Annotated in this window: 103 protein-coding genes and 1 pseudogene (1 of these 104 only partly in view); 44 read left to right on the top strand and 60 right to left on the bottom strand. The window is 71.4% G+C overall.

Going from position 1 to position 113,619, the window contains the following annotated elements:
- Positions 1-577 carry the 3' portion of a siderophore-interacting protein gene (locus ABZ370_RS33850; RefSeq protein ID WP_358628805.1) on the top strand. It extends 230 nt beyond the left edge of the window, so only the last 577 of its 807 coding nucleotides appear in the window; the start codon falls outside the window, past its left edge; its stop codon occupies positions 575-577.
- Positions 578-1,459: 882 nt separating this feature from the next.
- On the opposite strand, the gene ABZ370_RS33845 is transcribed toward ABZ370_RS33850, so the two are convergent.
- Positions 1,460-1,876 (bottom strand): hypothetical protein, encoded by a 417-nt coding sequence (locus tag ABZ370_RS33845; protein ID WP_358628802.1) that lies wholly within the window; start codon positions 1,874-1,876, stop codon positions 1,460-1,462.
- An 81-nt stretch (positions 1,877-1,957) separates the two neighbouring features.
- Entirely contained in the window at positions 1,958-2,677 is a 720-nt protein-coding gene (locus tag ABZ370_RS33840; protein WP_358628799.1) for a GntR family transcriptional regulator, read from the bottom strand.
- Between the two features lie 85 nt (positions 2,678-2,762).
- Between ABZ370_RS33840 and ABZ370_RS33835 the strand changes: the two genes are divergently transcribed.
- A complete protein-coding gene (locus ABZ370_RS33835) occupies positions 2,763-3,572 on the top strand; it encodes a class I SAM-dependent methyltransferase (protein ID WP_358628796.1) in 810 nt (269 codons plus the stop codon).
- A gap of 433 nt (positions 3,573-4,005) precedes the next feature.
- Positions 4,006-4,350, top strand: coding sequence for a DUF4267 domain-containing protein (locus ABZ370_RS33830; protein ID WP_358628793.1), 345 nt, complete (start codon positions 4,006-4,008; stop codon positions 4,348-4,350).
- Between the two features lie 8 nt (positions 4,351-4,358).
- Here ABZ370_RS33830 and ABZ370_RS33825 read toward each other — a convergent pair whose 3' ends face one another.
- On the bottom strand, positions 4,359-4,802 hold the full coding sequence (locus ABZ370_RS33825) for a hypothetical protein (RefSeq protein ID WP_358628791.1): 444 nt from the start codon (positions 4,800-4,802) through the stop codon (positions 4,359-4,361).
- Positions 4,803-4,838: 36 nt separating this feature from the next.
- Entirely contained in the window at positions 4,839-5,609 is a 771-nt protein-coding gene (locus ABZ370_RS33820; RefSeq protein WP_358628789.1) for an SDR family oxidoreductase, read from the bottom strand.
- 128 nt (positions 5,610-5,737) lie between these two features.
- Here ABZ370_RS33820 and ABZ370_RS33815 point away from each other — a divergent pair, with 128 nt between their 5' ends.
- Positions 5,738-6,604 (top strand): helix-turn-helix transcriptional regulator, encoded by an 867-nt coding sequence (locus tag ABZ370_RS33815; protein ID WP_358628786.1) that lies wholly within the window; start codon positions 5,738-5,740, stop codon positions 6,602-6,604.
- A gap of 96 nt (positions 6,605-6,700) precedes the next feature.
- On the opposite strand, the gene ABZ370_RS33810 is transcribed toward ABZ370_RS33815, so the two are convergent.
- The gene (locus ABZ370_RS33810; protein ID WP_358628895.1) at positions 6,701-7,090 is read right to left on the bottom strand and encodes a hypothetical protein; all 390 of its coding nucleotides are present in this window, start codon (positions 7,088-7,090) and stop codon (positions 6,701-6,703) included.
- Between the two features lie 59 nt (positions 7,091-7,149).
- Positions 7,150-7,656, bottom strand: a complete 507-nt coding sequence (locus ABZ370_RS33805) for a DinB family protein (protein WP_358628783.1) — start codon at positions 7,654-7,656, stop codon at positions 7,150-7,152.
- A gap of 478 nt (positions 7,657-8,134) precedes the next feature.
- Here ABZ370_RS33805 and trxA point away from each other — a divergent pair, with 478 nt between their 5' ends.
- The 3 genes from trxA (at position 8,135) to ABZ370_RS33790 (ending at position 9,614) form a co-directional block, all read left to right on the top strand.
- Positions 8,135-8,527: a thioredoxin gene (gene trxA / locus ABZ370_RS33800; RefSeq protein ID WP_358628780.1), complete on the top strand. Its 393-nt coding sequence runs from the start codon at positions 8,135-8,137 to the stop codon at positions 8,525-8,527.
- The gene (locus tag ABZ370_RS33795) at positions 8,520-9,125 is read left to right on the top strand and encodes a histidine phosphatase family protein (protein WP_358628777.1); all 606 of its coding nucleotides are present in this window, start codon (positions 8,520-8,522) and stop codon (positions 9,123-9,125) included. Before trxA ends, ABZ370_RS33795 begins: the two co-directional genes overlap by 8 nt.
- A gap of 63 nt (positions 9,126-9,188) precedes the next feature.
- The gene (locus tag ABZ370_RS33790) at positions 9,189-9,614 is read left to right on the top strand and encodes an OsmC family protein (protein WP_358628774.1); all 426 of its coding nucleotides are present in this window, start codon (positions 9,189-9,191) and stop codon (positions 9,612-9,614) included.
- Here the strand turns inward: ABZ370_RS33790 and ABZ370_RS33785 are convergent.
- The 9 genes from ABZ370_RS33785 to ABZ370_RS33745 form a co-directional block, all read right to left on the bottom strand.
- Positions 9,589-10,191, bottom strand: a complete 603-nt coding sequence (locus ABZ370_RS33785) for a hypothetical protein (protein WP_358628772.1) — start codon at positions 10,189-10,191, stop codon at positions 9,589-9,591. The two genes, ABZ370_RS33790 and ABZ370_RS33785, sit on opposite strands and share 26 nt — an antisense overlap.
- Before the next feature lie 31 nt (positions 10,192-10,222).
- Positions 10,223-10,432 carry a Trm112 family protein gene (locus tag ABZ370_RS33780; protein WP_358628769.1) on the bottom strand — a complete coding sequence of 70 codons (210 nt, stop codon included), beginning with the start codon at positions 10,430-10,432 and terminating at the stop codon, positions 10,223-10,225.
- 1 nt (position 10,433) lies between these two features.
- Positions 10,434-11,336: a DMT family transporter gene (locus ABZ370_RS33775; protein ID WP_358628766.1), complete on the bottom strand. Its 903-nt coding sequence runs from the start codon at positions 11,334-11,336 to the stop codon at positions 10,434-10,436.
- Positions 11,321-12,076 (bottom strand): methyltransferase domain-containing protein, encoded by a 756-nt coding sequence (locus ABZ370_RS33770; RefSeq protein WP_358628763.1) that lies wholly within the window; start codon positions 12,074-12,076, stop codon positions 11,321-11,323. The genes ABZ370_RS33775 and ABZ370_RS33770 overlap by 16 nt, the downstream gene beginning before the upstream one ends.
- Entirely contained in the window at positions 12,073-13,395 is a 1,323-nt protein-coding gene (locus tag ABZ370_RS33765; RefSeq protein WP_358628892.1) for a condensation protein, read from the bottom strand. The genes ABZ370_RS33770 and ABZ370_RS33765 overlap by 4 nt, the downstream gene beginning before the upstream one ends.
- A 71-nt stretch (positions 13,396-13,466) precedes the next feature.
- Positions 13,467-17,804 (bottom strand): alpha-(1->3)-arabinofuranosyltransferase family protein, encoded by a 4,338-nt coding sequence (locus ABZ370_RS33760; RefSeq protein WP_358628760.1) that lies wholly within the window; start codon positions 17,802-17,804, stop codon positions 13,467-13,469.
- A complete protein-coding gene (locus ABZ370_RS33755; protein WP_358628890.1) occupies positions 17,801-18,553 on the bottom strand; it encodes a class I SAM-dependent methyltransferase in 753 nt (250 codons plus the stop codon). The genes ABZ370_RS33760 and ABZ370_RS33755 overlap by 4 nt, the downstream gene beginning before the upstream one ends.
- A gap of 6 nt (positions 18,554-18,559) precedes the next feature.
- Complete coding sequence (locus ABZ370_RS33750) at positions 18,560-19,837, bottom strand: glycosyltransferase family 4 protein (protein WP_358628757.1); 1,278 nt, start codon at positions 19,835-19,837, stop codon at positions 18,560-18,562.
- Between the two features lie 179 nt (positions 19,838-20,016).
- Positions 20,017-21,078, bottom strand: a complete 1,062-nt coding sequence (locus ABZ370_RS33745) for a DUF3068 domain-containing protein (RefSeq protein WP_358628754.1) — start codon at positions 21,076-21,078, stop codon at positions 20,017-20,019.
- A gap of 156 nt (positions 21,079-21,234) precedes the next feature.
- Between ABZ370_RS33745 and ABZ370_RS33740 the strand changes: the two genes are divergently transcribed.
- The 5 genes from ABZ370_RS33740 to ABZ370_RS33720 all read left to right on the top strand — a co-directional run bounded on the left by ABZ370_RS33740 (position 21,235) and on the right by ABZ370_RS33720 (position 25,063).
- A complete protein-coding gene (locus ABZ370_RS33740; protein WP_358628751.1) occupies positions 21,235-21,432 on the top strand; it encodes a hypothetical protein in 198 nt (65 codons plus the stop codon).
- Between the two features lie 8 nt (positions 21,433-21,440).
- Positions 21,441-22,676, top strand: coding sequence for a helix-turn-helix domain-containing protein (locus ABZ370_RS33735; protein WP_358628748.1), 1,236 nt, complete (start codon positions 21,441-21,443; stop codon positions 22,674-22,676).
- Between the two features lie 156 nt (positions 22,677-22,832).
- Positions 22,833-23,609, top strand: a complete 777-nt coding sequence (locus tag ABZ370_RS33730) for an IclR family transcriptional regulator (RefSeq protein ID WP_358628745.1) — start codon at positions 22,833-22,835, stop codon at positions 23,607-23,609.
- Positions 23,606-24,472 (top strand): SMP-30/gluconolactonase/LRE family protein, encoded by an 867-nt coding sequence (locus ABZ370_RS33725; protein WP_358628742.1) that lies wholly within the window; start codon positions 23,606-23,608, stop codon positions 24,470-24,472. The genes ABZ370_RS33730 and ABZ370_RS33725 overlap by 4 nt, the downstream gene beginning before the upstream one ends.
- 192 nt (positions 24,473-24,664) lie before the next feature.
- Positions 24,665-25,063: a hypothetical protein gene (locus tag ABZ370_RS33720; protein ID WP_358628739.1), complete on the top strand. Its 399-nt coding sequence runs from the start codon at positions 24,665-24,667 to the stop codon at positions 25,061-25,063.
- A gap of 30 nt (positions 25,064-25,093) precedes the next feature.
- Here the strand turns inward: ABZ370_RS33720 and ABZ370_RS33715 are convergent, their stop codons facing one another.
- The 5 genes from ABZ370_RS33715 to ABZ370_RS33695 all read right to left on the bottom strand — a co-directional run bounded on the left by ABZ370_RS33715 (position 25,094) and on the right by ABZ370_RS33695 (position 29,129).
- A complete protein-coding gene (locus ABZ370_RS33715) occupies positions 25,094-25,444 on the bottom strand; it encodes a DHHA1 domain-containing protein (RefSeq protein WP_358628736.1) in 351 nt (116 codons plus the stop codon).
- A 504-nt stretch (positions 25,445-25,948) separates the two neighbouring features.
- Entirely contained in the window at positions 25,949-27,100 is a 1,152-nt protein-coding gene (locus tag ABZ370_RS33710) for a methyltransferase domain-containing protein (protein WP_358628733.1), read from the bottom strand.
- Positions 27,085-28,029: an MvdC/MvdD family ATP grasp protein gene (locus ABZ370_RS33705; RefSeq protein WP_358628730.1), complete on the bottom strand. Its 945-nt coding sequence runs from the start codon at positions 28,027-28,029 to the stop codon at positions 27,085-27,087. The genes ABZ370_RS33710 and ABZ370_RS33705 overlap by 16 nt, the downstream gene beginning before the upstream one ends.
- A gap of 14 nt (positions 28,030-28,043) precedes the next feature.
- Positions 28,044-28,283, bottom strand: coding sequence for a hypothetical protein (locus ABZ370_RS33700; protein ID WP_358628728.1), 240 nt, complete (start codon positions 28,281-28,283; stop codon positions 28,044-28,046).
- A gap of 282 nt (positions 28,284-28,565) precedes the next feature.
- Complete coding sequence (locus ABZ370_RS33695; protein ID WP_358628726.1) at positions 28,566-29,129, bottom strand: hypothetical protein; 564 nt, start codon at positions 29,127-29,129, stop codon at positions 28,566-28,568.
- Positions 29,130-30,281: 1,152 nt separating this feature from the next.
- Between ABZ370_RS33695 and ABZ370_RS33690 the strand changes: the two genes are divergently transcribed.
- Positions 30,282-31,448 (top strand): helix-turn-helix transcriptional regulator, encoded by a 1,167-nt coding sequence (locus ABZ370_RS33690; protein WP_358628723.1) that lies wholly within the window; start codon positions 30,282-30,284, stop codon positions 31,446-31,448.
- A gap of 83 nt (positions 31,449-31,531) precedes the next feature.
- On the opposite strand, the gene ABZ370_RS33685 is transcribed toward ABZ370_RS33690, so the two are convergent.
- Complete coding sequence (locus ABZ370_RS33685) at positions 31,532-32,224, bottom strand: carbon-nitrogen hydrolase family protein (protein WP_358628720.1); 693 nt, start codon at positions 32,222-32,224, stop codon at positions 31,532-31,534.
- 38 nt (positions 32,225-32,262) lie between these two features.
- Here ABZ370_RS33685 and ABZ370_RS33680 point away from each other — a divergent pair, with 38 nt between their 5' ends.
- Positions 32,263-35,427, top strand: coding sequence for a BTAD domain-containing putative transcriptional regulator (locus ABZ370_RS33680; protein ID WP_358628717.1), 3,165 nt, complete (start codon positions 32,263-32,265; stop codon positions 35,425-35,427).
- On the opposite strand, the gene ABZ370_RS33675 is transcribed toward ABZ370_RS33680, so the two are convergent.
- The 3 genes from ABZ370_RS33675 to ABZ370_RS33665 are packed head-to-tail and all read right to left on the bottom strand — an operon-like array spanning position 35,408 to position 37,639.
- Entirely contained in the window at positions 35,408-36,199 is a 792-nt protein-coding gene (locus tag ABZ370_RS33675) for an ABC transporter permease (RefSeq protein WP_358628714.1), read from the bottom strand. The genes ABZ370_RS33680 and ABZ370_RS33675 overlap by 20 nt on opposite strands.
- On the bottom strand, positions 36,196-37,155 hold the full coding sequence (locus ABZ370_RS33670; protein WP_358628711.1) for an ATP-binding cassette domain-containing protein: 960 nt from the start codon (positions 37,153-37,155) through the stop codon (positions 36,196-36,198). The genes ABZ370_RS33675 and ABZ370_RS33670 overlap by 4 nt, the downstream gene beginning before the upstream one ends.
- Positions 37,156-37,210: 55 nt before the next feature.
- Positions 37,211-37,639, bottom strand: coding sequence for a MarR family transcriptional regulator (locus ABZ370_RS33665; protein WP_358628708.1), 429 nt, complete (start codon positions 37,637-37,639; stop codon positions 37,211-37,213).
- Between the two features lie 91 nt (positions 37,640-37,730).
- On the opposite strand from ABZ370_RS33665, the gene ABZ370_RS33660 reads away from it, so the two are divergent.
- Entirely contained in the window at positions 37,731-38,750 is a 1,020-nt protein-coding gene (locus ABZ370_RS33660) for an NADP-dependent oxidoreductase (protein WP_358628705.1), read from the top strand.
- Positions 38,751-38,797: 47 nt separating this feature from the next.
- Here ABZ370_RS33660 and ABZ370_RS33655 read toward each other — a convergent pair whose 3' ends face one another.
- Positions 38,798-40,243, bottom strand: coding sequence for a glycoside hydrolase (locus ABZ370_RS33655; RefSeq protein WP_358628702.1), 1,446 nt, complete (start codon positions 40,241-40,243; stop codon positions 38,798-38,800).
- A 128-nt stretch (positions 40,244-40,371) separates the two neighbouring features.
- Here ABZ370_RS33655 and ABZ370_RS33650 point away from each other — a divergent pair, with 128 nt between their 5' ends.
- From ABZ370_RS33650 to ABZ370_RS33640, 3 genes are all read left to right on the top strand, one after another.
- Complete coding sequence (locus ABZ370_RS33650; RefSeq protein WP_358628699.1) at positions 40,372-41,343, top strand: arabinan endo-1,5-alpha-L-arabinosidase; 972 nt, start codon at positions 40,372-40,374, stop codon at positions 41,341-41,343.
- Positions 41,344-41,468: 125 nt separating this feature from the next.
- Positions 41,469-42,980: an alpha-N-arabinofuranosidase gene (locus ABZ370_RS33645; protein WP_358628696.1), complete on the top strand. Its 1,512-nt coding sequence runs from the start codon at positions 41,469-41,471 to the stop codon at positions 42,978-42,980.
- A gap of 56 nt (positions 42,981-43,036) precedes the next feature.
- Positions 43,037-45,193, top strand: a complete 2,157-nt coding sequence (locus tag ABZ370_RS33640) for an FUSC family protein (RefSeq protein WP_358628693.1) — start codon at positions 43,037-43,039, stop codon at positions 45,191-45,193.
- 22 nt (positions 45,194-45,215) lie between these two features.
- Here ABZ370_RS33640 and ABZ370_RS33635 read toward each other — a convergent pair whose 3' ends face one another.
- From ABZ370_RS33635 to ABZ370_RS33605, 7 genes are all read right to left on the bottom strand, one after another.
- A complete protein-coding gene (locus ABZ370_RS33635; protein ID WP_358628690.1) occupies positions 45,216-45,902 on the bottom strand; it encodes a DUF4232 domain-containing protein in 687 nt (228 codons plus the stop codon).
- Positions 45,903-46,014: 112 nt separating this feature from the next.
- Positions 46,015-47,382, bottom strand: coding sequence for a GntP family transporter (locus ABZ370_RS33630; protein ID WP_358628687.1), 1,368 nt, complete (start codon positions 47,380-47,382; stop codon positions 46,015-46,017).
- Positions 47,379-48,302, bottom strand: coding sequence for an NAD(P)-dependent oxidoreductase (locus ABZ370_RS33625; protein WP_358628684.1), 924 nt, complete (start codon positions 48,300-48,302; stop codon positions 47,379-47,381). The genes ABZ370_RS33630 and ABZ370_RS33625 overlap by 4 nt, the downstream gene beginning before the upstream one ends.
- 540 nt (positions 48,303-48,842) lie before the next feature.
- Positions 48,843-49,733 (bottom strand): class II fructose-bisphosphate aldolase, encoded by an 891-nt coding sequence (locus tag ABZ370_RS33620; protein ID WP_358628681.1) that lies wholly within the window; start codon positions 49,731-49,733, stop codon positions 48,843-48,845.
- Positions 49,733-51,148, bottom strand: coding sequence for a four-carbon acid sugar kinase family protein (locus tag ABZ370_RS33615; RefSeq protein ID WP_358628678.1), 1,416 nt, complete (start codon positions 51,146-51,148; stop codon positions 49,733-49,735). Before ABZ370_RS33615 ends, ABZ370_RS33620 begins: the two co-directional genes overlap by 1 nt.
- Before the next feature lie 121 nt (positions 51,149-51,269).
- Positions 51,270-51,971, bottom strand: a complete 702-nt coding sequence (locus ABZ370_RS33610) for a FadR/GntR family transcriptional regulator (RefSeq protein ID WP_358628675.1) — start codon at positions 51,969-51,971, stop codon at positions 51,270-51,272.
- A 243-nt stretch (positions 51,972-52,214) separates the two neighbouring features.
- Positions 52,215-53,003, bottom strand: coding sequence for an intradiol ring-cleavage dioxygenase (locus ABZ370_RS33605; RefSeq protein ID WP_358628672.1), 789 nt, complete (start codon positions 53,001-53,003; stop codon positions 52,215-52,217).
- A 314-nt stretch (positions 53,004-53,317) separates the two neighbouring features.
- Here ABZ370_RS33605 and ABZ370_RS33600 point away from each other — a divergent pair, with 314 nt between their 5' ends.
- The 4 genes from ABZ370_RS33600 to ABZ370_RS33585 all read left to right on the top strand — a co-directional run bounded on the left by ABZ370_RS33600 (position 53,318) and on the right by ABZ370_RS33585 (position 57,360).
- On the top strand, positions 53,318-54,352 hold the full coding sequence (locus ABZ370_RS33600; protein ID WP_358628669.1) for a pectate lyase: 1,035 nt from the start codon (positions 53,318-53,320) through the stop codon (positions 54,350-54,352).
- 34 nt (positions 54,353-54,386) lie between these two features.
- Positions 54,387-55,751, top strand: a complete 1,365-nt coding sequence (locus ABZ370_RS33595; protein WP_358628666.1) for a jacalin-like lectin — start codon at positions 54,387-54,389, stop codon at positions 55,749-55,751.
- A gap of 18 nt (positions 55,752-55,769) precedes the next feature.
- A complete protein-coding gene (locus ABZ370_RS33590; protein WP_358628663.1) occupies positions 55,770-56,558 on the top strand; it encodes an EI24 domain-containing protein in 789 nt (262 codons plus the stop codon).
- A 157-nt stretch (positions 56,559-56,715) separates the two neighbouring features.
- Complete coding sequence (locus ABZ370_RS33585) at positions 56,716-57,360, top strand: hypothetical protein (RefSeq protein WP_358628660.1); 645 nt, start codon at positions 56,716-56,718, stop codon at positions 57,358-57,360.
- An 80-nt stretch (positions 57,361-57,440) separates the two neighbouring features.
- On the opposite strand, the gene ABZ370_RS33580 is transcribed toward ABZ370_RS33585, so the two are convergent.
- From ABZ370_RS33580 to ABZ370_RS33545, 8 genes are all read right to left on the bottom strand, one after another.
- On the bottom strand, positions 57,441-58,874 hold the full coding sequence (locus ABZ370_RS33580) for an FG-GAP-like repeat-containing protein (protein ID WP_358628657.1): 1,434 nt from the start codon (positions 58,872-58,874) through the stop codon (positions 57,441-57,443).
- A gap of 171 nt (positions 58,875-59,045) precedes the next feature.
- Positions 59,046-60,230, bottom strand: a complete 1,185-nt coding sequence (locus tag ABZ370_RS33575; protein ID WP_358628654.1) for an aldose epimerase family protein — start codon at positions 60,228-60,230, stop codon at positions 59,046-59,048.
- 33 nt (positions 60,231-60,263) lie between these two features.
- Complete coding sequence (gene mmsB, locus ABZ370_RS33570) at positions 60,264-61,496, bottom strand: multiple monosaccharide ABC transporter permease (protein ID WP_358628651.1); 1,233 nt, start codon at positions 61,494-61,496, stop codon at positions 60,264-60,266.
- Positions 61,493-63,055, bottom strand: a complete 1,563-nt coding sequence (gene mmsA, locus ABZ370_RS33565) for a multiple monosaccharide ABC transporter ATP-binding protein (protein WP_358628648.1) — start codon at positions 63,053-63,055, stop codon at positions 61,493-61,495. The genes mmsB and mmsA overlap by 4 nt, the downstream gene beginning before the upstream one ends.
- 14 nt (positions 63,056-63,069) lie before the next feature.
- Complete coding sequence (gene chvE, locus ABZ370_RS33560; RefSeq protein ID WP_358628645.1) at positions 63,070-64,179, bottom strand: multiple monosaccharide ABC transporter substrate-binding protein; 1,110 nt, start codon at positions 64,177-64,179, stop codon at positions 63,070-63,072.
- A gap of 32 nt (positions 64,180-64,211) precedes the next feature.
- The gene (locus ABZ370_RS33555) at positions 64,212-65,228 is read right to left on the bottom strand and encodes a hypothetical protein (RefSeq protein WP_358628642.1); all 1,017 of its coding nucleotides are present in this window, start codon (positions 65,226-65,228) and stop codon (positions 64,212-64,214) included.
- Between the two features lie 103 nt (positions 65,229-65,331).
- Positions 65,332-66,345 carry an alcohol dehydrogenase catalytic domain-containing protein gene (locus tag ABZ370_RS33550; RefSeq protein WP_358628639.1) on the bottom strand — a complete coding sequence of 338 codons (1,014 nt, stop codon included), beginning with the start codon at positions 66,343-66,345 and terminating at the stop codon, positions 65,332-65,334.
- On the bottom strand, positions 66,342-67,502 hold the full coding sequence (locus ABZ370_RS33545) for a mandelate racemase/muconate lactonizing enzyme family protein (RefSeq protein WP_358628636.1): 1,161 nt from the start codon (positions 67,500-67,502) through the stop codon (positions 66,342-66,344). Before ABZ370_RS33545 ends, ABZ370_RS33550 begins: the two co-directional genes overlap by 4 nt.
- A 230-nt stretch (positions 67,503-67,732) precedes the next feature.
- On the opposite strand from ABZ370_RS33545, the gene ABZ370_RS33540 reads away from it, so the two are divergent.
- The 4 genes and pseudogenes from ABZ370_RS33540 (at position 67,733) to ABZ370_RS33525 (ending at position 71,843) form a co-directional block, all read left to right on the top strand.
- Positions 67,733-68,074, top strand: a complete 342-nt coding sequence (locus ABZ370_RS33540; RefSeq protein WP_358628633.1) for a hypothetical protein — start codon at positions 67,733-67,735, stop codon at positions 68,072-68,074.
- Positions 68,075-68,105: 31 nt separating this feature from the next.
- Positions 68,106-68,417: pseudogene (locus tag ABZ370_RS33535) on the top strand (HTTM domain-containing protein); the annotation flags it as partial.
- 59 nt (positions 68,418-68,476) lie between these two features.
- The gene (locus ABZ370_RS33530) at positions 68,477-68,995 is read left to right on the top strand and encodes a DUF6299 family protein (protein WP_358628630.1); all 519 of its coding nucleotides are present in this window, start codon (positions 68,477-68,479) and stop codon (positions 68,993-68,995) included.
- A gap of 100 nt (positions 68,996-69,095) precedes the next feature.
- A complete protein-coding gene (locus ABZ370_RS33525; RefSeq protein ID WP_358628627.1) occupies positions 69,096-71,843 on the top strand; it encodes an ABC transporter substrate-binding protein in 2,748 nt (915 codons plus the stop codon).
- On the opposite strand, the gene ABZ370_RS33520 is transcribed toward ABZ370_RS33525, so the two are convergent.
- Positions 71,844-72,518: a TetR/AcrR family transcriptional regulator gene (locus ABZ370_RS33520; RefSeq protein ID WP_358628624.1), complete on the bottom strand. Its 675-nt coding sequence runs from the start codon at positions 72,516-72,518 to the stop codon at positions 71,844-71,846.
- Between the two features lie 126 nt (positions 72,519-72,644).
- Here ABZ370_RS33520 and ABZ370_RS33515 point away from each other — a divergent pair, with 126 nt between their 5' ends.
- Positions 72,645-75,185, top strand: coding sequence for a glycoside hydrolase family 3 C-terminal domain-containing protein (locus tag ABZ370_RS33515; RefSeq protein ID WP_358628621.1), 2,541 nt, complete (start codon positions 72,645-72,647; stop codon positions 75,183-75,185).
- Between the two features lie 14 nt (positions 75,186-75,199).
- Here the strand turns inward: ABZ370_RS33515 and ABZ370_RS33510 are convergent, their stop codons facing one another.
- Positions 75,200-76,084, bottom strand: coding sequence for an SGNH/GDSL hydrolase family protein (locus tag ABZ370_RS33510; RefSeq protein ID WP_358628618.1), 885 nt, complete (start codon positions 76,082-76,084; stop codon positions 75,200-75,202).
- Positions 76,085-76,410: 326 nt separating this feature from the next.
- Here ABZ370_RS33510 and ABZ370_RS33505 point away from each other — a divergent pair, with 326 nt between their 5' ends.
- Together ABZ370_RS33505 and ABZ370_RS33500 are read left to right on the top strand one after the other, a co-directional pair.
- On the top strand, positions 76,411-76,905 hold the full coding sequence (locus ABZ370_RS33505; protein WP_358628615.1) for a DUF3145 domain-containing protein: 495 nt from the start codon (positions 76,411-76,413) through the stop codon (positions 76,903-76,905).
- A 29-nt stretch (positions 76,906-76,934) separates the two neighbouring features.
- Positions 76,935-77,906, top strand: a complete 972-nt coding sequence (locus ABZ370_RS33500; protein ID WP_358628612.1) for an NAD(P)-dependent oxidoreductase — start codon at positions 76,935-76,937, stop codon at positions 77,904-77,906.
- 58 nt (positions 77,907-77,964) lie between these two features.
- Here the strand turns inward: ABZ370_RS33500 and fabF are convergent, their stop codons facing one another.
- The 5 genes from fabF to ABZ370_RS33475 all read right to left on the bottom strand — a co-directional run bounded on the left by fabF (position 77,965) and on the right by ABZ370_RS33475 (position 82,897).
- Positions 77,965-79,230: a beta-ketoacyl-ACP synthase II gene (gene fabF / locus ABZ370_RS33495; RefSeq protein WP_358628609.1), complete on the bottom strand. Its 1,266-nt coding sequence runs from the start codon at positions 79,228-79,230 to the stop codon at positions 77,965-77,967.
- A gap of 70 nt (positions 79,231-79,300) precedes the next feature.
- A complete protein-coding gene (locus tag ABZ370_RS33490; protein ID WP_358628606.1) occupies positions 79,301-79,549 on the bottom strand; it encodes an acyl carrier protein in 249 nt (82 codons plus the stop codon).
- Positions 79,550-79,631: 82 nt separating this feature from the next.
- On the bottom strand, positions 79,632-80,642 hold the full coding sequence (locus ABZ370_RS33485; RefSeq protein WP_358628603.1) for a ketoacyl-ACP synthase III: 1,011 nt from the start codon (positions 80,640-80,642) through the stop codon (positions 79,632-79,634).
- A 21-nt stretch (positions 80,643-80,663) separates the two neighbouring features.
- Positions 80,664-81,623 (bottom strand): ACP S-malonyltransferase, encoded by a 960-nt coding sequence (locus ABZ370_RS33480; protein WP_358628887.1) that lies wholly within the window; start codon positions 81,621-81,623, stop codon positions 80,664-80,666.
- Positions 81,624-81,712: 89 nt separating this feature from the next.
- Positions 81,713-82,897 carry a helix-turn-helix domain-containing protein gene (locus ABZ370_RS33475; RefSeq protein WP_358628601.1) on the bottom strand — a complete coding sequence of 395 codons (1,185 nt, stop codon included), beginning with the start codon at positions 82,895-82,897 and terminating at the stop codon, positions 81,713-81,715.
- A 108-nt stretch (positions 82,898-83,005) separates the two neighbouring features.
- Here ABZ370_RS33475 and ABZ370_RS33470 point away from each other — a divergent pair, with 108 nt between their 5' ends.
- Positions 83,006-83,674 carry a pirin family protein gene (locus tag ABZ370_RS33470; protein WP_358628598.1) on the top strand — a complete coding sequence of 223 codons (669 nt, stop codon included), beginning with the start codon at positions 83,006-83,008 and terminating at the stop codon, positions 83,672-83,674.
- A gap of 61 nt (positions 83,675-83,735) precedes the next feature.
- Here ABZ370_RS33470 and ABZ370_RS33465 read toward each other — a convergent pair whose 3' ends face one another.
- Positions 83,736-84,548 carry a serine hydrolase domain-containing protein gene (locus ABZ370_RS33465; protein WP_358628595.1) on the bottom strand — a complete coding sequence of 271 codons (813 nt, stop codon included), beginning with the start codon at positions 84,546-84,548 and terminating at the stop codon, positions 83,736-83,738.
- A 127-nt stretch (positions 84,549-84,675) separates the two neighbouring features.
- On the opposite strand from ABZ370_RS33465, the gene ABZ370_RS33460 reads away from it, so the two are divergent.
- On the top strand, positions 84,676-85,170 hold the full coding sequence (locus ABZ370_RS33460) for a MerR family transcriptional regulator (RefSeq protein WP_358628592.1): 495 nt from the start codon (positions 84,676-84,678) through the stop codon (positions 85,168-85,170).
- A 25-nt stretch (positions 85,171-85,195) separates the two neighbouring features.
- A complete protein-coding gene (locus ABZ370_RS33455; RefSeq protein ID WP_358628589.1) occupies positions 85,196-86,251 on the top strand; it encodes an aldo/keto reductase in 1,056 nt (351 codons plus the stop codon).
- A 33-nt stretch (positions 86,252-86,284) separates the two neighbouring features.
- On the opposite strand, the gene ABZ370_RS33450 is transcribed toward ABZ370_RS33455, so the two are convergent.
- From ABZ370_RS33450 to ABZ370_RS33415, 8 genes are all read right to left on the bottom strand, one after another.
- Complete coding sequence (locus tag ABZ370_RS33450) at positions 86,285-87,475, bottom strand: alpha/beta hydrolase (RefSeq protein WP_358628586.1); 1,191 nt, start codon at positions 87,473-87,475, stop codon at positions 86,285-86,287.
- 133 nt (positions 87,476-87,608) lie between these two features.
- Entirely contained in the window at positions 87,609-88,229 is a 621-nt protein-coding gene (locus ABZ370_RS33445; protein ID WP_358628584.1) for a hypothetical protein, read from the bottom strand.
- A 67-nt stretch (positions 88,230-88,296) separates the two neighbouring features.
- Entirely contained in the window at positions 88,297-88,791 is a 495-nt protein-coding gene (locus tag ABZ370_RS33440) for a GNAT family N-acetyltransferase (RefSeq protein ID WP_358628581.1), read from the bottom strand.
- A 659-nt stretch (positions 88,792-89,450) separates the two neighbouring features.
- The gene (locus tag ABZ370_RS33435; protein ID WP_358628578.1) at positions 89,451-90,131 is read right to left on the bottom strand and encodes a response regulator transcription factor; all 681 of its coding nucleotides are present in this window, start codon (positions 90,129-90,131) and stop codon (positions 89,451-89,453) included.
- The gene (locus ABZ370_RS33430) at positions 90,128-91,474 is read right to left on the bottom strand and encodes a sensor histidine kinase (RefSeq protein WP_358628575.1); all 1,347 of its coding nucleotides are present in this window, start codon (positions 91,472-91,474) and stop codon (positions 90,128-90,130) included. The genes ABZ370_RS33435 and ABZ370_RS33430 overlap by 4 nt, the downstream gene beginning before the upstream one ends.
- Positions 91,475-91,587: 113 nt before the next feature.
- The gene (locus ABZ370_RS33425; protein WP_358628572.1) at positions 91,588-92,679 is read right to left on the bottom strand and encodes a DUF4429 domain-containing protein; all 1,092 of its coding nucleotides are present in this window, start codon (positions 92,677-92,679) and stop codon (positions 91,588-91,590) included.
- 161 nt (positions 92,680-92,840) lie between these two features.
- On the bottom strand, positions 92,841-94,046 hold the full coding sequence (locus tag ABZ370_RS33420) for an alpha/beta hydrolase (RefSeq protein ID WP_358628569.1): 1,206 nt from the start codon (positions 94,044-94,046) through the stop codon (positions 92,841-92,843).
- Between the two features lie 124 nt (positions 94,047-94,170).
- A complete protein-coding gene (locus ABZ370_RS33415) occupies positions 94,171-94,830 on the bottom strand; it encodes a TetR family transcriptional regulator (protein WP_358628566.1) in 660 nt (219 codons plus the stop codon).
- A 117-nt stretch (positions 94,831-94,947) separates the two neighbouring features.
- On the opposite strand from ABZ370_RS33415, the gene ABZ370_RS33410 reads away from it, so the two are divergent.
- Together ABZ370_RS33410 and ABZ370_RS33405 are read left to right on the top strand one after the other, a co-directional pair.
- A complete protein-coding gene (locus tag ABZ370_RS33410; protein WP_358628564.1) occupies positions 94,948-96,549 on the top strand; it encodes an MFS transporter in 1,602 nt (533 codons plus the stop codon).
- Between the two features lie 113 nt (positions 96,550-96,662).
- Positions 96,663-97,031 carry a peptidase inhibitor family I36 protein gene (locus ABZ370_RS33405; RefSeq protein WP_358628561.1) on the top strand — a complete coding sequence of 123 codons (369 nt, stop codon included), beginning with the start codon at positions 96,663-96,665 and terminating at the stop codon, positions 97,029-97,031.
- A 192-nt stretch (positions 97,032-97,223) separates the two neighbouring features.
- On the opposite strand, the gene aceE is transcribed toward ABZ370_RS33405, so the two are convergent.
- Complete coding sequence (gene aceE / locus ABZ370_RS33400; protein WP_358628558.1) at positions 97,224-99,953, bottom strand: pyruvate dehydrogenase (acetyl-transferring), homodimeric type; 2,730 nt, start codon at positions 99,951-99,953, stop codon at positions 97,224-97,226.
- 495 nt (positions 99,954-100,448) lie between these two features.
- Here aceE and ABZ370_RS33395 point away from each other — a divergent pair, with 495 nt between their 5' ends.
- From ABZ370_RS33395 to ABZ370_RS33370, 6 genes are all read left to right on the top strand, one after another.
- On the top strand, positions 100,449-100,889 hold the full coding sequence (locus ABZ370_RS33395) for a DUF3052 domain-containing protein (protein WP_014060347.1): 441 nt from the start codon (positions 100,449-100,451) through the stop codon (positions 100,887-100,889).
- Positions 100,890-100,998: 109 nt separating this feature from the next.
- A complete protein-coding gene (locus ABZ370_RS33390; RefSeq protein WP_358628553.1) occupies positions 100,999-101,457 on the top strand; it encodes a peroxiredoxin in 459 nt (152 codons plus the stop codon).
- Between the two features lie 102 nt (positions 101,458-101,559).
- A complete protein-coding gene (locus tag ABZ370_RS33385) occupies positions 101,560-102,135 on the top strand; it encodes a TerD family protein (protein ID WP_358628550.1) in 576 nt (191 codons plus the stop codon).
- A gap of 148 nt (positions 102,136-102,283) precedes the next feature.
- The gene (locus tag ABZ370_RS33380; RefSeq protein ID WP_358628547.1) at positions 102,284-102,859 is read left to right on the top strand and encodes a TerD family protein; all 576 of its coding nucleotides are present in this window, start codon (positions 102,284-102,286) and stop codon (positions 102,857-102,859) included.
- Between the two features lie 51 nt (positions 102,860-102,910).
- Positions 102,911-104,086 (top strand): DUF475 domain-containing protein, encoded by a 1,176-nt coding sequence (locus ABZ370_RS33375; RefSeq protein WP_358628544.1) that lies wholly within the window; start codon positions 102,911-102,913, stop codon positions 104,084-104,086.
- Positions 104,087-104,231: 145 nt separating this feature from the next.
- Positions 104,232-104,957 (top strand): Tellurium resistance, encoded by a 726-nt coding sequence (locus ABZ370_RS33370; RefSeq protein ID WP_358628542.1) that lies wholly within the window; start codon positions 104,232-104,234, stop codon positions 104,955-104,957.
- A gap of 28 nt (positions 104,958-104,985) precedes the next feature.
- Here the strand turns inward: ABZ370_RS33370 and ABZ370_RS33365 are convergent, their stop codons facing one another.
- Positions 104,986-106,029: a TerD family protein gene (locus ABZ370_RS33365; RefSeq protein ID WP_358628539.1), complete on the bottom strand. Its 1,044-nt coding sequence runs from the start codon at positions 106,027-106,029 to the stop codon at positions 104,986-104,988.
- A gap of 221 nt (positions 106,030-106,250) precedes the next feature.
- Between ABZ370_RS33365 and ABZ370_RS33360 the strand changes: the two genes are divergently transcribed.
- From ABZ370_RS33360 to ABZ370_RS33345, 4 genes are all read left to right on the top strand, one after another.
- Positions 106,251-107,438, top strand: coding sequence for an HpcH/HpaI aldolase/citrate lyase family protein (locus ABZ370_RS33360; RefSeq protein ID WP_358628537.1), 1,188 nt, complete (start codon positions 106,251-106,253; stop codon positions 107,436-107,438).
- Between the two features lie 20 nt (positions 107,439-107,458).
- Complete coding sequence (locus ABZ370_RS33355; RefSeq protein ID WP_358628535.1) at positions 107,459-110,530, top strand: phosphoribosyltransferase domain-containing protein; 3,072 nt, start codon at positions 107,459-107,461, stop codon at positions 110,528-110,530.
- 49 nt (positions 110,531-110,579) lie between these two features.
- Positions 110,580-111,440, top strand: coding sequence for an HAD family hydrolase (locus ABZ370_RS33350; protein ID WP_358628532.1), 861 nt, complete (start codon positions 110,580-110,582; stop codon positions 111,438-111,440).
- A 204-nt stretch (positions 111,441-111,644) separates the two neighbouring features.
- Positions 111,645-112,256, top strand: a complete 612-nt coding sequence (locus tag ABZ370_RS33345; RefSeq protein WP_358628885.1) for a class I SAM-dependent methyltransferase — start codon at positions 111,645-111,647, stop codon at positions 112,254-112,256.
- On the opposite strand, the gene ABZ370_RS33340 is transcribed toward ABZ370_RS33345, so the two are convergent.
- Positions 112,216-113,037 carry a DUF4383 domain-containing protein gene (locus ABZ370_RS33340; RefSeq protein WP_358628530.1) on the bottom strand — a complete coding sequence of 274 codons (822 nt, stop codon included), beginning with the start codon at positions 113,035-113,037 and terminating at the stop codon, positions 112,216-112,218. The two genes, ABZ370_RS33345 and ABZ370_RS33340, sit on opposite strands and share 41 nt — an antisense overlap.
- A gap of 88 nt (positions 113,038-113,125) precedes the next feature.
- Entirely contained in the window at positions 113,126-113,347 is a 222-nt protein-coding gene (locus ABZ370_RS33335; RefSeq protein WP_358628527.1) for a zinc ribbon domain-containing protein, read from the bottom strand.
- Positions 113,348-113,619 lie beyond the last annotated feature (272 nt).

The raw sequence follows: 113,619 nt of genomic DNA, 5'->3' as shown, positions 1-113,619 counted from the left end.
CCTCCTGCCGAAATCCCGCCGACCGTGGGTACGCAACTACACCATCCGGCAGGCCCGTCCAGAACTCGGTGAAGTGGACATCGAGTTCGCCCTGCACGGCGACACCCCCGCCTCCACCTGGGCCCGCCACGCCCGGCCCGGAGACCCGGCGGGCATCTTCGACATGGGCGTCTCCTACCTGCCACCGCCTCATGCCGAACGGCAACTCCTCGTCGGAGACGAGAGCGCCGTCCCCGCGATCCTGGCCATCCTCGAACACGCCCCCGCGTCACTGGCCGCGGACGTCGTCCTGGAGGTACCCACCACCGCGGACGTCCGCCCGCACCTCACCGCCCCCGAAGGCGCCCGCGTCCACTGGGTGCCTCGCGACGACGCGAACACCCCACCCGGCAGGCTCGCCCTGGAAGCAGCCAAGGCCCTCCCGCCCCCGCCCCCGGGCCGCTCCTACACCTGGGTCGCCGGAGAGTCCGCCTTGGCCACCGGCCTACGCCGCCACCTGGTACGCGCCGGGGGAGTCCCGAAGCCGGACGTAGCCTTCCAAGGCTACTGGCGCCACGGCCGCCCCAGCCCCGGCTGACCTGCGCCGCCTGTCGGTGACCACTGCCAGGCCCTCCAGAAGCCGGCCCATGACCGGACCAGCCCCGCGTGCGCGGGGACCACAGGAACTGACCTGGTGCTTTATCTAGCTGGAGGCTCGGTTTCAATCACTTTCGTGAAATCCGGTGCAAAGTTTGCCTTCCTCGCATCACAGGCAAATCGCCCATTGGTTTGTCGTTCTGATTATCTCGGATGAAGTCTTGTCGGCGTGGCGCTTTACCTTTGGCGGCTCGTCAACCTTGAGTTGGGGTGCCAGATGCTCCGGGTGGTTTCTGTGGCCCGGCTTCTTCCGAGGTGCTCCGTGGTTCGGTGACTGGCCTTGCCGTGGCCCGCCCGGCTGGCGCTCAGATTCGGCATGGCCGGGGCTATGGAAGCTTGGCGGTGGCGTATGTGTACGTCAGGAGCAGGGCCGGGAATGCGGTGAGGGCTGCGAGGTCGACCGAGTAGGCGATGTTACCGAGGGGCTTGGTCCTGCGCGTGTCCTGGTTGGGTCCGCGTGGTGGTCCAGGGAATTTCCGGGAGTCCTCGGGTGCGGCTGTTCGTGCAGCTTGGTCCACGCTTCGTGATGTGCGTGGAGGAGGGCGAGGCCCGTCTCGCAGCCCTTGCTCGGTGGTCGGCAGTCGGGGCAGTCTGCGGCGTGGTCGAGGGCCGTGCGCCATGCCGTTTCGGCCTTGGTGTTACGGCCGCGGGCGGGTGCGGTCATTGTGTGTGTCGTGGAACGGGTCTCGTTGTTTGGGGAAGGTGGCGGCGCATTTGCCGGGGCAGGCGTAGAGGGTGTGGCCTCCGGCGCTCGCGCTGTGTCCGATGGCGACGATGACCGGTTCGCTGGTTGTTTGTTGGCAGCGGGTGCAGACCTGGGGCGTCACCGGGCTGCGTCCGTGCTGGTGTCGGGCTTGGTGAGTACGGCGTGGACCAGGGCCTTGTACAGGTGCCACGGGTCGGTCAGGTAGTGGTCGCGGCTGTACGGGACGCGCCAGTGCGTGCCGGGTCGGGCCAGTCGGTCGGCGGGTGGTACGCCGAGGTAGGTGGAGACGCCTTCGGTTGCGGTGAGGATGTGGACCTGCCGCAGGTTCCAGGAGCTGGCGGTGCCGCACGGGATGAGCCAGTAGCAGGTGTTGCAGCGGTCCTGGATGACGGACCCGGATTCGTTGCCGAGAAGGGCCAGGGTCCGTTCGCCGATGCTCTCCTCTGCCCGGACGGCGTCCCACCATTGGCCTGCTGGTAAGGCCACGGGGTCAGGTCCGGTGGGTGGAATCCACTGCTCGGCTTCGATCGTCATGGTCGGCTCCAGCGTGTGAGGGAGTGAATACGAGCCTCACATTGGACCGGTTGACCGGTCCAGTCAAGCCGTTCGTCAACCCTATGACCCCATCGTGTAGCGGTCCGTCAACTCCCAGAGTCCGCCCGGCGTCACGCCCTCCTCGCAGACCAGGGCACGGCCGTCGCAGTCGTACGCCGTGTGCAGGGCAACCGCTACCGCCGCGGGCTGCGACAGCCCCAGCAGCTCCGTTTCTTCGTTCGTTGCCAGCCGCACGGTGTAGACGTCGACTCCCTTCACCGGCGTACGCCCGATGCAGCGGGCAACGTAGTTCGTGGTCCCCTCTGCGATCGGCCCCTTCATGCCGAGACGCGGACACGCGTCGGCGACGTCCATGGGGAACCATGCGGCAACGAGTGTGTACGGGTCGCCCTCGTCGAGCAGTACGAGCCTCGCCCGGCGTAGGGCATGGGCACCCTCAGGGAGCCCCATTGCGTCGGCGATCTGAGAGGACGGCGCCTCCTTCGTCGGTGCGCCCAAGCGCTTGAAGGGGCGCCCTTCCGTCACCCGATCGGTTGTGCGCCGGCGTCCGGCCGGGCGCGCCACCGGAGTCTCGACCACCGTGAAGCCCGCGCCTTGGCGAGCGACGACTACGCCGTCGTTCCGCAGGACATCCATCGCCTTGACGACCGTCGCCCGGGACACGCCGAACTGCGCGGTGAGTTCCCGTCCGGACGGGAGGAGATCGCCGGGGCCGAACTCGCCTTCAGTGATACGTGCCCGGAGGTGATCGGCGATCTGCTCGTACTTCAGTTGCGTCACTGCTGCTCCCACGTAGGTGACGGGTTAACCGGGCACGTTACTCGCACGGCGGACATGGGCCTCTTCGGCCCGCCACAATGCAGTCATGACGGCTCACCGGATAGCTCCCGAGGTCATGACCTTCTACGCGTCCACCATCGACGAGTCGACGCGGCTGTCGTCCACGGCGGACGGCAGGCTGGAGATGGTGCGCACGCAAGAACTCCTGCGCCGCCATCTTCCGCCTGCCCCCGCCCGGATTCTTGACGTCGGGGGCGGTCCGGGAACTCATGCGCGGTGGCTGATCGAGGATGGCTACGAGGTCCATCTCGTGGACCCGGTTCCCCGGCACGTCGAACAGGCGCGGTGCATTGACGGGTGCGTTGCCGAACTGGGCGACGCGAGGGAACTTGCCGCGGAGAAGGAGTCCTATGACGTTGTTCTCCTGTTCGGCCCCCTCTACCACCTGCTGGAGCGCGCCGACCGGGATCAGGCGCTTGCGGAGGCGTGGCGTGTGCTGCGCCCGGGCGGGCTGTTTGCTGCCGCGGGGATCAACCGTTATGCCAGTCTCTTTGAGCACACGGCATACGCCCACCTGCACGGCGAGCGGATGCGGGAGAGCATCCGGGGCATTCTGCGGACCCAGGTGCACGACGGGAAGAAGGCGTTCACTGCCGCCTACTTCCATAGCGGAGCGCAACTGCTCGAAGAGGTGACGGCGGCGGGGTTCGACGCCCAGGTCTTCGGCATCGAAGGTCCGACGTGGGCGATGCTGAAGGCGACGGAGCAGTACAGCGGTGACTCCCTGGTCGATACGCCGTTGTTTCAGTCTGCCCTGGCCGCGGCGCGCTTGGCCGAGCCGTATCCGGAACTGCTGGCTGCGAGTTCACACCTCTTGGCGGTGGGCCGTCGTTAGCCCCCTGGCCCGGCGGCCGCCGGGCCAGGGGGCCATTGACCGTGCACGTCGTGGCTCAGCGTGTAGAGCGCGGATGCGGCGGTGTTGACCTGCTCATCGACGCCTGGTGCCTGCCCTTGAACCCCGCGTGCGCGGGGATCACGGGAGGTGAGCTGGGGCTTTATGTGGGTGGGGGGCTCGGTTTTGCTCACTTCTGTGAAGTCCGACGATGTGCACTTTTCTCGCATCGCGGTGCCCTGCTCGGCGTAGGTGCTCGGCCTCGGCCCGATTATCCCGGACTTGGCACGCGTGGGATCGCAGTCTTTGGCGGCCGGTGGTGCCGTCCGTGTGTCCTGCTGGCGGGGTCTGGGGATCTGGGGTGGATTGCCGGGGCGAGGGAGGTGGGTGAAGGGGGTTGTCGAGGGGGTTAGCGGTGCTAGGCGGGGGTGGGGTGGTGGTCTTCGGGCTCAACTTTCTGCTCAACCCCGGTGGTGCGCCTGCCGGGTTCGGTATCAGGCCGTGGCCGGAGGGCAATGCTGATGGCTACTTCGTGGTGAAGGGGGTTCGCGATGTGGCCGTGGCCTCGACCGTCTTTCTGTTGCTCGAGCTCGGGCAGCGGCGGGTGCTGGGGTGGGTGGTGCTCATTGACGCCGTCGTGCCGCTCGGGGACGCGGTCGCGGTGGTTACGCATGGGGGTGCGGTCGCCACGGCGTTGGGGGTGCATGTGTCGGCGGCCGTCGTTGTCGTTCTGACTGCTGTGCTGCTGCTGACCGAGCGGGAGGGGGTGGCGGCTCGGTGACCCCGGGGCTACTCCTGGTCGTCCGGGAGCAGGTGTTGGGCGGGTGGGGCGGGGTGGAGGGGGATGCGGTGGATGCCGTTCGGGGTGGCGATCAGGGCGTCGGGAGCGTCGGATTCCAGGAAGCGGACGTGGCCGATGGTGCCGACGGTCGTCGTCCTGGTGGCCAGCCAGGTGAGGAGGGTGCGGAGGGCGTCGAACTCGTCCGGGTGCACCTCCTGGCGTACGGTCAGCGCCCAGCCGCGCGGGCCGGGGAGCAGTTCGCCGACCAGGGTTCCGCCGATGCGGTGGGCCGGGCCCCTGGCGGAGAGGAGGGGGTTCTCCGCCAGGGGGTCGGACGTCTCCGGCGTCTGGTTTCCGCCCTCGCCCAGGTGGTGGCGGATCTGGGCGAGGGCGGAGGTGGGGAGGGAGCCGGGGAGGTCCAGGGACAGCTGTAGTTCGTAGAGGTCGCTCACCCGGGAAGGGTATGTCCCGTGGTGGGCGGCGGTCGGTCAGCCCTGTTGGACGGGGACGACTACCAGTTCGGCGATGTTCACGTGGGGTGGGGCCGCCACCGCGAAGGCGATCGCTTCCGCTATGTCCTCGGGGGCCAGGGGGTGGAGGGCGGTGCGCATGCTGGTGAGGGTTGTGTGCATGTCCGGGTCGGCCATGTCGTCGCCCAGTTCGGTGAGGGTGACACCTGGTTCTACGTTCTTCACGCGCACGTCGCGCGGGCCGAGTTCGGTGCGCAGGTTGCGGGTCAGGTGGGCCACGGCGGCCTTGGTGGCGGCGTAGACGGACCAGTTGGGGTAGAGGACGTGTCCGGCTACGGAGCCCACGTGGACGAGGTCCGCGGGGCGGCCGTCGGCGGCGGTGGCGATGAGGTCGTCGGTGAAGGCGCGGGCGGTGTGCAGCAGGGCGCGCAGGTTGGTGTCGAGCATGCGGTCCCACTCCTCCGTGGCCGCCGTCTCGAAGGGGGCGCCGAGCATCACACCGGCGTTGGCCACGACGAGGTCGACGCGGCCGAGCGTGGCGCGGATGGTGTCGGCGGCGGTGGCGAGGGCCTCGGGGGCGGTCAGGTCGACGGCCAGGGGGAGGACCGTACCGGGGGCCGTGGGGCGGAGCTGGTCGGCCAGAGCCTTCAGACGGTCCTCGCGGCGGCCCAGGATGGCGACGTGTGCGCCGTCGGCCGCCAGGCGGCGGGCGGTGGCCGCGCCGATTCCGCTGGTGGCGCCCGTGATCACCGCGATGCGGTTGGACAAGGTGTGGTTTCGATTGGTCATGGGGTTAGGGTTCGCGGGTTCTGGGGGGCGGTTCCAGGCCGCGGTCCACCTGGGCGGCGTCATCCTGGGAGTGACCCGGCCACCCTCCGGCGGCCCATGCGCCGCCGCCCGGGCGTAGCGTCGAATCCATGGACAGCGAGAATCTGCTCGGGCGGTTCCTGCGTGCTCGTCGTGAGCTGGTGCGGCCCGAGGATGTGGGCCTGCCGCCCGGTGTGCGGCGCCGGGTGGCCGGGCTGCGGCGGGAAGAGGTGGCGATGCTCGCCGGGGTGAGCTCCGACTACTACGTACGGCTGGAGCAGGGGCGGGAGCGGCATCCGTCGGCGCAGGTGGTCGACGCGCTGGCCCGGGTGCTGGGGCTGGAGGAGGACGCGGTGGCCCATCTGCATCAACTGGCGCGCCCCGCGCCCGCGCGGCGCCGGAAGGGGGGCGTATACGGGGAGCGGGTCAGTCCGGTGCTGTTGCGGATGATGGAGGGGTGGCATCAGACTCCGGCCGTGGTGCTGGGGCGCTGTCTGACCGTGCTCGCCCACAATGCCCTGGGGCGGGCCCTGTTCGAGGGGCACACCTACAGCGGGGATCTGTTGCGGCTGGTGTTCCTCGACCCGGACGCGAAGGAGTTCTACCCGGAGTGGGAGCGGGTGGCCGTCAGTTCCGTTGCCGGGTTGCGGGCGGCTGTCGGGACCGGTTACGACGACCCTCAGCTGATCGAGGTGGTCGGCGAACTGTCTTTGCGGAGTGCGGAGTTCAGGCGGTTTTGGGCGCGGCATGACGTCTGTCAGAAGGCGCGGGAGACGAAGGTTTTCCGGCATCCTGTGGTCGGCGAGCTGACGCTGGACTACGAGTCGCTGACGGTGAACGGTGCGCCTGGGCAGCAACTGGTGGTGTACCAGGCCGTCTCGGGTAGTCCCTCCGAACACGCGCTGTCGCTTCTTGGGAGTCTTGCCGCGGAGGGTGTTCCAGCGGCGGTGCGGCAGGGGGTGCGGCGCCCCGAATAGTCGGGGCCTTTTCGCATGAACAGACGCGACTGAGTGAGCGGTGGTCACGGCTCGCGATCCGTGGGTTCGGGGCGGTCAGGCGCCTGCCGTTCTGGGTTACGACTCTGATCTCGGTGGCGCCACCGCCACCTCGTCCGGCACGATCCCCTTCACCGGCGGGAACATCATCGAGCCGTCCTTGTCGGCCACGTCCAGCGCGACTCCCGCCGGGCCCTCCAGCGCCGGGATCAGCACATCCAGCAGCCGGGCTCCCAGAACGGTCGCGAACTCCCACTCTTCGTGTGCCGTGCCACGGGCCTCGGCGAAGCGGGCCAGGGCGAATTCGTCCGTGAAGGCGTAGATCCAGTGGATTCCGTTGTACGTCGCCGTCATGTAGTCGTCGTCGGCCAGCGGTACCAGTACCGCGGTGCGGCGGAACTCGCCCACCATTGCGGCCGGGTCGCCCGATCCGCTCCGCACTGCCGTTATGTGCTCCACCAGCTCCACTGTGGCCCCCGCATTCCCGATTCCGGTCGCGGTCACGGTAACGCAGGGCGGAGGGGAGGTCAGGCACCCACCGTGCCGTCGACTCCCTCGCGCAGGAAGTCGGCGTGGCCGTTGTGGCGGGCGTACTCCAGCAGTACGTGGGTCATGACCAGCCGCAGCGTCATGTCCTTGCCCCATCGTTCGCTGTGCACGATGGCGTCCAGGGACTCTGCTTCGTTCTCGATTCGGCGTGCGTGGTCGACCTCGCGCTGCCAGGCGTCGAACGCCTCGGTTCTGGTGGCCGTCGTCGCGTCGTACGCCACCTGGTAGTCGCGCTGGTCGGACCAGACCAGTGGCATGTCCTCGCGGTTTACGACGATGCGGAACCAGGTGCGTTCTACTTCGGCCATGTGGCGGACGAGGCCGAGCAGCGAGAGTGTTGAGGGTGGCATCGAGTGGCGCCGCAGCTCTTCGTCGGAGAGGCCGTCGCACTTCATGGCGAGTGTGGCGCGGTGGAAGTCCAGGAATCCGCGGAGGGTTTCGCGTTCCCCCGCGATGAGGGGTGGGCCGACTCGTTCGGGGGCCATGGCGGTGTGTCCTCCGGGGGTGGGGGGCGCTGGTGTTTCCCGACAACGATCAGCGTTGGGTGGCTCCTGGGCAACCGATTTCCGGGTGCGGCGGGGGTGCCCCCACCCCGCCCCTTCCCGAAACCGGGGCTCCGCCCCGGACCCGGGCGGGGGCTCCGCCCCGCACCCCCGCCGGGGCTCCGCCCCTGGACCCCGCTCCTCAAACGCCGGAGGGGCTGAATGGTGCGGCTCAAGCGCCGGAGGGCGTAGCCGGGCTGGATGGTGCGGCGCCCGGACGGGCCGTGGACGGGCACACCTTGTTGTGGGCAATCGTTCCGCGGGGCGGAACGGGTGGGCACAACCCGCCCACCGGCCCGCACCCGGCCACGAAACCCTGGGGCCCACCGGCCGTGGCCCCGCCCACCGGCCCGCGCCCCGCGCTGACCTGCGGAAGGGCCGGGGGCAGGAATATCGGAGCGGGTGGGCGGGTTACCGACGCATGGGCACGAGCACTGTGGAACTGACCAAGGACAACTTCGACGAGATCGTCTCGGGCGCTGATTTCGTCCTGATCGACTTCTGGGCCTCCTGGTGCGGCCCCTGCCGGATGTTCGCACCGGTTTACGAGAAGGCCTCCGAGCGCCATCAGGATCTGATCTTCGCGAAGGTCGACACCGAGGCGCAGCCCGAGCTGGCCGCCGCGTTCGACATCCAGTCGATCCCCACGCTGATGATCGTGCGCGACAACATCGCCGTCTTCGCCCAGCCCGGTGCGCTGCCCGAGCCGGGGCTGGAGGAGGTCATCGGCCAGGCGCGGGATCTGGACATGGACGCGGTCCGGGCGTCCGTCGCCACGCCCGCGGGGGAGCCGAAGGCCGCGGACGGTGGCTGAGCTCGTGCTGGTCCGGCACGGCGAGACCGAGTGGAGCCGGACCGGACAGCACACCAGCTGGACCGACCTGCCGCTGACGGCGCGCGGGGAGGAGCAGGCCCGGGCGCTGCGCCCGCTGCTCGCGGGGCGGAAGATCGGATTGACGCTCGTGAGTCCGCTCGGGCGGGCCGTGCGTACCGCGCGGCTGGCCGGGCTGGACGAGGGCGTACGGACCGAGCCTGAGCTGCGTGAATGGGACTATGGCGGGTACGAGGGCGTGACCACCGCCGAGATCCATGAGACCCGTCCCGGCTGGGAGCTGTGGACGGATGGCGTCGTGCCGGGCGACACCGGCCACCCCGGGGAGTCGCCCGAGCAGATCGGCGCGCGGGTCGACCGGGTACTGGCCCGGATCGAGCCCGAGCTGCGCGACCAGGACGGCGGGGATGTGGTGCTGGTGGCGCACGGGCATGTGCTGCGGGTGCTCACCGCCCGTCGGCTGGGGCTGCCGCCGTCCGCGGGGGCACTGTTCCGGCTGGAGACCGCGACCGTCAGTCGACTGGGAACCGAGCACGGGCGTCCGGCCCTCCTGGCGTGGAACGTAGGGTCGGAGGCGTAGGTTCGTAAAGCAGGTCCCGTACGTTCCGATACGTCACCGAAGAGGAAGCAGGGAACAGCGAGCATGGCTACGACGCGTACCGCGCACACCGTCTGGCAGGGCAATCTGGCCGAGGGCAAGGGGACGGTCGCCTTCGACTCGTCCGGGATCGGCGAGCAGCCCGTCTCCTGGCCGTCGCGGGCCGAGCAGGCGAACGGCAAGACCAGCCCCGAGGAGCTGATCGCCGCCGCCCATTCCAGCTGCTTCTCCATGGCGCTGTCGCACGGCCTGTCCCAGGCCGGTACCCCGCCCACGCGGCTCACCACCCAGGCTGACGTCACCTTCCAGCCGGGCACCGGCATCACCGGTATCCACCTCACCGTGGAGGGCACGGTCGAGGGGCTGGACGAGGCCGGGTTCACGGCGGCCGCCGAGGACGCGAAGAAGAACTGCCCGGTGAGCCAGGCGCTCACCGGTACGGAGATCACGCTGACGGCGAAGCTGGCCTGACGTCCTCCACCCGCTGCAGCAGTCCCCAGGTGAACTCCGCCATGTGATGGCGGAGTTCACCGTTTTCGGTAGGGGCGTCGAAGGCCAGCCGGGAGCGGGTCGGCGCCGAGCCCTCCATCGGGCGCGCGGGCGGGAAGGCGCGCGCCACGTCGTCCACCGTGCAGGACCAGGGGGCCAGGTCGGCGGCCGTGCGCAGGGCGGGGGCGGGTGCGCCGGGGGCGCGTACCAGCCACTCGTTCCACACCGCCCCGCCCGGCGCGGTCAGCACCTCGAACCGCAGGTCAGGCCAGAGCGGGATCGGCCAGGTCAGCGCGTCACACGTCAGATCGCCGATCCGGCGCCGCGCGGTGGTCTCGGGCGGGCCCAGCACCGAGCGGTAGCGGGCGACGGCGGGGCGCCGCCGTGGCGAGCGCTGCATCGCCTGCCAGCGGCGGTTGGCCTCGCGCATCACGGCACGCTCGTGGCCCAGTTCGCGCAGCGCCTCCTCGACCAGGCCCGGCTGGTAGTCGGCCATGCGGCGCAGCAGCACGAGGACGAAGGGGAAGGGGGCGGGGAACGGGTCGGGCGTGGTGTCCATACGGCCATCGTGGCGTACGGCCAGGGCAGGGTCAGAGCGTGAGCCGCTTCGCCAGCCGTTCGTGTTCCTCGTCCGGGACGCGTTCGCCGGATGACGGCAGCAGTTGCGGGACGCCGTCCACGATCGGGTAGCGGCGGCGCAGCCGCGGGTTGTACAGGACGTCCTCGGGCAGCAGCAGGGTCAGTGGGCCCTTGTCGAGCGGGCAGGCAAGGATCTTCAGGATCGGGTCGTCGGGGGTCATGTCAGCGCTCGCTTCCTTCGAGTTCGCGGGCCGGGTCGTGGCGGGGGAGGGTCAGCAGGACGCACACCGCCAGCGCCGTCCCGCCGAGCCGCAGCGCGAGCCGCCACGGCTCGTGCGGCAGTGGCTCGCCGAACGCAACCGTGCCGCACACCACCGTGAACACGCAGGTCACGGTCGTGCACACCGGCACGATGAGCGACGCGCGGCAGCGCTGCAGCGCGGTCTGCGACAGCACCAGGCCCGCCGCGCCGGTGAACAGCAGCAGATACGGATACGGGCCGCGCAGCAGCGTGAGCGCCAGCGATCCGAGGCCGTCCGTCGTCAGCAGCCCCGATACGCCCTTGATGGCGAGCGAGCTGACCCCGTACAGCAGCCCGACCGCCACCCCGTACTCCACGCCGGTGACCGACGCCTCCGGGCGGCGGGCGCGACGCTCCGTCGCGCCGTACAGCAACACCCCGGCCACCAGGGACGGGACGCAGATGGCGAGCAGCGTCCCGGTGGCGGCGGTGCGGCCGACGGCGCCCTGGCCCCGTAGCGATGCCACCACCATCACCAGGGCGCACAGGATCAGCCCGACCCCGACCCGTTCGCGGCCACTGGCCCGCTCGCCCAGCACCCGGGAGGAGAGCAGCAGGAGCAGCACCAGACCCGAGACGAACAGGCCCTGCGCGGCCGCGATCGGCAACGTCCGGTACACCACCAGCTGGGCCGCGAACCCCGCCGCGAGCGCCACCGCACCGGCCAGCCACAACGGGCTCCCCAGCAGCAGCCGCAGCAGCCGGGCGGGGCGGGTGGTGCTCAGTGGCGGCAGCGCGGACAGGGCGCGCTTCTCCAGGACGAAACCGGTGCTGTACGCGACGTTCGCGAGCAGCGCCGCCACCACGCCTACGCCCCACTCCATGCGTCCTCCCTCCGCCGTGCGTGCACCAGCAGGATCGAGGCCAGCGACGGCACTCGGCACACGGCCCGGTCCAGTGGCCGTAGGCCGCGCGGCACACCGTGGAACGGCGCCCCCGCGAGCCGTACCACCTCGAAACCGGACGCCGTGAGGAAGCCGCGCAGCGCCCGCGCGGTGTACAGCCGCAAGTGGCCGACGACCTCACGGCCGGGGCGGCCGTGGATGCCCCGGAGGCTGACCTCGGAGAACACCGGCTGCACCCCGGCCAGCAGCAGCCCGCGGTTGTACCAGGCCGCCAGGTTGGGTGTGGAGAGCAGCAGATGGCCGCCGGGGCGCAGGACGCGGCGCAGTTCGTCCAGCGCCGTGTCCGGGTCGACCAGATGCTCGACCACCTCGCTGAACACGCACGCGTCGGCGCTCCCGTCGGCGAACGGCAGTCCGCCGTCGGTGAGTTCGCCCCGTACGACGGCGGGCAGCCGCCGCGCGGCGCGGCGCAGTGCGTCCTGCGACCAGTCGACGCCGATGAGGCGGTGGCCGCGGAGGAGGGGGAGGGCGGTGGCGGCCGCCGTGCCGTCGCCACAGCCGATGTCGAGGACGGTGGCGGACGCGTTTCCCTCGGCGCCTTTGGCTGCTTCGGCGTTGAGCGCGTGTGCCAGCATGCGCGCCTGGCGGCGGCTGCGGTCCGGGCCGGACGCGACGGGTACGGCGGGGTTCTCGTAGAACTCCCGGAGCGCCGGGCTCATGCCGTATCCCCCGCCGTATTCCCCGCGTGTGCTTGGGCGGTGGCGGCCAGCGCGCGCTGGAACAGGCCCGCGAGCCCCGCCCCCGCCGCGTCGTCCAGCAGCGCCCGCGACCAGCGCAGCGTCACATGGAGCCGTCCGCCGGTCGAGGCCGTCGTCACCGTCAGCCCGCGGGGCATACGGGCCGGGGCCGAGAACCAGACGGCGGTGGCCCGGCCCGCCTCGCCGAAGTCGAGTGCGTACGGAATCCGGCCGATGTTGCTCAGCAGTGTGGTGGAGGTCCACGGTCCGGCCGCCCGCCGCAGCCCCCGCGTCACCGCGGCCCGCAGCCCGACCGGGACGGCGGGCACCGTGAGCAGTGTCCCCGCCACCCCCAACTGCGCCCCCGGCGCGGCCTTCAGCGCCCGGGTGCGGGCCGCGGTGCGGCGCAGCAGCCGCGCCACCGCCGCCAGGTCGGGCGTCTGCCGGGTGAGCAGCGGTACGTCCGCCCGCTCCTCGGGGCCGAAGCCGACCTCCACGAGCCGGGTGCCGTTGCCGATGGCCATCCCGGACGCGCCACGCGGCCGGTCGTCCACGGGCATGGTGATGCGTACGGGGGTGGCCGGGCGGCCGTGCACCTCGTTCCAGCGGGCGGCCATCAGGCAGGTGGCGACGAGGAGTTGGTCGTTGACGGTGGGGCCGCCGGGTGTGCGTGGCGGTACGGGCAGCTCGGAGAGGAGCAGGGCGTTCCCGGTGCGGGGCGTGTGGGTGTCCTGCGCGATCCGTACGGGCCGGGCGAGCCCCCGCGCGCCACCCCGGTCGGGTGCGGTCGCGGTGGCCGCCTGCGGCGGGGTCGAGGCGGGCGGCGCGTTAGGGGTGGCCGGGGTGGCGCCGCCGCCGTACAAAGTGGCGGCGGTGGCGAGCACCCGCAGACAGGACGGGCCGTCGAGCGCGGTGTGGTTGACGGTGAGGACCAGCACGCAGCCGGTACGGTCCGGCTCGGTCACCACCTCCAGCCGCACCGGCGGCGACGCCGTCAGCGGCGGGCACACCGCGAGTGCCCGCTCCCGGGCCCGGGGGAGGGCGTCGGGGGCGCACGGGGGGAAGCTCACCGGTTCGACGTCCGGCCCGTCGGTCACCTCCCACTCGTACCGCCGCCGCCACCACCGCCCGGGCGCCTCCCGCACCAGAATCCGCGGATGCGCCCGCAGCGCCTCGCGGAAGGCGTCCCGCAGTCGGCCGGGTTCGGGCCGCCCGGGCAGATGCACCTCGATGTGCACGGTCTCGGGCTCGTCGTCCTGCACACAGTGCCGGGAGATCTCGTCGACGGTGGGGAAGGGGATGCGCCGCGCGCGGTACGGGCCGCCCTCCCCGGGCGAGGCCGATCCGCCGCCGGTGCTCCCGTAGAGCGCGGTCACCGGCCCCCGCCTTCCGCCCCGGGGGCCGCGTTGTCGGGCGTGTGTCCGAGGGGTGGGGTGATGAGGGTCGGGGCATCGTCATCGGCCGCGTGGCGTGGTGGTGTGCCGGGGATCGGGGGCGCGGCGGCACCCGCCGGAGGTGGCGCCGGGTCGCCCGGCCCGCCTTCCGCCGTGGCATCGGGCGGGGCGTTGTATGCCGGGGTGGTGGCGCGGGGTGGGAGCGTCACCACCGCCGCCGTCAGGGCCACGATCGCCAGCGCCTGAGCGACCCCGCTGAACGCGCCCTCGTTCGCCGCCGCCGGATCGCCCGCGCCCGTGGCCGCCACCACCGCCGCCGCGGCCATCGCCGTGAGGGCCGTGGGGGCCGGCCAGGCGGGGCGGTACCAGGCGAGGAGGGCCAGGGCGGGGACGGCCAGGGCGAGCCAGCCCGCCACGGCGATCATGACCGCCGTGAGGGCCACCGTGCCGAGGACCCAGCCTGGTGCCGGAACCACCGGAGGCGTGGCCTCGGGCTCCGGCGCGCGGCGGCGGACGAACGCCAGGCCCGCCAGCACCAGCACCGCCGCCACGCCGCCGATGAGGCCCGCGTAGTACGTCGTCGCGGGTTCGTACGTGAGGGTGACCGTGCCGCCCTGGCCCGCCGGGACGAGGAAGGCCTGCTGCCAGCCGTCGACGCGCAGCGCGGTGAGGGAGTGGCCGTTCAGGGTGGCCTTCCAGCCGTCGTTGTGGTTCTCGTACGTCTGCAGGTAGACGGCCTGGCCCGGGGCGACGGTGACCGTTCTGCGGTCGCCGGACCAGTCCTTCGCGCGGACGCTACGAGTCTGGGAAGTGGCGGTGGCGGGCTTGCCGCGGGTCAGGGTGACGTCGGTCAGGGCGAGCGGTCCCGCGTCGCCCGCCTCCACCGTGTGGCGGCCCGCGTCCAGCGCAAGCTTGCTGCGCTTGGCCTCGTTGCCGCACAGCTCGACCTTCACCGGGCGGCGTTCCGTCAGGTCCTTGACGAGGCCGGAGGCTGCCGTGGCGTGCAGGGTGCCGTCGACCGACAGCGCCGGGCCCTGGCCGCACGGCAGGGAGAAGCGGGCCTGCGGCGAGGGCGGGGTGGTGCGCAGCATGCTGCCCAGCTGGGGGACGTACACCTCGCTCAGCCCCACCGGAAGCTGCAACTCCTGCCCGGCGACGGGGTTGTGCAAGGTCAGGGGCGCGGTCTTGCTGATGGTGATGTCGAGCCGGTCGGTGGTGATGGCGGGGAAGCGGGCCCAGCCGTTGGCGTCGACTCCGGCGGTGGCGGCGCCGTCGGGGGAGTTGATGAGCACTTCCTCGGGGCGGGTGGAGAGCCCGCCCGCCGCCGCGAGGACGATCTCGCTGACGCGTTTCTTCTCCGGCCAGCGCAGATGCAGGACGGGGGAGTCGCCCGCGATCCACGCCGTCGCCAGATCGCCGTCGATGAGGTTGCGGGCGCTGAGCGCGGTGCCGGGGGTGCGGCTGGTGGAGTCGGCGGTGATCTCGACCCGGGGGCGCTGTCCGGGCGCCACCTGGGCCAGCAGGGTGTCGAGCGCGCCACCGGGGACGGCCAGGGCCTGGCCCGCGAGGGTGTACGTACCGCCGCTCCCGCCCTGGAACTGGCGGTGCAGCCCGACCTCCGCCGACGCGGGCGAGAGGCCGCCCGGGTCGCTGCCCCGGTGCAGCGAGACCACCTCGGCGGGGGCTTCGCTCTGCCCGGCGTCGGCCGGGAGCGACAGCAGCCGGGTGACCTGCACGCCGGGTATGGACACCTCGGAGAACCCGGCCCCCGACAGGCCCGGCTTGGGCGTCTGCGAGCCGGTGATCGTGATCTTCAGCCACTTCGCCGGACCGGCCGGGACCTTGACGGACTGTGGGGTGCCGTGCGGCTGGAGCGGGCTGTCCGCCGACCCGTTGTCGGTCTGGACGCGCACGGAGGTGGGCGCGGCGCGCATGCCGTCGCCGGGCAGCGGGGTCAGCTGGATCGAGTCCGGCAGACGCAGCTCTTTCGCGAACTCGACGCGCAGCCACTGCCCCACCGGTTTGCCCGCGCTGCCCTCGGCCCACGCCGTGTCCGGGTTGCCGTCGAAGGCGCCGACGGGGTCGTACTGCGGCAGGTGGAACAGCCAGTTGCCGCTGCTGGAGGCGGTCACCGAGAGCGCTCCGCGCAGCGTGGCGGTCGTCTGGTGTGCGGTGCCCGTCGTGGGCAGGATCTGGCGTGGCTTCTCGCCCGGGTCGGTGAGGCTGCCGGACGGGTTCCGTTCGTCGGCGGTGTACGTGTACGAGGTGTTCGAGTTGACGAGCCCGAAGCGGGTGTCGGCGCGCCGCATCCCGTCGCCGGTGGCCTGCAGGGCGGGGGCGTCCGTCCCGGGGTGGCGGTCGCCGGTGAGGACGGTGGGGCGGTCGGCCATCGAGGGGTCTGCGGACAGTTGCAGCAGCGACTCGGGGCCGCCGCTGACGGTGGCGGTCGCGGACACCGGCTTGGCGGCCACCGCGCCCGGCCGCGCCACTCCCTCCGGCCGGTAGACCTCGACGGCCTGCCGCCGCGGGAACAGCCCCTGCACCTGCACCGGGGTGTTCGCCGCGATCCGGCCACCCGTCATGAGCGGCCCGAACGCGGCGACCTTGCGGTAGCCGGAGGCCTCCAGGGTGCGGGCGACGGTCTGCGGCGGTACGTAGCCGATCTGGTCCGGGTCGAGGTCGTTGCGTACGACCACCTCGTGCAGCCCGGCGCGGGCGAGGAAGTCCCGCAGCCCCGGCACCTCGCCGCCGCTCATCAGCGCCTGCTCGACCGCGTCCATCGCCCGCCGCGATCCGGCGGTGCCGAAGGGCACGAAGTCGCGCTGCGCCCAGCGGGACTTCGCGAGGACGTCGAGGGGCTGGTCGATGGGGCTGCCCCAGGTGTAGAGGCCGTGCGCGGTGGCGGGGACGACGAGGGCGCGGGACTGCGCGGCGTGGTCGTCGAGCCAGTCGGCGGTCTTCTCCCAGTAGGCGGGCAGCGCGCTGAACCGGCCCGGCTGGAGCACCGTCCCGTTGAGATACGGCCACGCGAGCGCCGGGAGGAGCAGCAGGGCCAGCACACCGGGGAGGAAACGGCTGCCACGGAAGCGGTGGTCACGGAAGTGGTGGCCACGGAAGTGGCGTCCGACCGTCAGCACGTGCATGAGCCCGAGGGAGAGCGCCAGGGCGAGCCCGGTCTGGAACTTGTAGACGTTGCGGAACGGCCGCAGCCATCCGTCCAGCCACCCCCGCACCGTCTCGTGGAACGGTCCGCCGAGCGTCCCCCCGTACCCGGCGAGGGTGATCAGCGCGACGGAGAGCACGACGAGCAGCAGCCACCGCCGCTCGGGTAGATCGCGCCGCGCGAGCCCGGCCAGCCCCAGCGCGGCGGCCAGCCCCGAGCCGAGGACGGCGACGGCGGAGGCGGCCACGGTCCAGCCGCCGGGCAGCCACGCCTCGCCGAAGTGCAGATACGCCACCCAGTTGCCCGCGCCGCGCAGCGTCTCGGTGGCGGCCATGGTGGCGGTGGTGGTGTCGGCCTGCTCGATGTACGGCAGGAAGTTCTCGCCGTACACCCCGAGCAGCAGCAGCGGTACGACCCACCACGCCGTCGCCAGCAGCACCCCCGGCACCCACCACCCCAGCAGCGCCCGCTGCCGCCGCCCGGCCGGGCGGCTGAGCAGATACAGCGCCACCGGCAGCAGCGAGGCGAGCGTGGAGGCGGCGTTGACACCGCCCATGCAGGGCACGAGCAGCGCGGAGCGGGCGGCCGCGATACGGGGACGGCTCGCCGGGTTGGTGAGCGGCAGCAGGACCCACGGCAGCAGTGCACCGGGCAGCGCGGCCGCGGAGGTGGAGCCGACGACGATGGTGAAGGTCGGCCACAGCGCGTACCCGGCCGCGCCCAGCAGCCGGGACGCCGGACTCCCGACGCCCAGCCGCTCCGCCAGCCGCAACGCGCCCCAGAACGCCACCGTGACGATGAGGGACATCCACAGCCGCTCGGCGAACCACACCGGGATGTGGAGGAGGTGGGTGAGGGCGTAGTACGGCAGCATCGGGAACGCGTAGCCGGTGTACTGGTCCGCGATCCCGCCGAACCCCGCCCGGTCGTGCCACAGCGAGCCGAGGTCGGCGAGAAACCCGAACGGGTCGAGGGCGACCGGCAGTTTGGTGTCGAAGGACATCTTGCCGGGCGAGGGCGCGAGGAACGCGACCAGGACGGCGGCCCAGAACCCCAGCAGCCAGCGCCGCCCGCGCGGCCGTTCACCGGGGGCGGGCGGCGGCGGGGCCGCCGGGGTGCGCACCTGGGGCGGGGACGGGACGACCTGGGTCATGGCGACCGCCTAAGGATCAGGAGAAGGTTCCACGTCGCGACCTCCCGCAGCCCCGGCACCCGGGTGACCGCCTCGGTGAGGAACGGCCAGTAGCGGGAGCGTGCCGAGACCACGGTGACGTCCGCGCGGCCGCGGACGTGGCGCAGGACGGGGCCGATGTGGAGGGGGAAGAGGTTTTCGCCGAGCGTGTGCTTGGCGGCCCGGCCGGTGCGGCGCCGGTAGCGGGCGCGGGCCCGCTCGGCGCCCAGATAGTGCCAGGGCGCCCACTCGTGGCCGCCCCAGGGGGAGAGCCAGTTGGTGTACGAGACGTAGATCAGCCCGCCGGGGCGGGTGACCCGCACCAGCTCGCTGAGGAAGGTGTACGGATCGGCCACGTGCTCCAGCACATTGGAGGAGAACGCGATGTCCGCCACGCCGTCCGCGAGCGGCAGCAGATACCCGTCGGCGAGGACGGCCCCGGCGGGCGGATGTCCCCGGGAGCTCAGCCCGTAGTTCAGCCGGGAGTTCAGCTCGCCGGTGTCCGGTTCGAAGAGATAGCCGTGGGCGCCGTGGCGGCGGAACTCCTCGGTGAAGTGGCCGCTGCCACCGCCCACGTCGACCACCACCCGCCCGCGCAGCGGCCCGCCGTACCGCGTCAACTGCTGTGCGGCGTCCCGGGCGAGGAGCCGGTAGCAGTGTTCGGGGTCGGTCTGCTCACGCAGGAAGGCGCGGAAGAGGGCGACGGAGCGACGGATCGAGGGGTCCCGCACGGACACTCACCGCCAGGGTCTGAGAGAGGACGGGACAGAAGACAGGGGAGCCAGGCGAGGGCGATGGGGGACGGGCGGGACGGAGGGGAGGGGCGGACCCGGGGGCGCCTGTGGGCTTCGAGGGCCCGGTGGCGCCGAGAGATACGCCTCCGCGGCGACGGCCCGGAAGCCCCGTACCGTCGCGCTCCACCGGAACCGCTCCGCGCGCAGCCGCGCCGCCCGGCCCAGCGCCTCGCGCCGCTCCGGGCCCAGCGCGAGGGCACACCAGGCGGCGGCGAACGAGCTCTCGCCCCGCGCCAGCACACCCGTCACCCCGTCGTCGACGGAGTCGCGCAGCCCGGGGACGTCGAAGCCGAGCGTGGGCGTGCCCCGGGTGGCCGCCTCCATCACCACCAGGCCCCACCCCTCGACCAGGGAGGGGTGCAGCAGCAGCCACGCCTGGCACAGCAGCCGGTGTTTCTCCTCCTCGGTGACGTGTCCGGTGAAGGTGACCCCGGGGCCGGCCATCGCCTCCAGCCGGGCCCGTTCGGGGCCGTCGCCGACGATGACGAGCCGTCCGCCGGTGACCGGGCGCACCCGTTCCCACAGCCGTAGCAGCAGGTCGACGCGCTTGTACTCGACCAGCCGTCCCATCGCGAGGAACAGCGGCTCACGGGACGCGGGCAGCAGCGGCCCCGGTTCCTCGACGCCGTTGTGCACCACCCGGATGCGTGTCCGGTCGACGCCGAGGGAACGCAGCGCGGCGGCCGTGGAGTCGGAGACGGCCACCATGAGGTTGCCGCGGTGGGTGCCCGCCAGCGCCCAGTGTTCGAGGCGCCTGCCGAGCCGGGCCGCCGGACCCCGGAAACGCATCTTCCACAGGTCGGTGTGGACGTGGTTGACCAGGCACAGGGTGGGGCCGCGGTGCCACAGCGGGGCCAGGTAGGGCAGTCCGTTGCACACCTCGACCAGCAGATCGCAGCGGCCGACCCGGTGGGCGAGGGTGTGCGGGGTGCGCAGGAAGTGGCCCAGCTCGCCGAGGGCGCGCCCGTGGCCGCCCGCGGACACCACCTGGTAGCCGCGGGCGTCGGCGGGACCGCCGCACACCAGGGTGACCTGGTGGCCGTGGGCGGTCAGCCCCTCGGCGATCCGGTCCACCAGCAGCTCGGAGCCACCGGCCGCCGGGTTGCCGAGGTCGCGGCGGGCGAGGAAGACGATCCGGCGCGGGATGCCTTCCGGCGTGATGGTGTCCGGTGTGGTGGCTTCGAGGGGCGCGGCGGGGGACGGTCGTACGTGCTGGGGCATGGCAAGGTGCTCCAACTCGCCTCAAGGTGCGGAGACTTCGTGGGAAGGCTGTGGCTTCGTGGGAAGGCTGTGGCTTCGTAGGAAGACTGCGGGGGAGACGTGCCGAACCGGGGGTGTGCGATGCGGTATGCGATGCGGTGTGCAACGAGGTGTCCGATGGCGTGATGCTCGTGGGGTGGTCAGTTTTCGCTTCCTCGTTCGCCCCGGCTACTCACCGGCGTGACAAATTCCCCGCCCCCGGCCACTGACGCTTCATCACTTCGCGCAGTATCACTCACGCGTGCCCGCCTCCCCCGCACCATCAGCACCGCTCCCGCCACGGTCAGCACCGCCCCGGCGATCCCCGCGGCCAGCGGTGCGGTCTCGCCGACCAGCTTCAGCCTGCGGTTGTCGTCCCTGGCCAGCTTCACCTGGCCGCGCTGGGTGGCGGGGGTGAACTCCAGCCCCTCGCCGCGCAGCAGCGTCACCCGGTCCCGGTTGCCACCGGGGGCCCGCAGGGTGACCTTGGGCGAGATCCCGGCGAAGATGATCCGGCCGGTGCGGCGGTCGGCCACCAGCTCGATGCCGGTGTTGGCGTACCACTCCTCGGCCTGCACCTGGCCCTGCTTGCCCCGCCCGACCAGCTGCCCGGGCACCTGGCGGGTGCCGGTGCGGGTGGGCCGCACGGTGCCGGTGAAGCGGTAGCCCTCGTACCCCTGGATCTTCGCCGTCCCGGCGAAGCGGAGCGGGACGGTGTCGCCCAGCGTGCTGTCCCACCAGCGGTAGGTCCGCTTCTTCACGTCGAACGGGAACTTCAGGTAGGCGTCCCCCTGGAACGCTCCGGGCGACTCGCCGCAGCAGTGCACCGGCGCGTTGGTGCGGCGGTCGGTGACCCAGCGTTCGGTCTTCCACTGGAACGCCCGGCGCGGGTCCCGCAGCGGCAGGGTGCGCGGGGTGTCGACGGTCGTCGACACGTCCCAGACGGCGCGCCCCGTGCGATCGCTGTCGTGGACGTCGCCCAGCACCCGGCGGGTGATGGTCAGCCGCTGATCCCGCCGCTCCTTGACGGCGTCGGTGTCGAAATAGCTGCCCGGGCCGGTGAACACCGTGGTCACGTCGGTGTCGATCGGTGTGCGTTTCGCGCGCGGTTCGACGTACCAGGCCAGCAGGGGCGCGAGGACGAGGAGGAAGACGCCGAGCCCGAGCGGGATCAGCGACAGCGGCCAGAAAATGGATGAAGTGGGTGATACCGAGCGGCGCATGGCAGGCACTCCGTCTCGATGCGGCCGGATATTACCGGCGAGTCTTAGGCCCGGGACCGTAAGCGCAGGGTTGACGGAGTGTCAATCCTCCTTCCATGCTGGTGAGTTGCCGGACCGGGCCGGTGCGCACGCCATACGGAAGGGGCTCACCGCGCCATGCCCAGACTGCTCGCCGCCGCCGTGACCTGCGTCCTGTCCGCCGCCCTCGCGGTCGGCGCGGCGCTCGGCATCGTCGCCCTGCTCGGCGTCACACCCGACCAGCCGAACGTCCCCCTCGTCACCTTCCCGACGTCCTCGGGCACCTCCTTGGACCCCGGCGCCACCGCCACCGCGACCCCGGCGGGGAAGCGCTGACCGCGGACATGGCGTCGCCGTTACGTTCGGCCTGGCGGGAGGTGCCCCCGTCGCGGGTGCGCCACTTCGCCCGGCTCGCCCTGGACGAGGTGCCCGTCCTGGCGGAGGACATCTTCCGCGAGATCCGCCGCGAATACCCGAACCTGGTCATCGTCCCGGACGAAAGTGGCGAGCCGGTGGCCCTGGTGGGCATCCGGCGCGCCCTCGAACACTTCGTCCGTGACGTCTCCGACGTCTCCGACGGCTCCGGCGGCCCGCGCGAACACCCCCAGGTCTTCCAGGAGTTCGGCCGCGGGCAGGTGCAGCACGGCCGCAGCCTCGACTCGCTCCAGGCCATGTACCGGCTCGGCGTACGGCTCGCCTGGCGCCGCCTCGCCGAGATCGGCCAGCAGGTCGAGATCCCCGCGCCCGCCATGTACGAACTCGCCGAATCCGGCTTCGAGTACCTGGACGGGCTGGTCGCCGAGTCCATGCGCGGATACGCCGAGGCCGCGGCCCGCCAGGCGGGGGAGCGGCTGCGGCTCCAGCGGCGGCTGCTCGACCTGCTCCTCGCCGAACGCCCCCGCAAGAGCCCCGCCGACGCCGACGCCCTCGCCGAACGCGCGGCCCGCATCGGCTGGCCGCTGCCCGAGCGGGTCGCCGTCGCCGTCCTGCTGCGCCCCGCGCGCGAGGCGCTGGCGCCCGCCGTCGGCCGGGACGTCCTCCTCGACATGGAGTGCGAACAGCCGCGCATGGTCCTCCCCGACCCCGAGGAGGCGGGCCGCCCCGAGCTGCTGCGCCGCGCCACCGCGGGCTGGTCGGGCGCGGTCGGCCCGCCCGTACCGCTCGCCGAGGCCGCCAAGTCGCTGCGCTGGGCGGCGGCCGCGGTCCGGCTCATGGAGCGGCGGCTGCTGCCCGCCGGGGAGGTGCTGCACTGCACCGAGCACACCGAGGCGCTGGTGCTGCTGCCCCCGGAGGAGCTGATCGACGCCCTGGCCCGCCGCCGTCTCGCCCCGCTCGCCGGATGCGGCCCCGCCCAGGGGCGCCGCCTCGCCGAGACGCTGCTGGCGTGGCTGGAGACGCGGGGCGGCGCGCCGGAGATCGCGGAGCGGCTCGGGGTGCATCCGCAGACCGTGCGCTACCGGCTCCGGCAGATCCGGGAGCTGTGGGGCGACGAGGTGGAGGACCCGGACCGCCGCTTCGAGCTGGAGCTGGTGCTGCGGGCGCGGCGGCTCCGCGGCGATCTGCTGCCGCCGTCCGCGTAGCGGTTTCGCGCCACCTCCGTATGGTCGGAGACCTCAGGGTCTTTGCCCGGCCATTGCCGTGAGAAGTGGCCTGCGCGTAACCTGTGTTCGCGATACCGGTCACCGGCCGGAATCTCGAACACTTGTTATCTGGACCAGAAGGGGTGGGCGAACCACATGGGACGCCTCGTGCCCGCGGTGACCCGGGCTCTGGACATTCTCGAACTGTTCCTCGACGGCGACGGCACGCTCTCCGCCCCGGAGATCACCCGCCGCCTCGGGCTGCCCCGGACCACCGTCCATGAGCTGGTGACCACTCTGGCCGCCCGCTCCTATCTGGTCCATGTACCCGACCAGCCCGGCCGCTACCGGCTCGGTGTGCGCCCGTACCAGCTCGGCAGCCGGTACGCGGAACAGCTCGACCTGGCCGCCGAGGGCCAGCAGGTGGCCCGGAGCGTCGCCGAGACCTGTGACGAGACCGTCCATGTGGCCATTCTGGAGGGCACGGACGTCATCTACATCGCCAAGGTCGACTCCACTCACGCCGTGCGCATGGTCTCCGCCGCGGGCCGCAAGCTGCCCGCGCACTGCACCTCGGTCGGCAAGATGCTGCTCGCCTCCCTCCCGGACGACGAGCTGGCCGCCCGGTTCCCCGGGAACCGGCCGCTGGCCGCCATGACGGACAACAGCATCACCTCCCCGGACGAGCTGCACCGCCACCTGGCCACCGTGCGGGAGCGCGGCATCGCGGTCGAGCGGCAGGAGTCCAACCCGGACGTGAGCTGCGTGGCCGCACCGGTGCGGGACTCGGCGGGCAAGGTGGTGGCGGCGCTGTCCATCTCGGTGCCGACGATCCGCTGGAGCGAGGAGCGCCGGGCGGAGCTGGAGGAACTGGCGGCCAAGGGCGCAGGCGACCTGTCCGTCCGCCTGGGACACCGGAGGCGTGGAGTATGAGCGGGCCGTCGAGCGGACGCGGATGGGACGTGGCGGTCCGGGCGACCGCCGAACTGGGCGAGGGCCCCACCTGGGACGCGACGGCCGGGCGGCTGATCTGGGTGGACATCCTCTCCGCCCGCGTCCACACCTACGACCCGGCCACCGGGCGGCACACCACCCTCGCCACCGAGCAGCACGTCGGCGCGGCGAAGCCGCGGACGGGCGGCGGGCTGGTGGTCAACCTGCGCGACGGCGTGGGCCTGTACGACTCCTCGTCGGCCTTCAGCTGGCTGGTCCGCGACCCCGTCCCCGGCCGCCGGGGCAACGACGCGGCCATCGCCCCCGACGGTTCGCTGTGGGCGGGCACGATGCGCTACGACGAGACGGCGGGCGGCGGCACCCTGTCCCGCATCGGCTCCGACGGCTCGGTGGCGGAGATCCTGCCGGACGTGGCGGTCAGCAACGGCACCGGCTGGAGCCCGGACGGCCGCCTCATGTACTACGTCGACTCCCCGACCCGCCGCATCGACGTCTTCGACGTGACGGGCGAGAGCGTCACCGGCCGCCGCCCCCTCGCCCACATCGAGGACGGCGCGGGCTTCCCGGACGGGCTGTGCGTGGACGCCGACGGCTGCGTATGGGTCGCCCTCTGGGACGGCGGCGCGGTCCGCCGCTACACCCCCGACGGCACACTCGATCGGGTGATCCGGCTGCCCTTCCCACGCCCCACCGCCTGTGCCTTCGGCGGCCCCGGTCTCAGCGACCTGTACGTCTCCTCGGCCCGCGTCGGCCTCGGCGCCGCGGCCCCGCCGCTGGCGGGTTCGGTGCTGGTCATCGCGGACGCGGGGCGGGGGCTGGCGCAACCGGCGTTCGCGGGCTGAGCGGAGCCGTCCACGGCTCGTTCCGGCGGCGGTCGGCACAAGATCCTCACACCGGGCGGCCCCCGCGCTCTGCCCAGGTCACATAACCTGCCCGGCGAAATGAACGACGCGCACACGTCCCGTACGTCTCGCCGAAAGTCTCGCCGCCGCGGTCGCCGCGCCCGTCGCGGGCGGGGCCGCCGGGTGCTGATCATGGCCGCGGTGCTGGGTCCCGTACTGGCCGCGGTCTTCGTGGCGGAGCTGGCCACCGAGGGGTACTGGCGCGCCCCGGCCCCGAAGCCGTCCCCGGAATCCCCGGAGCGACCGGTGGCGGACCGTACCGACTCCGCCGAGCCGGGCCGTCCGGGTACGGCCACCCCATCCGAGGCTGGTGCCAGCCGCGAGCCGAAGCCCTCGCACACCCCCGACGACGCGCCCTCGTCCGACGACCGGGCCCCGTCGTCCCCGCCCCCGGACCCGGGAACGTCCCGGGGCCCGGCGCCCCCGGAAGCCCCGGACCCGGGCCCCACGTACCCGGCCCCGCCCTCCGGGGCGGCCCCGGCTCCCAGCCCGTCGCCTACATGCACCCGCTTCCTGTGGTGGTGTGCCTGACCGGGGTGCCACCGGCGGAGCCCGGGTCGGTCAGCGGTTGCTGAGTAGCCGGGTGGAGTCTTGGGCGGCGAGGTCCAGGGCGTTGTTGAAGGCCTCGGGGCGGCACCCTCCGGCGCTGACGAGGGAGCCACGGCTTCCGGAGCCGCCGCCGACCACGCGGGCCGCCTCGGTGAGGATCTGTCCGGCCTCGGTGCCGCCCTGGTGGAGATCGGATGAGATCGCTGCCGTCAGGAGGGCCTTGCCTTCGTGTTCGGCGCCCAGGACGACGATGGCTGGGCCTCGGCCGAGCCGCGCGAGGGCGTCAGCGGCCAGGCTCCGCAGTTCGTCCGGGGCGACGCCGGTGACGTCGGGGGAGACCAGTTCGGCCCGCGCCTGCGCCAAGCCTATGGCCCGCGACCCGTCACCCAACGTAGAGATCTCGTGTGAGCGACGCCGGGGGTCCATCCATCCGACTCAAGCTCGTGATCACCATCTCGTACCTGGGTAGGACGCTGCGAATACGGTGCGGCAACACCCCCCGATCGGCCTCACTCCCGCTGCAAATGCGTGGGCACGGTTGTGGTTTCCTTACGCGCTGCGGTGAGCCCCGATCTCGTGGTCTCCGCGACGGCCATGATCCCGCCCGAAGGATCTGCACAGATAACGGTTGTGGCGACCGGTCCGGACATCGCGCTCGTCCTGGCCGACTGCCTCAGCGGCTGGGGCCGGATGCGTGCAACGGGGGTGTTCCGTGTCCGAGGTGCCCGAGAATGTTCGCCGGGTCACCACTGGGGCGGGGATGGGCTGTGTTCGTCACGATCCCATCCGAGTCGCCGGAGGCGGCATGAGCGACCCCGCCCGTGTGTCAGGGGGACAGCGCACGGGCCGGGCACCATCGAGCGAGGGTCAGAACGAGGTGAGAATGTGGTCCGGACTCTCGAACCAGAAATGGTGATCTTGGTACGTGATGGTGAGCCCGAAGCGTTCCCACCCCGGACGGTCGTTCTGTTCAAACCAGTCCCAGCATCGCGCGGCGATTGCCCAGACTTCTCGCTTTCCACGTTCGCGGTAGGAGAGAGGTTGTACGCCTTCGTACTGCGCTTCCGCTGAGGACCCGTCCGGCAGGACCAGGCGACGCATCACCCGATCGCCCTCTGTGCCGTATTGCAGTTCGGCGCCCGGGAGATGGGCGGCTAGCAGGAACTTGAACCGGTAGTCGTCGAAGGCTTCGAGGGGGACGTCCGCCTCACCTTCCCGGTGGACGTCGGGGGCACCGGGGGTCGCCCGGGCGTAGGTGGTGGCGTCGTGTCGTGCGGCCATGAACGTGCCGCCGTCCGGGTGGAAGTGGCCCTGAAGGTTCCCCTCACCGTCTGCGGTGAGGACGGCGAGCCCGACACTGAGCGGGGGCATGACGTTGGCGATCAGTCGTCCCCCGGGCGCGACAGCCATGCGCAGCGATCGATTGATACGGGGCAGCCCGCAGGTGGCCACCACGCGATCGTAGGTACGTGGCCACTGATGCTCGCTCGCGTCGCAGGTCAGTACCGTTGGGGTGTGTCCGCATGCCTGGAGGCGGTCCCTGGCAGTGCTGGTGAGTTCGGGATCGATGTCCGCAGTGGTGAGCTGTTTCGCGTTCCGGAGTCGATGAGCGATCAGGGCAGCGTTGTAGCCCGTTCCGGTGCCGAGTTCCAACACTGTGTGGTCGTCCGCGATGTCCAGGGTTTCGAGCATGCGGACCATGAGGCTGGGTGCGGTGCTGGATGAGCTGGGCGTTCCGATCCAACCGCCCTCGACGGCGTGCATCGTCGTCGGGTCAAGGTGCGTAACGAGCGTGGCGTTCGTGTAGATCGGGTCCTGCCATGCGGGGCCGTCGCTGGCGTTGACTCGGCGCCATACGGTTGGGGCTCCGCCTTGGTTCTGGTAGTAGTGCGGCACGAATTCGTGTCGTGGAGTGTCTTGGATTGCCGCGCGCCAATGCGGGGAACGAAGATCCTCCGACGACTCAAGAGCGTCGGCCAAAGCGCGGGCCTGTGATCGCCAGTTCAAGAAGTGCACCATCCTTTCAGAGTGTTCGCGATGGCATCGGCCAGCGCGCATTGATCGTTGAGCCACGCCCATTGGCCAGACGGATTGGCTTCCAGGAATGTCCACCTGCCATCGGGACGGACGATGAAATCGAAGGCGGCGTAGGTAAGCCTCATTGCCTCCATGTACGTGGTGACCGCCTGACTGATCTCCTGGGGGGTCTCGACGGCGGAGTACGATAAGGCGTCGTAATCGGTACGCCAGTCGAGGCTGGCGGCCTCGCTGTGCGCGTCGATCCTGACACTGTGACAGGTGCCCCCGATCGAGAAGAGACGGATCTCAAAGATGCCCTCGATCCACTCTTGAAACAGGTGAGCGGTCGTCTCGATTCCGTTCAAGTCGTTCAGGTCCACGACGCGGGTGTACATCGTTTCCACGCCGATGGACTCATGGGCAATGTAGGGAATGCCCATAGGTTTGGTGATGATCGGGCTTTGGATGTCCTTTGCGAATTTCGTGACCGCGTCTGGACAGTTGGTGATCAGTGTCCGTGGGGTGTCTAACCCAGCGTTCGAGGCGGTACGAAGCTGTTCGGGTTTGAACTCTGCTGCGGCGGCGTGGCTTGGGTGGTTCATCCATCGGGGCCATCCTGCGGCAAGCCCTGTCAGGATGCCGCCAAACCCAATCCGGGCTGCGCCTCGCGCCCAATGCGCGTCTGACGCTGACAGGTCAGGGAATGTGACTTGATTCGGTCGGTTCCAGTACACCGCCCTGATGTCTGCCAGTTCGACGCTGCGATGAGCTGTTGCGAGTGTCCCGGACCATGCTCCGGGCCCGTTGTGATGGCCGCGCAGTTCCACCTCTCGGGGGAACTGCGCGGTGTCCATCCGGAAGACGGGCACATGTGCGGTGCGGAGTGCTTCAACGACCAAATCAGTCGCCGCGTCATGCAATCCGTCCACGATCAGGACAGTAGTCACTCGATCACGCCGGGGTCGCCGCCCTCGTCTGAGGGAGGCGGGTTCTTGATGTCGCCGTCCTGGTTGGTTTTCTGTGAGGTTGCCATGGTCGTCAGCGGGGTTCCGTCCGGGTACGCGGACGTCAGGGTTTCCGGGTTGTAGACGGGTCGCAACCCGGTCGCTGATCCGGGCAGGGGCTGCCGTACCAGCGCGCCACGGACCGCATAGGGCCTGATCGCACTGGGGTTGACTGCCACCGGTACAGGCGATCGGAGGGGGATCGGGGATGCGAGTTGCACGGTATCTCCATGGGTCTCGGTGATGGATGGGACCGATAGTGCCCCCACTCCCGGGCAAACGTGAGTGGGTTTTCAGCAGCGGGTTTTGCTACTCCCCCTGATGCTCGGAGGAGGAGCCCCGCCCGGCGCACCGGGGACGCGCTCGGTCGGGGGACTTGAGAGGGCGTCGTGGCCCTCGACCCGCTCCGGGGGTGCGGTCACCCAGAGCGGGGGCCTACGGGGATTGGTGTCGTGAACGCTCTACAGCTGCCAGCGGTCCATATCGCGCATCAACTGTTCCCGTAGTGCCTCCCGCGACGGGTCGGCGACTGCCCAGGAGTGGTTGACGGGGTGCTTCAAGTACAGGTGGCAGTGCTCATTCCCGCCGTCCGTAGACGTGCCACACCATTGAATGCGTTCGAAACGGTGTCCGTTGTCGTCCCACAGCAGCCAGACGGCTGCATCGTCATGGTCCTCGCTCCAAATGTGGTCGGCGTGCGCACCTTCGTGGGCTTCGCCCAACTCGCACATGGCGAACGGGCCTAGGTCGCGCAGCGTTTCGAACGGATTCTCGGGCGGGTGACTGGACTTCAGCAGTTCCGCCAAAACACCCTCCAACGGGAGGGGGGTCACACCCGTGCACTCCAGCATGTCAGTCCTCTTCTTTGCCTGCGAATGCACCTCTACCTCTGCGCTGAAAGCGTCCCGCCCCGGATAGCGGGAGTCTCCTGGGTGCCCGAATTTCGCATGCATGTCCATGCCGTTGATGACCGTATGAAAAAGTTCAAGGCTTCTTTCGCGGGCAGACTTCTCAAGCCTGGACACCAGCTCGGCGCACAGCTCGCAAGATTCCGGATCAACGGGACCGCTTCGAGGTACGAGCAGACCGGTTAGGGGGTGCACTGTGCGAGATCCTTTCTGGTGGTACCCGCCCCTACCGGGATTCTGAATAGGGCGGGGGAGCCCCAAATTCAGTTACGTCCGGCAGGGACGGAGCTAATCACTGGCCAGCGTGACGGCCTCTGCGCCCCGCCAAGGCCTGTCGAACTCGCCTGAACAACTGACGCCTTGCGACTGGTTGCCCTTCGATGGCATCGCACATGTGACACTCGAAAGGACAGTGTGGGTACTCAGTGCGAGGCAAGTAGGCCGCGCCTGACTTGCCTTTCACGCCGCCATACTCTGTCCACCAATCTTTCGGTAAGTCCTCATACGGCGTGTCCGAGAACTGGCTTGCGGCGCTCTTACTTGTCTCGTCTGTCACAGCGTCCGCCCCATCGGGCCGAATTGATTCCGCCGATTGATGTCCTCGCGCATGCGCTCCCGAAGCTGAGCCATCGAGGGGCTGTCGCCGTCCTCGTCCTGGCCGGGCTCGGGGCCGCCGTCAGGACCGGCGGTGTCAGGGCACTTCGGGTGGCCGCAACTGCACACGGGCCAGGAGAGCGCGGACCCAATCGGGGGCTCGCCATTCTCGGGGTACTCGACCGTCACCGCTCCATCCCCCTGTGTGCGTGGAAGAAGTGGGGGACGTACGGAGGCGCCGGGTCCGTGTCCCAGAAGATCGGGGCTCGCTGGTCAACCGGGACTCGGGGCAAGTGAAGGGTGGGAGGGTCCTCGCGCAAGATCGGACACGGTGAACGGGCCGGGGTCGTGACGGGCGGCGAAGGCGAAATGGATACGGGACGAGTCGCGAGGTAGGCAGCGCTGTGCCGTCCTGGCTGTCGGCCAACCAGGCGCGGTAACGCCCGCAGTAGCCGTTCCGCCAGTCGAGCGATCCTCTTTCTCACCTTGCACTCCCCTCCAGTTGCCATGGCCTCGACAGTTTGCAGAGCGCCCGGAGCTCCCTCGCTCTCAGTAGTCAGTCAACAACGCATCGCTGAGTCGAAAGTGCACAAGAAGTGCACAAGCGCCGGGGCGCGGGTAGTCGGCCCTGAGAGACTGGCGGCAAAAGCACTCTCGGCGGGAAGAGCGCAGCTCATGGAGACAGAAACCGTTAGCCCGGGCGCGAACGTCGCGCGCCTTCGCAAGGACCGAGGTTGGGGCCAGGACTATCTGGCGCGGCGAGCCGGCATGTCCAAGTCGCAGCTCGGCAAGATCGAGCGCGGCGAACGTGCCCTCAGCCAAGTGATGGGGGCCGCACTCGCCACCGTGTTCGGCATCACGCTGGACGAGCTCCTTAAACCCGCTCCCGTCCCCGCCGGCGACGAGGACAGCCTTAATTCGCTTCGCGCCGCCATTCGACGTTTTGACCTTCCTCAAGGCCTGCCAGTCGAGCAAGCGGCTCTCGAACATGAGGTGGCTGAGCTACTTCAACTGCGAGACGCCGCCGACCTCAAGCGCGTGACACACAAGCTCCCCGACGTCCTGTCACGAGCGCAGGATTCGGCTCATGCGACCGGCCAACCGCGAGACTGGGGCAGGGTTGCCGACGTCTACAGCACGGTTTACTGGCTGGCCGCTCGGCACCGCTGGATGACGTTGGCAGAACTGGCTGTAGCGAGGCAGAAGCAAGCCTCGGAACGAGCCGATGCCCTATCCCTGGCAATTGCCGCACGCGATGAGGCCGGTACATTCCTCAATGGCGGAGACTTCGCCGGAGGGCTGGCCGTCATCGACCGTGCGGTGGTCATGGCTGAGACGACCCTGAGAGGCCGGGACCGTCATATCGGCCTGGGAATCCTCCATCTCCGGGGAATGACTCTCGCTGGTCGCCTCAGGGACGTGGCGACGGCTCAGCGTCACATCGAGGCAGCCTGGCAAGCCGCCGAACTCGTCGGAACAGATCTGAACGTGCGGGGGATGCTTTTTGGCCCTGACAACACGGCCACGCACGTGATCGCGACCGAGGCCGACACCGAGCAGTACCGGGAGGCGGTGGCAACGGCCGCCGACCTGTTCCGGGAGGGCACTGCGCTGCCGCCAACCCGAATCGGTCCGACGCACATGAACGTATCGAGAGCGAAGCTGGCCCTCAAAGATCGGGATGGAGCACTCGACTCGTTGGCCGATGCCTGGGATGTCGTCCCCCAGATGGCCAAGGTTCATCCCACGAGCCAAGAACTCAGCCGCGTCCTTACTCATCTGCACAAACGAAGCAACCCGAAGCTCAATAGGATCGCCAAGAAGGCGGGGATCAGGCTATGACGGGCGAAGCGCCGATACTCGGGGGCTCCTCGTCGAGGTGGGGGCTGATCGCGAGCCGGAAACCTCGCATATTCCCGACGGGTTCACTTGGTGAAGACGGTGCGGGCTATGTCGTCGGGGGCGGGGCTTGTCTCGGCCAGGAGGTTTCCGGTGGGGGACCAGATCGCTGAGCGGCCGGAGGTGTGGTCGAAGCCGCCGCCGGTCGGGCCCGCGAAGGCTGCCGTGGCTACCCACACGCCGTGGTCGGCGGCGACCCGGCGGGCGCGCTCGCCGTGGACCTCGGCCTGGTGATCGTGGTGGACAACCCCGGCCACGTAGCCGTCCATGCCCAGCGCGGCCGTCGCCGCCGCGTGCTCGGGGAAGCCGGTGTCGCGGCAGACTGCGAGCCCCAGCCGCCATCCGTCGACGTCGATCACGGTGGGCTCGCCGGGCACGAAGTGGGCGGCCTCGCTGTCGTGGAGGTGGACCTTGCCGTAGGACACGCGTGGACCGTCCGCGTCCACGGCCAGGATGCCGATGTGCGGACCCGGCACGGGCGCGCCGACCAGGGCGAGCGTTCCGGTATCGGCGCACGCGGCGACGATCGGGGCGAGCCGTTCGTCGTCCGGGGTGACCGGCACCGCGTCCAGGTGGTATCCCGTCAGCGACATCTCGGGGAACACCACCACCCGTGCGTCCGCCGCCCGGACCGCCTCCGCGTGAGCCACCGCGTTGGCCGCCACGTCGTGAGCTGTGCACCTCGGCTGAGCCACCGCGATGCTCAACGACTGCTTCACCTCGAACCTCCTCGTCGCGTTGCGCCTAGTCTGCACGGGTGACCACCGACCTGACTCTGCTTCCGCGTGTCGCCTATCGCGGGCAGGAGGTCACCGCGCCCCGGCTTCGTGCTCTCCTCGCGTTGCTCGCGGGCGACGTGCGGGCGGGCTGTGGCATCGAGCGGCTCGTGTTGGGGCTGTGGCCCGACGAGTTGCCGCAGCGGCCGGGGAAGGCGGTGCAGGTCCTCGTGTCCAGGGCGCGGGCGCAGCTGGGCGCGGACGTCATCGAGAGCACGCCGACCGGGTACCGGCTCACGCTCACCGAGGCGCAGGTCGACAGCTCCGCCTTGCTGCTGCACGCCGCCGCGAGCGCGGACCGGGCCAGGGCCGGGGACCACGCGGGGTCGCTGGCGGCGGCCGAGGCCGGGCTCGCGCTGTGGGAGGGCACCCCGGACGGGGGTGGTGATGATCCCGTGGCCGCGTTGCGCGCCGAGCGCGCCCCCGTCCGTGGCGCGCTCGTCCGCGCGCGGGCGCTCGCGCTCGCCCGGCTGGGGCGGCACGCGGAGGCGGCCGGGCCGCTGGCCGCCGCCACCGCGGAGCGTCCGCGCGACGAGGAGGTGCTCGCCGAACTGCTGCGCGGCGAGGCGGCGACGGCGGGCCCGTCCGCCGCGCTGACGCGGTACGAGGCGTACCGCCGGGAGTTGCGCGAGACGCTCGGCACGGAGCCGGGCGCCGGGCTCCAGGCCGTACAGCGGGAGCTGCTGAGCGGCGAGGCTCCTGCCGTCAGGCATGGTGTGCCCCATGAGCCGAACCCGCTGCTGGGACGGGACGAGGACATCGCGGCGGTGGAGCGGCTGCTGCGCGCCTCCCGCGCCGTCACCGTCGTCGGCCCCGGGGGCCTCGGCAAGACCCGGCTCGCGCACGCCGTCAGCCGCCAATGGGGTCTCCCCTGCTCGAGCGAAGCCGAGAGCTTGGGGAACGCGCAGCGCGTGGTGTATTTCATCCCGCTCGCCGGCGTCACCGCGGACGAGGACGTGGCCGCCGAGGTGGCCTCCGCGCTCGGTGTGGGCGAGGGGCGGCACGGTGCCCTGAGCGGCCACGCCCCGGCCGACCCGGTGGCGGGCATCCTCGGTGTCCTCGGCGTGCTCGGCCCTGGGCCCGTACTGCTGGTGCTGGACAACTGCGAGCACGTCATCCGGGGCGCCGCCGACCTCGTACACGCCCTGGTCTCGTCCTCGAAGGACCTGCGGGTGCTCGTCACCAGCCGGGCCCCGCTGGGCCTCACCTCGGAGGCGGTGTACGCGCTGCCGGAGCTCGGCCTCGACACCTCGGCCGAGCTGTTCACGCAACGGGCCCGGGCCGCCCGGCCCGGGGTGGAGCTGCCGCCGGACGCGGTGGCCGGGCTGTGCCGCCACCTCGACGGGCTGCCGCTCGCCGTGGAGCTGGCCGCGGCGCGGGTGCGGGTGCTGTCGGTGCCGGAGATCGCCCGTCGCCTCGGCGACCGGTTCGCGCTGCTGCGCGGCGGGGCGCGGGACGCGCCGGAGCGCCACCGCACCCTGCACGCGGTCGTCGAGTGGAGCTGGAACCTCCTCGACGGGGACGCCAGGGCGGCGCTGCGCACGCTGTCCGTCTTTCCCGGCGGCTTCTCCGGCGACGCGGCGGAGCGGGTGCTCGGCGGGGATGCGCTGCTTCTGCTGGAGCAGTTGGCCGGTCAGTCGCTGCTGACCGTCGTCGACACCCCGGCTGGTGCCCGGTTCCGGATGCTGGAGACCGTACGGGAGTTCAGCGCGGCCCGGTGTGCGGAGGCGGGCGGGGAGGAGGAGGCGGTCGGCCGGTTCCTGGCCTGGGCGCGGGACTTCGGGGTCGCCTACCACGACCGGCTCTTCGGCTCGCACCCGTCGGCCTCCTGGGAGCTCGTCAAGGCCGAGCAGGACAACCTCGTGGCCGCACTGCGGCATGCGACGGAACGCACGGACGGGCCCACCGTCGCCGCGGTCACCGCCGTTCTCGCCTCCCTGTGGTCCACCGACTCCAACTACCCCCGCCTCGCCGCCCTCGCCACCGACACGGGGCGACTGCTGTCCCACTACCGCCCCGAGCCCGCGTACGTCGAAGTCGCGCGCGCCGCAGCGGTGTTGTGTCTGGTGAGCCTCTTCATGGACTCCGGACCGCGCGTGGCACGCCACCTCGTCACCCTCCGCCGACTGCCCCCGGCGCCGCCGGACACGCTGCTGCGCGCCACCGCCGTGGTGCTGAGCGCGGGCCCCGAGATGCTGCCGCCCGACTACGAAGTGCTGCGGAAGCTCTGCGACAGCGAGCAGCCGCTGGTCGCCGCCGTCGCCGAGGGCGTCGCCACCTACGTCTGGGAGCACGAGCACGACATCGAGCGCGCGCTCGCCTCCGCCCGCCGGATGATCGACGCCCTGACGCCGATCGACAACCCGACCCTGCAGATCATGGGCTACTCCCGGCTGAGCGAGTTGTGCCTCAAGACGGGCCGGGGCGAAGCCGCGTACGGGTACCTCCAGGCGGCGCGCGAGGCGCTGCCGCGGCTCGGCGACGAGAACGACTACATCGGCATCCGTCAGGGCCTGGCCCTGGCCTGCCTGCAGCGCGGCGACCCCGACGAGGCCGAGCACTGGCTGCGGCAGGCGGAGCGCGACGGCTCCGCGCAGAAGGACGCGTTCTACAACCCCGACCTCGGGGTGTCCGCCGAGATCGCCCTCGCCCGCGGGCTGACGGAGACCGGCCTCGGCCTGTGGCGCCGCGCCATGGCACGGCTGCCCGTGGCCGGGGCGCGGCACACCGGCGACCCGTGGCGCGACCCATGGGCGCTGGAGATCCAGGCGGCGGCGGTGACGGCGCACGCTTACGAGGACCGGCTCGAACCTGTCGCCGACGCGGCCGACCGGCTGCGGGCGTCGCTCTCCGGTCCGCCCCGCGTCCCCCTGGAGCTCCCCGTTCTCGGGACGGTGCTGCACGCGCTCGGCGTGGCGGGGCTCGCGTCCGGCGACGCCGGTGCCGGTGCCGTACGGATGATCGCGCTGGCCGAACGGCTGCGGGTGCTGCGCGAGTTCCAGCCGACGATGTCGGCGGCCCGCGCCCGGCGGGCGGCCGAGGAGGCCGACGGGGCGGCGTACGCCGACGCGGTGTCGGAGTACGCCGCCCTGGGGCGGGACGAGTTGCGGGCGGCAGTCCGCGCGCTCATTTCGGGTCGCGCTTGAACAGCGACGTCGACCAGAAGTAGCCGAGCGCGGTCAGACCCAGGCACCAGCCGATCGAGATCCACCCGTTGTGGCCGATCTCGCTGCCGAGGAGCAGGCCGCGCAGGGTTTCGATGGCGGGGGTGAACGGCTGGTATTCGGCGACCGGCCGGAACCAGCCGGGCATCGCGTCGACGGGCACGAAGGCGCTGGAGATGAACGGGAGGATGATCAGCGGCATCGCGTTGTTGCTGGCCGCCTCGACGTTCGGGCTGGCCATGCCCATCCCGACGGCCATCCAGGTGAGCGCCGTGGCGACCAGCGTGAGCAGTCCGAACGCGGCCAGCCACTCCAGGGCGGTGGCGTCGGTGGACCGGAAGCCGATGGCCACGGCGACGGCACCGACGAGCACCACGCTGACGACCGCTTGCAGCACGCTGCCGACGACGTGCCCGATGAGCACCGACCCTCGGTGGATCGCCATGGTGCGGAAGCGGGCGATGATCCCCTCGGTCATATCCATGGAGACGGATACCGCGGTCCCCGCCGGGGTGGCGCCGATGGTCATCAGCAGGATGCCGGGGACGAGGTAGGCGATGTAGGCGGAGCGGTCGGCGCCGCCGCCCCCGATGCCCGCGCTCATCACGTCGCCGAAGACGTAGACGAAGAGCAGCAGCAGGATGATCGGCGTCAGCAGGATGTTCAGAGTGAGGGACGGGTAGCGCCGGGCGTGCAGGAGGTTGCGGCGCAGCATGGTGGCGGAGTCGCGGACGGCGGGGGAGAGGTTGCTCATCGGACGGTCTCCTTGGGCTGGTTGGCGCCACTCGTCAGGGCGAAGAACACGTCGTCGAGGTCGGGGGTGTGCACGGTCAGCTCATCCGCTTCGATGCCGGCCGTGTCCAGCCAGTCGAGGATGGAGCGCAGTGCGCGCTGGCTGCCGTCGCTGGGGATCTGCAGGGCGAGGGATTCGTCGTCGCGGGTGACCTCGCGCAGGGTGGAGGCGGCGGACTGGTACGCGGACGGGTCGGTGAAGCGGAGCCGGATGTGGCCGCCGGGGATGAGCCGTTTCAGCTCGTCGGCGGTGCCCTGAGCCGCGATCTTGCCGTCGTTGAGTACGGCGATGCGGTCGGCGAGTTCGTCGGCTTCCTCCAGGTGCTGGGTGGTGAGGAAGACGGTGACGCCGCCGGTGACCAGTTCGCGGATGATCTGCCACATGGTGTGGCGGGAGCGGGGGTCGAGGCCGGTGGTGGGTTCGTCGAGGAAGATGATCCGTGGGTCGCCGACCAGGGTCATGGCGATGTCGAGGCGGCGTTTCATGCCGCCGGAGTAGGTGGCGGCGGGCTTTTTGGCGGCCTCGACGAGGTCGAAGCGTGCGAGGAGTTCAGCGGCGGCCCGGCGGCCCTCCTGCTTGGACAGGTGGTGCAGGTCCGCCATGAGGAGCATGTTCTCCTCGCCGGTGATCAGTCCGTCGACGGCGGAGAACTGCCCGGTGACGCCGATCGCGGCGCGCACGGACTGGGGATCGGTGGCCAGGTCGTGGCCACCGACGCGCAGGTCTCCGGCGTCGGCGGTGACGAGGGTGGAGAGGATCTTGACGGCGGTGGTCTTGCCCGCGCCGTTCGGGCCGAGCAGGGAGAAGACGGTGCCGGCCGGCACCGCCAGATCGATGCCGTCGAGGACCTTCTTCTCGCCATAGGCCTTGTGCAGCCCCTTGGCCGCGATGGCGAGTGCTTTCGATGCCGTGGTCATGCCGCACAGCGTGCGGCGAGGCGGGTTCAGCGCGGTTTCAGCGTGGTTTCAGTGACTACGGCGCGATGCCCAGCATCCGTTGCAGCAGGTCCCGCAGCACCGTCCGCTCGTCCGCCGACAGCCCCGCCAGCGGCTCGCGCGCGAAGTCCAGGGAGCCGCGCAGCCGCGCGGCGGTCTCGCGGCCCGCCTCCGTCGCGGCGGCGAGCTTGACGCGGCGGTCGGCGGGGTCGAGGCGGCGCTCGGCGAGGCCGCGGGACTCCAGGCGGTCCACGATCCCGGTGATGTTCGACGGCTCGCACTTGAGCTGCTGCGCTATCCGCCGCATCGGCGTCGGGCCCCGGGAGAGCAGGCCCAGGACGCGCGCCTGGGCGCCGGTGAGGGCGTGCTTGGCGGCGGCCTCTTCGTACTCCTCGTGATAGCGGGCCACGATGGTGCCGATGAGCTCGACGACCTCGAGGGTCAGCGGGTCGGTGCGGGACGTCATGCCCTTGAGGATACCCATTTACTTGACAACATGAAATATCAAGGCCCATGATTGTTTCAGGTAGTGAAGTAATTCTGAGGAGGCACCCCACATGTCCGCGATCCCCGCCACCGGCCGTGAATGGCACCTCGTCGCCCGCCCCGAGGGCTGGCCGAAGCCGGAGGACTTCGCTCTGCGCGAGGCCCCGGTGGCCGAGCCGGGTCCGGGCCAGGTGCTGGTCCGCAACCTGTACATGTCGGTGGACCCGTACATGCGCGGGCGGATGAACGATGTGAAGTCGTACGTGCCGCCGTTCCAGCTGGACCAGCCGATGGAGGGCGGCGCGGTCGGCACGGTGATCGCCTCGAACGCGGACGGCGTCGCGGTCGGCGACCACGTCCTGCACTTCGCGGGCTGGCGCGAGTACGCGGTGGTGGACGGCAAGCGCGCGGTGAAGGTGGACCCGGAGGTCGCCCCGCTCACCTCGTACCTCGGGGTGCTCGGGATGACGGGCCTGACCGCCTACGCGGGGCTGCTTGAGGTCGCGTCGTTCAAGGAGGGCGACGCGGTGTTCGTCTCCGGCGCGGCGGGCGCGGTCGGCAGTGAGGTCGGCCAGATCGCCAAGCTCAAGGGCGCCTCGCGGGTCATCGGCAGCGCGGGCTCGGACGAGAAGGTGCGGCTGCTGCTCGACGAGTACGGCTTCGACGCGGCGTTCAACTACAAGAACGGCCCGGTCGCCGAGCAGCTGAAGGAGGCCGCCCCCGACGGCATCGACGTCTACTTCGACAACGTCGGCGGCGACCACCTTGAGGCCGCCCTCAGCAGCCTCAAGGTGCACGGCCGCATCACTGTCTGCGGCATGATCGCGCAGTACAACGTGACCGAGCCGCCCGCCGCCCCGCGCAATCTCGGGCTCGTCATCGGCAAGCGGCTGCGCATGCAGGGCATGCTGGTCAACGACCACAACCACCTCCAGCCGCAGTTCTTCGAGGAGGTCGGCGCCTGGGTGCGGGACGGCAAGCTCCGCTACCGCGAGACCGTCGTCAAGGGCGTGGAGAACGGGGCGGACGCGTTCCTCGGCATGCTCCGCGGCGAGAACATCGGCAAGATGATCGTCGCCTTCGAGGACTGAGAGCAGACCTCCCGTGGTGCCCCGGCCATTACGGCCGGGGCACCGGCTTACGGCAGCACCACCGTCGTCAGGGCGCGCGGCGGAAGCTCCACATCCAGCGCGCCGCCCCGCACCACCGCCCGGCCGACCCGGCTCAGTGAGTGCGTCTCGTCGGTGCGGTACACGTCGCCGACACCGCGGCCCCCGCCGACACCGAAGTCCGTACGGACCGCCTCCCGGCCGGTGTTGAGGATCTCCAGCACCCGCCCCCCGTCCCGGTTCCGGAAGGCCGTCACCTTCACGCCGTCCGCCGCGGCCGCCCCGGCCGACGCCGCGACCCGCACCGCCCCCGGGCGTACGAAGCGGCTGTACGCGGCGAGCGCCCACAGCCGCTTCGATGCGCGGTAGTCCGCGCCGTCGAGCTGGATGAGCCCCCGCGTCGCGCCCACCGAGGCGCCGAACCAGTACACGTACGCGCTCGCCCCGGCGTCCGCGAGCGTGGTGTGGATCGCCTCGGCGACGGCCAGGCCGTCGTACCCGCCCGCCCGTCTCCCACCACCACCCTCAACCGAAGCGCTGCGCGCTCCTGCCTGGTTTTCGTCGTCCCACGCCTCGTTCCACGTCGTGCCGTTGGGGCTCCACTCGGACATCCAGGTGCGCCGGGCCGTCGGCAGCGGCTGGTCCGAGGGCGTGACGTACGGATGGCCGGTGTGCACGCCCACGTACCGTGACGCCTGAGGGTCCGCCTCGATGGCCGCGCTGTACTCGGCCTGCTGGTCCCATCCGGCCGCGTCGCAGCAGACCAGGCCGATCCCGGCGCGCCGGACCGCCGGGCCGACCGCCTTCACGGTCTCGGCGGCCTCCTTGGGCGTGAATTGCATGGAGGCGTAGGACGTGGCGAGGTCCGGCTCGTTGGTGAAGCCGAGGTCGGTGATCCGGATGCCCTCCTGCCGGTAGAACTTCGCGTACTGGACGAGGTAGTCGGCGTACGCCCGCCGCCATTCCGGCTTCAGGGTGCCGCCGTTCGCGTCCGTCCCGTTGGTCTTCATGTAGCCGGGCGCGCTCCAGGCGTCGGCGTAGAAGCGCTGGACGCCGTACCGTTTCGCCTCCTTGGCCAGCCACACCTGGCCGCCGTCCTTGCCGTCCCACTCGTAACGCGGCGGGGCGTCCGGGCCGCCCGGGTCGGTGGGCTGGATGGACTTCATGTGGTCGTAGACCTCGTCCGAGGACGAGCCGATGCCGAGCCGCAGGATGCTGAGCCCCGCGCCGGTGCGCCGGTTCAGCAGCAGATCCAGCACCTCCCGCCGGTGCTCGGGGGTGAGTCCGCCCGCGCCGCGCATCAGATCGGCGCGCTGGAAGGCTTCCGAGAAACCGAAGCCGTCGATCGGTTGGAGAGGTCTTCCGAAATCCGCGCCGGGGGTGGAAGGTTGCTCAGCGGCGGCGGACGGCATGGCCAGAGGGATCAGGGCGGCGGCGAGTACGCCGACGAGAGCGGTACGGACCGTCTTGATCACGAAAACTTCCCTTCCCAGGCTCCGAAAACTTCCGGAACGTTTCCGTAACGTCGGCCGCACGCTAGAGGTGGCACCCACCCCGGTCAAGAGAGCACACACCGCACGGCACGTGAGAGGAGAAACGCCGCATGACCACGCGTCACCGCTCCAGATGGCTCGCCCTGCCCGCCGCGCTCCTGCTCGCCCTGCTCCCGACCAGCGCCTCCGCCTACCCGAACCCGGGCCGGGTGACGGGCGACATCACCGTCCACGACCCGACGATGCTCCGCGCCGCCGACGGCACCTATCTGCTCTACTCCACCCACGGCGGTCTGGAGGCCCGCACCTCCACCGACCGGATCGCCTTCAGCCGCGCCGGGAACGCCTTCAACTCGCCGCCGTCCTGGTGGAAGACGTACTCCTCCGCCAACGACCCCTGGGCGCCGGACATCTCGTACCAGGGCGGCAAGTACCTGATGTACTACGCGGTCTCGTCCTTCGGCTCCAGCAACTCCGCCATCGGCTTCGCCACCTCGCCGAGCGGCAGGGCGGGCACCTGGACCGACTACGGCATCGTCCACGCCACCACCGGCAGCAGCAACTACAACGCCATCGACCCCAACCTCTTCGTGGACGGCGACGGGAAGTGGTGGCTGTCCTTCGGCTCGTGGTGGTCGGGGCTGAAGATGATCCGCCTCGACCCCGCCACCGGCAAGCAGTACGCGGCCGACAAGACCGTCTACGCCATCGCCTCCCGGCCCACCGGCACCAAGGCGGTCGAGGGGCCGTCCGTCGTCAAGCGCAACGGCTACTACTACCTGTTCGCGTCCTACGACACCTGCTGCGCGGGCACCAGCTCCACGTACAAGATCAAGGTCGGCCGCGCCACCAGCCCCACCGGGCCGTACTACGACAAGAACGGCGTGGCCATGATGAACAACGGCGGCTCCCCGGTCCTGGAGTCCCACGGCCGCTACATCGGCCCCGGCGGGCAGTCGATCATGAGCGACAGCGACGGTGACCTGCTCGTCTACCACTACTACGACGGCCAGGACAACGGCACCGCCAAGCTCGGCGTCAACCTGCTGAGCTGGACCGGCGGCTGGCCGACCGCGTACTGATGCGCGCGGGCGGGAGGCGTTGACTGGCGGGCGGCCAGCTCTTACCGTCACGTTCGGATATGCGACCCCTATCCGGCATGTCGAACAGAGCAGCATGTCGAACAGAGCAGCAGAGAGGCGCCGCCATGCAGTCGACCGCCCCCGCCCGGTTCACCCTCGACCCCGCCTTCGCCGTCGGCGATGTCGCCCCCCGCCTCTTCGGCTCGTTCGTCGAACACCTCGGCCGCTGCGTCTACACCGGGATCTACGAGCCCGGCCACCCCGCCGCCGACGAGGCCGGGCTGCGCACCGATGTCCTCGGTCTGATCCGTGAACTCGGTGTCACCGCCCTGCGCTACCCCGGCGGCAACTTCGTCTCCGGCTACAAGTGGGAGGACGGCACCGGCCCCGCCGAGGAGCGCCCGCGCCGCCTCGACCTCGCGTGGCGCTCGACCGAGACCAACCGCTTCGGGCTCTCCGAATACATCGACTTCGTCCGCAAGGTCGGCGGCGAGCCGATGATGGCGCTCAACCTCGGCACGCGCGGTGTCGCCGAGGCCCTGGAGCTGCAGGAATACGCCAACCACCCGTCCGGCACCGAGCTGTCCGACCGCCGTATCGGCCACGGCGACAAGGACCCGTACGGCATCCGGCTGTGGTGTCTGGGCAACGAGATGGACGGCCCCTGGCAGACCGGCCACAAGACGGCGGAGGAGTACGGACGGCTGGCCGCCGAGACCGCCCGCGCCATGCGGCAGATCGACCCGGACGTCGAACTCGTCGCCTGCGGCAGCTCCAACCAGGCCATGCCGACCTTCGCCGCCTGGGAGGCCACGGTCCTCCAGCACGCCTACGAGCTGGTCGACCACATCTCCCTGCACGCCTACTACGAGGAGCGCGACGGCGACCGCGACTCCTTCCTCGCCTCCGCCGTCGACATGGAGTCCTTCATCGAGAACGTGGTCGCGACCTGCGACCACGTGGGCGCCCGGCTGAAGTCGTCGAAGAAGATCAACCTCTCCTTCGACGAGTGGAACGTCTGGTATCAGGACCGCTTCCACGCCGCCGAGCCGCCCGACTGGGACGAGGCGCCGCGGCTGCTGGAGGACAACTACTCCGTCACCGACGCCGTCGTCTTCGGCTCGCTCCTCATCGCGCTGCTGCGCCACGCCGACCGTGTGACGGTCGCCTGCCTCGCCCAGCTCGTCAACGTCATCGCCCCGATCATGACCGAACCGGGCGGCCCGGCCTGGCGGCAGACCACCTTCTTCCCCTTCGCCCAGGCCTCGGCGTACGGCCGCGGCCGGGTGCTCCAGGTCGCCGTCGACAGCCCCGCGCACGAGACGGCGAAGTACGGCGAGGTGCCGCTGCTGCACGCCACGGCCGTACGGAACGAAGAGACCGGCGCGGTCACCGTCTTCGCCGTCAACCGCGACCAGCGGCGGGCGCTGCCGCTGGAGGTGGTCCTGCACGGGATGGCGTCCGCCCGTGTCGTCGAGCACAGCGTCCTCGCCGACGCCGACCCGGAGGCCCGTAACACCCTCGCCGAGCCCGACCGCGTCACCCCGCACCCGGCGGGCGAGGGCACGGCGCTCGCGGACGGTGTGCTGAGCGCCACGCTGGAGCCGATGTCCTGGAACGTGATCCGGCTGGAGTGATCCGTTTGGGTGATCGGTTTGGGGTGAGCGTCGAACAATTTGTATAGTGCACCTATATGAGTACGGTGCGCGAGGTACGGGACGAGATACGGGACGGGACACAGGACGAGATACAAGGGTGGCCATCGGCGGTCGGCCGCAGCTTCCGGGCCGCGCTGACCATGGAACGCGTTCTCTCGGAGCCCGGCGCGATCGTGCGGGCGGTCCTGGCGGTCGTCGCCGCGGCGGTGATCGGCGGGCTGACCGGCGATCCGCTGGCCTGGGCCATGCTGTCGGTGGGCGCCTTCATCTGCGGTATCGGTACCCTGCTGGCGCCGGTCCGGCACCGGGCCGTGAACGCGTTCTGGCACGATGCGGGCTTCTCGCTCGCCGCCCTCGCCGGTGTCTGGCTGCACCAGGCCGGGTGGTACTTCCTGATCGCCCTCGCGGTCCTCGCGTATCTGGCCGGTCTGTGGCGGGCGCTGGGTGTGGCGCCCGGCATCCGCGCCTGCCTCGTCGTCATCGGCTGCATGGTCACCGCCGATCTCGCCGCCACCGTCGAGGCGGGGCTGGTGATGGTGCGCTGGATGGCGGCGGGCGCGGCCCTGACGTTCGTCGCCCAGCTGCTGCCCCCGTACGGGCGGCGCCACCCCGCGCAGCGCAAGGCGCTGGCCGCGCTCTACGCCTCGCTGGCGGCGCGGGCACGCACCGAGGGCGGCGGCTCCCCTTCCCCGGCGCCGTTCACGGCCGCTCGCAGGGCCCTGGACCTGCTGCCGCGCTTCGCCCGCCCCGGCGCGGCACCGCTCTACGGACTGCTCGTCGAGGCCGAACGCGTCCGGCGCGCCCTGCTGCTCGCGGCCGACACCCCGAAGGCGCCCCGCGAGGAGATCGCCGAAGCGCTCGACTCCATGGCGCGCGCCCTGCGCACCTCCCGCCGGGAGCCCCTCGCGCCGCACGTCGTGCGGACGCTGCGGACCTGGCACGGACCGATGGCCGAGGAGCTGCTGCCGTCACTGGACGAGGCCGGGCGGCTCGTCGGCCTCTGGGCCGACCGGGAGCAGCCGGTCGCCGGTTCGGGACACCCCGTCCTGGCTCTGTTCCCCGCCGAGCACCCCGCCCGCGCCGGGCTGCGGCGGCTGTGGTCCGCGGCGCGCCCCGGCGATCCGCTGTTCCCGCACGCCCTCCGCGTCGCCGTCGGCACCACGGCGGGTGAGGCGGCGGGCCGCGCGCTCGGCGACTTCTGGGGCCACGGCCTGCCCGGACACGGCTTCTGGGCGGCGCTCACCACCATGCTGGTGCTGTTCCCCGACTACGGACACACCTTCGCCCGCGGCTGGGCCCGCCCCATCGGCTCGATCCTCGGCGGCCTCGCCGCCTGGGCCGTCCTGCTGCCCGCGTGGTGGACGCCGGACCGGCTGGTCGTCGCGGCGGTGGTGCTCGCCGTGTGCGTCTTCCTCACGCTGCGCGTCGGCCAGTTGGCGCTGAACTTCTTCATCACCGCCTGGCTCGTCGTCCTCATCACCCGCCTGGGCAAGGCCTCTGACCTCATCGCCTGGGGCCGTCCCGCGGACACCCTCCTCGGCGCGATGATCGGGCTGCTCGTCTTCACCACCCTGCCCACCTACCACCACGACCGGCTGTCCTCCCTGGTCGCCGCGTGGACGGACGTCCAGCGGCGGCTGCTGAACGTGCTGGTCGGCGGGCTGACCGAGCCGGGGGCGGTGCGGCACGAGGACATCGACGCCCTGCGCTCCCGCAGCCGTCACACCCTGGAGCGCCTGGAGGTCGCGGCCGCCGCGGTCCGTCACGAACCGCGCGGTCACCGCGCCCGCTGGAGCGCCACCGAGATCGAGTCCATCCGGCGGTCGATCGCGGACCTTAGCCGGTGTGCGTCACAGCTGTACGCCGCGCAGCCGCACCGCGAGGCCGACGCCGTACCGGAGGCCGCCGAGATCGCCGCCCTCTTCGACGGCCAACTGACCGCCCTCGCCGACGCCCTCGACAGCGGCGCCCCGATCCCGGCCGCCACTTTGCGGGCGTCCTTCGACGACTCGGCCCGACGCGGCGGCCTCACCGACCTTGCCGACCACCGCTCCCCGGACGGCATCGCCCATGCCCGGGCCCGTGCGCTGACCCTCTGCCTGCGCACGGCCCTGGCCGTCGACACCTTCGCCACCGGCCTGTCGTCCCCGGCCGCGGCCGCCGAGCGCTCGTCGTACGCCATGGCCCGGTAGGCGATGGCCGGGCGGCCCGTGCTCAGGAGCCCTTGACCGGGTTGACGAACGTCCCCGGGCGGGTGGCCCCCGACTGGTCCAGGATGCGGCCGCCGTAGGTCCACTTCAGCTCGACGTGCGACTTCTGGTTCGGCGGGGTGACCAGCACCGACGTGGGCACGACCTTCCGGGCGCCGGTGTCGGTGGTGGGCAGCAGCTGGAAGGTGAAGTGGGTGTGGTCGCCCGGCTTGAGCGTGGCCGGGGACGGCTTCTGCGCGGAGCGCTGCAAGTCCCAGGTCTTGCCGAAGCCGTCCTTGAGCTGGACGCCGGGGAACCCGTTGATGGTGCAGGTGCTGTCGCCGGTGTTCTTGAACCTCACGGCCGCGGTCTGCTGTTCCTCGCTGGACATGTCCGGGGCGCCGCCGACGACATCGGCGTACCAGCCGATGTCCAGCTGATCGGTGGCGCAGGCGCCCTCGGAGCCCTTGGCACCGGAACCCCCGGGTCCCGAACCCGCCTTGCTCGAACCCGCGTTGTCCGAACCGCCGGTGCTGGCATCCGACGTGCCCGAGCCGCCGGTGCCCGCGTCCGAGGAGCTGGACGAGGCGGCGGGGGACGCGCCCCCGGCATCCCCGTTGTCCTGGCAGGCGGTCAGCCCGAAGGCGGCGACGGCGACCACCGCGGCGGCGGTGGCCTTGCGGGCGTGGCGGAGAGTGGCGCGGCGTGACATGGGTCCCCTGACGTCGTGGGCGTCGGCCCCGTCCTCCCGGGGCCGTGACAACAAGACTGTCCGCCGCCACTGATGATCCACTGCCGCGCCACTAACGCACCACTAACACCCCTCAGACCACCAGCCACAGGGCGCCGGTCAGCAGGAAGCCGACCGTGCCCATCGCCGTCGTGAGGACGGTCCAGGTGCGGAGCGCGTCGCCGACTTCCAGGCCCACCAGCTTGGTGAACATCCAGTAGCCCGCGTCGTTGATATGCGACAGCGCCAGTCCGCCCCCGCCCATCGCCAGGCAGATGAGGGCCAGTTGCTGCGGGGAGAGGTCCGTACGCTGGAGCAGCGGGTTGATCAGCCCGGCCGTCGTCACCAACGCGACCGTCGTGGAGCCCTGCACCGCGCGCAGCAGCGCCGTCATCGCGAAGGCCAGCGCCAGCAGGGGGAGTCCGGTGCGGTCCAGGACGTCGGCCACGGCGTCGCCGATACCGGTCTCGACCAGCACCTTGCCGAAGACACCGCCCGCGCCCGCCACCAGGATCACCATCGCCACGCCCGGCAGCGCCGAGCCCATCACCTCGGAGACGCGCGCGCCGGACCAGCCACGGCGTATGCCCAGGAAGTAGGCGCTGAGCGCGGCCGCGACGAGCAGGGCGACCATGGGGGCGCCGAGGACGGTCAGCACGGCGCGCGGGATCGACCCCTCGGCGAGGGTGTTCGTGGCGATCGTGCCGAGGAGGATGAGGGCGATGGGGGTGACGATGAGGGTGAGGATCATGCCGAAGGAGGGCGGGTTCTCGAAGCTCGCCGCGTCCTCGTCGCTGGTGTTCTCGGCGTCGCCGAACACCTTCTCCCGCACATCGGCCGTCATCGCGTACGTGCGCCGCGTCATGCGCTTGGCCAGCAGATAGCCGATCGCGATCACGACCGCGGTCACCGGTATGCCGAACAGCAGCACCCAGCCCTGGTCCGCCCCGATCGTCGTCGCGGCGGCCACCGCGCCCGGGTGGGGCGGCAGGAAGGCGTGCACCGTGAGCATCGCCGCGCCCATGGGGAGGGCGTAGACGAGCAGCGGCTTACGGGACGCCCGGGCCACCCCGTACACGATCGGCATCAGGATGATCAGCCCGACCTCGAAGAACACCGGGATGCCGAGCAGGAAACCGGCGGCCGTGAGCGCGAGCGGGGTGCGCTTCTCGCCGAAGCGCTCCATCAGCGAATGCGCCAGGGAGGCGGCGCCGCCGGAGAGTTCGATGATCCGGCCGATCATCGCGCCGAGGGCGATGATGGTGGCGATGTGGCCGAGCGTCGACCCCATGCCCTCTTCGATGGTGGTCACGAGGTCGGCGGCCGGGACGCCCGCGGTGAGGGCCACCGCGATGCTCACCACGAGCAGCGCCACGAAGGGCTGGACCTTCGCCTTGATGATCATCACCAGCAGCAGGGCGACCCCGGCGGCGGCGACGAGGAGCAGCGCGTTGTGGCTCACTGTCCGGCTCCCTCGGGAGTGTTGGGGGAGAGGACGGTGACGATGGAGGAGTCGTCGCGCGCGGCGAGCCCGGCCCGCTCGCCCAGCAGATACAGCTGCTCGGCGGCCGAGGCCAGCGGCACCGGGACGTGTGCGTCCTTGGCGATGCCGGTCACGATGCCCATGTCCTTGACGAAGATGTCCAGCCGCGACCGCACCTCGACCGCGTCCGCCGCCTCCTCGTAGGCCTGCGCCATACGCGGCCCCCGGTCGGCGAACATGAACGACCCCGCCGCGCCCTGACTCAGACTGTCGATCACCGTGCGCGGGTCCAGGTCGAGCCCGCGTGCGAGCGCCACGGCCTCGGCGGCTGCCGCGATGTGCACTCCGGCGAGGAGCTGGTTGATGGCCTTGAGCGCCTGGCCGTCGCCGGGCTTGTCGCCGATGACGGTGAGCGTGGAGGCGAGCCGTTCCAGTACGGGGCGCGCCGTGGCGAGGGCGTCGGGCTCGGCACCGACGACGATCAGCAGCTCACCGTTCCCGGCCCTCGTCGGCCCGCCGCTGACGGGCGCGTCCACGAGCCGTACGCCGCGCTCGGCGAGCGCGGCGGCCGTCGCCCGCGCCGCGACCGGCCCCACGGTGCTGGTGAGGACGACCACGGCCCCGGCCCGCAGCGCCCCCGCCGCCCCGGTCTCGCCGAACAGCGCCCGGTCGACCTGCGCCTGATCCCGTACGGCGAGGAGCACGACATCCGCCCCCCGCCCGGCCTCGGCCGGTGTGACCGCCTCGTCGGCCCCCGCCGCGACGGCAGCGGCCCGCCGCTCGGCGGCGATGTCGAACACGGTCACGGGGAAGCCCCCGGCCGCCAGATGCTGAGCCATGGGAAGCCCCATGGCCCCGAGGCCGATGACGGCGACGCGGGGGGAAGTGGCTGAAGACATACGGATTCCTATGGGGGAGTGGGTGTGAGTGTTGTTGTCGCCGCCGGACGGCAAGCGGGCTGACGGTGGCGCGGGGCGGGGAACTTGCCCCACCCCGCCCCTTCCCGAACCAGGAGCTAGCCCCTGGACCCCGCCACCACCGATCGGGCGGCGGCCCGGGCCCGGCTCTGCTTGCCGGCCGGCGCCACGGTCGGCGGCGCGCCGCGACGTCAGGGCCGCCCCGGGGCGACGGGCCCTGTTTGGGCTGGCCCCGGTGCTACCGGGCAGGTGGCGCCGGGAGGTAGAGCCGCCCAGGCCTTCGGCCTGCGGAGTCCGGGCCTGGTTGGCTCGTCCCCCGGCCGGGCCCGTCGCCCGGCCCGGGGTCGCCTGCGGTCGGCGCCACGGGCCCGGCCCTGGCGGGATCGGGCTGCCGCTCGGTGCCACCGGGCAGGTGGCGCTCCGTGAGGCCGTAGCCGCCCGGGTCGGGTCGTCATCCGGGGCGTCGCCCCCGTGGGGTCCAGGGGCGGAGCCCTTGGTTTGGGGAAGGGGCGGGGTGGGGGATCAAAGGCCCCCGGTCGGCACCGGCTCGACCACGCCAGCCACCTCGGGCGCCGACGCCAGCTGCCCGGCGATCCGCAGCGCCGTGGCCGCCACCGCGTCGCGGCCCGCCGCCCACGTCGCGACGACGTCCGCGCCGTCGGTGGCGTTCGGTACGGCCGACGCGACAGCGGTCAGGTAGGCGCGCCGCAGCTCCGCGTTGACGTTTACCTTGGCGACGCCGCGCCGGACGGCGCCCAGCAGTTCCGCCTCCGGGAGGCCGCTCGCGCCGTGGAGGACGAGGGGGACGGGTACCGCCGAGCGGATGCGTTCCAGGCGGGGCAGGTCCAGCCGTACCGGCCGCGCCGTGAAGCCGTGGACGTTGCCGACGGCGACGGCCAGGGCGTCGATGCCGGTCGCGGCCACGAACTCGGCCGCCTGCGCCGGGTCGGTCATCGAGCCGCCGTCCGCCGTCGCGTCGGTGGACACGTCCTCGTCACCGGCCAGCGCGCCGAGTTCGGCCTCGACCCACACCCCGGCCGCGTGCGCGTGCCGCACGGCCTCGCGGGTCAGCGCGATGTTCTCGGCGAACGGCAGATGGGAGCCGTCGACCATTACCGACGTGTAGCCCGCGTCGACGCACGCGGCGATCTCGGTCAGGTCCCGGCTGTGGTCCAGGTGGACGCCGATGCGCGCGGTCGAGCGCCGCGCCGCGTGCAGGGCGAGCCCCATCAGCGCCTCGCGCCCCGCGTGTTTGAAGGCGCTCGACCCGGCCTGGAGCAGCACCGGCGTGCCCGACGCCTCCGCCGCCGCGACGATGCCCTGCACCGTTTCGAGGTTGTACGCGACGAAGCCGGGTATCGCGCGGCCGTCGCGGGCGGCGGCGGTCAGCGCGTCGGTTCCGGTGAGCAGCATCATCGGCTCCTGAGCAGGTCGATGGCGTCCGCGAGGGCGTGGTCGTCCCCGACGTTGCCCGCGAACACGATGTAGGGGATGCCGACGCTCGGGCCGGACTCGGGTTCCCACAGCGAGACGATGCCGGGCAGCAGGGTGCCGCGCGCCCAGGCCCGGCGGATCTCCAGGCCCTCGGTGGCGATGTCGCTGGAGGTGATGCCGCCCTTGGCGATGACGTACGCGGGGCGCCGGGCCGCCGTGACGGCTCGTACGGTGGCGACCAGCGCGGCGGACACGCTGCGCGCGATTGCCAGGGAGTCGTCCGCGTCGGCGCCGGTGACCAGGGCGCGGCTGGTGCGTACGACGACCTCGCTGGTGGCCAGCGCCTGCGCGCACGCCGCCGCCACGTCGGCGATGTGCGTGGCGCGCCGCCCCTCGTCGAGCAGGGCGTGCACATCGAGTTCGAACTCGGCGATCCCGCCGCGCTCCCGCAGCCGGTCCAACTGCCGCGTGGTGAGCCCGACATGGGACCCGACGGCGACAAGGCCGTGCGCCGCCCCGTCACCGGCGGGTTGCCGCAGTTCGGCCGGGGTGAGCGGGGCGCGGGCCGCCTGGCCCGCCCGGGCCCGTACGAACGAGGGGCCGCACCGGTAGAGCAGTCGCGCGCCCTCCGACTCCGCCGCCGCGCCCGCCAGGGCCAGGACCCGCAGATCGTCGTCGCAGAGCGCGTCCGCCACCGCCATCCGGCCGTCGCGCAGCGAGGCCAGCAGCTGGGCGACATGGCCCGGGCCGCGCAGCCGCAGGTCCTCCACCGTGATCCGCAGGACGTCCCCGGCGGACACGCGCCCGCCGGTCTTCTCCTCGATCCACTCCGGCAGCCGGGAGTTGGTGTACCCGAACGTGGCGTCGCGCGCGAACTCGCTCCGGCCCACCGGAAGCATCCCGTCGGCCGTGCGCATCCAGTGCACGGAGTCGGCGGTGAGCCGCCCCGCCTCGATGTACGCGGGGACGAGGACGACGCCGTCCACGGGCGTCTCCTCGGCCAGGACGTCCGTCTCCAGCGGGAAGTGCCCGCGCAGCGTGGAGTCGCTGCGGCTGGCCAGGACGTAGCCCACGCCCTCGGCCGCGGACGCCTCCGCCAGGGCCCGTATGACCTCGCGGTTGCGGGCGGCGGCCGTGTCCGGGGCGAGGCTGCGGGTGTTGGTGAGGACGAAGAAGGCCGTGCTGTCCTGGCGCAGCGCCCACCGCAGGTCGTCGACCGTCCAGGTGGTGAGGACGGGCACTCCGGCGACGGTCTGGGTGCCGGTGGGGTCGTCGTCCAGGACGACCAGACGGCGTCCGTCGGCGACGGCGGCGGCCACTTCGGCGGGCTCGACCTCGCGGGGCGGCGGCAGCTCGTGCGCCTCGGGGAAGTGCGCGGTGTCGGTGTCGGGCATGTGCGGCTCTACTTTCCTGACGCGTTCGTGCGGGGTTCCGGCGGTGTGCGGCTGTTTTCGGGCAGGCCGGGGCGCACCGCCGGTGCGGCGATGTGCGTATGAGCGAGGTGAGGGAGGCGGGCTAGCCGCGTGGCTCGATGACGTGCGTCCGCAGATCGTCCGCCGTCTGCGTCATATGGTCGGCCATCGCGCGCCGGGCCTCCTCCGGGTCCCCGCCGCGCAGCGCCGCCAGGACGATCTCGTGGTGGGCGATGGCGTTCGTACGGATCTGGGGTACGGCGGAGGTCTGCCGACGGCCCTCGATCAGCAGTCGGCCGAACGGCTCGATGAGCAGCGGGACGAAGGCGTTGCCGGAGGCACGCATCACCACGTCGTGGAACGCGATGTCGGCGGACACGAACTGCTCGGTGTCCCCGGCGTCGGCCGCCGCCCGCATCTCGTCCAGCAGCTCGGCCAGCTCGGTCAGATCCTCGTCGGTGCGCCGGGCCGCGGCCAGCTGCGCGGCGCCGACCTCGATCATCTGCCGGGCCTCGATCAGCTTCTCGGAGATCGCCCCGCCCGCCCGTGGCCCGGCGGCGGCCGCGCGGATCATCGGCTCCAGCGCGGTCCACTGGTCGGGGTTGTTGACGTACGTACCGCGTCCGCGGTGGATGCGGACGACGTTCTGCGAGCGCAGGACCTTGATCGCCTCGCGCAGCGTCAACCGGCTGGCGGCCTGCTGCTCGGCCAGTACGCCCTCCGGGGGGAGGGCGGTGCCGGGCGGGTAGTGGCCGTCGATGATCGCGGTCAGCAGCCGCTCGGCGATGTCGTCGGACAGCGGCATTGCTGTCGACCTCCTTGCCAGAAGCTCAGACATCAGACATCTGATGTCCAGGAGAACCTAGGTAAGGTTTCGGCCACCGTCAAGACCTTCCGGGGACCTTCTGGCGACCCTGTGGCGAAAGGGCGGGCCCCGCCCGGGGAATCCGGACGGGGCCTGGGGTGGGGTGCTGAGCGGTAGGGGACGGTTCGGGCGGCGTTACCGGTCGGAGGCCGCGGTCAGGCGCCGGCGGTCAGGCGTCGGCGGTCAGGCGTCGGCGTCGATGCCCAGGGTGAGGGTGCCGCGATATCCGGCCGACGGTGTGCTGCCCAGCGCCGTCACGGCCATCAGCCCGGCGGCGGTGCCGCCGTTGCCGTAGATGCCGTCGGAGGACAGCGGGGTGCGGGGGACGGTGTTGGTGGAGTACGGGGCCACCTTGGCGACCGCCTGGGTGATCTTCTCGTCGAAGAAGAGCTGACCGGTGTGGATCTCGTTGCCGCCGGTGAACGAGCCGTCGGAGGTGAGGGTGACGCCCGTGTGCACCTTGATGTGGATGTGGATGCAGCGGCCGCGGTACCAGCCGGGGTAGATGCCCTTCAGCTTGGCGACGCCGTCGGTGCCGGTGAGCACACCGCCGCGCAGGAACTTCCCGTTGTCCGGCTCCTGGTGGCCGTTGTTGCCGACGAATCCGGAGTATTCGCCGAGCGCGTCGCAGTACCAGATCTCCACGAGCGCCTTGTTGAGCGGTGCGCAGGTGTCCTTGTCGACGACGGGGAGGACCAGTTCCAGGGGCACGCCCTGCTTGTCCTCGGTGACGTCGGCCCGTACGAGGGCGTGGTCGAGGTAGTACGGGCCCTCGGTCAGCTGCTTGGTGAGCGTGCAGATCGCGTTGGCGGCCGGGGCCATGTCGGTGGCGCCGGTGGCACCGGTGGTGGTTGTTTCGGGGCGCGTGGCGGCGGTCCCGGCGCCGATTCCGATGGCCGCCGCGGCGGCGCTTCCGGCGATGAGTACTCTGCGTCGCCCGACGGGGGCGGGAGATGAATCTGTCATGGGCATGAAAAGTAGGAGGGGATTCTGTGGGGTGGCTGTCAGTTCGGCAAAGTCTCCGCGCGTCAACTCTTCTTATCGCCAACTCCCCTTATGGGTCAGCGGTGTTGACATTTGTGACAAGCGCTTACTAGCTTCTTCCGTGATGGCTGTCGTCTGCTGGGGCGGTCCTGACCACACCGTGCCCGGGCAGCGCATTCCGCCACCGTCAGAGCCGCACCTCCCACGATCTCCACCGGCCCACGTGACCAGCCTGCTTGCCGCCTGCTCCCGCAAGCGATTGCCCCTCCGGATGGAGATCCTCCGACCGAGAGGGCTCCTTCATGAACTCCGCAGGTGACCACTTCACGACGGACACCACCACCGGCATCGGCCACAACCGGCGTCGGCTGACGGCCCTCGCCGCGGGCGTGGCCGCCACCCTCGTGCTCGGGGGACTGTCCGCGCTCACGGCGCAGGACGCGGACGCCGCCACCGGTGTGCGTGCCGCCGAGACCACCCCCATCGGCTTCGGCGCGGGCACTACCGGTGGCGGCAATGCCACCGCCACCACCGTGACCACCCTGGCCGCTTTCACGGCAGCCGTCGCCGGCGACAGCGCCAAGGTCGTCAAGGTGTCCGGTCTGCTCTCCCTCACCGGCCAGGTGGACATCGGCTCCAACACCACCGTGCTGGGCGTCGGTTCGGGCTCCGGATTCACCGGCGGAGGCCTGCGGCTGAAGGAGGCGACGAACGTCATCATCCGCAACCTCGCCATCAGCAAGCCGAGGAAGCCGTCCGACGGGGTGACGGTCCAGGAGTCCACCCGGGTGTGGATCGACCACAACACGTTCTCGGCCGACCGGGACCACGACAAGGACTATTACGACGGCCTGCTGGACATCAACCACGGCTCCGACGACATCACCGTCTCCTGGAACAAGTTCGCCGACCACTTCAAGGGCAGTCTGGTCGGGCACAGCGACAAGAACGCCGCCGAGGACACCGGGCACCTCAAGGTGACGTACCACCACAACTGGTTCACCGACGTCTACTCCCGCATCCCCAGCCTCCGCTTCGGCACCGGCCACTTCTACGACAACTACGTCCAGGGCGCGGACACCGGCGTGCACTCCCGGATGGGCGCGCAGATGCTGGTCGAGAACAACGTGTTCCGCGACACCAAGATCGCCGTGACGACCAACCGCAGCAGCGACGTGGACGGCTACGCGGTGCTGCGCGGAAACGACCTGGGCGGCGCGGCCACGGAGATCTCCCGGACCGGCACCTTCACCAAGCCGCCGTACGCGTACACGGCGGAGCCCGCGTCGTCGGTGGTCGCCTCGGTGACCGCCCAAGCGGGCACCGGCAAGCTCTGATCCCCTCGCACCACTCTCTGAGAGGACACCTTTCGTGAGAACCATCGGACGCCGCATGGCCATCGCGGCCGCGGCGGCCCTCGCCACTTGTGCGGCCATGCTCACCACCACGCCTGCCGTGGCGGACACCGGAAGGCAAGCCACCGCCACCTCCGGCGCTGCCACCCCCGCCTCCGGCTCTTTCAACGTCCTCACCTACAACGTGGCCGGACTCCCCGAAGGCCTCTCCTCCGGCCACCCCGAGAAGAACACCCCGCTGATCTCGCCCCGCCTGGGCCCGTACGACATCGTCAACGTCCAGGAGGACTTCAACTACCACGCCGCGCTCTACGCCGGTGACGACCACCCGTACCGCACCCCCACCAGCGGTGGCGCGGCCTTCGGCGACGGCCTCAACACCCTCTCCGACCTGCCGTACGACGACTTCGAGCGGGTCAAGTGGACCAAGTGCAACGGCACCGACTGCCTCACCCCCAAGGGCTTCACCCTGGCCCGGGTGCGGCTCGCCGAAGGCGCGTACCTGGACCTCTACAACGTGCACACCAACGCCGGGACGACCGACGCCGACCTCGCCGCCCGCCGCGCCAACGTCACCCAGCTCTCCGACTACATCACCGCCAACTCGGCCGGGAACGCGGTGCTCGTCATGGGCGACACCAACACCCGCTACACCCGCGCCGACGACAACATCCGCGACCTCGCCACCCGCAACGGCCTCACCGACGCCTGGGTGAACCTCGTCCGCGGTGGCTCGGCCCCGCCCGCCGGGTCCGACGCGCTCGTGTGCGACCCGGAAAACGTCACCAACACCTGCGAGGTCGTCGACAAGGTCCTCTACCGCTCCGGCCCGCTCCTCTCCCTCACCGCCACCCGCTACAACAACGAGAACACCTCCTTCCTCGACACCGAGGGCAAGCCGCTGTCCGACCACTACCCGCACACCGTCGACTTCTCCTGGAAGGCGGCCGACACGCTCCGCGCCGGTGACCAGTTCGGCGGACCGCACGGCACCGCCTTCAACGACGCCGACGACCTGCCCGCCACCCCCGCGCCCCGCACCCTCACCCTGCGCGGCGGCTCCCGCCTGGACGGGGTGTCCCTGACCCTCGGCGGCGGCGCGACCCTCTCCCACGGCGGCAGTGGCGGCACCCCGGCCACCCTCACCCTCGGCGCCGCCGAACACCTCACCTCCGTCACCCTCACCCGTGGCCAGAAGGACGGCCGCACCCGCCTCTTCTCCGCGGCCTTCACCACCGACACGGGCCGCACCCTGGCCACCGGTACGCCCACCTCCGACACCGCCACCTACACCGCCCCCGCCGGGTGGCAGATCGTGGGCTTCACCGGCCGCGCCGGTGACGAGGTCGACAAGCTGGGCGTCATCTACGCGCCGCGCTAGCCAAGTAGGCTTCCGCCCATGCGTGATCTTGGAGTGGGCATCGGCTATCTGCTGAAGGGCCAACGCTGGGTGGCCCAGCACGGGAGGTGGTGGGGGATCGGGATGATCCCGGCCCTCATCACCCTCGTCGGCTACGCGGCGGCCCTCGTCGTCCTCTTCTTCTGGACCGACGACGTCATCGCCTGGGCCACCCCCTTCGCCGACGACTGGTCCGCACCCTGGCTCGGCGTCTTCCGCGGCGCCCTCGCGCTCCTCTTCGCCGCCGCCTGCCTCTTCCTCGCGGTGATCACGTTCACCGCGGTCACGCTCCTGGTCGGCCAGCCCTTCTACGAATCCCTCTCCGAGGAGGTCGACCGCTCCGAAGGCGGCGAGGTCCCCGAATCCGGCCTGTCCACCTGGCAGGAGGTGGGGATCGGCATCCGCGAGGCCCTCGCCCTGCTCCTCCGCGTCACCCTCTGGAGCGTGCTCTTCTTCGCGCTCGGCTTCATCCCGGTCGTCGGCCAGACCGTGATCCCCGCCCTCGCCCTCTGCGTGACCGGCTTCTTCCTCGCCGAGGAGCTGACCTCGGTCGCCCTGCTCCGACGCGGCATCCTGCTCAAGGAACGCCGCACCCTGCTCCGCGGCCGCCGCCTCCTCACCGTCGGCTTCGGCCTCCCCCTCGCCCTGCTCTTCCTGGTCCCCCTGGTCTCCGTCCTCCTCATGCCGGGCGCCGTAGCGGGCGCGACCCTGATGGTCCGCGACCTCACCGGCGAGACCGAGACCCCCCACCACGGCGACACCACGGCAGACGCCGTGGGCGGCGCGTAGGCTCCGCCCACCCCGGACGGTGTCGTCAGGTGCACCTCTTGTCCGGTGTTCAGGGCCAGCGACGCCGAGGTCCCGGAGCGGCAGGATTCATGGTGTCGGCAGGCGCGCCGACGAGCCGGTGGGGTGAATCCATCGCACAGCCGATTCGGGGGGACCCATGAACGAGATTCTTGCCAGACGTCTGACGGGTGTCGCGGGCATCGCCACCGCGGCCGCGTTCATCGTCGAAGTGCCTCTGTACTTCGTGTACTCGGGCTCGCCGCCGGACTCGAACGTGCTGGCCAGGCTGCTGATCGGGATCGTCGCGCTGGCGTTTCTCATCGTGTTCGTGACGGCGTTCCGCGAGCTGGTCAAGCGGGTGGGCCCGGAGTACGAATGGGTGGGCTCCATAGCCTTCGCGATGGGGCTGGTCTACGCGACGATCACGCTGGTCTCCAGTGGCCTGGAAGCCGGTGCGGTCATCGAGGCCGACCACTCCATCGACCCGACCATCACCGTCAGCGGGACGTACATCCTCTACGGGTCGATCTCCCGCCTGATGATGGCGTTCTTCCTCGCCTCGGTGGGGTACGCCGTCTCCCGGACGCGGCTGCTGCCGCGCTGGACCGGCCGGTCGGCGTACGTGCTGGCGGGGGTGAACCTGGCCTTCGTGCCGTCGCTGTTCTTCGGCAACACCCCCGCGAACTTCTACGCGGCCAACGGCTGGGGCACCACCGCCCTGATGGGCGCGGTCTTCAGCTACTGGCTGCTGGCCGTGGGCATCGCCACCTACCGCAGTGCCGCGCGGCCCCTTCCGGCCTGATACCCCGCCCACGGCAGCGACGCGGCCCGGCCCGGTCGAACCTGGACCGGGCCGGGCCGCCGCCTGTGGGCGGTGTCGTGCTACTTCGTCGCGGAGTAGGACAGCTCCGTGCCGAAGGCGGCATCGGTCGCCGGGGCGCCGAGGTCACCCGGGCCGATGAGGGCGGAGCCCTCGGCGGTGAGGCCGTCGGTGCCCGCGTACAGGAGGGCCACCGCGCCCGCGCCATCGGTGCGGTTGGGGACGCCGACGGCCACGTCGGGCTTGCCGTCGCCGTTGTAGTCGGCCGGTGAGACGGCGTCGCCGAACTTGTCGTTGCCCGTCATCTCGCCGGGGACACCCTCGGTGTCGAGGGAGAAGGTCTGCGACCCCGCGTCGGTCAGCCAGTCCTTGGTCCCCTTGAGGACGGTGATGGCACCGGCGTCGTTGTAGCCGTCGGGGGTCTCGGCAGCGGTGTCGCCGAGCACGAGGTCGTCGTGGCCGTCGCCGTTGATGTCGGCGAGCCGGGAGGCGGAGCCGCTCTGCTGCTTACCCTTCCAGCTCACCGGGTTGGCGGTGTCGAGCCCCGCGGCGGTGCCCGGGTACGTGCGCAGGCGCGCGTCGTCGGGGCCGTCCGTGAAGCCGGTGTCGATGACGACGTCGTCCTTGCCGTCGCCGTTGATGTCACCCACCACGGCCTGGTACGAGGCGAACGGCAGCGCGACGTCCTCGCCCAGCGGGGTGCTCTTCAGCCCACTGGACGAGCCCGGCAGCACGCCGAGCGTGCCCTCGTCGGCGGGGTCGTCCTGGTAGGCGACGGTCACCAGGTCGGCGAAGCCGTCCCCGTTGATGTCGCCGGAGGACAGGTGCTCGATGCCCGCGCCGCCGCCGGGCGGGGTGACGGCGGTCATCTTCGGGGTGGCCGTCTCGCGCAGGTTCGCCGCGCCGGCCACGAGCTGAACCTTCGTGTCGTCGGAGATGGCGATGTCGTCGCGGCCGTCGTGGTTGTAGTCGCCCACGGCCAGCGTGTCGCCGAACAGCGCGTAGGCGGTGGCCTTCGGCGCGTGGAAGGCGATGGCGTCGCCCGAGAGGCCGCCCTTGGCACCGAAGACGACGGTGACGGAACCGGCTCGCTTGGCGCTGCCGATGGCCTCGCTGTTCGCGGCGACGATCAGGTCGGAGTAGCCGTCCCCGTCCACATCGCCGCGCGCCACGGCGGAGCCGAAGTGGTCCCCGGCCTCGGGGGTGCCGGGAACTCCCGGGCTGGCCTGCGACAGCGTGCTGTGCCGTTTGGCGTCGACGCCGGACTGGGCGCCGTAGGTCACGCCCACGTAGCCCGCCTTGGACTTCCCGGAGACGGTGCCGTCGGGCGCGCCCACGCCGAGGTCGGCGTAGCCGTCGTGGTCGATGTCGCCCGGTGTGGTCTTTTCCGCCGCGGCGGACTGGTTCTGGTCGGAGCTGTCGCCGTTCGCTACGACGGCGTTGGCTCCGGCGGCCACGGCGGCGGTCATGGCGGCGCCGACTGCTACGCCCACCACAGCTCTGGTCCTATTGCGCACAAAACCTCCATGGGGCACTGCGTTGGTCGTGGAGGTAGAGGGGTCTGAGAGGTGAATGGTTGCAGAACCCAAGAAAAACATGGGGAGTTGGGCCGGAACGCCGGAACCTCCCGCTCCGCGCGAGCGCGGGGCGGGAGGTTCCGGGAGAGCTCAGCGGGTCGAGAAGGAGTGCACCGTCGTGGAGCGGTAGGTGTCGCCCGGGCGGAGCACCGTGGAGGGGAAGGACGGCTGGTTCGGGGAGTCCGGGAAGTGCTGGGTCTCCAGGGCGAAGGCGTCGCCCTGCCGGTAGACCTGGCCGGACGTACCGGCGAAGGTGCCGGTCAGGAAGTTACCCGTGTAGAACTGCACGCCCGGCTCGGTGGTGGCGATCTTCATGACGCGTCCCGAGGACGGGTCCGTGACCGTGAGGATGTGCTCGGGGCGGTCCGTGATGCCCTTGTCCAGGACGAAGTTGTGGTCGATGCCCTGGCCGTACAGCACCTGCTGGTGGGCGTCCCGGATGTCCCGGCCGATTTCCTTGGTGCGGCGGAAGTCGAACGGGGTTCCGGCGACCTTGGCCAGCTCGCCGGTGGGGATGAGGGTCTTGCCGACCGGGGTGTAGCGGGCGGCGGCGATCTGGAGGCGGTGGTCGTAGATGGACCCCGAGCCCTCCCCGGCCAGGTTGTAGTAGGTGTGGTTGGTGAGGTTGACGACGGTGGCCTTGTCGGTGGTGGCCTCGTAGTCGATGCGGAAGTCGCCCGCCGCGGTGAGGGTGTAGTCGACGCGCACGGTGAGCGCGCCCGGGTAGCCCATCTCGCCGTCCGGGCTGACGCGGCGCAGTGTGAGGCCGACGTCGGCGCCCTTGCGGAAGGGCGTCACCGACCAGACGCGCTTGTCGAAGCCCTTGTCGCCGCCGTGCAGGCTGTTGGGGCCGTCGTTGACGGGCAGCTGGTACTTCTTGCCGTCGAGGGTGAACGCGCCGAGGGCGATGCGGTTGCCGTAGCGGCCGATGAGGGCGCCGAAGTACGGGCTGTTGGCGACGTAGGAGTCCAGATCGGCGAAGCCCAGGGAGACGTTGGCGCGGCGGCCGTGCCGGTCGGGGATCTCCAGGCTCTGGACGACACCGCCGTAACTCAGCACGCTCAGCCGGGTGCGGCCGTTCTCGATGGTCCAGCGGTCGACCTTCGTGCCGTCGGCCAGCGTGCCGAAGTGTTCCTTCACCGCGTGTCCCTCGCCCTTCCCGGATGCGCCGGATGCGCCGGTACTCGCGGACGCGGGGCCCGTGGCGGCCACTCCGGCGGCCGCCGCCGCGGCGGCGATCACCGTGCGTCTGCCCATGCTCGATTGGTGCGTCATGTGCGGCTCCACAAAAGGTAGTTGGAAGACGGACTACGAACCGACCCGGCGCTTGTTCCAGACGTCGAAGCCGACCGCCGCCAGCAGCACCAGTCCCTTGATCACCTGCTGGTAGTCGGTGCCGATGCCCACCAGCGACATGCCGTTGTTGAGCACACCGAGCACCAGACCGCCGATGATGGCGCCGAGCACCGTGCCGACACCGCCGCTGGCCGACGCGCCGCCGATGAACGCCGCGGCGATGGCCTCCAGTTCGAAGTTGAGGCCCGCACTGGGTGTGGCCGAGCCGAGCCGGGCGGCGAAGACCATTCCGGCGAGCGCGGACAGCAGGCCCATGTTGACGAAGACCAGGAAGGTGACGCGCTTGTCCCGGACACCCGAGAGCTTGGCCGCGGGCTGGTTGCCGCCGAGCGCGTACACATGCCGCCCGATGACGGTGTTGCGCATCACGAAGCTGAAGATCACGAAGAGCACCGCCAGGATCAGCAGCCCGTACGGCGCGCCGTGCCAGCTGGAGAGCGTCATGGTGAACGCCATCACGGCGGCCACGATCGCCGCGCACTTGGTGAAGAACAGCCCGAGCGGGACCACCTCCAGCTCGTAGGCCGCACGCTGCTGCCGGCCGCGCCACTCCTGCCAGACGACGGCCGCGCACACGATGAGGCCGAGCACCATCGTGGGGTTGTGGTACTGCGTGTACGGGCCCATCTCCGGGATGAATCCGGTGCTCAGCTTCTCGAAGCCGTCGGGGAACGGCGACAGGGACTGCCCGTCGAGCAGGATCTGGGTGCCGCCGCGGAAGGCCAGCATTCCGGCCAGGGTGACGATGAACGACGGAATCCCGATGTACGCGATCCAGAAGCCCTGCCAGGCCCCGGCCAGCGCGCCGATCAGCAGGCAGAGGACGACCGCGAGGCCCCAGGGCACGTCATGCTTGATGATCATCGCGCCGGCGGCCGCGCCGATGAAGGCGACGAGCGAGCCGACCGACAGATCGATATGCCCCGCGATGATCACCATCATCATGCCGATGGCGAGGATGAGGATGTAGCCGTTCTGCTGCACCAGGCTGGTGACGTTCCCCGGACGCAGCAGGATGTTGTCCGACCAGATCTGGAAGATGACGATGATCAGGGCGAGCGCGACCAGCATCCCGTACTGCCGCATATTGGTCCGCATGCCCTGCAGCAGCAGCGTCCCGAGGCTCTTGGACCCCTCGGCCGGCGGTGGCGCCGGGCTCTCGGTCTTCTGGGTGGCCGTGCTCATCCTTCGTCTCCTCTGTCCTTTGTCATATGGCGCATCAGAACTTCCTGGGTCGCCTCGGCCCGGGGAACCTCCCCGGTCAGCCGTCCGGCCGCCATCGTGTAGATCCGGTCGCACATCCCCAGCAGCTCGCCCAGCTCGGAGGAGATGAAGACGACGGCCTTGCCCTGCGCCGCCAGGTCGTTGATGACCGTGTAGATCTCGTACTTGGCCCCGACGTCGATCCCACGGGTGGGCTCGTCGAGGATGAGCACCTCGGGGCCGGCGAAGATCCACTTGCTGAGGACGACCTTCTGCTGGTTGCCGCCGCTGAGCCGGCCGACGTGCTCGAAGACCGTGGGTGCCTTGATGTTCATGGTCTTGCGGAACCGCTCGGCGACCCGCGACTCCTCGTGCTCGTTGACCACGCCGCGGCGGGCCACCTTCGGGAGCGAGGAGAGCGAGATGTTGCGGCTGATGGTGTCCTGGAGGTTGAGCCCGTACGTCTTGCGGTCCTCGGTGACGTACGCGATGCCGTGGTCGATGGCCTCCGGCACGGTACGGGTACGGACTTCCTGGCCGTCGCGGAGGACCCGGCCGCCCGCGTAGCGCCCGTACGTCCGCCCGAAGACGCTCATCGCCAGCTCGGTGCGGCCCGCGCCCATCAGCCCGGCGATGCCCACGATCTCGCCGCGCCGGACGTTCACCGACACCCCGTCCACGACCTTGCGCTGCTGGTCGATGGGGTGGTGCACCGTCCAGTCCTCGATGGACATGGCCACCTCGGCGGCGTCCTCGCCCTCGTACGGGGTGCGCTCGGGGAACCGGCTGTCGAGGTCGCGGCCGACCATGCCGCGGATGATGCGGTCCTCGGAGACCTCCGGCTCGGACTCGGGGGTCTCCCGGACCGTCATGGTCTCGATGGACTGGCCGTCGCGCAGGATGGTGACGGAGTCGGCCACCTTGCGGATCTCGTTCAGCTTGTGGGAAATGATGATCGAGGAGATGCCCTGCGCCTTGAACTCCAGCAGCAGATCGAGGAGTTTGCCGCTGTCCTCGTCGTTGAGCGCCGCGGTCGGCTCGTCGAGGATGAGCAGCTTCACCTCCTTGGAGAGCGCCTTGGCGATCTCCACGAGCTGCTGCTTGCCCACGCCGATGTCGGCGACCCGGGTCTGCGGCGAATCCGTCAGACCCACCCGCTTCAGCAGCGTGTTGGCGTGCTTGAGAGTTTCGTTCCAGCTGATCAGGCCGCGGGTGGCGTGTTCATTGCCGAGGAAGATGTTCTCGGCGATGGACAGGTACGGGATCAGCGCGAGTTCCTGGTGGATGATGACGATGCCGCGCTGCTCGCTCGCGCGGATGTCCTTGAAGGAGCAGGCCTCGCCGTCGAAGAGGATCTCGCCGTCGTAGGAGCCGTGCGGATGGACGCCGCTGACCACCTTCATCAGCGTGGACTTGCCCGCGCCGTTCTCCCCGCACAGGGCGTGGATCTCGCCTTGGCGCACATGGAGGTTGACGTCGGAGAGCGCCTTCACACCGGGGAAGGTCTTGGTGATGGAGCGCAATTCGAGAATGGTGCTCATAGCTCGGATCCGCCCTACTTCAGCTGTGACGCGGTGTAGTAGCCCTCGTCCACCAGCACCTGGGTGTTGGACTTGTCGATGCTGACCGGGTTGAGCAGATAGGTCGGCACGACCTTCTTGCCGTTGTCGTACGACTTGGTGTCGTTGATCGGGGCCTTGCCGCCGGTCAGCTTCGCCTTGGCGATCGCGACGGTGGCCTTCGCCAGCTTGCGCAGGTCCTTGTAGATGGTCTGCGTCTGCTGGCCCCGGGCGATGGACTTCACGGAGGCGAGCTCCGCGTCCTGCCCGGTCACCACCGGGAACGGCTTGGACTTCGTCCCGTAGCTGGCGCTCTTGAGCGCCGAGAGGATGCCGATGGACATGCCGTCGTACGGCGAGAGCACGGCATCGACGTCGTCGCTGCTGTACGCCTTGTTGAGCAGGTCCTCCATGCGGTCCTGGGCGGCGCTTCCGCTCCACTTCTCGGTGTAGAGCTGGTTGAGGCTGGTCTGCTTGGAGCGGACGACCAGCTCGCCCTTGTCCATGTACGGCTTGAGGACGCTCATGGCGCCCTTGTAGAAGTACTGGGTGTTGTTGTCGTCCGACGACCCGGCGAACAGCTCGATGTTGAAGGGGCCCTTGCGGCCCTTGGCCAGCCCCAGCTTGTCGACGATGTACTGGCCCTGGAGCCTGCCGACCTTCTCGTTGTCGAAGGTCGCGTAGTAGTCGACGTTGGGCGTGCCCAGGAGCAGCCGGTCGTAGGAGATCACCGGGATGTTGGCCTCTTTGGCCTGCTTCAGGACGTCGTTGAGCGCCCCGCCGTTGATCGGCGCGATCACCAGCAGCCGGTGGCCCTTGGTGATCATGTTTTCGAGCTGGGCCACCTGGGTGCGGACGTCGTCCTCGCCGAACTGCAAGTCGGTCTTGTAGCCCGCCGCCTTGAACTGCTTGGCCACGTTGCGGCCGTCGGTGATCCACCGCTCGGAGGACTTGGTCGGCATCGCGATGCCGATCGTCCCTCCCTTTTCCTTGCTCTTGTACCGACTGCCGCCGACCGCTTCCTGGCCACAGGCCGTGGCGGTCAGCGAGAGCGCGAGGAGGCCGGCGCCTATCGCCGCGACTCGTGCGCCTCTTACCGTACGCATGGTGATGGGGTCCTTCCCTGGGGCGTCATTGCTCAGGACTTCTGGGGGGCCGGGCCGGTGGCGGCGTCGGAGGCGTCGGTGACGGGGAAGCGCCGCAGCGGCCCCGGCAGCCGGGAGCCCAGCGGCGACAGCCCGCCGTCCGCGCCCAGCCGGGCGAGCAGATCGAGCACGAGCCGGCCACGGCGCACCCGCTCGCGCGCGCTGTTCAGCGCCACGTCCCGCAGTTGCGCGCCGTAGGGGTAGATCCCCGGAGACTTGCTGAGCCCGAACTTCAGATAGATGGGGGCGCCGCGGCGGATCAGCTCGGCCGCGTCGTAGAGACGTACGTAACCACCGAGGTCGTCCGGGGCCTCGATGTAGAAGTCCATCGGGGCGCGGGAGACCCGGCGGATCTCGGTGAGGTGTTCCAGCGTCAGATCCGAGGGGATGTTGATCGAGTCGGCGCCCAGCCGCTCGTACACCGCGAACGACGCCGGGTTGACCGGGCCGATCAGCGCGGACAGCTTGAAGGTGGTGTCGGCGGGCAACTCACCGCGCTCGCGCAGCTGGTGCAGCAGCCACAGCACGCCCTCGTCGGCGACCAGCAGGCACTTCACGCCGAGCGAGGCGGCCCGCAGGGCGTCCTCCACGCATCCGGCGACCGCGTCGTGGCCGCGGGCCCGCAGGCCTCCGCCGCCGGAGTCGGAACGGGTGGCGCCGCCGATGTCCCAGGTGCCGCGCGGCCCGGTGAACAGGCACAGCTCGGCATTGCGCTCCGCGCAGGACTCCACCATCTCGGTGATCTCGGCGTCGGTCAGCATCCAGACGCCGCTGCCCTGGCTGATCCGGTGGATCGGTACGTCGAGCCGCCCGGCCTCCTTGAACACGGTGGCCAGCGCCTCCGGGCCCTCGACGGACGGGATCTCGGTGCGCCAGGTGCCGCCGTCGGGGAAGGAGTGCGCGGAGGCGTCGGCGGGGTCGGGAGCGGGCGCCGCGTGGCCGAGCGGGGCGAGGGCGTCGGCGGCGGGACGGCGGGGTCCGGAGGGAAGGGCTGAGGCGGCGGTCGTCACGGTGCTCCTTGTATCGCCATAAGGACTAGGTGAAGCCCTCGAATTCTGAGGACCGTTCAGGTTTCGGAGGCGCGGGGCGCCCCGGGGAGGGATACGAAAAGGGCTACGCGGGCCGCAGCAGCACCTTGCCCACCTTCGGATCACCGCTCCCCACCAGCTCGATGGCGGTGGCGAAGTCGGAGAGCGGCAGTTCGTGGGTCACCAGCGGCAGCAGCGTCAGCAGCCCCGCGTCGAAGACCCGCACCGCGTGCGCCCACGCGTCCGGCGCGGCCCCGAACACGGTCCGCACCTCGATCTGCCGGACGACCAAGTCGGTCGGGTCGAGCCCGTCCGCCGTCCCCTCCGCCGGAATCCCGGTGAGCACCAGCCGTCCGCCGCGCCGCAGCAGCGCGGCGGAGGTGCGGGCGGCGGGGGCGGACCCGGCGGTCTCGATAACGATGTCGAAGCCGCCCCGGACGTCGTCGAGGCGGTCGTTCGTCAGGAACGCCGTGGCCCCGAAGTCCAGCGACAGCTGCTCCCGGTCCCGCCGGGTCCCGACCACCAGCAGCTCGGCGGGGGAGACGGCGGCCAGGAACTGCACGGCGATCATGCCGAGCGTCCCGGTGCCCACCACCGCGACCCGCTGCCCCGGCTGGGCGTTCGCCTTGAGCGCGGCGGCGGCGATGCACGCGGCGGGCTCCAGCAGGGCGGCCGCGCTCAGGTCGGCGTCATCGGACAGCGGATGCAGCAGCCGGGCGGGCAGGGTCAGCGTGGTGGCCATCGCGCCCGGCCGGGTGAAGCCGGTCTCCTCGTACCCGGCCGTGCACAGCGTGGTCTCCCCGGCGTGACAGCGGTCGCACACCTGGCAGTTGCGGAACCCCTCGCCGACGACCTTGCGGCCGACGAGCGCCTCCGGGGCGCCCGCGCCCACCGCCTCGACCGTCCCGGACCACTCGTGGCCGGGGGTGACGGGGTACCGGACGTAGCCCTCGGGCCGGTTCCCCTCGTAGACCTCCCGGTCGCTGCCGCAGATCCCGGACGCGTGGACCCGCACCAGCGCGTCCCCGGGCCCGGGCGCGGCCGGGGCGGTGTGGTCGAGGTGGAACGCGCCGGGCGCGTCGAGGACGAGCGCGGTCACTGCTTCCCGCCCTTCGGGTCCCGCTTCTCCCAGCCCTCGGCCCACAGGTCGAACCGGGCCTGCTGCTGCGGGAATTCGGCCGCCGCGTCGGTGTCCAGCTCCACGCCGAGACCCGGCTCGTGCGACAGCTCGAAGTAGCCGTCCACGACCTGCGGCGCGCCCTTGACCACCTTCTTGATCTCCGCGTCGGCGAAGTCGTTGAAGTGCTCCAGGATCTTGAAGTTCGGGGTGCAGCCCGCGACTTGGAGTGACGCGGCGGTCAGCACCGAGCCGCCGACGTTGTGCGGCGCGATCAGCACGTAGTGGGTCTCGGCGGTCGCGGCCAGCTTGCGGGTCTCGCTGATGCCGCCGAGGTGGCCGACGTCCGGCTGGATGATGTCGGCGGCCTGCGACTCGAACAGCTCGCGGAACTCGATCCGGTCGTGGATGCGCTCACCCGTCGCGATGGGCAGGTTCGTCTTCTCCGCGACCTTCGCCAGCGCCTTGAGGTTCTCCGGCGGCACCGGCTCCTCCAGCCACGACGGCCGGAACCGCTCCAGCTCGCCCGCGATCCGTACGGCGGTCGACGGGCTGAACCGCCCGTGCATCTCCACCAGCAGTTCCGCGTCCGGCCCGATCGCGTCCCGCACGGCCTCGACCAGCGAGAGCGAGTGCAGCGTCTCGGCGTGGTCCAGCTCGAAGTGGCCGGTGCCGAACGGGTCCAGCTTCAGCGCCCGGTAGCCGCGCTCGACCACCGTGGTGGCCGCCTTGTGGAACGCCTCGGGGGTGCGCTCGACCGTGTACCAGCCGTTGGCGTACGCCTTGACCCTGTCGGTCACCTTGCCGCCGAGCAGCTGCCAGACCGGAACGCCGAGCGCCTTGCCCTTGATGTCCCAGCAGGCCATCTCGACACAGGCGATGCCGGACATCACGATCTCGCCCGCGCGGCCGTAGTCGCCGTACTTCATCCGGCGTACCAGGTCCTCCACCGCGAAGGGGTCCGACCCGGTGATGTGGTTCTTCTCGGCCTCATGCAGATAGCCGAGGAGCGCATCGGTGCGGCCGAGCATGCGGGTCTCGCCGACGCCGGTGATGCCTTCATCGGTGTGGACCTGCACATAGGTCAGATTGCGCCAGGGGGTGCCGACGACATGCGTACTGATTCCGGTGATGCGCAAGGCTATGACCCTTCGCGATGTTCGATATTTCGTCACACGTTCGAAATCCTGGCGTGACGGTAATCACCGGGCGTCAGAGGTGTCAATGGCCCTGCGTCGAATGGTTATCGACTCTGGACCTCCTCGTCTCGGGCCATTCGGCGGACGCGGTCGTGTCGGTGCCGCGCCCCTGTGCCGCCGCCGGGCAGGCTGCGCCGCTGACGGGAAGGTTTATCGAGAGAGGCGGTCAGATGAAGAGAGTACTGCGAACGCTTGTCCTGAGTGCGTGCGCTGCCGCGGCAGTTGCCTACGGAGGCGTCCACCAGGACGGCGACGCCCCCGCCCCCCGGGCCCAGCCGGTCCCGCCCCTGGCCGAACTGTTCCGCACCGGGTTCGGGGGCGGAACGGCCCAGAGCAACGACTGCGACGAGCTGTTCGGCAGCCAGGTGGGCGGAGGTGGCGACAGCGGCGGCATCGGTACCACCGGCGCCAGCACAGTCGGCTTCGGCGCGGGCGGTGCGGGCGGGATGTCCCTCGCGGCGTTCAGCGGTGCGCCCGGCGCCGCCCGGGGCTGCGTCAACATCCGCGGATAGCGGCATCCGAGCCATGGCCGGGCGGCCCGGCTACGGGACGGTCTTCGCGCAGGTGGCCTTCCCCTTCCTGCTCGGCTATCGGCGGCTGAAGAACGCGCTGCTGGCGGTGTTGATGCTGGAGCACCTCGCGATCGCCGTCGTCCTGGGCATCCCCTTCCTGTCCGCCATGATGATCGTCTCGGACGCGGTCTTCCTGCCCACCTCCTTCCTCCTCTCCCTGGGCACACGCCGCCCCCCCCGCCGGGGCCGTGGTCAACCCGCCGTCGCGGGAACACCCGGCCAGCGGTATCGGACACGCCGCCCGGGGGTGAGGTTCCCGCAGGCCGCCGGGCGGGCCCGATAGCTCTACAGGGACTTCGTCCCCTCAGGCAATCCGCCCCGTTTCACGGAGGTACCCACCCCATGCGCAACCGTCGCCGCTTCCTCGGTGCCGTCACCGGCCTGCTCATCGCCGCGCCCGTCACCCCAGCCGCCCACGCGGCCCCGGCCCCCGCCCCCGCTTTCCCGGCCTCCGGGTCCGGGGTCCCCGGGATGCCGCAGCTGGGGCGGCAGAGCCTGCCGCTGCCGTGGGGCAACAGCGTCACCGTGAACCGCGTCGGATACGTGAGCACCACCGGGACCGTCGCCCTGTCGGGGACGTACCGCTGTCTGCGCGACGGTGTGGACATCCCGCGCGCCGACATCCTCGTCACGCTGTCGCAGGGCCAGTTGCGGCAGGGGATCGGGGGCGGCCCGGCGCTCTGCGACGGACTGATGCACGCCTGGTCGGTGCAGGAGGCCGCGAACATGCACTTCGTGCCGGGCGCGGCGCTCGTGGAGAGCAGCCTGCTGAGGTTCGAGATCCAGCAGCCGCTCGTTCCGCTTCCGCGGACCGCGGCCGTGGGGGAGCGCGCGATCACGCTGGAGGCGCGCGAGATGTGAGACCCGCCCCCGCCGTCGCGCTTGAGCCCCTCCCTCGCGGGGGATATCCCTTGCTTCCACCGCCTTTGTGAGGGGCGGCCGGAGAAGGGGGACCGGGACGATGGCGACGGGGGACCCACGGGATCGCATCCCGGCGTATCCGGGTGTCGAGCGCTTCGTTGAGGCGTTCGACAAGCTGGTCATCCAGCAGCGGCGCAGCCGCAGCCGGGTGCCGGTGGTGCTGCTGACGGAGGAGGGCGCCGGGCGGGCCGGCCGGAGGATCGTGGGAGGGCTGCGGTCGCGGCTGCGCGGCCGCAGCGAGGTGCTGGCGCCGCACGCGTGCGTCCCGGCGCTCCCGCCCGGCGCCGATCCGCCGCCGCTGGAGCTGTTCGAGCAGATCGCGCTGCAGCTCGCCGAGTCCATGCCGGTGGACACCGGACAGCTGCGGCTGCCGGGCTACCGGCTGCTGCACTCGGTGGTCACGGCCCCGGCCATCGACGGGCCCGTCGAATACCGCCACCGCGATCTGCGCGACCACTGCTACGACGAGCACCGCCGCTGGTCGCGTACGGCTCACACGCTGTGGCGCATCGGCGGCCGGGACCAGGCGAGCGGCGGCTCGCTCGTGGAGCTGCTGTGGAACTTCGTGGCCGGGCCGCTGTGCCAGACCCTGCCGCGCTGGCTGTTCGGCGTCCGGGCCAGCCGCCGGATGCTCGGCCGCGGCCGCCACCGCCGCTGGTACGCGGAGTGGGCGCGGCTGCAGCGCGGCACCCCGCCCACCGACTTCTTCCGCTCCGCGCTCGACCACGTCCCCGGCGGCGAGGGCAGCGACCCGGAGCGGCTGGACCGGGTGCTGATGCACGCGCTGCTCGCGGACCTGGACCGGGCGGTGCGCCGCCGCCGCTTCAACCCGTGGCGGATGCGCCGCACCACCCGGTTCGTGCTGCTCTTCGAGGAGGCCGGGGCGCTGGACTCGCGGGTGCAGCGCTTCTTACGCGAACTGCGCTCCGCCGTCGAGGATCTGCGCTGTACGTCGGTGATCGCGATCGCGGCCGGGGCGCGTTCGCTGGCGTCCCGCATCCCGGACATCGAGGCGGCCGACCTGGCCCACGCGGGCGCCGAACTGGAGCTGGTCGAGCGGCAGGGCATGCGCGCGGGCCAGCCCACCGGGATCGTGGTGCCGGTGAGCGAGGGGCCGGAGGACGACGAGCGGGCGTCGTACTGGCTCGGCCGCCGTCCCACCCTGGTCGCGCCCTCCCGCCGCTGGGGCCCGCGCACCGAGATCGCGGGGGTGGCGCTGATCGCGCTCGTCACGCTGGCCCTGGTGGCCGGAGGCGTCTACCGGCCGCTGTGGGGCGGGGGCGACGACAGCTGCGCGGGCCAGACCTTCCTGGGCAAGGACGGCCAGTGCGTCGGGGTGACCACCGGCAAGCAGTTCGCCAAGGGCACCAACGAGCGGCAGGTCCGCGAGGTGCTGGAGGCGATCGACCGGCAGAACGACGAGGTCGACGCGGCGATGCGGCGCCGCGGCGAGGCGTCCCCGCGCTATCGCACGGTGGTCTACATCGGCCCGTTCAGCGGCGGTGCGGGCGCCGACGACCCGGTGCGCGGCGGCACCCTGCCCGAGCTGCGCGGGATCGCGCTCGCCCAGGCCCATGTCAACGCCCTGGCGCTGGCGTCGGACGACCGGGTCCCGGTGCGGGTGCTGGTCGCCAACGCGGGCCATCTCTTCGAGGACGCCCCGGCCGTCGCCGACTCCATCGTCCAACTGGCCCGGCGCGACGCGTCGATCGTCGGCGCCGTCGGCCTCGGCCAGAGCCGCGGCTCCACGTACGCCGCGATCCGCAAGCTGGACGCGGCCGGAATCCCCATGATCGGCACCTCCGGCACGGCCGACTCCCTGCTCTCCCAGGGCCCGCACTACTATCAGCTCGCGCCCGTCGACTCCCGCGCCGCCCAGATCATGGCGTCCTTCGTCCGGGAGGCGGCGATGGTCACCCGTCCCGGGCACGCCCCGGTGAAGGCGCGCCGGGTGATGCTGATCGCCGATCCGAAGGACCCGTACAGCTCCGGGCTGGCCCGGTCGTTCCGCGCCGCATACCGGTCGGGTCCGGTCGAGACGCTGCTGCTGGGAACGGGCGGGAGCGCCGCCGGACCGGCCGGGCGGTCGTACGACACGATGGAGGACTTCGCGGAGCGGATCTGCCAGGTGGCGGGCGGGGATGAGCCGGCGGGCGTCGTGTGGACGGCCCGCGGCAGCCAGTTCGTGACCTTCCTGTCCGAGTACAGCAGGATGGCCGACGGCTGCCCGGCCGTCAGCGTGCTCGGCGGCGACGACGTCACCAACGCGCTGCTGCTGGGCCAGAATCCCTGGGCGATCTTCCAGGGGCTGAATCTGTACTACGTCTCGCACGGCGAGCCGTCGCGGGTCGGGGGCGAGAGCGCCCAGGCGTACATGCGGGCGTACGACGCGCGGTACGGCCGCGAACGCGAGCCGCTGGCCCGGGCGATGCGGCTCGACGGACACTCCCCGCTGGCCTGGGACGCCCTGTGCTATCTGTCCCAGGCCATCGACGAGGCCTGGGTGGGCAGCGGCAAGCGGGACGGGTGGCTGGACCGGGAGCTGGTGCAGGCCGTGCTCTACCAGGGCCTGGGCAGCGGCGGTTACAACGGGGCGACCGGCCGGATCGACGCCCACGGGGTGGCCGGGGGCGGGCGGCTGACCGCCGACAAGCTGGTGGCCGTCCTGCACGGCACGCCCGAGGGCGCGTCCCGGACCGCGCTGCTGTGCGGGGCGGTCACCGGGACCGACATCCGCAAGAAGTGGGGGCCGAAGGAGCGGTACCCCTGCCCGCTCCCCGCCGACTGATCACCAGGTCGCCGCGTCTCCGTCTCCTCCGGCGTCGTCGTCTCGTCCGGTGTCTCCGTCTCCTCCGGTGTTTTCGTCTCCCCGTCCCAGCAGGGAGACGAAGACGCGGAAGAGGGCGGGCATGTCCACCGCGTCCGGATCGTGCAGCCACTGGAACTGGAGTCCGTCCAGCACCGCGACCAGCAGCGGCGCGGCGTCCTCCGGGGTGAGCCCGCCGGGCAGCCGGTCGCCGAACTCGCCGCGCAGGATGTCCGCCATGTCGGCGCGCACCCGCTCGTAGCGGTGGGTGAACCAGTCGCGCGCGGGGTGGTCCTCGGTGACGCTCTCGCCCAGCAGTGCCGAGAAGGTCTGCACGATGCCGGGGCGCATCGCGTTGTACTCCACCAGGGAGGCCAGCAGGTCCAGCGGCCAGGCGCCGCCGCCGTCGCGGCGCGCGGCGCCGGTGTCCCACTGGTCGCGCTCCGCCAGCACGGCGATGAGCAGGGCGTCCTTGGTGGGGAAGTAGTGCAGCAGCCCCTGCTGGCTGAGCCCGGCGCGCTCGGCCACCGCGCTCAGGGACGCGCCCCGGTAGCCGCGCTCGGCGATCACTTCGAGGGCGGAGCGGACGATCTCCGCGCGCCGCTCCTGCCCGCGCCGGGTGGCGGTGGGGGAGCCGTCGTCCGTCAGCCTGTCCATGGACGTACCGTAGAACAGGTTTGATAACGAAACAATAACGGTACCTACCGGGTTACTGGGAAATGGGTCCACGATGACCCCGACGATGGCGCGGAGAGCGTCCGGACCCGTTGAGGAGGCCGAGTCGTGGCAGATGCGATCAGTGCGGGCGTGAGCGGTGTGGTCGAGAAGGCCCTCGGCGCGCTCGATCTGGACACCAAGGCTCAGCTGCTCGCCGGTCAGGACATGTGGTCCCTGCCCGCCGTCCCCGCCATCGGCCTGCGCTCCCTGGTGATGTCGGACGGCCCGATCGGCGTACGGGGTGTGCGCTGGACCGCCGACGACCCCTCCATCGCCCTGCCCAGCCCCACCGCTCTCGCCGCCACCTGGGACCCGGCGCTGGCCCGCCGCGCGGGGCGGCTGCTGGCCCAGGAGGCGCGGCGCAAGGGGGTGCATGTGCTGCTCGCCCCGACCGTGAATCTGCACCGCTCCCCGCTGGGCGGCCGTCACTTCGAGGCGTACAGCGAGGACCCGTATCTCACCGGCGCGATCGGCACCGGCTATGTGCGCGGCGTCCAGGACGGCGGGGTGGGCACCACCGTCAAGCACTTCGTCGCCAACGACGCGGAGACCGAGCGCTTCACCGTCGACAACCAGGTGGGCGCGCGGGCGCTGCGCGAGCTGTATCTCGCGCCCTTCGAAGCCATCGTCAAGGACGCCCGCCCGTGGGGCGTCATGGCCGCCTACAACGGGGTCAACGGCGCCACGATGACGGAGCACCGCGCCCTCCAGCAGGGCGTGCTGCGCGGCGAGTGGGGGTTCGACGGCTTCATCGTCTCCGACTGGACGGCCGCCCGCGACACCGCCGGGGGGATGGCGGGCGGGCTCGACGTCGCGATGCCCGGCCCGGAGACCGTCTACGGCGAGGCGCTGGCCGCCGCCGTCCGCGACGGCCGGGTGGCCGAGTCGGCCGTCGACGACGCGGTGCGGCGGGTGCTGACCCTGGCCGCCCGGGTCGGCGTCCTGGACGGCGCGGAGCCCGCCGTCGCCCCCGCCGACCGCCCCGGGCCGATCGACGGCGACGCGCTCGCCCGCGAGATCGCCCGGCGCTCCTTCGTCCTGCTGCGGAACGAGCCACCCGGGGACAGCGGGGCGCGGGCGTTGCCGCTCACCCCGGGCGGACCCTCCGGCATAAGGTCCCTGGCGCTCCTCGGCGCCGCCGCCCGGGACGCCCGGGTGCTCGGCGGCGGCTCGGCGCTGGTCTTCCCCGACCATGTGGTCTCCCCGCTGGACGGGCTGCGCGCCGCGCTGCCCGCCGATGTCCCGCTCACCTACGCCGTGGGGGCCGACCCCACCGACGAACTCGCCCCCGCCGGGCAGGGCTTCGCGCTGCGCGCCGTCGTCCGGGCCGAGGACGGGCGGGTGCTGGGCGAGTCCCGGCTGCCCAGCGGGCAGGTGCAGTGGCTCGGCGACTTCCCCGACGGGGTCGCCTTCGAGGAGCTGCACACCGTCGAGGTCACCGGCACCTTCACCCCGCGCGAGAGCGGCGCGCACTCCTTCGGCACCCGGGGGCTGGGCGGCTTCCGGCTCGTCGTCGGCGGCGAGGTGCTCTTCGACGGGCACCAGGCCATGGAGGAGGCCGACGACCCGTTCGAGGCCTTCTTCGGCTCGCCCGTACCGCGCGGGCAGGCCGGGCTGACGGCGGGCGAACCGGTCGAGGTCAGCCTCACCAGCACGGTCGCCAAGTCGGACGAGATGAACTGGCAGGCCGTCTGCTTCAGCCTGGTGCACCGTGCCCCGGAGCGCGATCCGCGGGAGCTGATCGAGGAGGCCGTCGCGGCGGCCGCCGCCGCCGACACCGCCGTGGTCGTGGTCGCGACCACGGAGAGCGTCGAGAGCGAGGGCTTCGACCGTACGGACCTGCGGCTGCCGGGCCGCCAGGACGAGCTGGTCCGCCGAGTCGCCGCCACCGGCACCCCGACCGTCGTGGTCGTCAACGCGGGCTCACCCGTGGAGATGCCGTGGCGTGACGATGTCGCCGCGGTCCTCCTCGGCTGGTTCCCGGGCCAGGAGGCGGGCGCCGCCCTCGCGGACGTCCTCCTCGGCGCCGAGGAGCCGGGCGGCCGCCTCCCGACCACCTGGCCGGTCCGGCTGACGGACGCGCCGGTGAGCCGGGTGGCGCCCTGCGCCGGGCAACTCTCCTACGACGAGGGCGTCTTCATCGGCTACCGGGCCTGGGAGCGGCAGGAGGGGGCCGCCCCGGCGTACTGGTTCGGACATGGGCTCGGCTACACCGACTGGGCTTACGAGGTGGCGGACTTCACCCCCGCGAGCGACGCGGGCGACCCCACGGGCGACTCCGCCGGCGATCTGGGCACGGTCACGGTCCGGGTGCGGAACGTGGGCCCCCGGCCGGGCCGGGAAGTGGTCCAGCTCTATCTGGCCCCGCCGCCCGGCGGCTCCGTGGCCGCCGCGGAGGACCGCCCCGCCCGGTGCCTGGCGGGCTTCGCGACCGTGGAGGCCGGTCCGGGGGAGACGGCGGAGGTGGCGATCCCGGTGCGTCGCCGCGCGGCGGAGATCTGGGACGAGGAGGCGGACGCCTGGCGGCTGCTCCCGGGCCCGTACACGGCGGAGGCGGGCCGCAGCGTGGCCGACCTCCGCCTCACGTCACGCGTGGACGTGTCCTGAGAGGTGCCCAGTGCCTAGGGGCTGGTGATGCGGCGGTAGGCCATCGCGGCCAGCCGCTGCTGGCCCGCCTTGCTGGGATGGAACCAGTCCCACTTGCTCAACTCGCGCTCGGTGAAGCGGTAGTTGTGCACCGCGTCGTCGTACCGGCACAGCGGGTCCTTCCCGCATACGTCCTTCAGCACCTGGTTGTAGTCGTCCACCCGCTCGTCCACCTGCTGCCGCCGCTCCGTCGAGGCCGCGTCCATCGCGTCGGAGTCCTTCAGCATCGACGGGCACAGGCCCAGCTTCCAGATCTGCCGCCCCAGCACGTTCTTCCGCCCCTCCGACCACAGCCGCTTCAGGTCCGGCACGCTCGCGACGTACACCTGCGTCTTCGGCACCTCGCGGCGCAGCCGGGTGAGGGCCGAGGCGAAGGTGGAGCGGAACTCGTCGATGGAGGTCATATCGGCGACCGAGTTCCGGCAGGCGTCGTTGGAGCCGATCATCACGGTCACCAGCTGCGGCTTGCGCACGGCGGCCGCCTGCATCTGGCCGGGCAGATCGGCCATGACCGCGCCGGTCTTGGCGTAGTTCCAGCTGCGCCCGCCCGAGCGCAGCCGCTGGGCGAGGCTGTTCACATCGCTGCCGGTGGACCAGGAGACCTTGGGGCAGTCGGAGAGCACCGAGCAGGCGTCGAAGCCCCGGGTGATGGAGTCGCCCAGGGAGGCGATGGAGCTGGGGCGGGTGTTCCACGCCGGGCCCTCGGCGTGGTTCCTGCCGCCCCGGCTCGGCCCGTTCCGGGAGGGGTCGTCGGAGCTGCCGAAACAGCCCGCCGTGCTCATGATGGCGGCTGTCGTGAGCAGGGCGACACCCGTGCGCACAGTGGTCCGCTGCTTCCGCCGTGGTGCGCTGGCCCGCATGGCTGTTCCCCCTCCGACTGCTGGGTGATAACTATCCGGTACCGACGGTACGTCACTCCTGTGGCCGGTCCGCGCGGTACGTTTTTCTTGTGGCAGTTGGGCACCAGCCCAGCACCATGAAGCGCGTTGCGATACCGTCACATTACGCTGCGTCACTTCCTGTCCCTTTTCTAGAGAATTCTGCCCGATAAATTTCACCGCAGGTAACCTCGGGACTGGTGCGAGGGTGATCATTGGGGCAGAATGTCGTGTGCTGTCCCGGGCGTGACCGGTACGGGCACGAGGCCGCTGGGGAAGGCGCACCTCGAACCGCACAGGAGGCCTCGGTGACGACACGTGGAGTTCTGTATGTGCACTCCGCTCCGCGCGCGCTGTGCCCGCACGTCGAATGGGCCATCGCGGGCGTACTCGGTGTGCGTGTCAGCCTCGACTGGATCAAACAGCCCGCCGCCAACGGCACATGGCGCGCCGAGTTCTCCTGGCAGGGCCAGGTCGGCACGGCCTCCAAGCTGGCCTCCGCGCTGCGCGGCTGGCATCTGCTGCGCTTCGAGGTGACCGCCGAGCCCTGCGCCACCGCCGAGGGCGAGCGCTACAGCGCCACCCCCGAACTGGGCATCTTCCACGCCGTCACCGGTATGCACGGCGACATCCTGATCCCCGAGGACCGGCTGCGCGCCGCGCTGGCCCGCTCCGCCCGGGGCGAGGGCGATCTGCACGCGGAGATCGCCAAGTTGCTCGGCAAGCCCTGGGACGACGAGCTGGAGCCGTTCCGCTACGCGGGTGAAGGCGCCCCGGTCCGCTGGCTGCACCAGGTCGTGTGAACCTCTCGTCCGCATGACACCGTGACGAGATGACCGAACAACTCCCGGCAGCGACCTCCGTCGCGGTCCTCGGCACCGGCATCATGGGCTCCGGTATGGCCCGTAACCTCGCCCGCGCCGGACTCGACGTCCGCGCGTGGAACCGCACCCGCGCCAAGGCCGAACCGCTCAACTCCGACGGCGTACGCGTCACCGACACCCCGGCGCAGGCCGTGGACGGCGCCGATGTCGTCCTGACGATCCTGCACGACGGCCCCGCCGCCCTGGAGACGATGCGCCGGGCCGCCCCCGCGCTGCGCCCCGGCACCGTGTGGGCCCAGGCCACCACCGCGGGCCTGGACGGGCTCGACACGCTCACCGCGTTCGCCCGCGAGCGGGACCTGATCCTCCTCGACTCGCCCGTCCTCGGCACCAAGCAGCCCGCCGAGAGCGGACAGCTCCTGGTCCTCGCCGCCGGTCCGCCCTCCGCCCGCACCGCCGTGGCGCCGGTCTTCGACGCGATCGGCAGCCGTACGGTCTGGGTCGGCGAGGCCGGCGAGGAGGGCGCGGCCACCCGGCTCAAGCTCGTCATCAACAGCTGGATTCTCGCCATCACCCACGGCACCGCCGAAGCGCTCGCCCTCGCCAAGGGGCTGGGCGTGGAGCCGCAGGGCTTCTTCGACGCCATCGCGGGCGGGCCGCTGGACAACGGGTATCTGCACGCCAAGGCGGGCCAGTTGCTGAGCGGCGACCTCGACCCCAGCTTCGCGGCCAGGACCGCCGAGAAGGACGCCCGGCTGATCGTCGAGGCGGGGCAGCGGTCCGGCGTACGGCTGGACCTGGCGGCCGCGGGCGCGGAGCGGTTCCGGCGGGCCGTCGGACAGGGCCACGGTGACGAGGACATGATCGCCTCGTACTTCGCCAGCTTCGACGGCGGCGAGCCCGGTGGCAGTGAGTCCGGTGGCGGCGAGTCCGACGGGGGCGAGTCCGACGGGGGCGAGTCCGGCAGCGGCCAGGGCTGACACACGAAGGGCGCGCTCCCGGCCGGAGCCGGAAGCGCGCCCTGCATACCGTGTTGCCTCAGACCGTACGGAAGGCCAGCACCACGTTGTGGCCGCCGAAGCCGAACGAGTCGTTCAGCGCGACGATCGGCCCCTCGCCCGGCAGCGCCCGCGGCTCATCGCGCACGATGTCCCCGTCCACCTCCGGGTCCAGCTCGTCGATGTTGATCGTCGGCGGGGCGATCCGGTGGTACAGCGCGAGCACGCTGGCCACCGTCTCGACACCGCCGGTGCCGCCCAGCAGATGTCCCGTCATGGACTTGGTGGCGGAGACCGCCATGTGGTCCACGTCGTCGCCGAAGACCTTGCGCAGCGCCTTCAGCTCCGCCACGTCGCCCTGCGGCGTCGAGGTCGCGTGCGCGTTGATGTGCGCGATCTCGGCGGGCTTCAGATCGTTGTTCTCCAGCAGGTTCTGCAGCGCGTGCGCGATGCCGTTGCCGGACGGCTCCGGCTGGGTGATGTGGTGGGAGTCGGCCGAGATGCCCTGGCCGACAGCCTCCGCATACACCCGGGCGCCGCGCGCGGCGGCGTGCTCCGCCGACTCCAGGACGATGACGCCCGAGCCCTCGCCCATCACGAAGCCGTTGCGGTTGACGTCGAAGGGGCGCGAGGCACCCTGCGGATCGTCGTTGTTCTTCGACATCGCCATCATGTTGCCGAAGGCGGCGATGGGCAGCGGGTGGATCGACGCCTCGGTGCCGCCCGCGACGACCACATCGGCGCGGCCGGTGCGGATCATCTCGATGGCGTAGCCGATGGCCTCGGCGCCGGACGCACACGCGCTGACCGGGGTGTGCACACCGGCCCGGGCGCCGACCTCCAGGCCGACGTTGGCCGCCGGACCGTTGGGCATCAGCATCGGCACGGTGTGCGGGGAGACCTTGCGGACCCCCTTCTCGCGCAGCACGTCGTACTGGTCGAGCAGGGTCGTCACGCCGCCGATACCGGAGGCCACGACCGCGCCCAGCCGGTCCGGGTCGATCGACGGGTCCTCGCCGGCCTTGCCGGTGAAGCCCGCGTCGGCCCATGCCTCACGGGCGGCGATCAGCGCGAACTGCGCCGACCGGTCGAGCTTGCGCGCCTGAGGCCGAGGCAGGACGGTGCCCGGTTCCACCGCGATACTCGCGGCGATCCGGACCGGCAGCTCGGCTGCCCAGTCCTGCTCCAGGTGGCGGATGCCGGAGCGACCGGCGATCAGTGCTTCCCAGGTCGATGAGGCGTCGCCACCCAGCGGCGTCGTGGCACCAACACCGGTGACGACCACGGTGCGATTGGTCGAGTTCACAGGAATTCTTCACTCCTACGTAGGAGGTGCTGGACCTCTGCCACCGCGGGGGTGGCGACTGACGCTCGGTTCAGCCCTGGTGCTTCAGGATGTAGTCGGTGGCGTCGCCGACGGTCTTCAGGTTCTTGACGTCGTCGTCCGGGATCTTCACGTCGAAGCGCTCTTCGGCGGCGACGACGACCTCGACCATGGACAGCGAGTCGACGTCCAGGTCGTCGGTGAAGGACTTCTCCAGCGCGACGTCCTCGGCCGGGATACCGGCGATCTCGTTGACGATCTCGGCGAGACCTTCGAGGATCTGCTCCTGCGTGGCGGCCATTGCGGCGCTCCTTCTTCGGTGTGTTGCGGTGGGTGCGCAGCGCCCGACTCGTCCGGGGCTGCGTGGATCTGGGCTAGAGAGCCTATGGGAGGGTAACGACCGTCGCTGCGTAGACGAGACCCGCCCCGAAGCCGATGACGAGCGCGGTGTCGCCGCTCTTCGCCTGCCCCGTCGCCAACAGCCGCTCCATGGCGAGCGGAATGGAGGCGGCGGAGGTGTTGCCGGTGGTCTCCACGTCACGGGCGACCGTGACGTGCTCCGGCAGCTTGAGGGTTTTGATCATCGAGTCGATGATCCGCATGTTGGCCTGGTGGGGGATGAACGCGTCGAGCTCGTCCGCGCTGATGCCCGCCTCGTCCAGGGCCTGCTGGGCGACCTTCGCCATCTCGTACACCGCCCAGCGGAAGACCGCCTGGCCCTCCTGGCGCAGCGCCGGGTAGCGCACCTCGTCGGTGGAGTGGTCGCGGTAGACGTCCCAGGGCAGCGTCTGGGTGATGGTGTCGGACTTGTCGCCCTCCGAGCCCCAGACGGTCGGGCCGATCGCGGGCTCCTTGGACGGGCCGACGACCACGGCGCCCGCGCCGTCGCCGAACAGGAACGCCGTCGCCCGGTCCTCCAGGTCGGTCAGGTCCGAGAGCCGCTCGACGCCGATGACCAGCACATGCTCCGCCGTGCCATCGATGACCAGGCTCTTGGCGAGGGTCAGCCCGTAGCCGAAGCCCGCGCAGCCCGCGGAGATGTCGAACGCGGCGGGCGTGCCGGTGCCCAGCAGATGGGCGATCTCGGTGGCGACCGCCGGGGTCTGCTTGAAGTGCGAGACGGTCGAGATGATCACGGCGCCGATCTGCTCGGGCGTCAGCCCCGCGTCGGCGATGGCTTTCCCGCCCGCCTCGACGGACATCTGGGCGACCGTCTCGTCCGGACCGGCCCAGTGACGGGTCGCGATGCCCGAACGGCTGCGAATCCACTCGTCCGAGGAGTCGATGTGCTTGAGGATCTCCTCGTTGGGCACCACCCGGGTGGGGCGGTAGCCGCCGACGCCGAGAATGCGCGCGTACGCGGCGCCCTTGCTGGGCCTGATCTTCGCGGTCATGCTCTCGGAACTCCTATTCGGCTATACGGCCGGGGTGTCGGCGGCAGGTACGGCGTGCTCGGCGATCAGCGCGCGTGCCGCGTCGAGGTCGTCCGGAGTCTTGAGGGCCAGCGTCGCCACGCCCGGCAGGGCCCGCTTGGCGATACCGGTGAGGGTTCCGCCCGGCGCCACCTCGATCATCGCGGTGACACCCAGCTTCTGGAACGTCTCCATGCACAGGTCCCAGCGGACCGGGTTGGACACCTGGGCGACCATGCGCCGGATCACCTCGGTGCCGGACGCCACGACCTCACCGTCGCGGTTGGAGACGTACGCGGTGCCCGGGTCGGCGATCGGCACACCGGCGACCAGGTCCTCCAGTGTGGCCACCGCCGGGGCCATGTGGTCGGTGTGGAACGCGCCGGCCACCTTCAGGGGGACGACGCGGCGCACGCCCTCCGGCTTGTCCTCGGCCAGCGCCGCCAGCTGCTCGGCGGTGCCCGCGGCGACGATCTGTCCGGCGCCGTTGACGTTGGCCGGGGTCAGCCCGAGCTTGTCGAGGTGCGCGACGACGGTCTCCTGCTCACCACCCAGTATGGCGGCCATGCCGGTCTCGGTGCGGCTCGCGGCCTCGGCCATGGCCAGACCGCGGCGGCGCACCAGGACCATGGCCGCCTCGTGGCTCAGCACACCAGTCGTCGCGGCGGCGGTGATCTCGCCCACGCTGTGGCCCGCGGCGGCGCCGACCACGTCCTGGACGCGGTGCGGGAGGTCGGCGAACAGCGCCTGGGTGGAGACGAGTCCGGCGGCCACCAGCAGCGGCTGGGCCACCGCGGTGTCGCGGATCTCGTCCTCATCGGCCTCGGTCCCGTAGTGGACCAGGTCCAGGCCGGAGACGGCCGACCACCACCGCAGGCGTTCGGTGACGCCGGGGAGGTCGAGCCAGGGGGTCAGGAAGCCGGGCTTTTGGGCGCCCTGGCCGGGAGCGACGAGTACGAGCACTCTCACACTCTCTCTTGTGGGTGGTCCCGCCCGCCCGTGAGGACAAGGACGAAGAACGGTCAAGGGAATTGTTGGGGTCCCACAAAGGGTCAGGAAAAGATGTCCCCATCGGCAAGTCGGCCGAGGATCAGGGCTATCCGGAGTGTGAAGGCCGACCGGACGTCACTAGGTGACCATCCGGTGACGTCGGTCACACGTCGTAGCCGGTAGCGCACGGTGTTGGGGTGAACAAAGAGCATCCGCGCGGCGCCTTCCAGACTGCTCGCCTGCTCCAGGTACACACTCAGCGTTTCCAGGAGAGCGGAGCCCGCCTCCTCCAGCGGTCTGTAGATCTCCTCCACCAACTGCGCCCGGGCGGCCGGGTCCCCGGCCATCGCGCGCTCCGGAAGCAGATCGTCCGCAATGACCGGACGGGGGGCATCCGGCCAGGCCGTGCACGCCTTCAGACCGGCCGCGGCGGCCGCCGCCGAGCGGGTGGCGGCCAGCAGGTCCGACACCACCGGACCGGCCACCACCGGGCCCTGCGCGAACGGTCCGATCACCGCCTTCGCCGCCTGCAGCGGATTGTCCGTACCGCCCGCCACCACCACCAGCCGGTTGCCGAGCACCCCGGTGAGCACCTGCAGCTTGGCGTGGCGGGAGGCCCGCCGGATCGCCTCCACGGTCAGCTCGCTGTCCCCTTCGGGCGCCGTCCCCAGGACCACGCACACGTGCTCGGGCGAGTCCCAGCCGAGCGCCGCCGCCCGGGACAGCGCGCCCTCGTCGGCCTCCCCGGACAGCACCGCGTTCACCACCAGCGACTCCAGCCGGGCGTCCCAGGCGCCCCGCGCCTCGGCCGCCTGCGCGTACACCTGGGCGGTGGCGAAGGCGATCTCCCGCGCGTACACCAGCAGCGCCTCGCGCAGCACCGCCTCGTCGCCCGGCGCGACCACCTCGCCGATCGCCGACTCCATGACCTCGATGGTCGTACGGACCATCTCCACCGTCTGCCGCAGCGTGATCGCCCGGGTCAGCTCGCGCGGCGCCGTACCGAACACGTCGGTGCTGATCGCCTGTGGCGCTTCCGGATGCCGGAACCACTCCGTGAAGGCCGCGATGCCCGCCTGCGCCACCAGTCCGATCCACGAGCGGTTCTCCGGTGGCATCGCCCGGTACCACGGCAGCTGCTCGTCCATGCGCGTGATGGCGGCGGCGGCGAGCTTCCCGGACGACTTCTCCAGACGTCGCAGGGTGGCGCTGTGCGGATGCGGGGTATTCGCGGCTGGTTCAGGCACGAGGACAAGACTGCCTTATCGGATGGTGAACGCTGGGGGCGGGAGGCTACGCGGGGGTAGGTACGGGGGTGGGAGCGGTCCGGTCCGGGGCGCACTACCGTGGACCGGATGATGTGGGTACAGCGGTCCGGTGCACGGTATCGGGGCGGGGACGGAGCGGGCGTCGAGACGCGCCACGCCTTTTCCTTCTCTGGACACTACGACCCGGACAACGTGCGGTTCGGGCTCCTCGTCGCCTGCAACGAGGAGCACCTCGCCCCCGGCGCGGGCTTCGCCGAACACCCGCACCGCGATCTGGAGATCGTGACCTGGGTCGTCGAGGGCGAGCTCACCCACGAGGACTCCACCGGCCACCGGACCGTGATCCGCCCCGGCGACGTCCAGCGGCTCAGCGCGGGCGGCGGCGTGCGCCACTCCGAGCGCAACGAGTCCGCGGCGCCGCTCACCTTCGTCCAGATGTGGCTGGCCTCGGGCGCGGTCGGCGCCGAGCCCGGGTACGAGGTCGTCCGCGGCATCGCCGACGGCACCCAGTACGCCCTGGCCCGCGCCGACGCGGTGCTCCACGTACGCCGCCTCGCCGCGGACGAGCGCACCGCGCTCCCGGACGCGCCGTGGGTGTACGCCCACGTGGTCCGCGGCGAGGTGCGCGTGGGCGACGAGACGCTCACCCCGGGCGACGCGGCCCGCCTCACGGACACGGACGGCACGGAGGCGCGCGCGGTGGGCGCGGCGGAGCTGCTGGTGTGGGAGATGCGAGCAGAACCGGTCTTCGGCTGACCCGGCCGTTTCCCGGTCCTTCGTCGGCCTCGTCCGGCCGGGCCGGGGCGGAGCCCGGCCCCTAGCGCAGTTCGGTCAGGATCGCGTCGGTCAGTGGGGGCCAGGCTTCGATCGCCCAGGGGCCGAACGCGCGGTCCGTCAGGGTGACGCAGGCCGCGGCCGCGTCCGGGTCCACCCAGAGGAACGTCCCGGACTGGCCGAAATGCCCGAAGGTGCGGGGTGAGGACGACGCTCCCGTCCAGTGCGGCGACTTCCCGTCGCGTATCTCGAAGCCGAGCCCCCAGTCGTTCGGCTTCTGGTGGCCGTACCCCGGCAGGACCCCGGTCAGCCCCGGGTGCACCACGGACGTCGCCTCCGCGACCGTCCCGGGGGCCAGCAGCCGCGGGGCCTGCAGCTCGGCGGCGAAGCGTACGAGGTCGTCGACGGTCGAGACGGCGTCCTTGGCGGGCGAGCCGGTCAGCTCGGTCGAGGTCATGCCCAGCGGCTCCAGGACCGCCTGGCGCAGATACTCCCCGAAGGGGATGTCCGCCGCCTTGGCGATGTGATCGCCGAGGACCTCGAACCCGGCGTTGGAGTACAGCCGCCGGTTGCCGGGCGCGGCGACCGTCCGGTGTTCGTCGAAGGCGAGCCCGGAGGTGTGGGCGAGCAGATGGCGCACCGTGGCGCCCTCGGGCCCGGCTGCCTCGTCCAGCTCGACCGCGCCCTCCTCGACCGCGACCAGCGCCGCGTACGCGGCGAGCGGCTTGGTCACCGAGGCCAGCGGGAATCTGTGGCCGACCGGGCCGTACGATCCGGCCACGGTGCCGTCCGCGCGTACGACGGCGGCTGCCGCCGTCGGGACCGGCCAGTTCTCGATCATCCGCAGGCTCTCCATGGGGCCCGAGCCTATCGCCGACCAAGATTGCGCCAAATCCGCGCTTGCTTGGAGTGCACTCCAAGTCCATAGCGTTGAGGTGGTCGAGGGGCTTTGCGCATCGGCGACAGCGAGAGGGTGCATCGGCATGACGGTGATCGAGCAGGACCTGAAGCAGGACCTGAAGCGGGGTGTGGAGCGGGCTCCCGCGTCGGCGAGGCCGCGTTCGTGCGTGGGGCGCCGTCCGCATCCCCGGCCGACCGGCCAGGACCGGTACACGATCAGCGAGGTCGCGGCGCACACCGGGCTCACGGCGCACACCCTGCGCTGGTACGAGCGGATCGGGCTGATGCCGCACGTGGACCGCACCCACACCGGCCAGCGCCGCTTCACCAACCGCGACCTGGACTGGCTCGACCTCGTCGGCAAGCTGCGGCTGACCGGGATGCCGGTGGCGGACATGGTCCGCTACGCCGAGCTGGTACGGGCGGGCGAGCACACCTTCGCCGAACGCGAGGAACTGCTGACCGCGCACCGCGCGAACGTCCGGGAACGGATCGCCGAGCTGGAGAGCACGCTCGACGTCCTCGACTTCAAGATCAACATCTACGCCGACGCCCGGCGGCTGCCGGACAAGGCGTAAGCGACGAGAGAGGCAGAGACGACCGATGACGGAGAAGGCGGAGAACGGCACCACGAGCAACGAGACGATACCGACCGTCGCCCTCGGCACCGGCGGTCCCCAGGTCGGCGTCCAGGGCCTCGGCTGCATGGGCATGAGCTGGGCGTACGGTCCGACACAGGACGTGGGGGAGGCGCGGGCGACCCTCGACCGGGCCCTGGACCTGGGCGTCACCCTCTTCGACACCGCCGATATCTACGGCTTCGGCCGCAACGAGGAGTTCATCTCCCCGTTCGTCCGGGCCAACCGGGACCGGATCACCCTGGCCACCAAGTTCTCCGTCGTGCGCAGCGAGGACGACCCTTTCGGCAGCCAGCAGATCCGCAACGACCCCGCGTACATCCGGGAGGCCATCGAGGGCAGCCTGCGGCGGCTCGGCGTCGACCATGTCGACCTGTACTACATGCACCGCCGCAACCCCGACGTGCCGCTGGAGGAGAGCGTCGGCGCGATGGCCGGGCTGGTGGCCGAGGGGAAGGTCAAGCATCTCGGGCTGAGCGAGGTCACGGCGGACGAGCTGCGCGCGGCGCACGCGGTGCACCCGATCGCGGCGGTGCAGTCGGAGTGGTCGCTGTTCAGCCGCGACCTGGAGAACGGCGTCGTGGCCGCCGCCCATGAGCTGGGCGTCGCCCTCGTCCCGTACTCGCCGCTCGGCCGGGGCTTCCTGACCGGCTCCTTCGTACAGGCGGAGCAGGAGCTGACCGACGACGACTTCCGCCGTCAGCAGCCCCGCTTCACGGGCGACAACGCGGCCGCGAACGCCTCGCTGCTGACCCCGATCCGCGAGATCGCCACCGCGCGCGGCGTGACGCTCGCCCAGGTCGCGCTGGCCTGGGTGCAGCAGCGGGCCCGGGTGCACGGACTGGCCGTGATCCCGATCCCGGGTACGCGCAGCCGCTCCCGGATCGAGCAGAACACGGCCGCGGTCCGGATCGAGCTGACGGCGGCCGAGCTGGCCGCGCTGGAGCCGATCGCGGGCAAGGTCGCGGGGGCGCGCTACGCCAACATGGCGCCGACGAGCGAGGGCCGCGAGGCGTCGTAGGCCTCGTCGGTCTTCGCCGCGCACCGCCCGGCGTCATACGAGGTCATGACGGCAGTCCTCGCCCCGCTCGGGGTGGCCGCAGCGCACCGCCCCGAAGTCGCCGAGGACGATCCGCGCGAAGTTGCGCAGGGAGTCCGTGCCCGGGGCGAAGTAGCCGGTGTGGCCGTCGGCGTGGTCGGCGGATACGACGCGGGCGCCGAAGGCGGAGGCCGTGGGGTCCTCGCCGTGGCCCAGCCCCATGAAGTCGTAGCCGGTCACCCGTCGTATCCAGTCGGAGCCGTCCCGCGCCGCCCACACCCGCGCCTGCGTGCCCAGCTCCCCGGCGTCGTCCACGCCCATGCCGGGGCTGCCGAACGCCACCAGGTCGGACACCCGGGTGCGGTCCATCGCGGCGGCCGCCGCCCCGCACACGACCGAGCCGTAGCTGTGGCAGAACACGGTGGGCGGCGCGTCGGCGGTCCCGGCCGTGGTCACCGCCAGCCCGGCCAGGAAGCGGTCCAGCCGGGGCGCCCCCGCCTTCGCCAGCCGGGCGGTCGCCGCGTCCGGGCCGAGCCCGACCGGGGTGGTGTACCCCACCCACGCCACCACGGCGGTACGGGTCCCCGGCGCGTCCCGGGCCAGCTGCGCCCGCAGCGACTTGGCCATCCCGGCGGGGGCGCCGTACCGGTCGTGGGTACGGTCGAAGTCGGCCAGATCGATGTCCGACCCGGGTACGACGACCGCGGTCCGCCGCGCCGTCGCCAGGTCCCCGTACACCTCGGCGACCTGTCCCCGGCCGCGCGGATCGAAGGCCAGGATCTGCCGCCCGGGCGTGAGCAGCGCGTCGTACCGCGCGGCCTGCGCGCTGTCCGGGTCCGCCGTCCGCTCCGCGTCCCGCGCGGCCCGGATGGCCCGCGCGTTGGCCGCGAAACGCAACGCGAGCGGCGCCCCGTCGAGGTTGCCCACGACGTCGGGATGGAGGATGACCAGCGCCTGCCGCTGCGCGTGGCCGAGCCCGTCGAAGAACCGGGCGATGCGGGCGGGCGACGTGCTTCCCGGGTCCGGCAGCTCGCGCCCGCCCAGCGAGTGATCGGCGAGCCACCGCCCGGTCCCCGGCGGCGGCCCCGTGATGGCCTGCTCCTCGTGCGCCACGGTCCACCCGGCCGTCCCCGCCATGACGGTGATGGTGAGCGCGGCCGTGATCAGGCGTCGGGCGAAGTGCCTGGTGCGAAGCGTCTGGGACATGGCCGCGGGTTCCCTCTTCCGTTCGATGGCGAGGGAAAGGTAGGGAGCGGACGGCCTGCGGGGCGTCAACCCCCGGTGCCAAGTCGGATGTCATACCGGGGTAGGGGGTGCACGGGACCCCGCGGGCTCCCCCTCAGAACCAGATGCGGGACGCCAGCAGCCCCATCCCGGCCCCGGCCGCGTCCTGCCACACCCGCGGCGGGCCGTCGAGGAGCTCTTCGGGCTCCTGATCGCCCGGCCAGTCGCCGATCCGGGCCAGCGCCCGGGCGCGCTCCGCGCCCGTCAGGGCGAACGCCCCCTCGACGGCGGGCAGCAGACGGCGCACCCCGGCGGACGTGACCACCGCGTCCCCCGCCCACCCCGGCAGCGCCGCCGCCCGCGCGGGGCCGAGGCCGTGGAAGAGGGCCGCCACGGGGTTGTCCTTGCGGACCGCCACGATGAACGGATCGACATCGCCGTCGAACCGGTCCCACCACTCCATCACGTGCAGCTCACAGGACCGGTCCAGGGCGTCGAAGGCGGAGTCGTCGACCATGCCGTACAGGTGCAGCGCCTCCTCCGTGTTGTAGCCGTCGGCCCCCCATACCGGCACCGCCCCGCCACCCCGCGCGGCATCCCGCTCCCAGCGCCCCCAGGCCGCCACCGCGGACGGACGGGCCGCCGCGGCCGCGATCGCCGGGGCCGCACGCCGCGCCAGCTCCCCGATGTCCTCCGCGCCGAGCGCCCCCACCGCCCAGAAACTGGACATTCCCATGATCCGGTCCCCCGTTTACACACTGTGCCGACTCGGTATGGGACATCGTCCCGCACCGCACTGACACTCAGCGGTGGTCGAAGGAGATCCAGACGTCGGGCGGCAGATCCGGCCGCCGCGGCACCGGCCTGCGCTCCTCGGCCCACCCGTCCCCGGCGATCTCCGTGGCGACGCGCCGCCAGAAACGCACCGCGCCCGCGTTCGCGTCCTGGAAGGCGACCTCCCACCGGCCCGGATGCCTGGCCACCACCTGCCGGACCGCCCGCAGACCAACCCCCGCCCGGCGCGCACCGCGCACGACGAAGAAAGTGTTGAGCACCCGCGTCGAACCGCCCAGCCCCCGCACCAGCGCGAGCCCCGCCGGGCGCGCGCCGACCGTCAAGAGGTACGCCGCCCAGTCGGCGTCGCCGAGGACGGTCCGGGGCCGGTCGGCGTGGAACGTCCCGTCGGCATCCGGCAGCACCTCGTCGAACTCCGACAGGTCATGACGGAACATCAGCCACAGCCGCTCCACCACCGCCCGGTCGGCGATGGTCGCGGGACGCACGGAAACATGAGACACAAGGCTCCTTCCCAGGGCGGGACAGCCGCCGCGTATGTGCGTTCACTAGCAGACTGTGGCCATGACTGCCGCCTCTTCGACGACGCACCACGTGCCCTACTACTCGCAGTGGGAGTCCGCGGACCTCGTACCCGAGTTCGTGACGGGCGCTCGCGCGTCGGCCGATGATCCGCTGTGGCAGAAGAGCCGGAGGAGTACGGGTCCGCAGGAGACTGCGCACGAGGTCGAGTTAGCTCGATCGTGTGATGGTCGGCTCGTGGGCTTGCGGCGCCGTGGGGCGGGTGGGTTAGCGTGCTTGTGCGATCTGGGACGCCGGTACGGCGCCAGTGTGCGGGGCCTTCGCTCCACCAGTGGATGGTTTGAGGCCTCCCCGTCGCCTCTGGCCGTACCACTGGCCAGGTCGCGCAGGGAACTGGCCTCCCGGACCCGGACCACGCACAGGATGCGTGTCGCCGCCCCGGGGTTGAGTACGCCGGGGACCAGTGCGCCCACAACCGTTCGGGGCGTGCGGCTGATCGGGCTCACTCCTGCTCAGTCTTCAGGAACGGTTCCCGGGGCGTTCGCAGCAGTACCACCAGGTGCCCTGGGCGGACCTCGGACGGTTCTTCGTCGGCCGGGGTGTCGTCCTGGGGAACCGGGTGCGCTGACACCGCGGCCCGCTAGCCGCTGCCCGGGGTCACCAGGCCGGACTCGTACGCGAAGATCACCGCTTGGGCGCGGTCGCGGAGGCCTAGTTTGGCCAGGACGCGGCCTATGTGGGTTTTGACGGTCTGTTCGGCGAGGATCAGCGACTCCGCTATCTCCTGGTTGGACAGGCCGCGGGCGATCAGTTCCAGGACCTCCGTCTCGCGTGGGGTGAGGCCGCTGCGGCGCAGGAGGGAGGTGTTGCGGCGGGGGGTGGGGCGCTGGCGGGCGAATTCGGCTATCAGGCGGCGGGTGACGGAGGGGGCGAGGAGCGCTTCGCCCGCGGCGACGACGCGGACCGCGGAGATCAGGTCGGCCGGTGGGGCGTCCTTGAGGAGGAAGCCGCTGGCGCCGGCGCGCAGGGCCTCGTAGACGTAGTCGTCCACGTCGAAGGTGGTGAGCATGAGCACCTTCGGGCGGTGGGTGACACCGCGGGGTGGTTCGAGGAGCTGGCGGGCGGCCTCCAGGCCGTCCATCTCGGGCATGCGGACGTCCATGAGGACGACGTCCGGGTGGGTGTGGCGGCTGACGTCCACGCCCTGGCGGCCGTCCGGGGCCTCGCCGACCACGTCGATGTCGCTCTGCGCCGCGAGCAGCGCGGCGAAGCCCGCGCGGACCATGGCCTGGTCGTCGACGATGATCACGCGGATGGTCATGAGGCCGTCTCTTCCAGGTCTGGGAGGGGGAGCCGGGCTGCCACCCGGAAGCCGCCGTCCGGCAGCGGGCCGGTGTCGAGCATGCCCTCGACGAGGCGGACGCGCTCGACCATGCCCACCAGGCCGTGGCCGGTGCCGCTGGTCTCTAGAGGTCTGGAGGGGGCCTCGGCCGGGGGGCCGTTGACGATGAGGAGGGTCAGCCCGGAGCCGCCCTCGGCCACCGAGACCGAGACGCGGGTGGCGGCGCCGGGGGCGTGGCGCACGACGTTGGCCAGCGCCTCCTGCACGATCCGGTACGCGGACAGATCCACCGCCTGCGGCAGCGCGCCGAGCCCGGCCACCTCGTCGCCGATGGAGAGCTCGGTGGGTATCCCGGCCCGGACCGTCGCCTCGACCAGCTGCGGCACCTGGCGCAGCCCCGGCTGCGGGGTGCGCTCGCCGCGCGTCTCCTCGCTGCGCAGCACGCCCAGCAGCCGCCGCATCTCGGAGAGGGACTCGCGGGCGGTGGCGGCGATCGTGCCGAACTCCCGCTCCGCCTCGGGCGGCAGCCCGCCGATCCGGTACGGGGCGCTGTCCGCCTGCACCGTGATCACCGACATGTGGTGGGCGACGACGTCGTGCAGCTCGCGGGCGATACGGGCGCGCTCCTCCAGCAGCGTGCGGTGCGCCCGCTCGGCCTCGCTGATGGTCTCCTGCTCGGCCAGCCGCCGCTGGACGTCGCCGCGCTCCCGCAGCGCGCCGCCGACCAGCAGCACCACGCCGCTGAGCACGAACAGCAGCACATTGCTGCCGTCGCTCCTGGTCTGGAACGCCATCCCGAGGAGGAGCCCGGAGCCCCCGGTGACCAGCCACACCGCCACCAGGGTGCGGCGCGGTTCGCGCAGCGCGAGGGCGAGGAGTAGGAAGAGGTAGCCGACGATGGCGGGCGGCTGCCAGGGCCAGATGCGGTGCTGGAGGCCGGAGGTGCCCAGCACCACCAGCGCGGTCGTCACATCGGCGAGGAAGACGATCCACCACGCCTGGAGGGGACGGGTGACCGCCAGCAGCAGCGGCGTGGCCTGGGCGATCCCCAGCAGGGTGGCGAGACCGCCGCTCACTCCGTAGTCGTGGGAGAGGAGCTGGGCGGTGACCGGGACCAGGACGGTGGTGAGGATCATCGCGACGGCGTACGGCACCTTCCGCCGCCAGGGCCGGGAGGCCCCCGCGAGCAGCGGGGTCGCCGGATAGCTCGGGGTCACCAGGGCCCGGGCGAGCCCGCCCGCCTGCCGCCGGGCGGCCGCGGACAGGCTCTCGTGCGCGGTGGACGCCGTGGTCGGGGAGGCGGCGGTGGAGGGTGAGGACATGGTCGCTTCAGCGTAGGGTCGGCGCCCCTGACGCACGTCATACCTGGGAGCCCACTTATGGCTCATACCTGGGTAGGGGCTCGACGCCCTGGTTCCCCCTTCACAGCGCCCGCCTACAGCTCCGCCAGCAGCTCGGCCTTCTTCGCGCTGAACTCCTCGTCGGTCAGCAGCCCTGCCGTGTGCAGCTCGCCGAGGTGGCGGATGCGGTCGGCGATGTCGGCCGGGTCGCGGCGCGCCGGGGCCGTGGCGCGGGCCGGTGCGGGGGAGCCCTCGGCACACGGCGCGGGGGCGGACGCCCGTACGGCCTCCAGTACGGCGGCGGCGAACGGCAGGGACTCGTGGACGAGCCCGTACCCCATCCCGAACACCACGGCCGCGGGGTCCTGGTCGGGGCGGCCCGCGGGCTGGTCCTCGGCGCCGCGCGGCACCAGCCGCAGATGGCCGTGGCCGCCGCTCTTGGGGGCCGAGCCCCAGGAACCGGAGCCCTTCGTACCGGAGCTCCGGGAACCGGAGCCCTTGGCACCGGAACTCCTGCCTCCGGTGCTCTTCCCCGCGGCCGTGCCGTGGCTCACCGGACCCTGCGCGTCCGCTCCCCGCGCATCCGGGTCCTCCACCGGCGCCGTGGCCGCCGCCTTCGCGGCCGCGCCGCCCGAGCCCCGGTTCTCGGGCGAGCGCCACTCCACCCCGGCCAGCTCGTCGATCCGGAACCGCTGGTCCCCGGCCTTCCACTTCGCCGAGGACGCGCCGGTCCAGAACCAGCGGAACGACACCGCCTTGCCGTCGAAGGACGCCTTGCCGTCGTACGCCTTGAAGGACAGCGGCGGCGGGGGCGCCGCCACCAGATGGGACTCGGAAGCGGTGCCCGCGCCGGGCCCGAGCGCACCGCGCAGCTCCTCGGCGTAGTACTCGGCGAGGGACGCGCGCTCGGCGGGCAGCACCAGGCGGTACGGGTCGTACCCCTCCTTGAGCTGCCCGTCGGCGACGTCCATCAGCGGATCGGCGCCGGGTCTGGGCACCGCGCGCAACACCACCGTTCCACGTTTACCAGGAGCGAGATCGACCGCGGACAACGCTTCGTAGGGGATGTGCCGTTCGCCGAGCGCCTGCAGCAGTTTCGGCGTGCGGATTCCCCGTTCGAAGCGGATGAGCACGGAGTCGGTGTCGAACTCCCAGACGGTCTGAAAACCGGCCAGCACATCACCCATGCGGCTCATCGTATGCGGCGGTGGCCCGCCCGTCCCCCCTTGAGCGCTACGCGCGTCAAACGTCTAGGGCGATGCCAGTACGCGCCGTCCCCGTCCCTGTCCGCGTGCCCACCGCCCGGCTGCCGTGCCCTCATCCGCGGGTCGGCTCGGTCATCCGCGGGTCAGCTCAGCCCGGCGGTGCACGCCGCACTGTCCCCGCAGCTCACGGTCTTGACCCGGCCGACCCCGATCCGGGCGAAGTTGTCCAGGCTGGTGGTGCCGGGGTCGAAGTACCCGGCGTGTCCCTGGGCCCCGGCGGCGGACAGGACGCGGGCCCCGAAACCGGAGGAGAGCGGATCGGCGCCGTGGCCGAGGCCGCCGACCTCCAGGTGCGGGATGTCCTGAATCCAGTCGCCGGAGTCCCGCATCGCCCACACCCGGCGCCCGGCGCCCAGCTCCGAGGCGCGGTCCGCGCGCATGCCGGGGCTGCCCGCCACCGCGATGTCGGTGACCCTGGGCGGCAGGTCGCGGGCGGCGACCCCGCACACCACCGAGCCGTAGCTGTGGCACATCAGCGAGACGCGGGCCGGTTCGGGCAGCGCGTTGACCAGCGCGCGCAGCCGCAGCGCTCCCTGCGCGGCGAGCTTGCCGGTGGCCGCGTCCATGCCGATACCGGCCGGTGAGGTGTAGTCGGCCCAGGCGATCACGGCGGTCCTGGTGTCCGGGGCCTGGGTGCGCTCGTTGTGATAGAGCGCACGGGCCATGCCGACGGTCGCCGTGTACGGGCGGTCGGACTTCTGGAAGGTCAGGATGTTGGTGTCCACACCGGGCACCACGACCGAGACCCGCTGGGCGTGGGCGAGGTCGCCGAAGACCTCGGCGGCCCGGCCGGCGCCCGAGGGATCGAACGACAGGATCTGCCGCTGCCCGCTCAGCAGGTCCTCGTACCGGTGCATCCGCCGCCCGGCGTCATGGCGCCCGAACGGGGTCAGCTCGCCGTTGTGCATCCGGCGCCGCTCGATGTCCCGGGCCTGGGTCAGCGCGATCCGGTTGGCGCGGTAGCGCAGCCGCGCCGGAGCGCCGTTGAGGTTGCCGACGACCAGCGGGTAGCGGTCGACGAGACGGTCGCGCTGGGCCTTGGTGAGCGAGTCCAGCCAGCGGCCGAGGAAGCGCGGCGAGGCGTACGGGTCGGGCAGGGCGTGACCGTCGAGGGTGCTGTGGCGCCAGGCGCCGACCGACGCGGAGAGCGGGTCCGAGGCTCCTCTGTGGCTCCGTATGGCCGTCCAGCCGGTGGTGGCGAGCAGGACGAACACCACCGCCAGGGCGAGCAGAGCGCGCCAGGCGGTGGAACCGGGGGAGGGAGAACCGAGCTCCGAGAAGGAAGTCACCGCGGGACACCCTAGGAGAAGCCCGCCCACCAGCGCCAAATACCGTGATCTACCTCACGTTTGAGAGCGCGATTTTGACGGAAACTTATGTCGGATTTGATGCCTTTGGTGCCTCTTGTCGGGTTTACCGCTCGGCGCGCCAGTTCTCGGCGAGGGCCGGGCCCACATGGTCCAGGTGAAACGCGGTGATGTCCCGCAGGGCGTCCGTGGAGTCGTCGTCGCCCTCGCCCCACAGCTTCCCCGCGATCTGGATCACGCCGCCGAACATCGCGGTCAGCAGCCGCGGCCGGGGGTCCAGGGAGACGTCGAGGCCCTCGCGGCGGGCGATCTCCGAGGCGATCCGCTCCTCCAGTTCCGCGGTGCGGCGCAGATGGACGGCGAGCAGCGCGGGCGTCGACTCGATCACCCGGTACATCCGCATGTGGAGTTCGGCCGGAACCAGCTCCTCCAGGGAGTCCCCGATGCTGCCCCAGGCCCCGAGGACGGCGTTGCGCAGGGCGGCCAGCGGGGCCTCGTGGGCGGGGCGGGCGCACAGTGCCGCGAAGAAGTGCGACTCCGCCGAGTCCTGGGTGGCGAAGGCCACTTGCTCCTTGTTGGCGAAGTAGCGGAAGAAGGTGCGCTGTGAGACGTCCACCGACTCCGCGATCTCGTCCACCGTCGTGTGGTCGTACCCCTGGCAGGTGAACAGATCCAGCGCCGAGCGCACCAGCGCGCCGCGGGTCCGCTGCTTCTTGCGTTCGCGCAGTCCGGTCGGTGGCGGTGCCACCGCCTCGTCCGCTGTCACCTCTCGTGCTCGCTTTCTGTCGCGTTTCGGCAGGCCACCATACCTGTGGCCAATACGACAGAGACCAGCTGATGAATCAGTTTGTCAATTGTCAGACGCTGACATTAGCCTCCGAGCATGACGTCTGAGACCACCGTCGCCGACTCGGCGCCGGAACCTCCTATAAAGGATTCCCCGAAGGGGCTGCGAGGGCACCCCTGGCTGACGCTCTTCACCGTCGCGATCGGTGTGACGATGGTCGCCCTCGACGGCACGATCGTCGCCATCGCGAACCCGGCCATCCAGAGGGACCTCGGCGCCTCGCTCGCCGATGTCCAATGGATCACCAACGGCTATCTGCTGGCCCTGGCGGTCGCGCTGATCACCGCGGGCAAGCTGGGTGACCGCTTCGGCCACCGGCAGACCTTCCTCGTCGGTGTCGTCGCCTTCGCCGCCGCGTCCGCCGCCATCGGCTTCTCCAGCGATGTGGCACTGGTCGTGGGCTTCCGGGTGCTGCAAGGCCTGGGCGGAGCGCTGCTGATGCCCGCGGCGCTCGGTCTGCTGCGCGCCACCTTCCCCGCCGAGAAACTCAACATCGCCCTCGGTATCTGGGGCGCCGTGATCGGCGCCTCCACCGCCGCCGGACCCATCGTCGGCGGACTGCTCGTCGAGCACGTCAGCTGGCAGTCCGTCTTCTTCATCAACCTGCCCGTGGGCATCCTCGCCGTCGTCCTCGGCGTGATCCTCCTCGTGGACCACCGGGCCGAGAACGCCCCGCGGTCCTTCGACCTCCCCGGCATCGTGCTGCTGTCCGGCGCCATGTTCTGCCTGATCTGGGCGCTCATCAAGGCCACGGCGTGGGGGTGGGGAAGCGCCAACACGCTGATGTTCCTCGGCGCCGCGGCCGCCCTCTTCATCGTCTTCGTGATCTGGGAGAACCAGACCCGCGAGCCGCTGCTGCCGATGTCCATCTTCCGCTCGCTGCCGCTGACCGCCGGGACCATCCTGATGGTGCTCATGGCCTTCGGATTCCTGGGCGGGCTGTTCTTCGTCACCTTCTACCTGCAGAACGTGCACGGCATGAGCCCGGTCGACAGCGGTCTGCACCTGCTGCCGCTGACCGCCACGATGATCGTCTCCTCGCCGATCGCCGGAGCGCTGATCACCCGGTTCGGGCCGCGGGGGCCGCTGGTGGTGTCCATGACGCTCACCACCGTCGCCATGTGGGGGCTCTCCGGCCTGGAGGTCGGCACCGGCACGGTCGAGATGTCCGTGTGGTTCGCCCTCCTCGGCTTCGGTCTCGGCCCCGTGATGGTCGGCGCCACCGAGGTCATCGTCGGCAACGCGCCGATCGAGCACGCCGGTGTCGCGGGCGGCCTCCAGCAGGCCGCCATGCAGGTCGGCGGCAGCCTCGGTACGGCCGTCCTCGGCGCGGTCATGGCGGGCAAGGTGGACGACACCCTGCCCGACAAGTGGGCCAAGGCCGGACTGCCGCCCCTGAGGGGGGAGCAGGCGTCCCAGGCGGCCGACGCGGTCGCGGTCGGCATCCCGCCGGCGGCCAAGAGCACCCCGCCGGAGATCTTGGGGAAGATCACGAGCGTCACGCATGACACGTTCGTGTCGGGGATGGGGCTCGCCTTCACCGTCTCCGCCGTGGTCGCCGCCGTCGCGGCGCTGGTCGCGGTGTTCACCAAGGGTGGTGAGAACGCGGACGCGGGCGGCGGGGGCGTGCATATCTGACCTCTCAGGGTCAAGCCCCCTATCCGGGTGGACCTTCACCAACCCCGTGGTGGGGACGGGAGTCGGCCGACAGGCTGGCTCCCGTTCGCATTTCCACACGGGGAGTGATCCATATGCGCAAGACCATCCTGGCCACGGCGGTCCTCGCCCTGGCCTGCACCCTGGCCCCCGCCTCCGCCCACGCCGCGGCGCCCGGGCCCCGGCTCGGCAGCTGTGCCACGGGGCAGCTGTGCCTCTGGCACAAGGCAGCCTTCACGGGCGCGCGCCAGGTCCATGAACTGGCCGACACCGACATCGAAAGCTGCGTACCCCTGCCCCGCGGCGCCTCGGCCGCGTCCCTGGCCAACCGCACGGGCCGCCCCGTGACGGCGTACCAGAGCGCGGAGTGCGCCGAAACAGGCGAATTCCGCACCCACCCCACCGGCTCCTGGTCCCCCGAAACGTCCTACCAGGTACGGGCCTTCAAGATCTGGGAGCGGTGACGCACGGGGCGGGGCCGGGGTCTTGTTCCCCACCCCGCCCCTTCCCGAACCAGGGGCCACCCCTGGACCCCGGGGGCCTCTGGGCCGTTGTTCGGCGGGGCGTTGTGCTCCCGGCGGCGGGCACACGAAAGCGCCGGGCGAGCTGGCACCCCAGCTCGCCCGGCGCTTCGCGCTGTCGCGCTCGCGTGACGGTTACGCGTCGCCGCCCGCGGGGCCCGGGTCGGCGGCTGCTACGTCCAGGAGCTGGTAGCGGTCGATGGCCTGCTTCAGGAGCGAGCGGTCGACCTTGCCGTCCCTCGCCAGCTCCGTCAGCACGCCCAGCACGATCGACTCGGCGTCGATGTGGAAGAAGCGCCGCGCCGCGCCGCGCGTGTCGGCGAAGCCGAAGCCGTCGGCGCCGAGCGACTGGTACGTGCCGGGGACCCAGCGGGCGATCTGGTCCGGGACGGCGCGCATCCAGTCGGAGACGGCGACCTTCGGGCCCTCCGCGTCGGCGAGCTTGCGGGTGACGTAGGGGACGTGCTGCTCCTCCTCCGGGTGGAGCAGGTTGTGCTCCTCGGTCTCCACCGCGTCGCGGCGCAGCTCGTTCCAGGAGGTGGCGGACCAGACGTCGGCGCGGACGTCCCAGTCCTCGGCCAGCATCCGCTGGGCCTCCAGGGCCCACGGGACCGCGACGCCGGAGGCGAGGATCTGGGCCGGGTGGGTGCCCGACTCGCCCTGCCGGAAGCGGTGCAGACCCTTGAGGATGCCCTCGATGTCGACGTTCTCGGGCTCGGCCGGGTGGCGGGTCGGCTCGTTGTAGACGGTGAGGTAGTAGAAGACGTCCTCACTGTTCTCGCCGTACATCCGGCGCAGACCGTCCCGCACGATGTGGGCGATCTCGAAGCCGAACGCCGGGTCGTACGCGACGACGGCCGGGTTGGTCGAGGCCAGCAGCTGGGAGTGGCCGTCCGCGTGCTGGAGGCCCTCACCGGTCAGGGTCGTACGCCCGGCGGTCGCACCCAGGACGAAGCCGCGCGCGAGCTGGTCGGCCATCTGCCAGAACTGGTCGCCCGTGCGCTGGAAGCCGAACATCGAGTAGAAGACGTAGACCGGGATCAGCGGCTCGCCGTGCGTGGCGTACGCCGAACCGGCCGCGATCAGCGAGGCCGTACAGCCCGCCTCGGAGATGCCGTCGTGCAGCATCTGCCCGGTCGGCGACTCCTTGTAGGCGAGCAGCAGCTCACGGTCGACGGACTCGTACTGCTGGCCCAGCGGGTTGTAGATCTTGGCCGACGGGAAGAGCGAGTCCATGCCGAAGGTGCGGTACTCGTCGGGGGCGATCGGCACGAACCGCTTGCCGATCTCCTTGTCCCGCATGAGGTCTTTCAGCAGCCGCACGAACGCCATGGTGGTGGCGATCTGCTGCTGGCCGGAGCCCTTCCTGACCGCCGCGTAGGCCTTGTCGCCGGGGAGCTGCAGCGGCTTCGCGCGCACGACGCGGGTCGGCGCGTAGCCGCCCAGCGACTTGCGGCGGTCGTGCATGTACTGGATCTCCTCGGACTCCGGGCCCGGGTGGTAGTACGGCGGAACGCCGGACTCCAGCTCCTTGTCCGGGATCGGCAGGTGCAGCCGGTCGCGGAAGCCCTTGAGGTCGTCGACCGTCAGCTTCTTCATCTGGTGGGTCGCGTTGCGGCCCTCGAAGTTCGGGCCGAGCGTCCAGCCCTTGACGGTCTGGGCGAGGATCACGGTCGGCTGGCCCTTGTGGGCCTTGGCCGCCGCGTACGCCGCGTAGATCTTCTTGTGGTCGTGACCGCCGCGGCCCAGGTGCAGGATCTGGTCGTCGGTCATGCCGTCGACCATCGTGCGCAGCCGCTGGTCGTCGCCGAAGAAGTGGTCGCGGATGTACGCACCGGTCTCGGTGGCGTACGTCTGGAACTGGCCGTCCGGCGTGGTGTTGAGCCGGTTGACCAGGAGACCGTCGCGGTCCTGGGCGAGCAGCGGGTCCCAGGTGCGGTCCCACACCAGCTTGATCACGTTCCAGCCGGCGCCGCGGAACTGCGACTCCAGCTCCTGGATGATCTTGCCGTTGCCGCGCACCGGGCCGTCGAGCCGCTGCAGGTTGCAGTTGACCACGAAGGTGAGGTTGTCCAGGCCCTCGCGGGCGGCCAGGGACAGCTGGCCCAGCGACTCGGGCTCGTCCATCTCGCCGTCGCCGAGGAACGCCCAGACGTGGGAGTTGGAGGTGTCGGCGATGCCGCGCGCCTCCATGTAGCGGTTCATCCGGGCCTGGAAGATGGCGCCGAGCGGGCCGAGGCCCATCGAGACGGTCGGGAACTCCCAGAAGTCCGGCATCGACCGCGGGTGCGGGTAGCTGGACAGCGCGTGACCGAGCTTGGACTTCTCCTGACGGAATCCGTCCAGGTGATTCTCGGACAGCCGGTCGAGCAGGAAGGCGCGGGCGTAGATACCGGGGGAGGCGTGCCCCTGGAAGAAGATCTGGTCGCCGCTGTCCTGGTCCTTGCCGCGGAAGAAGTGGTTGAAGCCCACGTCGTACAGCGAGGCGGACGAGGCGAAGGTGGCGATGTGGCCGCCGACCCCGATGCCCGGGCGCTGCGCACGGGAGACCATCACCGCCGCGTTCCAGCGGGTCGCGTTCAGGACCTTCCGCTCGATCTCCTCGTTGCCGGGGAAGAACGGCTCGTCCTTGGTGGCGATGGTGTTGACGTAGTCCGTGCTGCGCATCTCGGGCACGGCCACCCGCTTTTCGCGGGCGCGCTCGATCAGGCGAAGCATCAGGTAGCGGGCCCGTTCCCGGCCTCGCTCGTCGACGGCCGCGTCGAGCGAGTCGAGCCACTCCCGGGTCTCTTCGGGATCGAAGTCCGGGACCTGGCTGGGAAGGCCGCCAATGATGATCGGGTTGCGATCTGATCCGGAAGCCACGCTATTCCTTCGCTTTTCGGTCGTGCTGTGCACGGACATGGATACGTGCTCTGCTGCTGTCGCGCCGGTCTCCATCGTGTACCTCGGGTACGGGATACGTCACCTCTACCGAGTGGTAACCACCACCAGGCGAGACTGCCGCTCGCCGGGCCGGACGGTGCCGGTCGGCGTGTGGTCGGCGTCGCGACGGCCAAATCGCAACCTTACGCCCACGTCCGGGGGCACCTGCGTACGGCCGTTCGGCTCCGGGCGGCGTAGGGTGTCGATACACACACGTAAGCTGGGCATAACGGGGTAATCCGGGCAGCAGCATGCCGTTCCGTGCCGTTCCTCCCTGATGGGAGTTGCGGCGACACGTCAACGTTTGGGCGGGATCGCTGGCCGGGTACTTGCGCGATCCGCCCGGCCCGTGTGGACTACGCCCCAATGCTTCGCGTACGCGCGCGGGGCGCTGACAGACTCGAAGAGTGAACGAAAGATGACAGGAGGCAATCCGTGAGCGCGACCGCGGACCACGCGGAGGAGCGGACCAACCCTGCCGCGAGGCTGGGTTTCCAGCCCGAGCAGGTGGTCCAGGAGATCGGCTACGACGACGATGTCGACCAGGAGCTCCGCGAGTCCATCGAGGAGATCACCGGCCAGGAGCTCGTCGACGAGGAGTACGACGATGTGGCCGATGCCGTTGTGCTGTGGTTCCGAGAGGACGACGGTGATCTGACGGACGCGCTGGTGGACGCCATCCAGATGATCGACGACGGCGCACCGGTCTGGCTGCTGACGCCCAAGACCGGGCGTGACGGCTATGTCGAGCCGAGCGACATCAATGAGGCCGCGACCACCGCGGGCCTGTCCCAGACGAAGAGCTTCAACGCGGGCAAGGACTGGACCGGCAGCCGCCTGGTCACTCCGAAGGCCGCCCGTTCGGGCAAGCGCTGAGGCCGAAGGACCTACATAGCCGAGCCCCCCGCCGTTCCCTTTCGGTGGGGGGCTCGGCGCGTAGGGTGGGCGTGATCAGTCGAGACTTTGATGTGAAGGGATGGCTCCCATGGCCATAGAGGTCGGTACGAAGGCCCCGGACTTCGAGCTGAAGAATCAGCACGGTGAGTCGGTCCGGCTCTCCGACTTCCGCGGCGAGAAGAACGTCGTGCTGCTCTTCTACCCGTTCGCCTTCACCGGCGTGTGCACCGGCGAGCTGTGCGCGCTCCGCGACGAGCTGCCGACGTTCGTCAATGACGATGTGCAGCTGCTCGCGGTCTCCAACGACTCGCCCTTCAGCCTGCGGGTCTTCGCCGAGCAGGAGGGTCTGGAGTACCCGCTGCTGTCGGACTTCTGGCCGCACGGCGAGGCCAGCCGCGCCTACGGCGTCTTCGATGAGGAGAAGGGCTGCGCGGTGCGCGGCACCTTCGTCATCGACAAGGAGGGCGTGGTCCGCTGGACGATCGTCAACGGCCTGCCCGACGCCCGGGACCTGAACGACTACGCCAAGGCTCTCGAAAGCCTGTAACGGGCGGGAACCGCTCACCAGGATCGACGCGTTGATCCTGTTGGGAAACCTCATAGAGATAGGGGCACACCGTGCTCCTGACGAACCTTTTTGGGAGGACTCGTGGGAGTCAGCCTCAGCAAGGGCGGCAACGTCTCGCTGACCAAGGAAGCCCCCAACCTGACCGCGGTCGTCGTCGGTCTGGGCTGGGACGCCCGTACGACCACGGGCAGCGACTTCGACCTCGACGCCAGCGCCCTGCTGACCAACACCGAAGGCAAGGTCGCCAGCGACCAGAACTTCGTGTTCTTCAACAACCTCAAGAGCCCCGACGGCTCCGTCGAGCACACCGGTGACAACATCACCGGTGAGGGCGAGGGCGACGACGAGCAGATCAAGGTGAACCTGGCCGGTGTCCCGGCCGATGTCTCCAAGATCGTCTTCCCGGTGTCGATCTACGACGCCGAGACCCGTCAGCAGAGCTTCGGCCAGGTGCGCAACGCGTTCATCCGAGTGGTGAACCAGGCCGACGGCAACGAGCTGGCCCGCTACGACCTCTCCGAGGACGCCTCCACCGAGACCGCCATGGTCTTCGGCGAGCTGTACCGGAACGGGGCGGAGTGGAAGTTCCGCGCCATCGGTCAGGGGTACGCCTCGGGGCTGCGTGGCATCGCGCAGGACTTCGGCGTCAACGTCTGAACCGGCCCAGGCGCCCGGCCGGGCCATGAACCCTCGGCCGGGCGCGCCGGGCCGTCTCGTCCGGCGCCGCACCCCTGCACGCGACAGGCGGGAGTGCGGCGCCGGATGCGCGTCGTACCACGCACTACCCCGGGGAGGGACCAGGATCATGGGCGTCACACTCGCCAAGGGGGGCAATGTCTCCCTGTCCAAGGCCGCGCCGAATCTCACCCAGGTGCTCGTGGGCCTGGGCTGGGACGCGCGCTCCACCACCGGAGCACCGTTCGACCTCGACGCCAGCGCGCTGCTGTGCGAGGCGGGGCGGGTGCTCGGCGATGAGTACTTCGTCTTCTACAACAACCTCAAGAGCCCTGAGGGCTCCGTGGAGCACACCGGCGACAACCTCACCGGGGAGGGCGACGGCGACGATGAGTCGGTGCTGATCGACCTCAGCAAGGTCCCGGAGCGGGTCGACAAGATCGTCTTCCCGGTCTCGATCCATGACGCCGACGCCAGGCGCCAGACGTTCGGGCAGGTCAGCAACGCGTTCATCCGAGTGGTGAACCAGGCGGACGGCGTTGAGCTGGCCCGCTACGACCTCTCCGAGGACGCCTCAGGCGAGACCGCGATGATCTTCGGAGAAGTCTACCGGCACAACGGCGAGTGGAAGTTCCGTGCAGTGGGGCAGGGGTACGCGTCGGGGCTCCGGGGCATCGCTCTAGACTTCGGGGTCAACGTTTCGTAAAGCCGCGTAACAGGCGCGGGGGAGACCGTACGAAGAAGGATTGGGTTGCCAGTGCTCCTCAAAACCTTTGGTTGGTCGTTCGCCGTCACGGCGATCGGTCTGGCCTTGGCCGGCGTCCTCTGGGGGTGGAAGGGGCTCGCGATCGTCGGAATCCTCTCCATCCTCGAGATCTCGCTCTCGTTCGACAACGCGGTGATCAACGCGGGCATCCTGCGGAAGATGAATGCCTTCTGGCAGAAGATCTTCCTGACCATCGGCATTCTCATCGCAGTCTTCGGCATGCGCCTGGTCTTCCCGGTGGTCATCGTCGCCATCACGGCGAAGCTGGGACCGATCGAGGCCGTGAACCTCGCGATCAATGACAAGGAAAAGTACGAACACCTGGTCACGGGCGCCCACCCGGCGATCGCGGCCTTCGGTGGGATGTTCCTGCTGATGATCTTCCTCGACTTCATCTTCGAGGAGCGCGACATCCGCTGGCTGGGCTTCCTGGAGAAGCCGCTGTCCAAGCTCGGCAAGCTGGACACCTTCTCGGTCGTCATCGCCCTGGCCGTGCTGCTGGTCAGTGCCACCACCCTCGCCACCGACGTGGCGCACGGCGGCGGCGACAAGAGCGCGACCGTGCTGCTGTCCGGGGTCGCCGGTCTGATGACGTACTTGGTCGTCAACGGGGTCTCCGGATTCTTCGAGGACAAGCTCGAAGAGGACGACGAGGACGAAGGGGATGGCGACGGCGCGGAAGGCGCTGACGGCTCTGACGAGAAGAAGCCCGCGGAGAGCGGGCAGCGCGGCAGCAGCGGCGCCACGGTGGTCGGCATGGCGGGCAAGGCCGCGTTCTTCATGTTCCTCTACCTCGAGGTCATCGACGCCTCGTTCTCCTTCGACGGCGTGATCGGTGCCTTCGCGATCACCAACGACATCTTCGAGATGGCGCTGGGTCTGGGCATCGGCGCGATGTACATCCGTTCGCTGACCGTCTACCTGGTCCGCCAGGGCACCCTGGACGACTACGTCTACCTGGAGCACGGCGCGCACTACGCGATCGGTGCGCTGGCCGCCATTCTGCTGGTCACCATCAAGTTCGAGATCAACGAGGTCATCACCGGCCTGGTGGGCGTCCTCCTCATCGGCGCCTCGTACTGGTCCTCGGTCGTCCGCAACCGCCGGGAGGGGCATGGCGGCGGAGCCGATTCCGAGGAGAAAACGGAAGTGACGTCCGGAGTCTGAGCAGTCCGACTGCCGGAGTGTGACGCACCGGCGTTTGAGGAACGCTCTCAGCGGGGCGGCCGAGGTCTTTTGACCTCCCGGCCGCCCCGCTGCTCATGGAGCGGTGTTGAGGCAGTGGGAGCCACGAAGGGTGGGGGTGCGCACGATGGCGTTCTGGAGCAACTGGGGGCGGTCCGCGTGGCGCGAGTTCGAAAGCGGTGACGCGACCGGCGCGGTCGAGCTGACCAAGCGGAACTCGGCGATCTCGTTGACCAAACAGGGCGCCGCCAGCGGCAACCTGCGGATCAATCTGTCCTGGCAGATGCGCACCTCGGACTTCAACAGCCGGAGGCCCAGTCTGCTGCGTCACCCGCTGCAGATGTTCAAGCCGCAGGTGGTGCAGGCCCAGGGGCCCGCCATGGTCAACGTCGACCTGGACCTGGCCGTCATGTACGAGCTGAAGAGCGGCGCCAAGGGCGTGGTCCAGCCACTCGGCGACTTCTTCGGCAACCTCAACGAGGCGCCGTATGTGAAGCTCAGCGGGGATGACCGGTTCGGCTCCGGCATGGGCGAGACGATATACATCAATCTGGACCACAAGGACGACATCAAGCGTCTACTCGTCTTCGTCTACATCTACGACGGCACGCCCGCCTTCGACCGTACCCATGGCATGGTCACGCTCTTCCCCAGCAACGGCCCGCGGGTGGAGATCGCGCTCGACGAGCGGGCCCCGCAGGCCCGCTCCTGCGCCGTGGTCATGCTGGAGAACGTCAAGGGCGAGATCGTCGTCCGCCGCGAGGTGAAGTACGTCTACGGCTTCCAGGCCGAGCTGGACCGGCTCTACGGATGGGGCCTCCAGTGGGGCCGCGGCTACAAGTCCAAGGTGTAACCGCCGCCACCACCGGCGCTCGCGTCGGCTAGCGCTTCTGGAACTGCGGCCCCTGTGGCGGCAGGGCGAAGTTGGGGTCGGGGAACGGCATCGGCAGCGGCGGCGGGGGCGGCGGATCGGTCCGCTGCACCTGCTGCGGATAGCCGTATGCGGGCGGCTGCGGGTAGCCGTAGCTCGGCTGCTGGGGGTAGCCGTACGCGGGCTGTGCCGGGGGCTGGGCGGGCGGCTGCGGATAGGCCGGAGCCGGGGGCTGCTGCGGCGCCTGGGGCGGTCCGGGCGGCTGTGGCGGCAGGTAGTAGTCGCCGTCGCCCGTCGCGGCGCCCGTGACGCCCGCCGTGGCGTCCTGCGAGGGGGAGTACGGCTGGGTCGCCTGAGAGTCCCAGGGGTCGGGCTGCGGCAGGGGTCGAGGATGCGGCAGAGCGGCCGTCTCGGCCTGGCTGGAGGCCAGGCCCGGGCCCGGCGGGGACAGGGGCTCGGCCACGGCGGCCTCCGGCTCCTCGGCGCCCCGGTCCCGTTCCGCGGCCTCGCCGTCGTCCACCGAGATGCCGTACTCCGTGGCCAGCCCGACCAGCCCGGACTCATAGCCCTGCCCCAGCGCGCGGAACTTCCAGCTGTCCCCCCGCCGGTACAGCTCGCCGCAGACCAGCGCGATCTCCTTGCCGGTCTCCGGCAGCACCGCGAAGATCGCCAGCGGTTCCTCGGCGGCCGACGGCGACGCGTCGTACAGCAGCAGGCTCAGATCCCGTACCTGTCCGAAGGTGCCGCCGTCCGCCGACGCCGCGAGCACCACCCGGTTCACCTCCGGCTCCAGCGCGGTCAGATCGGCCTCGATGGTGTCCGTCAGCCCTTCGGGCGCCTGCTTCTTGGGCAGGTGCCGGACCAGGCCGGAGGGGTGCCGTGGCTGGTTGTAGAAGACGAAGTCCTCATCCGAGCGCACGCGGTCGTCCCTGTTCAGCAGGAGGGCCGAGGCGTCGACGTCCGGCACGTCCGTGCCGGGGGTCCAGCGCAGCACCGCGCGTATGGCCGTGGCCTCGAGCGGGATGTTCGATCCCTTCAGCATGGCGTGCGTCATGGCGGTAATCCTGCCCTCCCGCAGGGTGCCGGGACAACGCAGGGGGCGGGGAAGAGCTGGTGGGATGTGGCCGGACGGGCATGCCGGATACCTGAGCGACGCAGAGGAGTTACGTGATTTTCACGGCCTTGGGGAACTTTTGACCAGGGCTCGGACGTACGATAATCGGCCACCCGAGGATCGTGTGGCCCGGGTGGGGAACCGGCAGTGCGGGGAGATACATGCGGCATTTTGGACATCTGCCGGACGAGGTGCGGACGCGCCTCTTCCACCAGCAGCCCGTGGAATTCACGGTCGACTCACCGGCCCGGACCCTCGCCGTCGCTCTCGGCGCCACCCTCTACAGCCCCGCCACCCGGCCCGCCCTCGCCGAGGACATCACCAAACAGGCTGGTCAGGGCGTTGTCTCCATGGTGCTGTGCCTGGAGGACTCGATCCATGACGCCGAGGTGCCGAGCGCCGAGGAGAACCTCGTCCGGCAGTTCGCCGCCCTCGCCGAGCGCGGCGCGGACACCGATCTGCCGCTGCTCTTCATCCGGGTCCGCACCCCCGAGCAGATCGTCGACCTCGTCCGGCGGCTCGGACCGGCCGTGCGGCTGCTGTCCGGATTCGTACTGCCCAAGTTCACCGAGGAGCGCGGCGTTCCGTTCCTGGAGGCGCTGATAGCGGCCGAAAGCCGCGAGGTGGCCGAGGTGTTGGGGAAGCGGCGACTGTATGCGATGCCGGTCCTGGAGTCGCCCGAGCTGATGCACCGCGAAACCCGCACCGACACCCTCGCCGGGATCGGCCGGATCGTCGACAAATACCGGGAGCGGGTGCTGGCGCTGCGGCTCGGCGTGACCGACCTGTGCTCCGCGTACGCGCTGCGCCGGGCGCCCGACATGACCGCGTACGACGTCCAGCTCGTCGCCTCCGTCATCGGCGACGTAGTGAACATGCTGGGCCGGGCCGACGGCACCGGATTCACCGTCACCGGCCCGGTGTGGGAGTACTTCAAGCAGCACGAACGCATGTTCAAACCGCAGTTGCGGCTCAGCCCCTTCTCCGGGCGCGCCGAATCGCTGCGCGCCGCGCTCATCGAGCACGACATGGACGGACTGCTGCGCGAGATCGAACTCGACCGGGCCAACGGGCTCCAGGGCAAGACCTGCATCCACCCCACCCATGTCGCCCCGGTGCACGCCCTGTCCGTCGTCAGCCACGAGGAGTTCAGCGACGCGGTGGACATCCTCGAACCCGAGCGCGGCGGGGGCGGTGTGCTGCGTTCCGCGTACACCAACAAAATGAACGAGGTGAAACCGCACCGGGCCTGGGCCGAGAGGACCCTGCAGCGCGCCGAGGTCTTCGGCGTCGCCCGGGAGGACGTGAGCTTCGTGGAACTGCTGGCCGCCGGCCTGCGGACCGCGTGAGAGGAAACGAGGCAGACAGCGTGGTGTGGTCGGGACAGTGGGTCGCGGACCGGCTCGGCGTACGGCTCGACGGCGACGGGCGGCTGCCAGGGCTGCTCGGGCTCGCCCTGCGGCGCAACCCCAAGCGGGCGCATCTGCTCGTGTCGAACGTGCTCGGCAAACACGTCCCCCAGCGGCCCGCCGCCGTCCACGGCGCGGGCGTGAGCCTCGGGCAGGAGGTGCGCGCCCTGCTGGGCGACGAGGCGGCCGCCCGCGCCGTCGTCCTCGGCTACGCCGAGACCGCCACCGGCCTCGGCCACAGCGTCGCCGACGGCCTCTCCCTCGCCCCGTACCTGCACTCGACCCGCCGCCCGGTCGCGGGCGTGCCCACGGTGGGCGGCTTCGAGGAGGAGCACAGCCACGCCACGTCCCATCTGCTGCTCCCGGAAGACCCCCGGCTGCTCGCCACGGACGGCCCGCTGGTCCTGGTGGACGACGAGTTCTCCACCGGCCGCACGGTCCTCAACACCATCGCCGCCCTCCACCGCCGCTTCCCCCGCGACCGCTATGTGGTGGTCGCCCTGGTCGACATGCGCTCCCCCGGGGACCGCGCCCGCCTGGACGCCTTCGCGGCCGACCTGGGCGCCCGCGTGGACCTCGTCTCCGCCGCGGCAGGCACGGTCCACCTCCCGGACGACGTCCTGGAACGAGGCCGAACCCTGGTAGCCGCCCACACCCCGGCCCCGGCGGGGGAGGGGGCGACGGCGGAGAGCCTCGCGGCGGCGGTGCCGGATGCCGATGGCCCGGGTGGCCCGACGGTCGGAGCCACCCCGGTGGCTCTGGCGGCTCCGGCCGCCCCGGCGGCGTGGGGCGGTAGGCCGCCATCCGGGCCCGCGGCCGGTGGCGACGCGGGTAGCCCGGGGGCGGACCACGGGGCACGGTCCGTGCTGGGCGGCGCGTCGCCGTCCGGGCCCGCGGGCCCGGCTACCGGAGCCGCTCCGGCGACGAGCGGGGCCCAGGCCGCGCGGGAGGCAGACCCGCGGACGTCCGCCCCCGCCGCCCAGGCAGAGGCCGCGGCCCCCGCCGACGAGGCCGGGCCGCCCGGATCGGCAGGGGCGCGCCGGGCGGACGGCGCCCCGAGGGCCGCCCGGGTCGAGCTGGGCTGGCCGGAAGGCCTGCCGGACGGCGGGCGCCATGGGTTCACCCCCGCCCACCGCGCCCGCCTGGAGGCGGCGCTTCCGGCCATGGCATCACGCCTCGCCGAGGCCCTGACCGGAGCCCCCGGGACCCCGGCCGGGCCGGGCTCGCCCGCCCTGGCCGTGCCGCCCGCCGACGGGTCGGCGCACACCGGGCCGGAGCCCGCATCGGCCGGGGCGGTGGGCGCCGCCGATGTCCCCGGCCCGTCGGACCGGGCGGGTACCGGCCCGGCGCCGGTGCGTGGCGGGGCGCCCGGGTGGGGCGACGGCGCTGCGGCCGGGGCGGCGGGTGCCGCCGGTGCGGCCGGTTTGCCGGGCCGGAGCACCCCCGCCGCCGAGCCGCGCCGCGTACTCGTGCTCGGGTTCGAGGAGTTGATGTACGCGCCGCTGCGGCTCGCCGGGGCGCTGGACGGGGTGCTCGACGGGGCCGAAGTGCGGTATTCGACCACCACGCGGTCGCCCGTGCTCGCCGTGGACGACCCCGGCTACGCGATCCGCACCGCGCTCACCTTCCCCGCCCACGACGCCCCCGCCGACGGGCCCGGGCCGCGCTACGCGTACAACGTGGCGCCCGGCGCCGACCCCGCGCGCCGCTTCGACGCGGTCGTCGCCGTCGTCGACTCGGCCGCCGACACCCCCGCGCTGCACGCCCCCGACGGGCTGCTCGCGCGGCTGGCCGCGCACACCGACCGGCTGCTGCTGGCCGTCGTCCCCTCCTACGTACCGACCCCCACCGCTCCCGTCCCCGAACGGCAGGCCCCCTCCATGCACCACGCGCCGCCCGAACCCCTGCGCGGTCCCGCGTTCTCGTCGTACGCCCCCGACGACGTCGGCTGGCTGCTCCGGGACTTCTCCCACGTCACCCTCGAAGCCCCCACCGAGGAGCGCGAGGAGGCGATCCAGAGCGGCGGGGCGCACTACGCCGAGTCGCTGCCCGTCGAGTACCAGCCCAGCGAGGACTACCAGGAGCTGTTCCGGGCCGCGCTCGCGGCCTCCGCGGGCCGGATCGCGCGCGCGGTCGGCACCGTCACCGAGACCGTGCTCGCCGAGCGCTCCCCGCGCCCCGTCCTCGTCTCGCTCGCCCGGGCAGGTACGCCCGTCGGCGTGCTGATGCGCCGCTGGGCGCGCCACGCCCACGGGCTCGACCTGCCGCACTACGCGGTGTCCATCGTGCGCGGCCGTGGCATCGACACCGCCGCGCTGCGCTGGCTGGCCGACCACCACGACCCGGCCGATGTCGTCTTCGTCGACGGCTGGACGGGCAAGGGCGCGATCACCCGCGAGCTGTCGGACGCGCTCGCCCCGTACCCCGACTTCGACCCGCGGATCGCGGTCCTCGCCGACCCGGGCCGCTGTGTCGACACCTACGGCACCCGCGACGACTTCCTCGTCCCCTCCGCGTGCCTCAACTCGACCGTCTCCGGGCTGATATCGCGCACCGTGCTCCGCGCCGACCTCGTCGGACCGGACGACTTCCACGGCGCGAAGTTCTACCGCGAGCTGGCCGACGCGGACCTCTCCGGCGCCTTCCTCGACGCCATCACGGCCCGCTTCCCGGAGGTCGCCGACGACGTGGCGGCCGACGCGAAGGAGCTGGCCGCCGCCGACCGCACCCCGACCTGGGAGGGGTGGCGGGCCGTCGAGCGGATCAGCGAGGAGTACGGCATCCACGACGTCAACCTCGTCAAGCCGGGCGTCGGCGAGACGACGCGCGTGCTGCTGCGCCGCGTCCCGTGGAAGATCCTCGCCAAGCGGGGCGCGGGCGCGGACCTGGACCATGTCCGGCTGCTCGCCGAGCAGCGCGGGGTGCCGGTCGAAGAAGCGGACGGCCTGCCGTACACCTGCGTGGGGCTGATCCACCCGCGCTACACACGAGGCGCCACGGGCGCGGACGGCAAGGCGGTGGCGTCGAGATGAACGCGACGATGACCTACCCGGCGTACGGATACCCCGCGGAGGCGGCCCGATGACCGTTCTGGTGGCAAGTGATCTCGACCGTACGCTGATCTACTCGGCGGCGGCGCTCGGCCTGGACATGCCCGACAGCGAGGCGCCCCGGCTGCTGTGCGTCGAGGTGTACGAGGGCAAGCCGCTGTCGTACCTGACGGAGGCCGCGGCCGGGCTGATCGCGGAGCTGGCCCGCACCGCCGTCTTCGTACCGACGACCACCCGCACCCGCGAGCAGTACGGGCGCGTCCATCTCCCCGGCCCGGCCCCCCGCTTCGCGATCTGCGCGAACGGCGGCCATCTGCTGGTCGACGGCGAGTCCGACCCCGAGTGGCACGCGGGCGTGCGCAGCGCCCTGGCCGACGGCTGCGCCCCCCTGGAGGAGGTCCGCGCCCACCTGGCCGCCACCTCCGACCCGTCCTGGCTGCTCAAGGAGCGGGTCGCGGAGGGCCTGTTCGCGTACCTCGTCGTGGAGCGGAAGCTGCTGCCGGACGATTACGTCAAGGAGCTGGCGGTGTGGGCGGAGCCGCGCGGCTGGACCGTCTCGCTCCAGGGCCGCAAGATCTACGCCGTTCCGAAGCCGCTGACCAAGAGCGCGGCCGTCGCCGAGATCAAGCGCCGCACGGGCGCGGACGAGGTGCTCACCGCGGGCGACTCGCTCCTCGACGCCGACCTGCTGGAAGCCGCCGACCAGGCCTGGCGCCCCGGCCACGGCGAACTGGCCACCGCGGGCTGGACGGCGCCGCGGGTCACGGCGGTGGAGGAGCAGGGCGTCGCGGCGGGCGAGGCGATCGCCCGCGCCCTGTCCGAACACGCCGCCCTGCACCGGGCGAAGGCACGCCGCGAGGTCATTCGCGCGGTTTCCCGCGGCCGGGGCTGATCTACTGGCGGTGCGCGTTACAGTCGGGCCGGTTCCGGTTGATTCCGGTTGAGTACCGCACCGGTTCCCCACCGGATCGCACCGGAACGCGACCGCACCGGAACGCAATCGGGCCGGAACCCGACCGGACCGGATTCGGATCGACGAAGGGGCCCCGTGGCCGAGAGCAAGAGCACTCCGATCACCAGCGAGCTGTACGGCTACATGCTGGCCCACAACCCGCCGCTCGACCGCGTGCAGCGCGAACTGGTCGACGTGACCCACGCCCGGCTGGCGGAGTACGCCGGGATGCAGTCCGCCGAGGAGCAGGGCCCGCTGCTGGCGTTCCTGGTCCGGCTGACCGGCGCCCGTCACATCGTCGAGGTCGGCACCTTCACCGGCTTCTCCGCGCTGTCCATGGCGCAGGCCCTGCCCGCCGACGGCACGCTGATCGCGCTCGACGTGTCGGACGAGTGGACCGCGTACGGCCGGGAGGCGTGGGCCGAGGCGGGCGTCGCCGACCGTATCGACCTGCGGATCGCGCCCGCCCTGGACTCCTTGCGCGCGATGCCCGCCGAGCCGCACATCGACCTCGTCTACCTCGACGCGGACAAGGGCAACTACATCCCGTACTGGGAGGAGCTGGTGCCGCGGCTGAACCCGGGCGGGCTGATCGTCGCGGACAACGTCTTCTACGGCGGGTCCGTCGTCGACCCGGCGGCCAGTGGTGGCGGTGCCGCGATCAAGTCGTTCAACGACCATGTGGCGGCCGATGACCGCATGGAGGCGGTCATGCTCACGATCGCCGACGGCCTGACCCTGGCTCGTCGCCGCTGACCTGCCGTTCGCCACGGTGGCGGCGGCGCCGACGGGGGCGGCTCGTCTCGGCCGGGGTGGCCGTGTCGCCCGGCCCCCGGTCCAGCTTCCCCCACTTCCCGGGCGGCTGCCCGCCACCCGTCTCCGCCGCCCTTTCCTCCGCGCCGCCCGTTTCGGCGCCGTGCGCCTGCGTGCCGCCCGTTTCGGCGGCCTGCCGCCGTGCGGCCACGACCTCGCGCGCCCGGGCCTCGCGCTGGGCCTGCTCGGGGTGGCGGGCGATCCAGTACGGGTTGTCATGCGGCAGCTTGCTGCTGACCCTCCCGTACATCCCGAACCACATCAGCATCAGCCCCACCACAAAGCTGAACAGCACGTTCTGCAGCCGGAAGGCCAGGAAGTTGAAGCTGGTCTCCAGCAGCGCGAGATTGACGAAGCCGCTCAGCAGGAAGAGCAGCCCGAGCACCAGGTTGAGCGTCGAGGCGAAGTTGCCGCCGATGACCATGCCGATGAACAGCAGCACCCCGATGGCGATGGACAGCACGCTCAGCGCGCCGTTGGTGTTGAGCCCGGCGGCGGTCGCGCCACCGATGTCGAAGAACCCGATGTTGTCCGTCAGCCCGAGGATGCCGAAGGCGACGAGGACCAGCCCCATCAGCCCCGCGCCGATGCGGTAGACCCGGCTCAGCCGGTGGTCGACCGGCAGATGCTCGTCCAGCTTGGTGTGCCCGCCGATCCGCTCCGGAAAATGCCGCGCGGTGCCCGCGGGGTGCGGACCGATGGGGGAGGGGCGGCCAGTAGCCATGTCGGCCTCCTAACCGGCGAGGCCGTACCCGGTGGGTACGCGGGGGTACGTGCCGTTTTACGTACCCCCGATGACGTACCTCCCAGGATCAGCCGCAGCACCCGCCCCCGCAACATCCGCCCCCGCCACCGGCGGGCGCGGCCGGTGCCGAGGAGGAGGCGGAGCCGCCGGTGACGGCGACGGTCGACAGCAGCTTCACCGTGTCGCCATGCCCTTCCGGGCAGGACGCGGGCGCCGAGGACTCGGCCATGGGCCGGCTGAGCTCGAAGGTGGTCCCGCAGGCGCGGCAGCGGTATTCGTAGCGAGGCATGCCAGGAGCATAACCAGCCCGAACACCCCCAGAACCCCATTCCCGCCCCTTGACCCAGCCCCGGCCGAGCGCCCGGCCCTGGGGCTCAGCGTCCACCCCCGCACCGGCCCACGCGCCCAAGCACCAGGCCCAGCCCTCCGGCAGCATCTGCCCCCGGCCCCCGGCTCGGCCCTGCACCTAGGGCCTGTCGTTTGGATCAGGGCCGGGCTCGCGGGCCCTGGCACGCGCATCTGCGGCGTTGTCGTCACTCGCCGACGCTCCGCGTCGACTCC

This window comes from Streptomyces sp. NPDC005962, assembly GCF_040629205.1.
GTDB lineage: Bacteria > Actinomycetota > Actinomycetes > Streptomycetales > Streptomycetaceae > Streptomyces.
Note: the sequence above shows the minus strand (reverse complement) of the source record. Positions and strands in the feature narration are given on the sequence as shown.

Excerpts from the sequence above, each read along its gene's own strand:
- ABZ370_RS33815 (WP_358628786.1), top strand. The coding sequence starts at position 5,738 with ATGGACAGCGAGAATCTGCTCGGGCGGTTCCTGCGTGCTCGTCGTGAG.
- ABZ370_RS33490 (WP_358628606.1), bottom strand. The coding sequence starts at position 79,549 with ATGGCCGCCACGCAGGAGCAGATCCTCGAAGGTCTCGCCGAGATCGTC.
- ABZ370_RS33340 (WP_358628530.1), bottom strand. The coding sequence starts at position 113,037 with ATGGCTACTGGCCGCCCCTCCCCCATCGGTCCGCACCCCGCGGGCACC.
- mmsB (WP_358628651.1), bottom strand. The coding sequence starts at position 61,496 with ATGAGCACGGCCACCCAGAAGACCGAGAGCCCGGCGCCACCGCCGGCC.
- ABZ370_RS33745 (WP_358628754.1), bottom strand. The coding sequence starts at position 21,078 with ATGCGCCGCTCGGTATCACCCACTTCATCCATTTTCTGGCCGCTGTCG.
- ABZ370_RS33405 (WP_358628561.1), top strand. The coding sequence starts at position 96,663 with ATGCGCAAGACCATCCTGGCCACGGCGGTCCTCGCCCTGGCCTGCACC.
- ABZ370_RS33520 (WP_358628624.1), bottom strand. The coding sequence starts at position 72,518 with ATGGACAGGCTGACGGACGACGGCTCCCCCACCGCCACCCGGCGCGGG.
- ABZ370_RS33835 (WP_358628796.1), top strand. The coding sequence starts at position 2,763 with ATGACGGCTCACCGGATAGCTCCCGAGGTCATGACCTTCTACGCGTCC.
- ABZ370_RS33615 (WP_358628678.1), bottom strand. The coding sequence starts at position 51,148 with ATGCCCGACACCGACACCGCGCACTTCCCCGAGGCGCACGAGCTGCCG.
- ABZ370_RS33350 (WP_358628532.1), top strand. The coding sequence starts at position 110,580 with ATGACCGTTCTGGTGGCAAGTGATCTCGACCGTACGCTGATCTACTCG.
- ABZ370_RS33740 (WP_358628751.1), top strand. The coding sequence starts at position 21,235 with ATGCCCAGACTGCTCGCCGCCGCCGTGACCTGCGTCCTGTCCGCCGCC.
- ABZ370_RS33650 (WP_358628699.1), top strand. The coding sequence starts at position 40,372 with ATGACCACGCGTCACCGCTCCAGATGGCTCGCCCTGCCCGCCGCGCTC.
- ABZ370_RS33785 (WP_358628772.1), bottom strand. The coding sequence starts at position 10,191 with ATGGACACCACGCCCGACCCGTTCCCCGCCCCCTTCCCCTTCGTCCTC.
- ABZ370_RS33585 (WP_358628660.1), top strand. The coding sequence starts at position 56,716 with ATGAACGAGATTCTTGCCAGACGTCTGACGGGTGTCGCGGGCATCGCC.
- ABZ370_RS33735 (WP_358628748.1), top strand. The coding sequence starts at position 21,441 with ATGGCGTCGCCGTTACGTTCGGCCTGGCGGGAGGTGCCCCCGTCGCGG.
- ABZ370_RS33625 (WP_358628684.1), bottom strand. The coding sequence starts at position 48,302 with ATGTCTTCAGCCACTTCCCCCCGCGTCGCCGTCATCGGCCTCGGGGCC.
- ABZ370_RS33760 (WP_358628760.1), bottom strand. The coding sequence starts at position 17,804 with ATGACCCAGGTCGTCCCGTCCCCGCCCCAGGTGCGCACCCCGGCGGCC.
- ABZ370_RS33450 (WP_358628586.1), bottom strand. The coding sequence starts at position 87,475 with ATGTCCCAGACGCTTCGCACCAGGCACTTCGCCCGACGCCTGATCACG.
- ABZ370_RS33820 (WP_358628789.1), bottom strand. The coding sequence starts at position 5,609 with ATGACCAATCGAAACCACACCTTGTCCAACCGCATCGCGGTGATCACG.
- ABZ370_RS33525 (WP_358628627.1), top strand. The coding sequence starts at position 69,096 with ATGGCGACGGGGGACCCACGGGATCGCATCCCGGCGTATCCGGGTGTC.
- ABZ370_RS33500 (WP_358628612.1), top strand. The coding sequence starts at position 76,935 with ATGACCGAACAACTCCCGGCAGCGACCTCCGTCGCGGTCCTCGGCACC.
- ABZ370_RS33635 (WP_358628690.1), bottom strand. The coding sequence starts at position 45,902 with ATGTCACGCCGCGCCACTCTCCGCCACGCCCGCAAGGCCACCGCCGCC.
- ABZ370_RS33390 (WP_358628553.1), top strand. The coding sequence starts at position 100,999 with ATGGCCATAGAGGTCGGTACGAAGGCCCCGGACTTCGAGCTGAAGAAT.
- ABZ370_RS33485 (WP_358628603.1), bottom strand. The coding sequence starts at position 80,642 with ATGACCGCGAAGATCAGGCCCAGCAAGGGCGCCGCGTACGCGCGCATT.
- ABZ370_RS33605 (WP_358628672.1), bottom strand. The coding sequence starts at position 53,003 with ATGCCCATGACAGATTCATCTCCCGCCCCCGTCGGGCGACGCAGAGTA.
- mmsA (WP_358628648.1), bottom strand. The coding sequence starts at position 63,055 with ATGAGCACCATTCTCGAATTGCGCTCCATCACCAAGACCTTCCCCGGT.
- ABZ370_RS33675 (WP_358628714.1), bottom strand. The coding sequence starts at position 36,199 with ATGAGCAACCTCTCCCCCGCCGTCCGCGACTCCGCCACCATGCTGCGC.
- ABZ370_RS33750 (WP_358628757.1), bottom strand. The coding sequence starts at position 19,837 with ATGCCCCAGCACGTACGACCGTCCCCCGCCGCGCCCCTCGAAGCCACC.
- ABZ370_RS33435 (WP_358628578.1), bottom strand. The coding sequence starts at position 90,131 with ATGACCATCCGCGTGATCATCGTCGACGACCAGGCCATGGTCCGCGCG.
- ABZ370_RS33425 (WP_358628572.1), bottom strand. The coding sequence starts at position 92,679 with ATGGGTGATGTGCTGGCCGGTTTTCAGACCGTCTGGGAGTTCGACACC.
- ABZ370_RS33780 (WP_358628769.1), bottom strand. The coding sequence starts at position 10,432 with ATGACCCCCGACGACCCGATCCTGAAGATCCTTGCCTGCCCGCTCGAC.
- ABZ370_RS33720 (WP_358628739.1), top strand. The coding sequence starts at position 24,665 with ATGGCCGCGGTGCTGGGTCCCGTACTGGCCGCGGTCTTCGTGGCGGAG.
- ABZ370_RS33360 (WP_358628537.1), top strand. The coding sequence starts at position 106,251 with ATGCGGCATTTTGGACATCTGCCGGACGAGGTGCGGACGCGCCTCTTC.
- ABZ370_RS33365 (WP_358628539.1), bottom strand. The coding sequence starts at position 106,029 with ATGACGCACGCCATGCTGAAGGGATCGAACATCCCGCTCGAGGCCACG.
- ABZ370_RS33575 (WP_358628654.1), bottom strand. The coding sequence starts at position 60,230 with ATGACGCACCAATCGAGCATGGGCAGACGCACGGTGATCGCCGCCGCG.
- ABZ370_RS33470 (WP_358628598.1), top strand. The coding sequence starts at position 83,006 with ATGATGTGGGTACAGCGGTCCGGTGCACGGTATCGGGGCGGGGACGGA.
- ABZ370_RS33645 (WP_358628696.1), top strand. The coding sequence starts at position 41,469 with ATGCAGTCGACCGCCCCCGCCCGGTTCACCCTCGACCCCGCCTTCGCC.
- trxA (WP_358628780.1), top strand. The coding sequence starts at position 8,135 with ATGGGCACGAGCACTGTGGAACTGACCAAGGACAACTTCGACGAGATC.
- ABZ370_RS33370 (WP_358628542.1), top strand. The coding sequence starts at position 104,232 with ATGGCGTTCTGGAGCAACTGGGGGCGGTCCGCGTGGCGCGAGTTCGAA.
- ABZ370_RS33670 (WP_358628711.1), bottom strand. The coding sequence starts at position 37,155 with ATGACCACGGCATCGAAAGCACTCGCCATCGCGGCCAAGGGGCTGCAC.
- ABZ370_RS33775 (WP_358628766.1), bottom strand. The coding sequence starts at position 11,336 with ATGGAGTGGGGCGTAGGCGTGGTGGCGGCGCTGCTCGCGAACGTCGCG.
- ABZ370_RS33455 (WP_358628589.1), top strand. The coding sequence starts at position 85,196 with ATGACGGAGAAGGCGGAGAACGGCACCACGAGCAACGAGACGATACCG.
- chvE (WP_358628645.1), bottom strand. The coding sequence starts at position 64,179 with ATGCGTACGGTAAGAGGCGCACGAGTCGCGGCGATAGGCGCCGGCCTC.
- ABZ370_RS33845 (WP_358628802.1), bottom strand. The coding sequence starts at position 1,876 with ATGACGATCGAAGCCGAGCAGTGGATTCCACCCACCGGACCTGACCCC.
- ABZ370_RS33640 (WP_358628693.1), top strand. The coding sequence starts at position 43,037 with ATGAGTACGGTGCGCGAGGTACGGGACGAGATACGGGACGGGACACAG.
- ABZ370_RS33790 (WP_358628774.1), top strand. The coding sequence starts at position 9,189 with ATGGCTACGACGCGTACCGCGCACACCGTCTGGCAGGGCAATCTGGCC.
- ABZ370_RS33430 (WP_358628575.1), bottom strand. The coding sequence starts at position 91,474 with ATGTCCTCACCCTCCACCGCCGCCTCCCCGACCACGGCGTCCACCGCG.
- ABZ370_RS33460 (WP_358628592.1), top strand. The coding sequence starts at position 84,676 with ATGACGGTGATCGAGCAGGACCTGAAGCAGGACCTGAAGCGGGGTGTG.
- ABZ370_RS33665 (WP_358628708.1), bottom strand. The coding sequence starts at position 37,639 with ATGACGTCCCGCACCGACCCGCTGACCCTCGAGGTCGTCGAGCTCATC.
- ABZ370_RS33620 (WP_358628681.1), bottom strand. The coding sequence starts at position 49,733 with ATGCTGCTCACCGGAACCGACGCGCTGACCGCCGCCGCCCGCGACGGC.
- ABZ370_RS33380 (WP_358628547.1), top strand. The coding sequence starts at position 102,284 with ATGGGCGTCACACTCGCCAAGGGGGGCAATGTCTCCCTGTCCAAGGCC.
- ABZ370_RS33540 (WP_358628633.1), top strand. The coding sequence starts at position 67,733 with ATGAAGAGAGTACTGCGAACGCTTGTCCTGAGTGCGTGCGCTGCCGCG.
- ABZ370_RS33510 (WP_358628618.1), bottom strand. The coding sequence starts at position 76,084 with ATGCGGGCCAGCGCACCACGGCGGAAGCAGCGGACCACTGTGCGCACG.
- ABZ370_RS33730 (WP_358628745.1), top strand. The coding sequence starts at position 22,833 with ATGGGACGCCTCGTGCCCGCGGTGACCCGGGCTCTGGACATTCTCGAA.
- ABZ370_RS33710 (WP_358628733.1), bottom strand. The coding sequence starts at position 27,100 with ATGGTGCACTTCTTGAACTGGCGATCACAGGCCCGCGCTTTGGCCGAC.
- ABZ370_RS33660 (WP_358628705.1), top strand. The coding sequence starts at position 37,731 with ATGTCCGCGATCCCCGCCACCGGCCGTGAATGGCACCTCGTCGCCCGC.
- ABZ370_RS33600 (WP_358628669.1), top strand. The coding sequence starts at position 53,318 with ATGAACTCCGCAGGTGACCACTTCACGACGGACACCACCACCGGCATC.
- ABZ370_RS33610 (WP_358628675.1), bottom strand. The coding sequence starts at position 51,971 with ATGCCGCTGTCCGACGACATCGCCGAGCGGCTGCTGACCGCGATCATC.
- ABZ370_RS33770 (WP_358628763.1), bottom strand. The coding sequence starts at position 12,076 with ATGAGCCCGGCGCTCCGGGAGTTCTACGAGAACCCCGCCGTACCCGTC.
- ABZ370_RS33530 (WP_358628630.1), top strand. The coding sequence starts at position 68,477 with ATGCGCAACCGTCGCCGCTTCCTCGGTGCCGTCACCGGCCTGCTCATC.
- ABZ370_RS33690 (WP_358628723.1), top strand. The coding sequence starts at position 30,282 with ATGGAGACAGAAACCGTTAGCCCGGGCGCGAACGTCGCGCGCCTTCGC.
- ABZ370_RS33465 (WP_358628595.1), bottom strand. The coding sequence starts at position 84,548 with ATGGAGAGCCTGCGGATGATCGAGAACTGGCCGGTCCCGACGGCGGCA.
- ABZ370_RS33335 (WP_358628527.1), bottom strand. The coding sequence starts at position 113,347 with ATGCCTCGCTACGAATACCGCTGCCGCGCCTGCGGGACCACCTTCGAG.
- ABZ370_RS33590 (WP_358628663.1), top strand. The coding sequence starts at position 55,770 with ATGCGTGATCTTGGAGTGGGCATCGGCTATCTGCTGAAGGGCCAACGC.
- ABZ370_RS33345 (WP_358628885.1), top strand. The coding sequence starts at position 111,645 with ATGCTGGCCCACAACCCGCCGCTCGACCGCGTGCAGCGCGAACTGGTC.
- ABZ370_RS33725 (WP_358628742.1), top strand. The coding sequence starts at position 23,606 with ATGAGCGGGCCGTCGAGCGGACGCGGATGGGACGTGGCGGTCCGGGCG.
- ABZ370_RS33410 (WP_358628564.1), top strand. The coding sequence starts at position 94,948 with ATGACGTCTGAGACCACCGTCGCCGACTCGGCGCCGGAACCTCCTATA.
- ABZ370_RS33805 (WP_358628783.1), bottom strand. The coding sequence starts at position 7,656 with ATGGCCCCCGAACGAGTCGGCCCACCCCTCATCGCGGGGGAACGCGAA.
- ABZ370_RS33445 (WP_358628584.1), bottom strand. The coding sequence starts at position 88,229 with ATGGGAATGTCCAGTTTCTGGGCGGTGGGGGCGCTCGGCGCGGAGGAC.